Source organism: Nonomuraea sp. NPDC052116, assembly GCF_040680035.1.
GTDB classification, from domain to species: domain Bacteria; phylum Actinomycetota; class Actinomycetes; order Streptosporangiales; family Streptosporangiaceae; genus Nonomuraea; species Nonomuraea angiospora_A.
In genome coordinates this window covers 1-115,343 of the sequence record NZ_JBFAWA010000027.1, presented here as the reverse complement: position 1 = coordinate 115,343, position 115,343 = coordinate 1, and the positions used below count along the sequence as shown (strand labels likewise).

General features: G+C 70.7%; 98 protein-coding genes and 1 pseudogene (1 of these 99 running past the window's edge). 36 read left to right on the top strand and 63 right to left on the bottom strand.

All coding sequences use genetic code 11. The annotated features are described in order from the left end of the window. Positions 1-1,101: the 3' portion of an MFS transporter gene (locus AB0L65_RS41375; RefSeq protein WP_364257499.1), read on the top strand. Its footprint begins 189 nt before the window's first position; the window shows 1,101 of its 1,290 coding nt (coding positions 190-1,290); its start codon lies off the left edge, out of view; it ends in the stop codon at positions 1,099-1,101. Between the two features lies 1 nt (position 1,102). Here AB0L65_RS41375 and AB0L65_RS41370 read toward each other — a convergent pair whose 3' ends face one another. Next, the gene (locus AB0L65_RS41370; RefSeq protein WP_364257635.1) at positions 1,103-1,810 is read right to left on the bottom strand and encodes a metallophosphoesterase family protein; all 708 of its coding nucleotides are present in this window, start codon (positions 1,808-1,810) and stop codon (positions 1,103-1,105) included. Positions 1,811-1,813: 3 nt separating this feature from the next. Here AB0L65_RS41370 and AB0L65_RS41365 point away from each other — a divergent pair, with 3 nt between their 5' ends. Next, a complete protein-coding gene (locus AB0L65_RS41365) occupies positions 1,814-1,969 on the top strand; it encodes a hypothetical protein (RefSeq protein ID WP_364257641.1) in 156 nt (51 codons plus the stop codon). Between the two features lie 6 nt (positions 1,970-1,975). Here AB0L65_RS41365 and AB0L65_RS41360 read toward each other — a convergent pair whose 3' ends face one another. After that, complete coding sequence (locus AB0L65_RS41360) at positions 1,976-2,212, bottom strand: hypothetical protein (protein WP_364257497.1); 237 nt, start codon at positions 2,210-2,212, stop codon at positions 1,976-1,978. 75 nt (positions 2,213-2,287) lie between these two features. Here AB0L65_RS41360 and AB0L65_RS41355 point away from each other — a divergent pair, with 75 nt between their 5' ends. After that, on the top strand, positions 2,288-2,902 hold the full coding sequence (locus tag AB0L65_RS41355; RefSeq protein ID WP_364257494.1) for a Uma2 family endonuclease: 615 nt from the start codon (positions 2,288-2,290) through the stop codon (positions 2,900-2,902). Between the two features lie 42 nt (positions 2,903-2,944). Here the strand turns inward: AB0L65_RS41355 and AB0L65_RS41350 are convergent, their stop codons facing one another. From AB0L65_RS41350 to infC, 7 genes are all read right to left on the bottom strand, one after another. Continuing rightward, entirely contained in the window at positions 2,945-5,500 is a 2,556-nt protein-coding gene (locus AB0L65_RS41350) for a phenylalanine--tRNA ligase subunit beta (RefSeq protein ID WP_364257491.1), read from the bottom strand. Next, entirely contained in the window at positions 5,500-6,549 is a 1,050-nt protein-coding gene (gene pheS, locus AB0L65_RS41345) for a phenylalanine--tRNA ligase subunit alpha (RefSeq protein WP_364257632.1), read from the bottom strand. The genes AB0L65_RS41350 and pheS overlap by 1 nt, the downstream gene beginning before the upstream one ends. A gap of 130 nt (positions 6,550-6,679) precedes the next feature. Beyond that, on the bottom strand, positions 6,680-7,771 hold the full coding sequence (locus tag AB0L65_RS41340; protein ID WP_364257488.1) for an ATP-binding protein: 1,092 nt from the start codon (positions 7,769-7,771) through the stop codon (positions 6,680-6,682). 50 nt (positions 7,772-7,821) lie between these two features. Then, positions 7,822-8,625, bottom strand: a complete 804-nt coding sequence (locus tag AB0L65_RS41335; protein ID WP_364257485.1) for an RNA methyltransferase — start codon at positions 8,623-8,625, stop codon at positions 7,822-7,824. A 235-nt stretch (positions 8,626-8,860) separates the two neighbouring features. Further along, positions 8,861-9,244, bottom strand: coding sequence for a 50S ribosomal protein L20 (gene rplT, locus AB0L65_RS41330; protein ID WP_185077087.1), 384 nt, complete (start codon positions 9,242-9,244; stop codon positions 8,861-8,863). A gap of 24 nt (positions 9,245-9,268) precedes the next feature. Then, the gene (gene rpmI / locus AB0L65_RS41325; RefSeq protein WP_103958467.1) at positions 9,269-9,463 is read right to left on the bottom strand and encodes a 50S ribosomal protein L35; all 195 of its coding nucleotides are present in this window, start codon (positions 9,461-9,463) and stop codon (positions 9,269-9,271) included. A gap of 125 nt (positions 9,464-9,588) precedes the next feature. Beyond that, a complete protein-coding gene (gene infC / locus AB0L65_RS41320; protein ID WP_090945400.1) occupies positions 9,589-10,176 on the bottom strand; it encodes a translation initiation factor IF-3 in 588 nt (195 codons plus the stop codon). Positions 10,177-10,505: 329 nt separating this feature from the next. Here infC and AB0L65_RS41315 point away from each other — a divergent pair, with 329 nt between their 5' ends. Beyond that, positions 10,506-10,781 (top strand): type II toxin-antitoxin system Phd/YefM family antitoxin, encoded by a 276-nt coding sequence (locus tag AB0L65_RS41315; RefSeq protein WP_364257482.1) that lies wholly within the window; start codon positions 10,506-10,508, stop codon positions 10,779-10,781. Positions 10,782-10,967: 186 nt separating this feature from the next. On the opposite strand, the gene AB0L65_RS41310 is transcribed toward AB0L65_RS41315, so the two are convergent. From AB0L65_RS41310 to mltG (AB0L65_RS41300), 3 genes are all read right to left on the bottom strand, one after another. Further along, positions 10,968-11,822 carry a shikimate dehydrogenase gene (locus AB0L65_RS41310; RefSeq protein WP_364257479.1) on the bottom strand — a complete coding sequence of 285 codons (855 nt, stop codon included), beginning with the start codon at positions 11,820-11,822 and terminating at the stop codon, positions 10,968-10,970. A 299-nt stretch (positions 11,823-12,121) separates the two neighbouring features. Beyond that, a complete protein-coding gene (gene mltG / locus AB0L65_RS41305) occupies positions 12,122-13,267 on the bottom strand; it encodes an endolytic transglycosylase MltG (RefSeq protein ID WP_364257476.1) in 1,146 nt (381 codons plus the stop codon). Between the two features lie 211 nt (positions 13,268-13,478). Further along, on the bottom strand, positions 13,479-14,486 hold the full coding sequence (mltG, locus tag AB0L65_RS41300; protein ID WP_364257629.1) for an endolytic transglycosylase MltG: 1,008 nt from the start codon (positions 14,484-14,486) through the stop codon (positions 13,479-13,481). 21 nt (positions 14,487-14,507) lie between these two features. On the opposite strand from mltG (AB0L65_RS41300), the pseudogene AB0L65_RS41295 reads away from it, so the two are divergent. Next, a pseudogene (locus AB0L65_RS41295) lies at positions 14,508-14,618 on the top strand (hypothetical protein); the annotation flags it as partial. Between the two features lie 616 nt (positions 14,619-15,234). Here the strand turns inward: AB0L65_RS41295 and ruvX are convergent. The 6 genes from ruvX to AB0L65_RS41265 form a co-directional block, all read right to left on the bottom strand. Further along, positions 15,235-15,714, bottom strand: coding sequence for a Holliday junction resolvase RuvX (ruvX, locus tag AB0L65_RS41290; protein ID WP_350727191.1), 480 nt, complete (start codon positions 15,712-15,714; stop codon positions 15,235-15,237). 1 nt (position 15,715) lies between these two features. Next, positions 15,716-18,388 (bottom strand): alanine--tRNA ligase, encoded by a 2,673-nt coding sequence (gene alaS, locus AB0L65_RS41285; protein ID WP_364257472.1) that lies wholly within the window; start codon positions 18,386-18,388, stop codon positions 15,716-15,718. Between the two features lie 17 nt (positions 18,389-18,405). Then, on the bottom strand, positions 18,406-18,636 hold the full coding sequence (locus AB0L65_RS41280; protein ID WP_350727189.1) for a hypothetical protein: 231 nt from the start codon (positions 18,634-18,636) through the stop codon (positions 18,406-18,408). Further along, positions 18,633-19,025 (bottom strand): DUF948 domain-containing protein, encoded by a 393-nt coding sequence (locus AB0L65_RS41275; RefSeq protein ID WP_364257469.1) that lies wholly within the window; start codon positions 19,023-19,025, stop codon positions 18,633-18,635. Before AB0L65_RS41275 ends, AB0L65_RS41280 begins: the two co-directional genes overlap by 4 nt. 377 nt (positions 19,026-19,402) lie before the next feature. Next, the gene (locus tag AB0L65_RS41270; protein WP_350727259.1) at positions 19,403-20,644 is read right to left on the bottom strand and encodes a replication-associated recombination protein A; all 1,242 of its coding nucleotides are present in this window, start codon (positions 20,642-20,644) and stop codon (positions 19,403-19,405) included. An 82-nt stretch (positions 20,645-20,726) separates the two neighbouring features. Beyond that, positions 20,727-21,209, bottom strand: coding sequence for a DUF2231 domain-containing protein (locus AB0L65_RS41265; protein WP_364257466.1), 483 nt, complete (start codon positions 21,207-21,209; stop codon positions 20,727-20,729). A gap of 168 nt (positions 21,210-21,377) precedes the next feature. Here AB0L65_RS41265 and AB0L65_RS41260 point away from each other — a divergent pair, with 168 nt between their 5' ends. Then, positions 21,378-22,280 (top strand): peptidylprolyl isomerase, encoded by a 903-nt coding sequence (locus AB0L65_RS41260; RefSeq protein ID WP_364257463.1) that lies wholly within the window; start codon positions 21,378-21,380, stop codon positions 22,278-22,280. Positions 22,281-22,334: 54 nt separating this feature from the next. Here the strand turns inward: AB0L65_RS41260 and aspS are convergent, their stop codons facing one another. Genes aspS through AB0L65_RS41245 form a run of 3 tightly spaced genes read right to left on the bottom strand, consistent with a single transcriptional unit; the run spans position 22,335 to position 26,019 of the window. Further along, positions 22,335-24,086, bottom strand: coding sequence for an aspartate--tRNA ligase (gene aspS / locus AB0L65_RS41255; protein ID WP_364257460.1), 1,752 nt, complete (start codon positions 24,084-24,086; stop codon positions 22,335-22,337). Beyond that, on the bottom strand, positions 24,083-25,339 hold the full coding sequence (hisS, locus tag AB0L65_RS41250; RefSeq protein WP_364257457.1) for a histidine--tRNA ligase: 1,257 nt from the start codon (positions 25,337-25,339) through the stop codon (positions 24,083-24,085). Before hisS ends, aspS begins: the two co-directional genes overlap by 4 nt. Beyond that, complete coding sequence (locus AB0L65_RS41245) at positions 25,339-26,019, bottom strand: MBL fold metallo-hydrolase (RefSeq protein WP_357749722.1); 681 nt, start codon at positions 26,017-26,019, stop codon at positions 25,339-25,341. Before AB0L65_RS41245 ends, hisS begins: the two co-directional genes overlap by 1 nt. Positions 26,020-26,157: 138 nt before the next feature. On the opposite strand from AB0L65_RS41245, the gene AB0L65_RS41240 reads away from it, so the two are divergent. The 3 genes from AB0L65_RS41240 (at position 26,158) to AB0L65_RS41230 (ending at position 29,568) form a co-directional block, all read left to right on the top strand. Continuing rightward, positions 26,158-27,045: a peptidylprolyl isomerase gene (locus AB0L65_RS41240; RefSeq protein ID WP_364257453.1), complete on the top strand. Its 888-nt coding sequence runs from the start codon at positions 26,158-26,160 to the stop codon at positions 27,043-27,045. A 62-nt stretch (positions 27,046-27,107) separates the two neighbouring features. Next, positions 27,108-28,337, top strand: coding sequence for a DUF349 domain-containing protein (locus AB0L65_RS41235; RefSeq protein WP_350727181.1), 1,230 nt, complete (start codon positions 27,108-27,110; stop codon positions 28,335-28,337). Positions 28,338-28,476: 139 nt separating this feature from the next. Continuing rightward, positions 28,477-29,568, top strand: a complete 1,092-nt coding sequence (locus AB0L65_RS41230; RefSeq protein WP_364257450.1) for a cupin domain-containing protein — start codon at positions 28,477-28,479, stop codon at positions 29,566-29,568. Between the two features lie 25 nt (positions 29,569-29,593). On the opposite strand, the gene AB0L65_RS41225 is transcribed toward AB0L65_RS41230, so the two are convergent. From AB0L65_RS41225 to pgsA, 22 genes are all read right to left on the bottom strand, one after another. Then, positions 29,594-31,783, bottom strand: a complete 2,190-nt coding sequence (locus AB0L65_RS41225) for a bifunctional (p)ppGpp synthetase/guanosine-3',5'-bis(diphosphate) 3'-pyrophosphohydrolase (RefSeq protein ID WP_355198457.1) — start codon at positions 31,781-31,783, stop codon at positions 29,594-29,596. Between the two features lie 187 nt (positions 31,784-31,970). Then, positions 31,971-32,489 carry an adenine phosphoribosyltransferase gene (locus AB0L65_RS41220; RefSeq protein ID WP_350727178.1) on the bottom strand — a complete coding sequence of 173 codons (519 nt, stop codon included), beginning with the start codon at positions 32,487-32,489 and terminating at the stop codon, positions 31,971-31,973. 121 nt (positions 32,490-32,610) lie between these two features. Beyond that, on the bottom strand, positions 32,611-33,606 hold the full coding sequence (secF, locus tag AB0L65_RS41215; protein WP_350727177.1) for a protein translocase subunit SecF: 996 nt from the start codon (positions 33,604-33,606) through the stop codon (positions 32,611-32,613). Between the two features lies 1 nt (position 33,607). Next, a complete protein-coding gene (gene secD, locus AB0L65_RS41210) occupies positions 33,608-35,446 on the bottom strand; it encodes a protein translocase subunit SecD (protein WP_364257447.1) in 1,839 nt (612 codons plus the stop codon). A gap of 43 nt (positions 35,447-35,489) precedes the next feature. Further along, a complete protein-coding gene (gene yajC / locus AB0L65_RS41205; protein ID WP_364257444.1) occupies positions 35,490-35,873 on the bottom strand; it encodes a preprotein translocase subunit YajC in 384 nt (127 codons plus the stop codon). 218 nt (positions 35,874-36,091) lie between these two features. Then, the gene (gene ruvB / locus AB0L65_RS41200; RefSeq protein ID WP_350727174.1) at positions 36,092-37,132 is read right to left on the bottom strand and encodes a Holliday junction branch migration DNA helicase RuvB; all 1,041 of its coding nucleotides are present in this window, start codon (positions 37,130-37,132) and stop codon (positions 36,092-36,094) included. A 339-nt stretch (positions 37,133-37,471) separates the two neighbouring features. Beyond that, entirely contained in the window at positions 37,472-38,092 is a 621-nt protein-coding gene (ruvA, locus tag AB0L65_RS41195) for a Holliday junction branch migration protein RuvA (RefSeq protein ID WP_364257440.1), read from the bottom strand. Between the two features lie 184 nt (positions 38,093-38,276). After that, positions 38,277-38,807, bottom strand: a complete 531-nt coding sequence (gene ruvC / locus AB0L65_RS41190) for a crossover junction endodeoxyribonuclease RuvC (protein WP_192785834.1) — start codon at positions 38,805-38,807, stop codon at positions 38,277-38,279. A gap of 116 nt (positions 38,808-38,923) precedes the next feature. Continuing rightward, positions 38,924-40,066 (bottom strand): GNAT family N-acetyltransferase, encoded by a 1,143-nt coding sequence (locus AB0L65_RS41185; protein ID WP_364257437.1) that lies wholly within the window; start codon positions 40,064-40,066, stop codon positions 38,924-38,926. A gap of 60 nt (positions 40,067-40,126) precedes the next feature. Continuing rightward, positions 40,127-41,926, bottom strand: a complete 1,800-nt coding sequence (locus AB0L65_RS41180; protein ID WP_364257434.1) for a sugar ABC transporter permease — start codon at positions 41,924-41,926, stop codon at positions 40,127-40,129. A gap of 193 nt (positions 41,927-42,119) precedes the next feature. Next, entirely contained in the window at positions 42,120-42,872 is a 753-nt protein-coding gene (locus tag AB0L65_RS41175; RefSeq protein ID WP_350727170.1) for a YebC/PmpR family DNA-binding transcriptional regulator, read from the bottom strand. Between the two features lie 3 nt (positions 42,873-42,875). Further along, complete coding sequence (pdxT, locus tag AB0L65_RS41170; protein WP_364257431.1) at positions 42,876-43,454, bottom strand: pyridoxal 5'-phosphate synthase glutaminase subunit PdxT; 579 nt, start codon at positions 43,452-43,454, stop codon at positions 42,876-42,878. A gap of 63 nt (positions 43,455-43,517) precedes the next feature. Continuing rightward, positions 43,518-44,378, bottom strand: a complete 861-nt coding sequence (locus AB0L65_RS41165) for an endonuclease/exonuclease/phosphatase family protein (RefSeq protein WP_364257428.1) — start codon at positions 44,376-44,378, stop codon at positions 43,518-43,520. A 12-nt stretch (positions 44,379-44,390) separates the two neighbouring features. Further along, positions 44,391-45,596, bottom strand: coding sequence for an MFS transporter (locus AB0L65_RS41160; protein ID WP_364257425.1), 1,206 nt, complete (start codon positions 45,594-45,596; stop codon positions 44,391-44,393). A 19-nt stretch (positions 45,597-45,615) separates the two neighbouring features. Further along, on the bottom strand, positions 45,616-46,044 hold the full coding sequence (locus AB0L65_RS41155) for a MarR family transcriptional regulator (protein WP_185077116.1): 429 nt from the start codon (positions 46,042-46,044) through the stop codon (positions 45,616-45,618). Between the two features lie 87 nt (positions 46,045-46,131). After that, positions 46,132-47,808 carry an alkaline phosphatase D family protein gene (locus tag AB0L65_RS41150; protein ID WP_364257422.1) on the bottom strand — a complete coding sequence of 559 codons (1,677 nt, stop codon included), beginning with the start codon at positions 47,806-47,808 and terminating at the stop codon, positions 46,132-46,134. Positions 47,809-48,025: 217 nt separating this feature from the next. Further along, a complete protein-coding gene (gene pdxS, locus AB0L65_RS41145; protein ID WP_350727165.1) occupies positions 48,026-48,940 on the bottom strand; it encodes a pyridoxal 5'-phosphate synthase lyase subunit PdxS in 915 nt (304 codons plus the stop codon). Positions 48,941-49,054: 114 nt separating this feature from the next. Beyond that, positions 49,055-50,074 (bottom strand): DUF3048 domain-containing protein, encoded by a 1,020-nt coding sequence (locus AB0L65_RS41140; RefSeq protein WP_363972127.1) that lies wholly within the window; start codon positions 50,072-50,074, stop codon positions 49,055-49,057. A gap of 61 nt (positions 50,075-50,135) precedes the next feature. Further along, positions 50,136-50,678, bottom strand: coding sequence for a hypothetical protein (locus AB0L65_RS41135; RefSeq protein WP_364257419.1), 543 nt, complete (start codon positions 50,676-50,678; stop codon positions 50,136-50,138). Then, positions 50,675-51,805 (bottom strand): glycosyltransferase family 4 protein, encoded by a 1,131-nt coding sequence (locus tag AB0L65_RS41130; protein ID WP_364257416.1) that lies wholly within the window; start codon positions 51,803-51,805, stop codon positions 50,675-50,677. Before AB0L65_RS41130 ends, AB0L65_RS41135 begins: the two co-directional genes overlap by 4 nt. After that, positions 51,802-52,710, bottom strand: coding sequence for a phosphatidylinositol mannoside acyltransferase (locus tag AB0L65_RS41125; RefSeq protein WP_364257413.1), 909 nt, complete (start codon positions 52,708-52,710; stop codon positions 51,802-51,804). The genes AB0L65_RS41130 and AB0L65_RS41125 overlap by 4 nt, the downstream gene beginning before the upstream one ends. Next, positions 52,707-53,330: a phosphatidylinositol phosphate synthase gene (gene pgsA, locus AB0L65_RS41120; RefSeq protein ID WP_364257410.1), complete on the bottom strand. Its 624-nt coding sequence runs from the start codon at positions 53,328-53,330 to the stop codon at positions 52,707-52,709. Before pgsA ends, AB0L65_RS41125 begins: the two co-directional genes overlap by 4 nt. Before the next feature lie 145 nt (positions 53,331-53,475). Here pgsA and AB0L65_RS41115 point away from each other — a divergent pair, with 145 nt between their 5' ends. From AB0L65_RS41115 to AB0L65_RS41105, 3 genes are all read left to right on the top strand, one after another. Beyond that, a complete protein-coding gene (locus AB0L65_RS41115) occupies positions 53,476-55,617 on the top strand; it encodes an elongation factor G-like protein EF-G2 (protein ID WP_364257407.1) in 2,142 nt (713 codons plus the stop codon). 130 nt (positions 55,618-55,747) lie between these two features. Next, positions 55,748-57,319, top strand: coding sequence for a family 10 glycosylhydrolase (locus AB0L65_RS41110; protein ID WP_364257404.1), 1,572 nt, complete (start codon positions 55,748-55,750; stop codon positions 57,317-57,319). A 363-nt stretch (positions 57,320-57,682) separates the two neighbouring features. Beyond that, positions 57,683-59,776, top strand: a complete 2,094-nt coding sequence (locus AB0L65_RS41105; protein WP_364257401.1) for a hypothetical protein — start codon at positions 57,683-57,685, stop codon at positions 59,774-59,776. 78 nt (positions 59,777-59,854) lie between these two features. Here AB0L65_RS41105 and AB0L65_RS41100 read toward each other — a convergent pair whose 3' ends face one another. Continuing rightward, positions 59,855-60,385 (bottom strand): HIT domain-containing protein, encoded by a 531-nt coding sequence (locus AB0L65_RS41100; protein ID WP_350727156.1) that lies wholly within the window; start codon positions 60,383-60,385, stop codon positions 59,855-59,857. 76 nt (positions 60,386-60,461) lie between these two features. Here AB0L65_RS41100 and AB0L65_RS41095 point away from each other — a divergent pair, with 76 nt between their 5' ends. Both AB0L65_RS41095 and AB0L65_RS41090 read left to right on the top strand, forming a co-directional pair. After that, positions 60,462-61,046, top strand: a complete 585-nt coding sequence (locus tag AB0L65_RS41095) for an Asp23/Gls24 family envelope stress response protein (RefSeq protein WP_364257398.1) — start codon at positions 60,462-60,464, stop codon at positions 61,044-61,046. 501 nt (positions 61,047-61,547) lie between these two features. Then, entirely contained in the window at positions 61,548-62,270 is a 723-nt protein-coding gene (locus AB0L65_RS41090) for a PIG-L deacetylase family protein (RefSeq protein ID WP_364257395.1), read from the top strand. A gap of 68 nt (positions 62,271-62,338) precedes the next feature. Here the strand turns inward: AB0L65_RS41090 and thrS are convergent, their stop codons facing one another. Genes thrS through AB0L65_RS41075 form a run of 3 tightly spaced genes read right to left on the bottom strand, consistent with a single transcriptional unit; the run spans position 62,339 to position 65,907 of the window. Continuing rightward, the gene (gene thrS, locus AB0L65_RS41085; protein ID WP_364257626.1) at positions 62,339-64,339 is read right to left on the bottom strand and encodes a threonine--tRNA ligase; all 2,001 of its coding nucleotides are present in this window, start codon (positions 64,337-64,339) and stop codon (positions 62,339-62,341) included. Positions 64,340-64,368: 29 nt separating this feature from the next. Continuing rightward, entirely contained in the window at positions 64,369-64,947 is a 579-nt protein-coding gene (locus tag AB0L65_RS41080) for a glycoside hydrolase family 25 protein (protein ID WP_364257392.1), read from the bottom strand. Between the two features lie 60 nt (positions 64,948-65,007). Next, positions 65,008-65,907 (bottom strand): TIGR03564 family F420-dependent LLM class oxidoreductase, encoded by a 900-nt coding sequence (locus AB0L65_RS41075; protein ID WP_364257389.1) that lies wholly within the window; start codon positions 65,905-65,907, stop codon positions 65,008-65,010. Positions 65,908-66,005: 98 nt separating this feature from the next. Here AB0L65_RS41075 and pgm point away from each other — a divergent pair, with 98 nt between their 5' ends. Further along, positions 66,006-67,637 (top strand): phosphoglucomutase (alpha-D-glucose-1,6-bisphosphate-dependent), encoded by a 1,632-nt coding sequence (pgm, locus tag AB0L65_RS41070; RefSeq protein ID WP_364257386.1) that lies wholly within the window; start codon positions 66,006-66,008, stop codon positions 67,635-67,637. Between the two features lie 25 nt (positions 67,638-67,662). On the opposite strand, the gene AB0L65_RS41065 is transcribed toward pgm, so the two are convergent. Further along, complete coding sequence (locus tag AB0L65_RS41065) at positions 67,663-68,355, bottom strand: DUF2786 domain-containing protein (RefSeq protein ID WP_364257383.1); 693 nt, start codon at positions 68,353-68,355, stop codon at positions 67,663-67,665. Positions 68,356-68,366: 11 nt separating this feature from the next. Continuing rightward, positions 68,367-69,608 (bottom strand): hypothetical protein, encoded by a 1,242-nt coding sequence (locus AB0L65_RS41060; protein WP_364257380.1) that lies wholly within the window; start codon positions 69,606-69,608, stop codon positions 68,367-68,369. A 605-nt stretch (positions 69,609-70,213) separates the two neighbouring features. Between AB0L65_RS41060 and AB0L65_RS41055 the strand changes: the two genes are divergently transcribed. From AB0L65_RS41055 to AB0L65_RS41040, 4 genes are all read left to right on the top strand, one after another. Then, complete coding sequence (locus tag AB0L65_RS41055) at positions 70,214-70,498, top strand: hypothetical protein (protein ID WP_364257377.1); 285 nt, start codon at positions 70,214-70,216, stop codon at positions 70,496-70,498. A 147-nt stretch (positions 70,499-70,645) separates the two neighbouring features. Continuing rightward, a complete protein-coding gene (locus AB0L65_RS41050) occupies positions 70,646-71,815 on the top strand; it encodes a cytochrome P450 (RefSeq protein ID WP_364257374.1) in 1,170 nt (389 codons plus the stop codon). A gap of 18 nt (positions 71,816-71,833) precedes the next feature. Then, a complete protein-coding gene (locus AB0L65_RS41045; RefSeq protein WP_350727146.1) occupies positions 71,834-72,589 on the top strand; it encodes an HAD family hydrolase in 756 nt (251 codons plus the stop codon). A gap of 123 nt (positions 72,590-72,712) precedes the next feature. After that, the gene (locus tag AB0L65_RS41040) at positions 72,713-72,976 is read left to right on the top strand and encodes a DUF4031 domain-containing protein (RefSeq protein ID WP_350727145.1); all 264 of its coding nucleotides are present in this window, start codon (positions 72,713-72,715) and stop codon (positions 72,974-72,976) included. Positions 72,977-73,068: 92 nt separating this feature from the next. On the opposite strand, the gene AB0L65_RS41035 is transcribed toward AB0L65_RS41040, so the two are convergent. Continuing rightward, complete coding sequence (locus tag AB0L65_RS41035) at positions 73,069-73,671, bottom strand: metal-dependent phosphohydrolase (protein WP_364257623.1); 603 nt, start codon at positions 73,669-73,671, stop codon at positions 73,069-73,071. 90 nt (positions 73,672-73,761) lie between these two features. Between AB0L65_RS41035 and AB0L65_RS41030 the strand changes: the two genes are divergently transcribed. Next, positions 73,762-75,030 carry an alpha-hydroxy acid oxidase gene (locus tag AB0L65_RS41030; RefSeq protein ID WP_364257371.1) on the top strand — a complete coding sequence of 423 codons (1,269 nt, stop codon included), beginning with the start codon at positions 73,762-73,764 and terminating at the stop codon, positions 75,028-75,030. Positions 75,031-75,038: 8 nt separating this feature from the next. Here the strand turns inward: AB0L65_RS41030 and AB0L65_RS41025 are convergent, their stop codons facing one another. After that, a complete protein-coding gene (locus AB0L65_RS41025; RefSeq protein WP_364257368.1) occupies positions 75,039-76,274 on the bottom strand; it encodes an ROK family protein in 1,236 nt (411 codons plus the stop codon). A 109-nt stretch (positions 76,275-76,383) separates the two neighbouring features. Between AB0L65_RS41025 and AB0L65_RS41020 the strand changes: the two genes are divergently transcribed. The 7 genes from AB0L65_RS41020 (at position 76,384) to AB0L65_RS40990 (ending at position 83,526) form a co-directional block, all read left to right on the top strand. Then, positions 76,384-77,607 (top strand): ABC transporter substrate-binding protein, encoded by a 1,224-nt coding sequence (locus tag AB0L65_RS41020; protein ID WP_364257365.1) that lies wholly within the window; start codon positions 76,384-76,386, stop codon positions 77,605-77,607. Between the two features lie 31 nt (positions 77,608-77,638). Continuing rightward, complete coding sequence (locus tag AB0L65_RS41015) at positions 77,639-78,562, top strand: sugar ABC transporter permease (protein ID WP_363972164.1); 924 nt, start codon at positions 77,639-77,641, stop codon at positions 78,560-78,562. After that, positions 78,559-79,392, top strand: coding sequence for a carbohydrate ABC transporter permease (locus AB0L65_RS41010; protein WP_364257362.1), 834 nt, complete (start codon positions 78,559-78,561; stop codon positions 79,390-79,392). Before AB0L65_RS41015 ends, AB0L65_RS41010 begins: the two co-directional genes overlap by 4 nt. Before the next feature lie 11 nt (positions 79,393-79,403). Then, complete coding sequence (locus tag AB0L65_RS41005; RefSeq protein WP_364257359.1) at positions 79,404-81,329, top strand: beta-galactosidase; 1,926 nt, start codon at positions 79,404-79,406, stop codon at positions 81,327-81,329. Between the two features lie 105 nt (positions 81,330-81,434). Beyond that, positions 81,435-81,854: a hypothetical protein gene (locus AB0L65_RS41000; protein ID WP_192785862.1), complete on the top strand. Its 420-nt coding sequence runs from the start codon at positions 81,435-81,437 to the stop codon at positions 81,852-81,854. After that, positions 81,851-82,216 (top strand): hypothetical protein, encoded by a 366-nt coding sequence (locus AB0L65_RS40995; protein WP_364257356.1) that lies wholly within the window; start codon positions 81,851-81,853, stop codon positions 82,214-82,216. The genes AB0L65_RS41000 and AB0L65_RS40995 overlap by 4 nt, the downstream gene beginning before the upstream one ends. Before the next feature lie 59 nt (positions 82,217-82,275). Next, on the top strand, positions 82,276-83,526 hold the full coding sequence (locus tag AB0L65_RS40990; protein ID WP_364257353.1) for a hypothetical protein: 1,251 nt from the start codon (positions 82,276-82,278) through the stop codon (positions 83,524-83,526). A 1-nt stretch (position 83,527) separates the two neighbouring features. On the opposite strand, the gene AB0L65_RS40985 is transcribed toward AB0L65_RS40990, so the two are convergent. Next, the gene (locus AB0L65_RS40985) at positions 83,528-84,100 is read right to left on the bottom strand and encodes an RNA polymerase sigma factor (RefSeq protein ID WP_350727135.1); all 573 of its coding nucleotides are present in this window, start codon (positions 84,098-84,100) and stop codon (positions 83,528-83,530) included. Between the two features lie 182 nt (positions 84,101-84,282). On the opposite strand from AB0L65_RS40985, the gene AB0L65_RS40980 reads away from it, so the two are divergent. The 3 genes from AB0L65_RS40980 to AB0L65_RS40970 are packed head-to-tail and all read left to right on the top strand — an operon-like array spanning position 84,283 to position 89,505. After that, positions 84,283-84,984 carry a Crp/Fnr family transcriptional regulator gene (locus AB0L65_RS40980; RefSeq protein ID WP_357749650.1) on the top strand — a complete coding sequence of 234 codons (702 nt, stop codon included), beginning with the start codon at positions 84,283-84,285 and terminating at the stop codon, positions 84,982-84,984. Between the two features lie 22 nt (positions 84,985-85,006). Further along, positions 85,007-86,290, top strand: a complete 1,284-nt coding sequence (locus tag AB0L65_RS40975; RefSeq protein WP_364257350.1) for an oxygenase MpaB family protein — start codon at positions 85,007-85,009, stop codon at positions 86,288-86,290. Further along, on the top strand, positions 86,287-89,505 hold the full coding sequence (locus AB0L65_RS40970) for an AAA family ATPase (protein WP_364257347.1): 3,219 nt from the start codon (positions 86,287-86,289) through the stop codon (positions 89,503-89,505). The genes AB0L65_RS40975 and AB0L65_RS40970 overlap by 4 nt, the downstream gene beginning before the upstream one ends. Positions 89,506-89,520: 15 nt before the next feature. On the opposite strand, the gene AB0L65_RS40965 is transcribed toward AB0L65_RS40970, so the two are convergent. The 8 genes from AB0L65_RS40965 to AB0L65_RS40930 all read right to left on the bottom strand — a co-directional run bounded on the left by AB0L65_RS40965 (position 89,521) and on the right by AB0L65_RS40930 (position 99,115). Beyond that, a complete protein-coding gene (locus AB0L65_RS40965) occupies positions 89,521-90,264 on the bottom strand; it encodes an SDR family oxidoreductase (protein WP_364257344.1) in 744 nt (247 codons plus the stop codon). A 26-nt stretch (positions 90,265-90,290) separates the two neighbouring features. Further along, positions 90,291-91,553, bottom strand: coding sequence for a HAMP domain-containing sensor histidine kinase (locus AB0L65_RS40960; RefSeq protein WP_364257341.1), 1,263 nt, complete (start codon positions 91,551-91,553; stop codon positions 90,291-90,293). Beyond that, positions 91,550-92,227 (bottom strand): response regulator transcription factor, encoded by a 678-nt coding sequence (locus AB0L65_RS40955; protein WP_364257338.1) that lies wholly within the window; start codon positions 92,225-92,227, stop codon positions 91,550-91,552. The genes AB0L65_RS40960 and AB0L65_RS40955 overlap by 4 nt, the downstream gene beginning before the upstream one ends. A 93-nt stretch (positions 92,228-92,320) precedes the next feature. Next, positions 92,321-93,637, bottom strand: a complete 1,317-nt coding sequence (locus tag AB0L65_RS40950) for a cation:proton antiporter (RefSeq protein WP_364257335.1) — start codon at positions 93,635-93,637, stop codon at positions 92,321-92,323. Beyond that, entirely contained in the window at positions 93,634-94,950 is a 1,317-nt protein-coding gene (locus AB0L65_RS40945; protein ID WP_364257332.1) for a cytochrome P450, read from the bottom strand. The genes AB0L65_RS40950 and AB0L65_RS40945 overlap by 4 nt, the downstream gene beginning before the upstream one ends. Then, positions 94,944-95,987 carry an alpha-hydroxy acid oxidase gene (locus AB0L65_RS40940; RefSeq protein WP_364257330.1) on the bottom strand — a complete coding sequence of 348 codons (1,044 nt, stop codon included), beginning with the start codon at positions 95,985-95,987 and terminating at the stop codon, positions 94,944-94,946. Before AB0L65_RS40940 ends, AB0L65_RS40945 begins: the two co-directional genes overlap by 7 nt. Next, positions 95,987-97,546, bottom strand: a complete 1,560-nt coding sequence (locus tag AB0L65_RS40935; protein WP_364257327.1) for an NAD(P)-binding domain-containing protein — start codon at positions 97,544-97,546, stop codon at positions 95,987-95,989. Before AB0L65_RS40935 ends, AB0L65_RS40940 begins: the two co-directional genes overlap by 1 nt. 39 nt (positions 97,547-97,585) lie before the next feature. After that, a complete protein-coding gene (locus tag AB0L65_RS40930; RefSeq protein ID WP_364257324.1) occupies positions 97,586-99,115 on the bottom strand; it encodes an AMP-binding protein in 1,530 nt (509 codons plus the stop codon). Positions 99,116-99,212: 97 nt separating this feature from the next. On the opposite strand from AB0L65_RS40930, the gene AB0L65_RS40925 reads away from it, so the two are divergent. After that, positions 99,213-99,899 carry a sulfotransferase family protein gene (locus tag AB0L65_RS40925; RefSeq protein WP_364257321.1) on the top strand — a complete coding sequence of 229 codons (687 nt, stop codon included), beginning with the start codon at positions 99,213-99,215 and terminating at the stop codon, positions 99,897-99,899. A gap of 83 nt (positions 99,900-99,982) precedes the next feature. Continuing rightward, on the top strand, positions 99,983-101,323 hold the full coding sequence (locus AB0L65_RS40920; RefSeq protein ID WP_364257318.1) for a hypothetical protein: 1,341 nt from the start codon (positions 99,983-99,985) through the stop codon (positions 101,321-101,323). Here AB0L65_RS40920 and AB0L65_RS40915 read toward each other — a convergent pair. Further along, on the bottom strand, positions 101,313-102,212 hold the full coding sequence (locus tag AB0L65_RS40915) for an LLM class flavin-dependent oxidoreductase (RefSeq protein ID WP_364257315.1): 900 nt from the start codon (positions 102,210-102,212) through the stop codon (positions 101,313-101,315). The two genes, AB0L65_RS40920 and AB0L65_RS40915, sit on opposite strands and share 11 nt — an antisense overlap. Positions 102,213-102,392: 180 nt before the next feature. Between AB0L65_RS40915 and AB0L65_RS40910 the strand changes: the two genes are divergently transcribed. From AB0L65_RS40910 to AB0L65_RS40900, 3 genes are all read left to right on the top strand, one after another. Continuing rightward, the gene (locus AB0L65_RS40910; RefSeq protein WP_364257312.1) at positions 102,393-102,980 is read left to right on the top strand and encodes a helix-turn-helix domain-containing protein; all 588 of its coding nucleotides are present in this window, start codon (positions 102,393-102,395) and stop codon (positions 102,978-102,980) included. 92 nt (positions 102,981-103,072) lie between these two features. Further along, complete coding sequence (locus tag AB0L65_RS40905; protein WP_364257309.1) at positions 103,073-109,810, top strand: NACHT domain-containing protein; 6,738 nt, start codon at positions 103,073-103,075, stop codon at positions 109,808-109,810. 99 nt (positions 109,811-109,909) lie between these two features. Beyond that, positions 109,910-110,833, top strand: coding sequence for a hypothetical protein (locus tag AB0L65_RS40900; protein ID WP_364257306.1), 924 nt, complete (start codon positions 109,910-109,912; stop codon positions 110,831-110,833). A gap of 279 nt (positions 110,834-111,112) precedes the next feature. Here the strand turns inward: AB0L65_RS40900 and AB0L65_RS40895 are convergent, their stop codons facing one another. Next, positions 111,113-112,723 (bottom strand): phospholipase A2, encoded by a 1,611-nt coding sequence (locus AB0L65_RS40895; RefSeq protein WP_364257303.1) that lies wholly within the window; start codon positions 112,721-112,723, stop codon positions 111,113-111,115. Positions 112,724-113,355: 632 nt separating this feature from the next. Here AB0L65_RS40895 and AB0L65_RS40890 point away from each other — a divergent pair. Further along, a complete protein-coding gene (locus AB0L65_RS40890) occupies positions 113,356-113,916 on the top strand; it encodes a GNAT family N-acetyltransferase (protein ID WP_364257300.1) in 561 nt (186 codons plus the stop codon). A gap of 196 nt (positions 113,917-114,112) precedes the next feature. On the opposite strand, the gene AB0L65_RS40885 is transcribed toward AB0L65_RS40890, so the two are convergent. Further along, the gene (locus AB0L65_RS40885; protein WP_364257297.1) at positions 114,113-114,391 is read right to left on the bottom strand and encodes a hypothetical protein; all 279 of its coding nucleotides are present in this window, start codon (positions 114,389-114,391) and stop codon (positions 114,113-114,115) included. Positions 114,392-115,343: the final 952 nt, after the last annotated feature.

Below are 115,343 nucleotides of genomic sequence, written 5' to 3'. Positions count from 1 at the left end.
GTGAGCCTGGCGGAGTTCGTCCCGATGGTGGTGTGCGGCCTGTGGGGCGGCGCGATCGCCGACGCGCTCGACCGCCGCAAGATCATCGTCCTGAGCGAGCTGGGCCTCCTGGTCACCACGGGCGCGCTCATGGTCAACGCGATGCTCCCCAACCCTCAGGTCTGGGTCCTGTACGTGATGGGCGCCGTCTCCACGGGCATCTCCTGCCTGCAGCGTCCCAGCCTGGAGGCCGTGTTCCAGCAGGTGGTCAAGCACGAGCAGCAGGGCGCGGCGGCGGTGCTGTCGAGCATGCGCTGGAACTTCGGCGCCATCGTCGCCCCGGCGCTGGGCGGCCTGCTGGTGACCGCCTTCGGCCCGGCGGCGGCGTACGGCATCGACACGCTGAGCTTCGTGGTGTCGCTGGCGCTGCTGTGGCGGGTCGGGTCGCTGCCGCCGGCCGAGGACGCCGCCCCCGCGTCGCTGAAGTCGCTGGCCGAGGGCATGCGGTACGCGGTGCGCCGCTCCGACCTGATGGGCACGTACCTGGTGGACATCGCGGCCATGGTGTTCGCGATGGGGACGTCGCTCTTCCCGTTCCTGGCCGACGAGCTGCACTCCCCACAGGCGCTGGGGCTGCTGTACTCGGCGGGAGCGGTGGGCGCGCTGGCCGCCTCGATCACCGGCGGCTGGGCGGCCCGCGTACACCGCCAGGGCCTGGGCGTGATCATCGCGGCCGCCCTCTGGGGAGTGGCGATCGCCGCGTCGGCGCTGGCCCCCAACGTCTGGATGCTGTTCGTCTGCCTCGCCTTCGCGGGCGCCGCCGACATGATCAGCGGCATCTTCCGCATGACGATGTGGAACCAGACGATCCCGCCGGAGCTGCGCGGTCGGCTGGCCGGGATCGAGCTCCTGTCGTACGCGTCCGGCCCGATGCTGGGCAACGCCCGCGCCAGCCTGATGGCCAACTTCGGCGGCACCCGCTTCTCCCTCGGCGCGGGCGGCCTGCTGTGCGTGGGCGCCGTGCTCGGCCTGGCCGCCGCGCTGCCTGCGTTCCGCACGTACGACGCCAGGACCGACGACCACGCCCTGGCGGAGAAGCTCCGCAGGGAGGCCGCCGTCTAGGTCACCGGTTTTCCGCCTTGGCGAACACCCGCAGCACCTCGGCGTCGGAGTGGACGTTCGTCACGTAGTCGGCCACCCACTCCTCGATCCCGTCGAACCCGCTCTCCCGCACCAGCCGCTCCCCCACCAGGGCGGCGTCGAGCGGGGTCCGGCGCAGGGTCACGGCGCCGGTGTCACCGTCCAGCAGCGCCCAATGCGCCCCGCTCTGTCCGTACGGCATGCCGACCGACCCGGGGTTCACGACCAGCACCCGATCGGCCAGCCGTACGAAGGGCATGTGCGTGTTGCCCAGCACCACGGTGCCGGCGCTCTCCCCGGCCAGCACCTCGGCCCACCGCTCCAGCGAGCTGTCCACGAGGATCATCTCCTCGTCGCTGCGCGGCGTCGCGTGCACGAACAACGTGGTCCCCAGCCGCCCCAGCTCGACCACCTGCCGATCGGGCAACCCGGCCAGCAGCTCGACCTGATCCTCCCGCAGCTGCTCGGCCGCCCACTGGGACACGGGATAGGGGCTTGCCTTCCCGCGCACCGCCTCCACCAGCTCCCTGTCGGCGTTCCCGTTGACCCACAACGCCCGCTCCCCCAGCGAGACGAGCACGTCCAGCGTCTGCACCGGCATCGGCCCGGCGGCCATGTCCCCGGTCAACGCGACCACATCGGCCCCGGCCACCTCGGGCTCGGCCAGCACGGCCTCGAGCGCGGGCAACACTCCATGGATGTCGGACAACACAGCGATACGCATGCAGCCACTCTCCCGCACCGTACCGCCACCAACTCCTATACCCTCACCGGCATCCACCGCGAGTGCGTCAAAGTGACCGTCCCCTTCGATCTGGCCATCGACCTCACCGAGATCGACCGGCTCTGAGCCCCCTTAGCCCGCCTCGCGCCACCCCTCATAGCGCTCCACCAGCTCATCCACCCTGGCCAGCGCCCCCTCGTCCACCCCTTCGACGACGACCAGCCACTGCGCGTCCTCGGCGTCATCCTCCCCGGCCAGCGTCTCCCGCACCACCCGCGGCACCCCGAGCGCCGGAAACCACTCCCCGAGCGTCTCCGCGACCTCCTCGGCGTCATCCCGCTCGCCGAACACCAGCAGCTGCCTCATCATCCCCCCACCTTCATCTCCATCAGCGTATGCAGTCGTTTACCAGGCGTGAGCGGAATACATTGGTAGCGTTGGATCGTGACTGCCGAAGCGGTGATCGTTGAAATGACGCCTCCCTCGCTACCCGACTGGGCCTTCCCGCCACCGGAGGGCTTCGTCGCGGAAGACCTCGATCACATTCCGGATTTGCCTGCGCACACAGAGTTGATTGATGGAAGCTTGGTCTTCGTGAGCCCCCAGCGACACTTCCACCAATCGGTCATCCGCCGACTCTGCAACGCACTGGAAGAGTTCATGCCAGCAGGCCATGAAGTGATCCAGGAGATGAGCGTCAAGCTAGCTCGGCAGCAGCGCCCGGAGCCTGACCTGATCGTCGTGGGCCCGAACGCGATCATCGACGACGAGGTCGTATGCTTCCAGGCCGACGACGTCATCCTCGCTGTAGAAGTGGTCTCACCCGACTCCGAGGCGCGCGACAGAGAGCGCAAGCCCCTCCTCTACGCGAAGGCAGGGATTCCCCACTTCTGGCGAATTGAGAAAGTCGATGGCAAGCCGGTTGTCTTCGTCTTCGAGCTCATTCCCGGCACGGAGACCTACGCACCGGGTGGCGTCCACCACGACAGACTCAAGGTCACGGTCCCGTTCGATATCGACATCGATCTCACCAACCTGTACAAGGCTAGAAGCCGCTAAGGGCTGGCACGGCGTCCGCCGTACCAGCCCTCTGAAAGCGGCTCAGGAGCTACGGAGCTGAGCGCCCACGCGGTCGGTCGCCATGGCCACCGCCGCGTCGCGCGCCGCCGTCGTCTCCTCCACCGTCAGCGTCCGGTCCGCGGCGCGGAAGCGCATCGTGTAGGCGAGCGACTTGTTCCCCTCGCCCACCTGCTCCCCCGCATAGACGTCGAACAGCCGGATCGACTCCAGCAGCTCCCCGGCACCGTCGCGCAGGGCGGCCTCCACGTCGGCCACCGGCGTGAAGTCGGGCACGATCAGCGCGACGTCCTGCGTGGCCACCGGGTAGGCCGACACCGACGGCGTCTGAACGGGACCCGGCATGGCGGACTCCAGGCGTGACAGCTCCAGCTCCATGGCCGAGGTGCGCGGCGGCAGCCCGTACGCCTCGATGACGCGCGGGTGCAGCTCGCCGGCGTGCCCCACCAGCGTGTCGCCCACGTAGAGGGCGGCGCACCGGCCGGGGTGCCAGGGCTCGTGCTGGTCGGCGCTGATGGACAGCTCCAGCCGCGCCTCACCCGCGACCAGCCGCGCGGCCTGCACCGCGTCGGCCCAGGAGGCGGTGCGACCGCCGCCCCACCAGCCGGACCCCTCGAACTCGCCGGCCAGCACCACCGCGACCCGTACCGGCTGGTCGGGCAGCGCCGCCTCGATCGAGGCCAGCTCCTCGGCGGTCGGCCGACGCTCGACCCCGAGCGCCGGCGCCACCTCGGGAGCGCCCTCGCGCGGCCGGTAGACCGGCCCCATCTCGAACAGCGCCACGTCCGAGAACCCGCGCCCGGCGTTGCGCACCAGGGTCTTGAGCAGACCCGGCAGCAGCGTCGTGCGCATCAGCGGCTCGTCCTCCGACATCGGGTTGGCCAGCCGCATGGCGCGGCGGCGCGCGTCGTCGGCGGGCAGCAGCAGCCGGTCGAAGTCGTCGGGGCTGATGAACGGGTAGCTGAGCACCTCGACGTAGCCGCCCTCGGCCAGCGCCCGGCCGGCCCGGCGGCGCAGCCGCTGGCCCTCGGTGAGCCCGGCCCCGGCGGGGGCGGAGGGCAGCACCGATGGCAGGCTCTCGTAGCCCTCCAGCCGGATGACCTCTTCGGCCAGGTCGTTGGGGTCGGTGAGGTCGGGCCGCCACGACGGCGGCGTCACCGTGATCATGTCGTCGCCGGTGACGGCCAGCTTGGCCGCCAGGGCGCCGCCGGTCACGACCCCGGTCGGGTCGACGCCGCCCTGGCGCACGGCCGGGTCGTCGCCGTCGACCACGACGCAGCCGACCTGCTGCAGCCGGGAGACGACGGTCTCCTTGGAGTAGGCGACGCCGGCCACGGTGCCCGGATAGCTCGACGGGATCGCGATGCGCGCGGGCGACACCTCGACCTCGGAGTGCGTGACCCCGGGCTGGATGCTCGCGCCGCCCAGCTCGGCCAGGAGTTGCACGGCCCGCCACGAGGCGACGAGGGGCAGCTCCCGGTCGACGCCGCGTTCGAACCGCTTGGACGACTCCGACACCAGCCCGTTCCTGCGCGACTCGCGCGAGATGCCGGTCGCGGAGAAGTGGGCGGCCTCGATGACGATGTCGGTCGAGGCGTCGGAGATCTCGGTCTCCAGCCCGCCCATGGTGCCGGCCATCGAGATCGGCCCCGACTGGTCGGTGATCAGGATGTCGTCGGGGTCGAGCTCGCGTACGACGTGGTCGAGCGTCTCGAGCCGCTCGCCCGCGACGGCGCGGCGCACGACGACCTCGCCGCGCAACTTGCCGCGGTCGAACGCGTGCAGCGGCTGCCCGAGCTCCAGCATCAGGTAGTTGGTGATGTCGACGGCCAGCGACACGGACCGCATGCCGGCGCGCGTGAGGCGGATCCGCATCCAGAGCGGGCTCTGGGCGGCGGGGTCGAAGCCGGTGACCTCGCGCAGCACGAACCTGTCGCACGCGGTCGGGTCGGCGATCGACGCCGGCCACGCCGTGCCGGTCTCGGTGGGCAGCTCGACGTCGGCGGGGTCGCGGAACTCCACCCCGAACCCGGTCGCCACCTCGCGGGCCACACCTCTGATCGACAGCGCGTAGCCGATGTCGGGCGTGATCTCCAGCTCGATCACGTCGTCGCGCAGGCCGAGCAGCTCGACCACGTCGGTGCCGATCGGGGTGTCGGCCGGCAACACCATGATGCCGCCGTGGTCGTCGCTCAGCCCGAGCTCGCGCTCGGAGCAGATCATGCCCTCCGACATGCGCCCGTACGTCTTGCGCGCCCCGACCTCGAACCCGCCGGGCAGTACGCCGCCGGGCAGCACGACGGGCACGCGGTCACCGGCGACGAAGTTGGTGGCGCCGCAGACGATCTCGCGCGGCGTCGCCTCGCCGGTCTCGACCTTGCAGTGCCGGATCGGCTTCTTGAAGCCGGACAGCTCCTCGATCACGAGCACCTCGCCGACGACGACGTTCTTGACGTCGTGGCCGTGCGAGCTGATCGACTCGAGCTTGAGCCCGGCGGCCGTGAGCTTGTCGGCCACCTCGTGGGCGGTGACCGCCGGGAGATCGACATACTCCCGCAGCCAGGAAAGCGGGACCTTCATCAGATCTCCATTCCGAATGGGAGCGTGAAGCGCACGTCTCCCTCGACCATGTCACGCATGTCCTCGGCGTTGTGGCGGAACATCAGCGTCCGCTCGATGCCCATGCCGAACGCGAACCCGGAGTACCGCGACGGATCGACCCCGCAGGCGATGAGCACGCGCGGGTTGACCATGCCGCAGCCGCCCCACTCGATCCAGCCCTCCGACTTGCAGGTGCGGCAGGGCGGGTTGCCGGGGATCGCCGAGCTGCCGCGGCAGACGAAGCACTTGAGGTCCATCTCGGCGGACGGCTCGGTGAACGGGAAGTAGTTGGGCCGGAAGCGGGTCGTGATGCCCTTGCCGAACATCACCTCCGCGAACCGGTCGAGCGTGCCCTTGAGGTGGGCCATCGTCAGGCCCTCGTCCACGGCCAGCCCCTCGGTCTGGTGGAAGACCGGGGTGTGGGTGGCGTCGAGCTCGTCGGTGCGGAACGTCTTGCCCGGCGAGATCACGTAGACCGGCAGGTCGCGCTGGAGCAGTGCGCGGATCTGCACCGGCGAGGTCTGCGTGCGCAGCACCATGCCGGAGTCGGCGTGACCCGGCGCTGCCACGTAGAACGTGTCGTGCTCCGAGCGGGCCGGGTGGTCCTTGGCGATGTTGAGCGCGTCGAAGTTGAACCACTCGCCTTCGAGCTCGGGGCCCTCGGCCACTTCGTAGCCCATGGCCACGAACGCGTCGGCGATGCGCTCCTGCAGCGTGGTCAGCGGGTGGCGGGCGCCGCGCGGCCGCCGGTCCCACGGCAGGGTGACGTCGACGGTCTCCTCGACGAGCACCCGCGAGTCGCGCTCGGCCTCGAGCTCGGCCTGGCGGGCGGCGAGCGCTTCGTTGATCGCCCTACGGGCGGTGCCGACACGCTTGCCGGCCTCGGCGCGGGCGGCGGGCGGCAGGGCGCCGATCTCGCGGTTGGCCAGGGCGATGGGCGAGCGGTCGCCCGCGTGCGCCAGCCGGGCCTGCTTGAGTGCGTCGAGGCTGTCGGCCGCCTTGATCGCCGCGATGGCGTCGGCCTCCATGCGGGACACCTCGTCGGCATGCAACGGTGTCACCTCGACGGGGTCGTAGTCAGACAAGAGTGAGCTCCGTATCCAGGGCTTGAGCGGAAAAGAGTCTAGTGGGGCCCGCCCACCGGGGCCGACTCGATCGCTAAGGGGTGGCGAAGTCGGGCGTGCCGGTGGGCACGGTAAATCGGAACTCCGCCCCGCCCTCGGGCGCCCGCTGCACGGTGATCGTGCCGCCGTGCGCCTCGACCAGGCCCTTGACGATGAAGAGGCCGAGCCCGGTGCCACCGCGCCGACGGCTGTTGCCGCCTCGCCAGAACTGCCTGAAGACGCGCGGAGCCAGCTCGGGCTCGATGCCCTCGCCCTCATCGCGCACCGACACGGCAACTCCCCATCCGACGGACTCGATCTCAATTGTCACAGTGCCGCGCCCGTGGCGCAGCGCGTTTTCCACCAGGTTACCCAGGATCTGGTCGATCTTGTCCTGGTCGAGCCACATCTCCGGCAGGTCGTCGCCGACGATCAGGCGAAAACGCCCCTCGGTCTCACCCGCCGCGACCCGGCCCGCGATGAGCCTGCGCACCCTGGCGGGGACGTCGACGACCTGGCGGCGCACCTCCAGCCGCCCCGACTCGATGCGCGAGACGTCGAGCAGCTCGGTGATGAGCCTGGTGACGCGGTCGGCGTCGTTGTTGACGGTCTCGAGCATGACGCGCTTCTGCTCGTCGGTGAAGCGCTCCCACTTGGCCAGCATGGTCGCGGTGAAGCCCTTGACGCTGGTCAGCGGCGAGCGCAGCTCGTGGGCCACGGTCGAGACCAGGTCGGCGCGGCTGCGCTCCAGCCGGGCGCGGGCGCCGCCGTCGCGCAGGGTGATCGTGACGCGCTCGACCTCGCCGCCGCGCTCCGGCTCGCGTACGAGCCTGGCCGCGACATACAGCTCCTGGCCGCCGGGCAGGTGCAGCGGCCGCTCCGGCGCCCTGCTCCTGATGCGCAACCCGCCCTCGGGGTCGAGCGCCTTCCACCAGTCGCGCCCGTCGTGGTCGCGGAACGGGAACACGTCGTTCATGTGCCTGCCGACCGCGCGCTCCATGGGAACGCCGGTGAGCCGGGCGGCGGCCCGATTTACGGCCAGCACGCAGCCGTCACGGTCGGTCACGATGAGGCCGTCGGGAAGGTCGTCGATGGCTATCGTGCACGCGGCGGCCACAACTCGCCCGTCGGTGTCTGCGCCGTGCACGACCTCGCCCCCTCCGCCTACAACGCCGACAATAGCGGGTTTCCCGCCGCCTAGGGCACTCGCTGAGCCCTAGCCGAGGAGTAAAGGCATACCGCCGCGGCGGTGGCCAGGTTCAGGCTTTCCGCCTGTCCGTAGATGGGCACTCTGACCACGTCGTCGGCCTCAGCCAGTACGTCCTCCGGCAGTCCCCAGGCTTCGTTGCCGAAGATCCACGCGGTGGGTCCGCTAAGATCAACATCGTCGAGCGTGTGCTTGCCCGTGCCGTCGGCGGCCAGCACGCGCAAACCCCGCTCCTTGAGTTGACGCACGGCGGCGCTCACCGGTGCACCGATGACGACGGGCAAGTGGAACAGGCTGCCGACGCTGGCGCGTACGCACTTGCCGTTGTACGGGTCGACGGAGGCGTCGGTGAAGATCACCGCGTCGGCGCCGGCGGCGTCGGCCGCCCGCATGACGGTGCCGGCGTTGCCCGGGTCGCGCACGTGGGCGAGCACGGCGACCAGGCGCGGCTGCTCCGCCAGCGCCTCGTCCAGGGGCACGTGCACGAGCGTGCAGACGGCCACCAGCCCCTGCGGGGTCACGGTCTGTGACAGCTCCGACATGACCTCGCCGCTGGCCCGGTGCACGGGCACGCCCTTCAGGCGGGCCTCGGTGATCAGCTCGGGATGGCGCAGCTCGGCCTCGGCGGTGCTGAACAGCTCCAGCGTCACGCCGTCGAGCTTGAGCGCCTCGCGCACCGCCTGCGGCCCCTCGGCCAGGAACCTGCGGTCCTGCTCCCTGAAGGCCCGCTTGGTGAGCCGCCTGGCCGCCTTCACCCGCGGCGACTTCACGTTGGTCAGCTCGGACCCGGCCATGCTCTCTCCCTGTCCCACACAGCTACGCCACTCACGGCGACGTCCCACACAGCAGCGTCCCTAGCGGAACGTCCCACACAGCAGCGTCCCTCACGGAACGTCCCACACCGCGACGCCCCTCGTGCCAGCGCCCCACACCTGGACGCCCCTCGTGGCGGCGCCCCACACAGCAACAAAGGGCCCACCGTCATCGGTGGGCCCCTCGATTAAGACGAGCGCCTCAGCTCGCGGCTTTTCAGCTCGCGGCCGGAGCGTTCACGTTCGCCGGAAGCGCCTTCTTGGCGGCCTCGACGAGCGTGGCGAAGGTCTGGCTGTCGTTGACCGCGAGGTCGGCCAGGATCTTGCGGTCGACCTCGACGCCGGCCAGGCGCAGACCCTGGATCAGGCGGTTGTAGGTCATGCCGTTCTGGCGGGCGGCGGCGTTGATCCGCTGGATCCACAGACGGCGGAAGGTGCCCTTGCGGTCCTTGCGGTCCCGGTAGGCGTACGTCATCGAGTGGAGCATCTGCTCCTTGGCCTTGCGGTACAGACGCGACCGCTGGCCACGGTAACCGCTCGCCCTCTCGAGGACGACCCTGCGCTTCTTCTTGGCGTTGAGCGCCCGCTTCACGCGTGCCATGTTTCTTCTCCCCGGGGAATCGCGCTACTTAGCGAGCAGCTTCTTGATCTTCTTGGAATCGGCGTCGGAAAGGACGACCTCGTTCTTGAGACGGCGCGTCAGCGTGGACGACTTCCACTCGTTGTAGTGCGCGCGGTTGGCACGGCGACGCTTGATCTTGCCGGTGCCGGTAATCCGGAACCGCTTCTTCGCACCGCTGTGCGTCTTCATCTTCGGCATGTCGCCGTCTCTCCTCGTTTCGGTCGTGCCACGGGCCGGGCCGGTGCTGGGCCGACCCGGTCGCGGCGTCTTCGTCTGCTGGTGACTGAATCGGGGCGCTCTGTAAGGCTAACCCCAACCGCGGGTCATCCTTCCTGTGGGGAAGTGTCCTCGCTGCCACGCTGTGCCTTGGCTGCGGCCTTTTCGGCCTTGGCCTCAGCCTTCTTCTTATGCGGACCGATCACCATGATCATGTTACGGCCGTCCTGCTTGGCGTGGGACTCCACGAAACCGAGCTCCTGGACGTCGTCCGCGAGCCGCTGCAGAAGCCGGAAACCCAACTCCGGCCGGGACTGCTCGCGACCACGGAACATGATCGTGACTTTGACCTTGTCTCCTGCCTTGAGGAACCGCACCACGTGACCCTTCTTGGTCTCGTAGTCGTGCGGGTCGATCTTCGGCCGGAGCTTGATCTCCTTGATGATCGTGTGCGCCTGATTCTTGCGCGCCTCGCGCGCCTTCATCGCGGACTCGTACTTGAACTTGCCGTAGTCCATGAGCTTGCACACGGGCGGTCGAGCCGTGGCCGCGACCTCGACGAGGTCGAGGTCGGCCTCCTGGGCGAGCTTCAGGGCGTCGTGAATCGAGACGATGCCTACCTGCTCGCCGTTCGGGCCCACGAGGCGAACCTCGGGAACTCGGATACGCTCGTTGATGCGGGGCTCAGTGCTGATGGGGCCTCCTAGGTTTGCGATCCCTACGTGCTCGTCGTGCCGGGAGCTCCTCGCCAACGCGAAAAGCCCCGCACGTCGCGCATGCGGGGCCACTGAGCTCTTCGGCTTTCGTGGCCTTGAGCTCCCCGGAGTAGTCCGGCGTGATCCTGGACCCGGCCACCTTTCCGGTGACTCAGGTGGGAGGGAGACCTCCGCTTGCGCGTCCAGCAATGGCATGCCGGACCGATCAGAGAGCTACATTACCACAACGACCAGAGGCTCTCGAATCATCCCCGCTGGCCCGGCCCCCTGCGCCAAACTTCTGTCCAGCCTAGACAGAGAGAGGTCGTATGGCCGCGATCCAGACAGAAGCGACCAGATGGCAGCTGCACGAGGCCAAACAGCACTTCAGTGAAGTCGTCAGGAAGGCTCACGACGAGGGGCCGCAGGTCGTCACGAAGCACGGCAAGGACGTGGTGGCGATCCTCGACATGGAGGAGTACCGCCGGCTCAGGGGCAGGCAGCCGGACTTCAAGGAGTTCCTGCTCAGCGAGCCGGACTGGCCGGACGATCTGGAGTTCGCACGCGACAAGAGTCTTCCGCGAGAAGTGGACCTCGGCTGGTGAGCGTCGGCTACATCCTCGACGCCGACATCATCTCCGAGGTACGAAAGCCACATGGCACCCCCCAGGTGAAGGAATGGGTTGACGCGTCCCTGGGGCCGACTCTCTACCTCAGCGTCCTGTCCATCGGCGAGCTCCGCTGGTCACCCCGCAACGTGAAGGACTTCGCGGACACGGGCGTGACCGTGATCAACCCGTTCGAGATGACCGCCTGGCGAGCTCCGCCTCGCCGGCCGCGCGCATGGCCTCCACCGGCACATCCGTCCGGCCCGTCATCAGCTCCACCTGCCGCACCGCCTGGTGCAGCAGCATCGCGAACCCCCCGACCACGGTGCCGCCCGCGGCCCGGACGGCCGCGGCCGCGCCGGTCGGCCAGGGTGAGTAGACCACGTCGAAGAGCGCGGGCACCCGCGCCAGCCGGTCGGCGAACGCGTCCGCCGCCCCGCCTGGCAGCGTCGAGACCACCAGATCCACCCGCGTGAAGGCGTCGAGCTTGTCGAACGTCTCCACCGCCAGCGCCACGCCCAGCCGCTCGGCCACCTCCACCGTCTCCCCCGCCCGCGCGGGGTCGCGCACCAGCAGCGTCGCCGAGAACAGCCCGAGGTTACGCAGCGCCGCGAGCGCCGAGGCCGCCGTGGCCCCTCCGCCCAGCACGGTCGCCGAGCCCGGCGCGGGCACCCCCGCCTCGGCCAGCGCCTGCTCGATGCCGTAGACGTCGGTGTTGTGGCCGTGCCGGCGCCCTTCGTGGAAGACCACGGTGTTGGCCCCGCCGACCTCGACGGCCAGGTCGGACACGGTGTCGAGCAGGGGCAGCACGGCCCGCTTGAGCGGCATGGTTAGCGACAGCCCGGCCCACGCGTCCTCGCCGCCGGGGATCTGGCCGCGCACGGGCACGAGCTCGCCGAGCAGCGCGGGCAGCCGTGCCTCGTCGCACTCGAACGCCTCGTAGCGCCACCTGTCGAGGCCCATCGCCTGGTACGCGGCCCGGTGCAGGTAAGGCGAGAGCGAATGACCGATGGGCGACCCCATCACCGCAGCCCGCATCCACACTCCTTCCGAAACATGACGACCCTATCGCCCCGTCGCCCACGCTTCGCCGCTCGGACGGCCCACGGGGCGCGCGTCACGGCGGGTCGTCCCATCACCTGAGAAGCGTCCCTTGGACGGGGGGCGGCGCAGGTCGGCGGGAGGTGCCCACCGTGCGCAGCCGTAAAGGATGGGTGCCTCCCGCGCAAACCCGCCACCCGCCGTACAGCGCACCCGCGGATCGGGCAGAACCGGCCCCAAAAGGACGCCCGCCCACCGTGGGAGGTGGGCGGGCGTGTGACGCGTCGGATCGCCGATCAGCCGCCGTTCCTGCGGTATTCGGCCAGCAGCGCCTGGCGTTCGGCCTCCGTGGTGGCGAACTTGGTGATGTTGCTCTTGGGGTCGGTGGCGACGAAGTAGAGCCAGGGCCCCTTGGCGGGGTTCAGGGCGGCCTCGATCGCGTGGTCCCCGGGGTTCGTGATGGGCCCGGGAGGCAGGCCGAGGTTCAGGTACGTGTTGTACGGGCTCTTGGTCTTCGTCTCGGGGATCGAGGCGGCCGTGCCGTACTTGTTCAGCGCGTACATGACCGTGCTGTCCATCTCCAGCTTCATCTGCGGCTTGCGCTCCAGCCGGTTGTAGATGACGCGGGCGATCTTCGGCATGTCCTCCTGGCGACCGGCCTCGGCCTGCACGATGCTGGCGATGACCATGATCTCATGCGGTGTGTGGCCGAGTGCCTTGGCGCCGCCCTCGAGGTCCATCTGCTCAGCCGTCTGGTTGAACCGCTTGACCATCGCTCCCAGGATCTGCGACGCCGTGGTCTTGGGCTGGACCTCGTACGTGGCCGGGAAGGCGTATCCCTCGAGCTTGCCCTTGGCGTATTTCGGCAGGTCGAGCTGATCCACGTCCTTGGCCGCCGCGGCGAAGTCCTTGACGGGCTTGCCGGTCTCCTGGGCCAGCGTCTTCAAGGTGTCGGACAGGCGCAGGCCCTCCTTGAGGGTCACCGTGGCGCGCATCCGGTTGTCCGGGATGAGCAGCGCCACCGCGCTCGCTGCCGACATGTTCTTGCGCAGCTTGTACGAGCCCGGCTGCAGCGAGCCGCTCCTGTTGGCGTTGGCGATCGCGTTGGTGAACGCCCTGGCGCTGGCCACGACCCCCTGCTTCTCCAACTCCTGCGCCACGTCCGAGGCGCTCTGGCCGTCCTTGATCTCCACGACGACCTCGCCGGTGCCCTGACCGGTGTAGTCGTCGGGCACGAGCGCGTCGTTGAGCCACATGTAGCCGTAGTAACCGCCACCGCCGATGATGCCCGCCAGCACGACGAAGGCGAGCAGCGGCGCGACGAAGCCGCCACGGTTGCGGCGTCGGCGCCGCCGGCGGCCGCCACGGCCGCCGCGAGTGCGCCGGGTACGACCACCGTCGTCCTCGGCGCCGAGGAGAGTGTTCAGATCGAGATCGTTCATAGGTGCGCTGGCCAATCTCCCGGTATGACCGGCCGGGCGTCAAGCGAAACCGCCAAACCGGCTTGGGTCACCGAGCGGAACTGGGGGGTCCGCCGGACATGCTCCCACGACCAGCGGAGATCACTCTGGGTAGCCATGCTAAGGGATGGAAAGAGGACGCATGACCCGTTTGGGGGCATTTGCGCCGGGACGGAGGGGGTCCCGCCGAACATCAACTCGTCCCGAGGTTCTTATTCAGCTCTTCCCGGTATCTCACGAACTCGCTCTCTTTGTCGGTGAATTTGGTGATTCTATGCGCCGGATCCGTCGTCACAAACCAGTGCCAATCGCCTTGCGCTGGGTTCAAGGCCGCCATCAGCGCCTTCTCCCCGGGATTCGCGATGGGTCCGGGCGGCAGCCCTTTGTGCTGGTAGGTGTTGTAGGGAGAGTCGACCTTGGTGTCACGCTCCGTAATCTTCAGACTCCGCCGGTTCTGCGCGTACAGGACGGTGCTGTCGATCTCCAGCGGGGTGCCCTTCTGGAGGCGGTTGTAGATCACCCTGGAGATCTTCGGGTAGTCCGCGTCGACCCCGCCCTCGGCCTGGATCATGCTGGCCACCGTGACGGCCTCCAGCGGCGTCACGTGCTTGCGGGCCGCCTCTTTCTCCAGGCCGATCTGGCGGGCCGCGAGCTGGAAGCGCTCGACCATCGCCGCGAGCACGTCCACCGCCGTGTCGCCGGGCTCGATCTCGTACGTGGCGGGGAAGAGGAATCCCTCGAGCCCCTCCGCGTACGAGGGCAGGCCGACGAGAGCCTTGTCGACGCCCTGCAGCTCCTTGAGCGGCAGTCCGGCCAGTTTGGCGACGCGGGCCAGCACCTCGGACGTCCGCAGGCCCTCGGGGACGGTGACGCGCCGCACGACCCTGGACGAGGGCGCGAGCAGCAGGTCGAGCGCCGCCTTGGCGGCCATGCCCTTGCGCATCCGGTAGTGCCCGGGCCGCAGCCGGTTGGTGACCGCGCGCTCCTCCGTCACCCGTACGAACGACTGAGCGCTCGCCACCACCCCGGCCTCGGCCAGCACGGAGCCGATGGCCTGCGCGCTCGAACCCGGCGCGATCCGCACCGTCACGGCGCCACTGCCGGGCCCGTCGAAGTCTTCGGGGCTCAGGTACGGCTTGAGCACCGCGATCCCACCCGCCCCCAAGGCCACCAGGGACACGATCAGGCCCGCGGAGACCATCCCGGCCTTGCGCAAGGCCCGCTGGCGAGGCGCGGCCGGCACTCCGACCTCCATCTCCCCCGCCGCATCAGGCCCCGCCGTCCCAGCCTCCGCCGTGCCGACCTCCGCAGCGCCGACCTCCGCCGTGCCGACCTCCGCCGTGCCGACTTCCGCCGTGCCGACTTCCGCCGCCGCATCAGGCTCCGCCACCGTCTCAGGCTCCGCCGCCGCTTCAGGGCCGGCCGTCGCATCGGGCTCGGGCTGCCGTCGCTCCGAGTTCGGCTCGCGCGCGGCCGGGTCCTCCGGCCTGTCCTGCTCGGAGTCGCCGGAGGAGAACGGGATCATGTCGCCGAGGTCGTCCTCGCCATCGGGTCTGCCGTTCACGCGGCCACCCCACCGTCAGCCATGCAGACGGCCAGAACCCTCACAGCCGCCGAGCCGCCAGCCATGCGATCGACCCGACCACCCGCGGCCACCCAACCACCAGCCGAGCAGACAACCCGACCCTTCACAGCCGCCGAGTCGCCAGCCATGCGATCGACCCAACCGCCCGCGGCCACCCAACCGCCAGCCGAGCGGACAACCCGACCCTTCACAGCCGACCAACCGTCAGCCGGGCAACCGATCCGCTCCCTCGCGGCCGTGCCCCGTATGCGTGTGCGCGCCGTCTCCGCGCGGGCGACCCGGCAGCGGACCTGCGGCCACGCCGTGGCCATGCGTCCTGCCGTGTACGCCGCCTGCGCGGGCGCGACCCCCGTGTCGCGCGCGCTCATGAGGCAGGTCCGTCGGCCGCTGGGGGCGGTGCGACGGGCCTGCCTGGGGGTCTTTCGGTGGCGCGTTCGGAATCGAGCGCGTCCTGCAGCAGCACGACGGCCGCGGCCTGATCCACGACACCGCGCTGCTTCTTGGCTTTCATGCCGCTGGCACGCAGCCCATGCGTAGCGGCGACCGTGGTCAGCCGCTCGTCGAACAGCCGCACGGGCGTCGGCGCGAGCCGGACCGCGAGATCGGCGGCGAACTGGCGGGCCAGCCCCGCCGCCTGCCCCTCACGTCCGGACAGCGAGGTGGGCAACCCCACGATCACCTCGATCGCCTCGTGCTCCGCGACGATCGCGGCGATGCGGTCGAGGTCGCCCTTGCCTCGCCTGACGGTCTCGACCGGCGTGGCCAGAAACCCGGAAGGGTCACTGCGGGCCACGCCGATACGTACGGATCCGACGTCCACGCCGATCCGCGTGCCGAACCTCATATCAGCCGAGCTGATCCGCGACAGCCTGCTCGACCTGCTGCAGCGCGTCGCCGATCGCGTCCGGCCGTGTGCCGCCGCCCTGCGCGACGTCGTCCTTGCCGCCACCGCCACCCCCAAGAGCCTTGGCGGCGACGCCGACCAGCTTCCCGGCCTTGAGCCCGCGCTCGCGCCCCGCCTCGTTGACCGCAGCAACCACCACAGGTCGGTCGGAGGGGACGCCGGCGATCACGATGACCGCCGGCCGGTCCGCCGGGAACCTGCCACGCACATCCAGCGCGAGCTTACGCAGATCATCCGCACCGGTGCCATCAGGCGCGCGGTGTGTCACAACGGAGACTCCACGCAGGTCGCCCGCCTTGGCGGCGAGATCACCGGCCACCTGGAGCACCTGGGCGGAGCGGATCTTCTCCAGCTCCTTCTCCGCCGTGCGCAGCCGGGTGACGATGCCGTCGATGCGCTCGGGCAGCTCCTCGCGGCGCGCCTTGAGCTGCTCGGTGAGCTGCGCGACCAGCACGCTCTCGCGGGCCAGGAAGCGGAAGGCGTCGATGCCGACGAGCGCCTCGACGCGGCGAACGCCCGCGCCGACCGACTGCTCGCCCAGCACCTTGACCAGGCCGAGCTGGCCCGAGCTGTGGACGTGGGTGCCACCGCACAGCTCGCGCGAGTAGTCGCCGATCTCGACGACGCGGACCTCGTCACCGTACTTCTCGCCGAACATCGCCAGCGCGCCCATCGCCCTGGCCTCCGCCTGCGAGGTGTAGAAGGCGTTGACCTTGAGGTCGTTGATGAGCACGGCGTTGACCTCGTCCTCGACGTCGCGCAGCACGCTGGCCGGGACCGCGCCCGCCGCGGTGAAGTCGAAGCGGAAGCGGCCGGGCGAGTTCTCCGAGCCGGCCTGGGCCGCCGTCTCGCCGAGCGCGTTCTTGAAGCCGCGGTGGACGAGGTGGGTGGCGCTGTGGCTGCGCGAGATCGCGCGGCGGCGCTCGAGGTCGATCTCCGCCTGCGCGTCGTCGCCGACCTTGAGCTCACCACTGCGGATCTTGCCCCGGTGCACGACCAGGCCCGCGAGCGGCGTCTGCACGTCGACGATCTCGACCTCGGCGCCGCTGGTGCGGATCACGCCCTGGTCGGCGAGCTGGCCGCCGCCCTCGGCGTAGAACGGGGTGCGCCCGAGCACGACCTCCACGGTCGCGCCCGCACCGGCCGCCGGGACGGGCACGCCGTCGACGAGGATGCCGACCACGCTCGTGTCGGCCTCGGTCTGGTCGTAGCCGAGGAACTCGACCTTGCCCGCCTTCTCCAGCAGCTGCCCGAAGACGGAGATGTCGGCGTTGCCGGTCTTCTTCGCCGCGGCGTCGGCCTTGGCGAGCTGCCGCTGCTCCTTCATGAGCCGGCGGAAGCCCTCCTCGTCGACCTTGAGCCCGTGCTCGGACGCCATCTCCAGCGTCAGGTCGATCGGGAAGCCGTAGGTGTCGTGCAGCTTGAACGCCTGGTCGCCGGAGAGCGTGGTGCCGGACTTGCGCTTGGTCTCCTCGACGGCCACGTCGAAGATCGCGGTGCCGGTGCGCAGCGTGCCCAGGAACGACACCTCCTCGGCGTCGATGACCGCGTGGATCTGCGGCGCGTCGGCCTTGAGCTCGGCGTACTGCTCGCCCATGACGTTGATGGCGACGTCGGTCAGCTCGTGCATGTAGCGGTCGTCGCCGGAGCCGAGCAGGCGCAGGTTGCGGATGCTCCTGCGCAGGATGCGGCGCAGGACGTAGCCCCGGCCCTCGTTGCTGGGCAGCACGCCGTCGGCCACCAGCATGGTGCCGGTGCGGACGTGGTCGGCGATCACGCGCAGGCTCACGTCGGCCCGCGGGTCGCGCCCGTAGCGGGTCTTGGTGAGCTCGGCCGCCTTGTCGAGGATCTTGTACGTGGTGTCGATCTCGTAGATGTTGTCGACGCCCTGCAGGATCGCGGCCATGCGCTCGAGGCCCATGCCGGTGTCGATGTTCTTCGCCGGCAGCTCGCCCGCCACGTCGAAGTCGACCTTGGTGCGGACCTGGCTGAGCTGGTACTGCATGAAGACGAGGTTCCACACCTCGAGGTAGCGGTCCTCGTCGGCGACGGGGCCGCCCTCCTTGCCGTATTCGGCGCCGCGGTCGTAGTAGATCTCCGAGCAGGGGCCGCCGGGGCCGGGCACGCCCATGTGCCAGTAGTTGTCCTCCAGGCCACGCCGCTGGATGCGGTGCTCGGGCAGGCCGACGCGGTTGCGCCAGAGGTCGTAGGCCTCGTCGTCGTCCTGGTAGACGGTCGCCCACAGCTTGTCCTCCGGGAAGCCGAAGCCGCCGTCGGACTCGGAGCGGGTGAGCAGCTCCCACGCGAACGGGATCACTTCAGCCTTGAAGTAGTCACCGATGGAGAAGTTGCCCAGCATCTGGAAGAACGTGGCGTGCCGCGTGGTCTTGCCGACCTCGTCGATGTCGGGGGTGCGCACGCACTTCTGCGCGGTGGCCAGCCGGGACGCCGGAGGCTTGCGCTGCCCCAGGAAGTACGGCTTGAACGGCACCATACCGGCATTAACCAGGAGAAGCGTGGGGTCCTCAGCGATCAGGCTGGCCGAGGGCACTACCTTGTGCCCACGCTCCTCGAAGAAGCGCAGGAAGCGGCGGGCGATCTCTGCCGACTCCATGTTGGCCATCCTTTGCGTTAGTTGTTGTCTTCAGCGTTGCCGAGCCCGAAGCGTGCTCGCAACTCGGTTTCGCGCTCCGCGGCCTCGCCGAGCGCGTCGGAAGTAAAGTCTCTCACCTGCCGGAGCATCCCCGCGGCGCCGTTGGCCGTCCTGCGGGCGACGTGGTCGGGGTGGAGCGCCTGCAGCCTGCGCATCACCCAGAAGGTGAGGAACGCGCCCAGCGACAGGTAGAACAGCCGCCTGATCATCGCGCCTGCCCCTGACGCGTCCTCGGGACGGCCTTGCGGGGCCTGCGGGCCTCGATGGCTCGGCGGACGCCGTACGCGAGCGAGGACACCTTGATCAACGGTCCGGTGAAGATGGTCTGCGTCACCGCGCTGAGCTTGGCCGCGTGACCGCTGACCTGCTTGACGTCCTTGGTGATGGCCTCGACGGCGATCAGCTGCCGGTTGGTCTCGTTGACCGTGACGCTCATGTCGTCGAGCAGCGGCGCCAGGCGGTCGTTCAGGTCGGAGACCGCCTTGGTGGTTTCGGTGAGCAGCCTGGCCAGCTTGATGAGCACCATGGCGAGCACGCAGACCAGGACTATCCAGCCGGTGGCCGCGATCAGGCCGGCGACCTCTCCAGCGGTAAGCATGCGCTCATCTCCCTCGTACGCTGGGCCGGAACGGCAAGACCTTATCGCGTTCGAGTGACAACCTTGGTGAGGACGCCGGCCTTGATCGTGCTGCCGCGTCGGCGTCCGGCGCTTCCACGACCGCCCGCGTGCCGCCCCGATCCCGTGCGCCACCAGCCGTCCCCGGCCCGGGCCGTGTCCCAACGCCCGCGCACCCCAAACCTACGCCATCCCCCGCCCTGCCACACACGCCTCCCCCATCGGCCCCCACATTCCAGGACGTCCGGAACCACCCGGCCACCAGCCCCGACCCACGCACCGCACGAGCTTTCACCGCCCGCCACCGCACCGCACGTTGCGCCGATCGCCACCGCGCCCCCACCCCGCCGAGACGGGCGTCAGGAGCCGCGGAGGAAGTCGCGGATCTTGGCCCAGCGGTCCGCGACCGGGCCCTCGGCACCATGGCGGGTCGGCTCGTAGTAGCGGCGATCCCGCACCTGCTCGGGCGCGTACTCCTGCCGCACCAGCCCATGGTCGAAGTCGTGCGGATACTTGTAGCCGTCCCCGTGCCCCAGCTTGGCAGCCCCCGGGTAGTGGGCGTCGCGGAGGTGGCCGGGGACCTGGCCGATGAGGCCGCGGCGGACGTCGCCGATGGCGGCCCCGATGGCCTTGACCACGGCGTTGGACTTGGGGGCCATCGCGCAGTGGATGACCGCGTGCGCCAGGTTGATCTGCCCCTCCGGCAGCCCGATGAGCTGCACCGCCTGGGCCGCGGCCACGGCGGTCTGCAGGCAGGTGGGGTCGGCCATGCCGACGTCCTCGGAGGCGAAGATGACGATGCGGCGGGCGATGAAGCGGGGGTCCTCCCCGGCCTCGATCATGCGGGCCAGGTAGTGGAGGGCAGCGTCGGCGTCGGAGCCGCGCATCGACTTGATGAACGCGCTGATCACGTCGTAGTGCTGGTCGCCCTGCCGGTCATAGCGTACGGCCGCCTTGTCGACGGCCTTCTCCACCACCTCGACGGTGATGTCGTCGGCCAGCAGCGCGGCCGCCTCCAGGTACGTCAGCGACCTGCGCGCGTCGCCGCCCGCCAGGCGTACGAGATGCTCCAGGGCCTGGGGCGCGAGCGTGGCGCGCCCGCCGAGGCCGCGCGGGTCGGAGACGGCCCGCTCCAGCACGGCGCGGATGTCGTCCTCGGTCAGGGACTCCAGGGTGAGCAGCAGCGAGCGTGACAGCAGCGGTGAGATGACCGAGAAGAACGGGTTTTCGGTGGTCGCGCCGATGAAGGTGACCCAGCGGTTCTCGACGGCGGGCAGCAGCGCGTCCTGCTGGGCCTTGTTGAAGCGGTGCACCTCGTCCACGAACAGCACCGTCTGCCGTCCGCTCATGCCGAGCTCGCGCCGCGCGTTGTCGATGGCGGCGCGTACGTCCTTGACGCCCGCCGACACGGCGGAGACCTCGACGAAGCGGCGTTCGGTGACGTTGGAGACGACGTAGGCGAGCGTGGTCTTGCCGGTGCCGGGCGGCCCCCACAGGAACAGCGACATGGGAGCCTCGCTCTCGACCAGGCGCCGCAGCGGGGTGCCCGGGCCGAGCAGGTGCCGCTGACCGATCACCTCGTCGAGCGTGCGCGGTCGCATCCGCACCGCGAGGGGCTGCGGGGTGGCCTCTTCGGCCGCGGAATCGAACAGGCTATCCACATCATGAGATTACACGCGCGGACTAGGCTCCCCAGACCGCTCGCGCGCCCGAGTCCCCTGCCCGGAAGACGTAGTAGCCCGCCACCGCGGCCAGCACCAGCGTCAGCGCCGACAGGGTCAGCGTCGTGGCCCGGCCGAACCGGTCGCGGCCGACCGAGTCGCGCGCCGGGCTGGTGGCGTACACGAGCAGCAGTGCGGCCACGGCCAGCCCCAGCACCGACAGCAGCAGCGGGTTGGCGAAGCTCTGGTGCGTGGTGATGCGGGACCCCAGCGCGCCGTCCGCCGTGGCGAAGCGGGCCGCCTTGAGGCTCTCGCCGCTCTCCTTGGCCGCGAAGACCGCCACCGGGGAGGCCAGGGAGAGCAGCACCACCGCCCACGCCACGTACGTACGCCAGCGCGGGACGATCGCGTAGACGGCCGCCGCGACCACCAGCAGCGGGGTCAGCACGACGGCGAAGTGAATGATCAGTGGATGCGCCGGCAGGCCGAGGATCTGGTCGAACATGGGGTGCTCCTTAGTTCTCATTTCAACTACGAATCTCAGCACCATATGGTTCGCGACCTCACATGTCGTCCTCTGCCGCTTTCACCACTTACGTCCGGCACATATCGAAGGCCGGTAGCATGCGCGGAGTTGTTTGGTCATGCACGGGCAAAGTGAGAGGACATAGCGGTGAGCGGCGACGACCGCCAGAACGAGGAAGACCGCCAGAGCGAGCTGGCGCGGGAGCACAAGGAACGGCAGGCGAAGCGCGCCGCCGCCCAGACCACCAAGTCACGGCGGAACACCTTCATCGGCGCGGGCGTGGCCGTCGTCGTGGTCGCGGGCGGCATCTTCGCCGCGACCACACTGGTCAACAAGGAACCCGGCAAGGCCTCGGCGGAGAGCAGCCCTTCCGCCTCCGCTTCCGCTTCCGCCTCCACGGAGCCGTCGGCCACCCCATCGGCCAAGACCGGCCCGGTCACCTGCACCTACAAGCGGGAGACGGGGGTGCCGAACAAGTTCGTCGGGCTGCCGGGCAAGAAGCCCAACATGAAGCTGAAGAAGATGACGATCGTCACCAACCGCGGCACCGTCGTCATCGATCTCATGACCGACGTCGCGCCGTGCTCGATCAACTCGCTCAGCTTCCTGGCGAAGAAGAAGTTCTACGACAACATGAAGTGCCACCGCCTGGTCACGCCCGACGTGTCCGGCGTGCACCTGTTGCAGTGCGGCGACCCGCTGGCCAAGGCCGACGGCAAGAACCCGACCGACGGCCAGGGCACCGCGGGGTACGTCTTCGGTGACGAGAACACCGACATCTCCCTGTCGAAGGGCGTGGTGTTCATGACCCAGGCGGGTGACGCGATGGGCCAGAACAACAGCCAGTTCGCCATCTCGCTGTCGGACGAGAACAACCAGATCGGCTCGGGCTACAACGTGATCGGCGTGGTCAGCGAGGGCATGGACATGCTGCAGGGGCTGGCCACCAGCGGCAAGGACCTGCTCCTCAACGATGCCGACATCACCGGCGACGGCGGCACCACGGCGCCCAAGAACCCGGTGATCATCAAGAACATCACCTTCAAGTAGGGCGACAACCGAAAACGGCGGGCACCGGCTCCGGTGCCCGCCGTTCTCACATGCCTAGACCTCGGCCTTGGGCTTGGCGTCGACGCCCGCCTCCTTGCGCTGCTCGCCCGTGATCGGCGTGGGCGCGCCCGTGAGCGGGTCGAAGCCGGAGGCCGTCTTCGGGAACGCGATCACGTCACGGATCGAGTCGCCGCCGGACAGCAGCATGCAGATGCGGTCCCAGCCGTAGGCGATGCCGCCGTGCGGCGGGGGCCCGTACTTGAACGCCTCCAGCAGGAAGCCGAACTTGCTCTCCGCCTCCTCCTTGGAGATGCCCAGCACGTCGAAGACGCGCTGCTGCATCTCGGCCCGGTGGATACGGATCGAGCCGCCGCCGATCTCCATGCCGTTGCAGACCATGTCGTACGCGTACGCCAGCGCCTCGCCCGGGTGGTCCTGGAAGTTGTCGGCCCACTCCGGCTTCGGCCCGGTGAACGGGTGGTGCACCGCGGTCCAGCCGATCTCGCGGCCCACCTCGTCGTACACGGGCTCGAACATGGGGGCGTCGACGACCCACAGGAACGCCCACGCCGACTCGTCGATCAGGCCGCAGCGGCGGCCGATCTCCAGGCGGGCCGCCCCGAGCAGGTCGCGCGAGGAGTGCTTCGGGCCGGCCGCGAAGAAGATCGCGTCACCCGGCTCGGCGCCGACCTTGGCCGCGAGCCCGGAGAGCTCCTCCTCGGTGAGGTTCTTGGCGACCGGGCCGCCCAGCGTGCCGTCCTCCTGGACGAGCACGTAGGCCAGGCCCTTGGCGCCGCGGCTGCGCGCCCAGTCCTGCCAGCCGTCGAGCTCCTTGCGCGTCTGCGAGGCGCCGCCCGGCATGACCACGGCGCCGACGTACTCGGCCTGGAAGACGCGGAAGGGCGTGCCCGCGAAGTAGCCGGTCATCTCGACCAGCTCCTGGCCGAAGCGCAGGTCCGGCTTGTCGGAGCCGTAGCGGGCCATCGCGTCGGCGTACGTCATGCGCGGCAGCGGCGTCGGCAGCTCGTAGCCGGCGATCTCCTTCCACAGCCGGCCGATCAGCGTCTCGCCGACCTCGATGACGTCCTCCTGGTCCACGAAGGACATCTCGACGTCGATCTGCGTGAACTCCGGCTGCCGGTCGGCCCGCAGGTCCTCGTCGCGGTAGCACTTGGCGAGCTGGTAGTAGCGCTCGAGGCCGGCGACCTGGAGGAGCTGCTTGAACAGCTGGGGCGACTGGGGCAGGGCGTACCAGTTGCCGGGCTGCAGGCGCACCGGGACCAGGAAGTCGCGCGCGCCCTCGGGCGTGGAGCGGGTCAGGGTCGGCGTCTCGACGTAGACGAAGCCCAGCTCGTGCATCACCTCGTTGGCGAGGTAGGTGGCCTTGGAGCGAGTGCGCATGGCGTTGGCCACCTGCTGGCGGCGGATGTCGAGGTAGCGGTACTTGAGCCGGGCCTCCTCCGAGACCCCCACGTTGCCCTCGATCGGGAAGGGCAGCGGCGCGGACTCGCTCAGCACCTCGACCTGCTCGGCCACGACCTCGATCGCGCCGGTGGGCAGGTCGGGGTTCTCGTTGCCCTCGGGGCGGACCCTGACCTGGCCGACGACCTTCACGCAGTATTCGGCGCGCAGGTCGTGGGCGTGGTCCTCCTCGCGGAAGACCACCTGCGCCGAGCCGGAGGCGTCGCGCAGGTCGATGAAGACCACGCCGCCGTGGTCACGGCGGCGGGCCACCCATCCTGCGAGCGTCACCTGCTGCCCGGTGTGCTCCTCGCGGAGCGACCCGGCCTTGTGCGTGCGGATCACTGCAGTTTCCCTTTCAAAACGTCGACGACCTCGGCCAAGGGCACCTCGGTCTGCTCAGCGGTGGTCAGGTCCTTCACTTGCACGGCCTTGGCCGCCAGGTCACGCTCGCCCAGGATCAGGGCGAAACGGGCGCCGGAACGATCGGCCCCCTTCATCGCACCCTTGAGCCCCTTGCCGCCGAAGGACATGTCGGCGGCGACACCGGCCGCGCGCAGCTCGCTCACGAGCTTGAACATGGCCCGCGCCGCCTCGTCGCCCAGCGCCACACCGTACACCTCGCAGCGGGCCGGGGTGTCGAGCGCGACGCCCTCCCGCTCCAGGGCGATGACGGTGCGGTCGAGCCCCAGCCCGAAGCCGATGCCGGGCAGCGCCGGCCCGCCGATGGCCTCGGAGAGCCCGTCGTAGCGGCCGCCGCCGCCGATGCCGGACTGCGCGCCCAGCAGCGGGTGGTCGAACTCGAAGGTGGTGCGGGTGTAGTAGTCGAGCCCGCGCACCAGCCTGGGCGTGTCCTCCCACGGGATGTCCAGGTCGGCCAGGAGCTGCTTGACCCGGTCGTGGTAGGCCTCGCAGTCGGCGCAGAGGTGGTCGCCGATGAGCGGCGCGTCCTCGAGCTGGGCGCGCACCTCCGGACGCCGGTCGTCGAGCACGCGCAACGGATTGATCTCGATGCGGGCCCTGGTGGCCTCGTCGAGGTCGAGCGCGCGCAGGAACTCCTGCAGCCGGGCCCGGTAGATCGGGCGGCACTCCTTGCAGCCCAGCGAGTTGAGCAGCAGCCGCACCCGGGTGAGGCCGAGCGCGGTATACCACTGCCAGGCCAGCGCGATCGTCTCGGCGTCCACGGCCGGGTCCTCGCTGCCGATGGCCTCAAGGTCGAGCTGGTAGAACTGCCGGTAGCGGCCCTCCTGGGGCGCCTCCGCGCGGAACACCGGGCCGTCGGTCCAGACCTTGACCGGGAGCTGGCCGCGGTGCAGGCCGTACTCCAGGACCGCGCGCAGCACGCCGGCGGTGAACTCCGGGCGCAGCGTCAGCGACCGGCCGCCGCGGTCGGTGAAGGTGTACATCTCCTTGCTCACGACGTCGGTGGACTCGCCGACGCCACGGGCGAACAGCTGGGTGTCCTCGAAGACCGCGGTCTCCAGGTACGAGTATCCGGCCCGCCTGGCCGTCTCGGCGAAAGCTCCGCGAATCGCGTAAAACGTCGAGGCTTGCGGTGGGACGTACTCTTTGACACCTTTTGGTGCTTGGAAGCTCATTAGATCCCTCGTGTGGGACCGGACTGCGGCGCCGCTTCCTTCAAGTATGGGTTGGTAGCGCGCTCGCGGCCGATCGTCGTCTGTGGTCCGTGGCCCGGCAGGACGACCGTATCGTCAGGCAGCGTCAGGCACTTGGCAGCCAGGCTGCGCAAAATGGTCGCGTAGTCACCGCCGGGCAGGTCGGTGCGGCCGATGGAGCCGGCGAACAGCAGGTCGCCCGAGAACATGATCTCGTCGCCGGGCAGCCGGAAGCTCACCGACCCCCTGGTATGGCCGGGTGTGTGGTCGACCACGAGCTCGAGGCCCGCCAGCTCCAGCACGGCCCCGTCGGACAGCTCGCGCACGTCGTCGGGCTCGCTCAGCGTCAGCCCGCCGAACATCGAGGCGCTCGTGCCCGACCAGCCGGCGGCCGGGTCGCTCAGCAGGTGGCGGTCGTCGGGGTGGATCCACGCGGGGACGTCACGCGCGCCGCAGACCGGGGCCACCGACCAGACGTGGTCGAGGTGGCCGTGGGTGAGCAGGACCGCGACCGGCTTGAGCCGGTGCTCGCGCAGCAGCTCGTCGACGCCCTCGGTCGCGTCCTGACCTGGATCGACGATCACGCATTCCTCGCCGGCCGCGGGCGCGACAACGTAACAATTGGTCTGGAAGGCCCCTGCGGGGAAGCCGGCGATGAGCATCTGCCTCAGGTGATCTCGTCGAAAAGCCAATGGGAATGTAACCGAAGGGTACCGGTGCGGGTCGCCGGGCTGCGAATCATTACCCGTTGGCCGATACGATTCGCCCACCTCAGTTGATTGACTATGGGAGGCAAAGCGGTGGCCACGGGGAAGGACCGGCAGAGGCAGCTCGCTCGTGAGCACTACGAGCGGCAGATGCATCGCCGGGTCGAACGCGAGCAGAAGGCCAAGCGCACGGCGATCATCGGCTCCTCGGTGGGCGTCGTGATCGTGATCGGCGGCATCGTCGCCGCGGTCGCGCTGCTGGGCGGCAACGACGCGGGGACCGACGCGGCCTCCTCGCCCACGGCGTCGGCCGCCGACACCGCCGCGCCGTCGGCCTCGGCCTCGGCTTCGGCCGCGGCGGGGCCCAAGCCGTACGACGCGGCGACGGGCACGTGCGACTACGTCAAGGACGCCGGAGGCGGCCAGGTCAAGGACGTCGGCATGCCGCCGGCCAAGGTCAAGACCACGCCGGCGACCAAGACGATGACGCTCAAGACCAACCAGGGCGACATCGTCGTCGAGCTGAACAACGCCAAGGCGCCCTGCACGACCAACTCGCTGGAGTTCCTGGCGAAGAAGAAGTACTACGACGGCAGCAAGTGCCACCGGCTCGGCAGCGCCCAGTTCCCGATGCTGCAGTGCGGCGACCCGTCGGCCAAGGCCGACGGCAAGAGCCAGGACGGCACCGGCGGCCCCGGCTACGTCATGGCCGAGGAGAACCTCCAGGGCGCCCAGTACAAGCGCGGCGTGATGGCCATGGCCAAAACCCAGGCGCCGGGCAGCACGGGCAGCCAGTTCTTCCTCGTTTTCGGAGACATCGGACTCACGCCGGATTACACGCCGGTGGGTACGATCACGAAGGGGCTCGACATCCTGGACAAGGTGAACAAAGCAGGCGTCATCGGGGACGCCGGCGACGGGACGGGGGCGCCGAAGCAAACCGTCGAAATCAAAGACGTGACAATCGCCAGCAAGAGCTGACGTAATACAAACTAGGGACGAAGTAGTCCCGAAGGGTCTGATGGAAAGTGCGGGAGGACACGGTGAGCACCGACCCGTGGGGCCGGGTAGACGACGACGGCACCGTCTACGTGCGTACGGCTGAGGGAGAGCGGGCCGTCGGCTCCTGGCAGGCCGGTGAACCCGAAGAGGCACTGGCCTACTTCCATCGCAAGTACGACGAGCTGGCCGGTCAGGTGCAGCTGCTGGAACAGCGCGTCAAGGGCACCGACCTGGCTCCTGCCCAGGCCGAGGCGAACATCGCCAAGCTGCGTGAGGCCGTCGCCGACGCCCACGCCATCGGCGACCTCGACGCGCTGACGGCCCGGCTCGACGGCCTGACGGAGCTGGTCGCCCAGCGCCGCGAGGAGGTCAAGGCGGCCCGCGAGCACGCGCGCGCCGAGGCCAGGTCGGTCAAGGAGCGCATCGTCGCCGAGGCCGAGCGCATCGCGGACGAGACCACCCACTGGAAGTCGGGTGGCGAGCGGCTGCGCCAGCTCGTCGAGGAGTGGAAGGCCGCCGACCGCATCGACCGGGTCACCGAGGCCGCGCTGTGGAAGCGGCTCTCGGCGGCCCGTACGGCGTTCGCCAAGCGGCGCAAGACGTACTTCGCGGGGCTCGACGAGCAGCGCGAGGGCGTGCGGGCGGCCAAGGAGCGCATCGTCGCCGAGGCCGAGGCGCTGGCCGACTCGACCGACTGGGGCCAGACCGCGGCGATCTACCGCGAGCTGATGCAGCAGTGGAAGAGCGCCGGTCGGGCCTCGCGCGAGGCCGAGGACGAGCTGTGGGCCCGCTTCAAGGGCGCGCAGGACCAGTTCTTCCAGGCCCGTTCCGCCGTCTTCGCCGAGCGCGACGCCTCGCTGGCCGCCAACGCGGAGGTCAAGGAGGTGCTGCTGGCCGAGGCCGAGAAGATCCTCCCGGTCACGGACGTGCGCACGGCCCGCTCGGCGCTGCGGAACATCCTGGAGCGCTGGGAGGCCGCCGGCCCGGTGCCGCGCGAGCAGCGCGACCGGCTCGAGGGCGGGCTGCGCAAGGTGGACGAGGCCGTGCGCAAGGCCGAGGACGCCGAGTGGAAGCGCTCCAACCCGGAGGCCCGGGCCCGCGCGCAGAGCACCGTCGACCAGCTGCGCACCTCGATCGACCAGCTGGAGAAGCGGCTGTCCAAGGCGCAGACGGCCGGTCGCGCCAAGGACATCAAGGAGACCGAGGAGGCGCTGATCGCCCGGCGCTCGTGGCTGGAGGAGGCCGAGCGCACGCTCGCCGAGTTCAGCTGATCCCCGCGGAAATGCCCGTGGAGGCCTCTTCCGGCCTCCACCGGGCCCCGCCAACCGTGCGCCGACCGTGCGCGAGCGAGTGGCGGCGGTGCGTGAAATGGGGCGGCGGCGGAAGGGGCTGAGACCTAGGCTGGCGGGCATGGATCCCGTCAGCGCCGCACGTGCCCTCGTCGAGGAGATGTTCCCGGGGGCCCTGTACGCCTTCGTCGGCGGCAGCGCCCTCACCGAGCGCCGCACCAGCACCTCCGACCTCGACGTCGTCGTGGTGCTCGACGGCCTGCCCACCCCCTACCGCGAGTCGCTGCGGTGGCGCGAGTGGCCCGTGGAGCTGTTCGTGCACAGCGAGACCAGTCTGCGCGCCTACCTCGACAAGGACTTCGACCGGCGCCAGCCGAGCCTGGCCCGCATGTGCGCCGAGGGCGCGGTGCTGACCGACCGGACGAGCGGCCGGGCCAGCGACCTCCAGGCGGCGCTGAGCGAGCGCCTGACGGCCGGACCGGGCGGTCTGACCAGCTCACAGGCCGAACGGGCCAGATATGCCCTCTCCGACCTCCTGGACGACCTCTCGGGGGCCACGGACGCCGGCGAGCGGACGTTCATCCGGTGGCAGGTGGCGCAGGAGACCGCCAGGATGGCGCTCGGGCTGGGGCGCAGGTGGCAGGGGAGCGGCAAGTGGCTGCTGCGCGAGCTGCGCGCCCACGACCCGGTGCTGGCGGAGGCGCTGCTCGGCGCCGTCGACGACTCGGCACGGCTGGCCGCCGTCGCCTCGGACGTCCTGGAACGCGCTGGAGGGCGTCTCTGGGAGGGTTACAGGGCCGAGGGTGACCCGTTCCACCAGCCGCTGCGTCACGTGCCCTCAGGAGGGCTCTCGGACGAGACTGCGCAGAGTTCCGGCATGCGCAGGTTCGCGGCGATCAGCGGGGCCACGGCCGGGTCCGCCCGCCTCTGGATGGGCCAGACCCACGTCGCGCCCGCCACGCGCTCGTCCGACCACCACCACGGGGCCTCGGAGACGGCCATCTACGTGGTCAGCGGCACGCCGTCGTTCGTGTTCCTGGAGGACGGGCGGGAGGTGCGGCTGGACACCAAGCCCGGCGACTACATCTTCGTGCCGCCGTACGTGCCCCATCGCGAGGAGAATCCGGACCCGTCGCAGGAGGCCGTGGTCGTCATCGCCCGCAGCACCCAGGAGGCGATCGTCGTCAACCTCCCCGACCTCCGCCCCCGCTGACCCGCTCCCGGGGTCCCGGAAACGGTCAGTTGCCGGCGCCGCTGACGCGGTAGACGTCGAACACGCCCTGGATGCTGCGCACGGCCTTGAGCACGTGCCCCAGGTGCTTGGGATCGCCCATCTCGAACGTGAACTTGCTGATCGCCACCCGGTCCCGGGACGTCGTGACCGACGCGCTCAGGATGTTGACGTGCTGGTCGGAGAGCGTACGCGTGACGTCGGACAGCAGGCGCGGCCGGTCCAGCGCCTCCACCTGGATCGCGACCAGGAACACGCTGTCGTCGCTGGGCGACCAGCTGACCTCGACGAGCCGGTCGGGCTGCTCCTTGAGCTGCTGCACGTTGGTGCAGTCGCCGCGGTGCACCGACACCCCGTGCCCCCTCGTGACGAACCCGACGATCTCGTCACCGGGCACCGGGGTGCAGCACTTCGACAGGCGTACCCACACGTCGGCGTCGCCCGCCACGACCACGCCCGCGCCGCCACCGCGGGGGCGGCCGCGCAGCCGGGTGGGCAGCGAGGTCTCGGCGATGTCCTCCTCGGCGCTGTCGACGCCGCCGATCGAGGCCACCAGCTTCTGCACGACGGCCTGCGCCGCGATGTGCCCCTCCCCCACGGCCGCGTAGAGCGCGGAGACGTCGGGGTAGCGCAGGTCGCGGGCGAGCGCCAGCAGCGCCTCACCGGACATCAGCCGCTGCAGCGGCAGGCCCTGCTTGCGCATGGCCCGCCCGATGGCCTCCTTGCCCGCCTCGATCGCGGTCTCGCGGCGCTCCTTGGAGAACCACTGCCGGATCTTGTTGCGGGCCCGGCCCGACTTGACGAACTTGAGCCAGTCGCGCGACGGCCCGGCGTCCGGCGACTTGGAGGTGAAGATCTCGACCGTGTCGCCGTTGCCGAGCCGCGACTCCAGCGGCACCAGCCGCCCGTTGACCCGGGCGCCGATGCAGCGGTGGCCCACCTCGGTGTGCACGGCGTACGCGAAGTCGACCGGCGTGGCCCCCTCGGGCAGCGCGATGACCTGCCCCTTCGGGGTGAACACGTAGACCTCGGACACCGACAGGTCGAACCGCAGCGACTCCAGGAACTCGCCCGGGTCGGAGGTCTCCTTCTGCCAGTCGAGCAGCTGGCGCAGCCAGGCCATGTCGCTGCCCGGCTTGACCTTGCCGGTGGGGCCGGGGCTGCCGACCTCCTCCTTGTACTTCCAGTGCGCGGCCACGCCGTACTCGGCCCGGTGGTGCATCGCGTGGGTGCGGATCTGCAGCTCCACCGGCTTGCCCTCGGGACCGATCACCGTGGTGTGCAGCGACTGGTACATGTTGAACTTGGGCATCGCTATGTAGTCCTTGAACCGCCCCGGCACCGGGTTCCACCGGGCGTGGATGGTGCCGAGCGCCGCGTAGCAGTCGCGCACGCTGTCGACGAGGACGCGGATGCCCACCAGGTCGTAGATGTCGTCGAAGGCCACGTCGCGGGCGATCATCTTCTGGTAGACCGAGTAGTAGTGCTTCGGCCGGCCCTTGACGACGGCGCGGATCTTGGCCTCGCGCAGGTCGCCGGAGACCTTCTCGATGACCTCCTGCAGGAACAGGTCGCGGCGCGGCGCCCGCTCCGACACCATGCGCGCGATCTCGTCGTAGCGCTTGGGGTAGAGCATGGCGAAGGCCAGGTCCTCGAGCTCCCACTTGATCGTGTTCATGCCCAGGCGGTGGGCCAGCGGCGCGAAGATCTCCAGCGTCTCGCGCGACTTCTGGTGGCGCTTGTGCTCGGGGAGGTAGCGCATGGTGCGCATGTTGTGGAGCCGGTCGGCGAGCTTGATGATCAGCACGCGGATGTCGCGCGACATGGCGACGACCATCTTGCGCACGGTCTCGGCCTGCGCGGCGTCGCCGAACTTCACCTTGTCCAGCTTGGTCACGCCGTCGACCAGGGACCCGATGGTGTCGCCGAAGTCGCCGCGCAGCTCGTCGAGGCTGTAGGCGGTGTCCTCCACCGTGTCGTGGAGCAGCGCGGCGCACAGGGTCTCGTCGTCGGTGCCGAGCTCGGCCAGGATCGTGGCCACGGCCAGCGGATGGGTGATGTACGGGTCGCCGGACTTCCGCTTCTGGTCGCGGTGGTGGTAGGCGGCGACGTCGTAGGCACGCTCGATCACGCGCAGGTCGGCCTTGGGGTGGGTGGCGCGGACCGTGCGGAACAACGGCTCCAGCACCGGATTCATGGCCCCACCCCCAAATCGCCTTCGACGCACCGCAGGAACGCCGGACGCCTCGGCGTTGCCGGAGTCGGTTACGTCGGGCGCGACCACATCACGGGGCACACAGACTCCTCACGCAATGGCTCCTCACGTTCGAGTCCAGATCCCCCAGTGTATCCAGGCGGCGAACCTGGGCCGTCGCGGGTCGGGCTCAGACGATCACGAGGGAGTGCAGGTCCACTCCCGTCACCCGCTCACGTCCCTTGAGAAAGGCCAGTTCCATGAGCACGGCGATGCCGACGACCTCGGCGCCGGCCCTCTTCACCAACTCCACGGCCGCCCTCGCCGTGCCGCCCGTGGCCAGCACGTCGTCGACCACGAGAACCCGGTCGCCGGGCGTGAAGGCGTCACGGTGGACCTCGATGGTCGCGGAGCCGTACTCCAGATCGTAGGACTCTTCGAGGGTTTCGGCGGGCAGTTTCCCCTTCTTCCGTACCGGTACGAAACCCGCCCCCGCCCGGTACGCCACCGGAGCCGCGAGGATGAACCCGCGCGCCTCGATGCCCACGATCTTGTCCACCTGGTGGAGCCCGGCCAGTTCGTCCACCACGGCCGCCATGGCGACCGGGTCGCCCAGCAGCGGGGTGATGTCCTTGAACATCACGCCCGGCTTGGGGTAGTCGGGCACGTCCCTGATCCTGTCCAGGATCATCGTGCTCAGCTCGGTCATGGCGTCTCCTCGCAATCGTGCACCGGCGGTGTGCCGGGCTCCATGATGGCGCATCCCGCGCGCACGCAACGACGCCCCCGACCCCGTGAAGGGCGAGGGCGTCGTGGCGTACGCGTGCTTGCTATCCCTTGGCTACGGCCGCGCTTTTGGAACCCTTCGGCCCCTTGCCGCTTCCCGTCGAGGCCAGCCTCCTGGCGATGGCCTGGTACTTCGGCTCCCGCTCCTTCAACGTCACCAGCAGCGGCGTGGCGACGCACAGCGAGGAGTACGTACCGACGATCATGCCGACGAACAGCGCCAGCGACAGGTCCTTCAGCGTGCCCGCGCCGAGCAGCGTGGTGCCGATGAACAGGATCGCCGCCACCGGCAGGATCGCGACCAGCGAGGTGTTCAGCGACCGGATCAGCGTGTGGTTGAGCGCGTTGTTGGCCGCCATCGAGTACGTCATCTTCGACGTGTGCCCCAGCTTGGCCGTGACCTCCTTGATCATGTCGAACACCACGACCGCGTCGTAGAGCGAATAACCGAGGATGGTCAGGAAGCCCAGCAGCGTGGCCGGCGTGACCTCGAAGCCCGACCAGGCGTAGATGCCGGCCGTGATGACGAGGTCGTGGATGAGCGCGACGATCGCCGACATGGCCATCTTCGGCTCGAACGCCATCGACAGGTACAGGATGATCGCCAGCATGAACACGCCCAGGCCGATCCAGGCCTTCTGCGAGACCTCACCGCCCCAGGACGGGCCGATGGCCTGCACGCTGACCTGCCCGACCGGAGTGTTGAAGTCCTTGGCGATCTGGGACTGCACCTGCTCCCTGGTGTTCTCCGGGAGGCTCTCGGTGGTCACCCGCCAGCCGCCGGTGCCGGCCGACTGGACGATCGCCTGGTGCGCGCCCTGATCGAGGACGGCCTCGCGGACCTCCTGGACGGTGGCCTGCTCGGACTTGAACGAGAAGACCGTGCCGCCCCTGAACTCCACGCCCAGGTTGAGCCCGTTGATCAGCAGACCCGCGATCGAGATGAGCAGCAGAATGCCCGACAGGCTGTACCAGAGCCTCCATTGGCCGACGAAGTCGACATTGATCTCGCCGCGGTAGAGGCGACGCGCCAGTCCCATCTCAGGCCTCCTGCGGAGTGGTCGGGCGGCCGGACGAGCCGACCTCGCTCATGCGCTCGGCGTCGAGGCCGGACAGCGGGTGCCCCTTGGCGAAGAACTTCAGCCTCGCCAGCAGGGCGATGAACGGCTTCGTGAACAGGAACACCACCACGATGTCGATCAGCGTGGTCAGGCCCATCGCGAAGGCGAACCCGGCCACGCCGCCCACCGCCAGGAAGTAAAGCACGATCGCGGCGATGAACATGACGGCGTCGGCGATCAGGATCGTGCGCCGGGCACGGACCCAGGCCACCTCGACGGCCGCGCGGAGCGTCCGGTGGCCCTCCTTCATCTCGTCACGTATGCGTTCGAAGTAGACGATGAAGGAGTCTGCGGTGATGCCGATCGAGACCACGAGGCCGATGATGTGCGGCAACGAGAGCCGGAAGTTGGCGTTGTGGCCGAGCACGACCACCGCCGTGTACGTCAGGATCGTGGCGACCACGAGGCTCAGCACCGCCACGATGCCGAGGCCGCGGTAGTAGAGCATCGAGTAGACCACGACGAGCACGAGGCCGATGAGGCCCGCGATCAGGCCGCCCTGCAGCTGGTCCTGGCCCAGCGTCGAGGAGACCGTGTCGACCGAGCTGCGGTTGAACTTCAGCGGCAGCGCGCCGTACTTGAGCTGGTCGGCCAGCGCGGTGGCGCTGAGCTGGTCGAAACCGCCGGTGATCTCGGCCCGGCCGCCGGGGATCGGGCTGATGATGTTGGGGGCGGTGATGACGACGCCGTCGAGCACGACCGCGACCTTGTTGCGCGGCTCCTGGGAGTTGTAGGCGGTCGTGGTGAGCTTGCTCCACTCGGCCGCGCCCTTGCTCTTGAAGTCGAGCTGGACGACCCACTCGACGGTGCCCTGCCGGACGCCCGCCGAGGCCGTGTCGATGTCGGTGCCGACGACCTTGGCGACGTCGAGGACGTACTTGTAGCTGCCGTCGGTCTCGCAGCCGGCGAACTGCTTCTTCGGGTCGTCCTGGACGCCCTGGCCGCGGTTGGCCGGGTTGGCGCAGTCGAGCTTGTTGAACTGGGCCAGCACCGCCGGGTCGATGCCCTGGGTGTTGACGCCGGCGTTGGGGTTCTGCGCGGGCGGCGTGCTGGGCTGGCCGGACGGGGCCGCCGTCGGGCTGGCCTTGGCGTCCTGACCCTTCTTCGGCTGCTTCTGAGGGTTGTCCGTGGCGGCCGGCTGCTGGGGGTTGTCCGTGGCGGCCGGCTGCCCCGACGCGGCGGGCGTCGGGGCGGTCAGTGCGGACGACAACGCCTTGCCCGTCGGGGACGCGCTGGGCTCGGGCGTGGAGACCGCGGGCGAGCCGGACTTGTCCGACCTGGGGGTGGTGGACTTGTCAGACTTGGGGGTGGCGGACTGGCTCGCCGAAGCCGACGGGTTCGGCGTCGGCGCGTTGGTGGCCAGGTTCTGCGGAACCTGCGTGGCCTCCATGGCCAGCACCTGGCGGAAGCGCAGCTCCGCGGTGGTGGCGACCAGCTTGATGGCCTCGCTCTGTCCGACGCCCGGGATCGAGATGATGATGTTGCTGCCGGACCTGGCGACCTCCGCGTCGGAGATGCCGTTGCCGTTGACTCGATCGCGGATGATGTTGACTGCGCGATCGAGAATCTCATCCGGCGGTGCCGTGTTGTTCTGGGTCACCGGGGACAGAGTCACCGTCGTGCCGCCGGCGAGGTCGAGACCCAGCTTGGGCGTGAACGCCTTCTGCAGGAACATCGTCCCGCCCAGGGCGAGGATGAGCGCCAGCAGCACCAGGAGCGTTCGCCCCGGTCGGCTGTGGCGGCTGGTCGGTCGGGCCACTGGTCGTCAGTTCTTTCAGATAGAGGTTTGTCGCAGAGCTTAGTCAGGACTGCTTGGTGCTGGAGTCCTGGTCATCGTTGCGATCCACGGTGGCCTCGGACTCCTTCTTGCCCTCCTCACCCGGTGCGGCGTCGTCGTCGGAGGACTCGTCCGCCGCGGGAGCGTCCCCTGGCGTGACCACACGGCCGATCGCGGCCTTCACCCAGCGGGTCTCGATCCCCGGCGCGATCTCGAGGACCACGTCCTCATTGTCCACCGCCACCACGGTGCCGAACAGCCCGGTCGTGGTCATGACCCGGGCGCCCGGAGCCAGGGAGTTCTGCATTTGGATCGCCTCTTGCTGACGCTTGCGCTGAGGGCGGATCAGCAGGAAGTAGAACACCACCACCAGCAGAATCAGCGGCAGGATGCTACCGAGTTGTCCCATGTCCATAAGGGGCGACCTTCCATTGTCGTACAAGAAGTTGACACCGGCCTCGCGCCGGAAATTCCGTGCGTTGCGTCGGGGCCGCGCCGCTCAGCCCGTCAGCCTACACAGCCAGCCAAGCCACGGAGTGTAGGCCGTTGTTGCGAAACGCGGCAACGAGGCAGCGTTTCGGCGCGCGGGGAAGTTCCCATTTTGAAACGGTTGCAACCGTTCTGTGATCAGCCGTCTGAGTCGAATACCGCTGCTCCGAACGCGTCGGGGGGCGGGGTCATGCCGAGATGACTCCAGGCGGCCGCCGTCGCGACCCGGCCGCGCGGGGTCCTGGCCAGCAGGCCCTGGCGTACGAGGAACGGCTCGGCCACCACTTCGACGGTCTCCGGCTCCTCCCCCACGGCCACGGCCAGCGTCGACAGGCCGACCGGGCCGCCGCCGAACTTCTTCAGCAGCACGTCCAGAACCGCCCTGTCGAGCCGGTCGAGTCCTTCGGCATCAACTTCGTACAGGTTGAGGGCCGCCGCTGCTATTTCCCGGTTTATCACCCCGTCGGCCCTTACGTCCGCGAAATCCCGCACTCGCCTGAGCAGCCGGTTCGCGATACGGGGCGTCCCCCGGGACCGCCTGGCGATCTCGTGCGCTCCGTCCTCGGGCAGGACCACGCCGAGCAGCCTGGCCGATCGGTAGAGCACCTGCTCGAGCTCGCCGACCTCGTAGAAGTCCATGTGCGCGGTGAACCCGAACCGGTCGCGCAGCGGCGCGGGCAGCAGCCCGGCGCGGGTGGTGGCGCCGACGAGCGTGAACGGCGCGATGTCGAGCGGGATGGCCGTGGCCCCCGGGCCCTTGCCGACGACGATGTCGACCCTGAAGTCCTCCATGGCGAGATAGAGCATCTCTTCGGCGGGCCTGGCCATCCGGTGGATCTCGTCGATGAACAGCACCTCGCCCTCGGCGAGCGTGGACAGGATGGCGGCCAGGTCGCCGGCCCGCTCCAGCGCGGGGCCGGAGGTGATCCTCAGCGGCGCGTTGAGCTCAGCGGCGATGATCATGGACAGCGTCGTCTTGCCGAGCCCGGGCGACCCGCTCATCAGCACGTGGTCGGGCGGCCGCTGCCTGCGCAGGGCGCTCTCGAGCACGAGGGAGAGCTGCTCGCGCACCCGGCCCTGGCCGATGAACTCGCCGAGCCGCTTGGGCCGCAGCGCCGCCTCGATCTGCAGCTCGTCGCCACCGGCCTCGGACGACACCAACTCCCGCTCAAACCCCATACTCACACCCCCTCACACCGGCCGCACTGTCAACGTTGCACCACACCTTCACACCGGCACCCACCCACCGCGACGGCACCGCGACGGGCGCTCCCGGCGCGCGGCCGGAGCCCATCGCGCCGCGGCGGCGGGAGGTGGTGCGGTGGAGACCGGCGCAATGCGGTCGGCGCCCGGCCGGGCCACGGTGCCGGGCCTGCGACTCGCTCGTCACGGCGAGCAGCCCGTGAGCCTTCACGACCGGCCATGACAGACGGAAACCGGCGTCGGCGCGTGCGGTTACCTTGGCCCCGCCGTAAAAACCGGGCTTGAGCGCGGGGCGCGGACGGGCGGGGTGGCGGGTCATCGGACGCTCAGGGATTGCAGGGCGGCCTTCAAAAGCGCGGCGACCTGGGGACGGCGTCCGGCGGCGAGGTCGGCGTCGGCGACCGGCTCCACGACGGCGACGGCCTCGTCGGCGTCCTTGCTGGAGTAGCCCAGCCCCACCAGCCCCGAGTGGACCTGATCGCGCCACGCCGCCACGCGCCGCTCCCCGTTGAGCGCGGCGTTGACCGCCTCCTCCGGCGTGCCGAGCCGGTCCTTCAGCTCCAGCACGATCCGCTGCGCCCCCTTCTGCCCGATCCCCGGGACCTGCGTGAGCGCCTTGAGGTCCGCGCTGGCCACGGCGACGCGCAGCGCGTTGGGCGTGTGGACGGCGAGCATCGCCAGCGCCAGCTTGGGCCCGACCCCGCTGGCCGTCTGCAGCAGCTCGAACACGGCTCGCTCGTCGTCCGTGGCGAACCCGTAGAGCGTGAGCGACTCCTCCCGCACCACCAGCGACGTGGCCAGGCGCGCTTCCTCCCCGATCCGCAGCGTGGCGAGCGTGCCCGGGGTGCAGTGGGTGAGGATGCCGACGCCACCGACCTCGATCACGGCTCCGTCGGGAGCGATCGCGGCCACCTTGCCCGACACCGACGCGATCACAGCCCACCATCCTTCCACGCCGCCGGGGCCCGCACGCCACCGGCGAGGGTCACAGCCCGACATCTTCCCGCATGATCACGGACGACACGCCGCGGGCGCGCGGACCGGCCACGCGGCGCGCCGTCCCCAAAGCCGCCAGAGCCCCCAAAGTCCTCAGAGCCGCCAGAGCCCCCGAAGCGGATGATCACGGCCTGGTGTCCTTCCGGGTGGCCTTGGCGAGGGCGGCGGCGAGGCGGTGCTGGGCGCCGCCGCGCCACACGTGGCAGATCGCCAGGGCCAGCGCGTCGGCCGCGTCGGCGGGCTTGGGCATCTCGCTCAGGCGCAGCAGCCGGGTGACCATGGCGCCGATCTGCTTCTTGTCGGCGGTGCCGCTGCCGGTGATGGCCGCCTTGACCTCGGACGGCGTGTGCAGCGCCACGGGAAGCCCGCGCCTGGCCGCGCACAGCACGGCGATCCCGGCCGCCTGCGCGGTGCCCATGACGGTGCGTACGTTGTGCTGGCTGAAGACGCGCTCGACCGCCACCGCGTCGGGCCGTACGTCGTCGAGCCACTGCTCGATGCCGGCCTCGATGCCGACGAGCCGCGCGCCGAGCTCCTCGTCGGCCCCGGTGCGCACCACCCCGACGGCCACGAGCGTCAGCGGCGCGCCCGGCCGCCCCTCGACAGCGCCCAGGCCGCACCGGGTCAGCCCCGGATCGACGCCCATCACCCGCACCGGCCCGCCCTCCCGTCGCCGAACACCTGTTCGGCACGAGACTTTACCCCGGCCGGGGCGCCCACGCACCGGTAAACGCCCGCACGCCGGGGAAGGAGCCGCCGGCGCGCCTCCGATCAGAAGTAGTCCAGCATGTACGGCCTGGCGGCGAACGCCGCGTCGAGCGCCTCGTCGTAGCGGTCGTCACCGGACATCAGCCCGCTCAACCGCAGCGTCGCCGTCGGCACCCCCGCGTACAACGCCGAGAACCCGTTCACCGAGAGCGTGACTCCGGACTCCTCGACAGGCGTCACCGCACCGGACCCGCCCGCGACCTCCAGCCGCCACGACCCCCCGCCACACAGCGGATCGTCCACGGTCACCACGGCCTCACAGCTCACGTACGCCGGATAGCCCCGCCGCTCGACCGCCGCGGCCACGTCCAGCACCCTGAACATCCACCGCGCCTGCCGCACCTCCTCGTTGGACCGCTCCCGCAGCATCCACAGCACCGGGTCGTCCGGAGCCACGGCGGCGACGACATGGCGGGCGATCGACGACGCGCTGCCGACCAGCGACCACAGTGCCCGGGCGGTCTCCGCCGACCCGGCGACCAGGTTCTCCACCTGCATGTCGTCGCCCCGCCACCGGTAGACGACGAAGCCGTCCTCGGCCAGGTAGAGGAAGTCGTCCTTGTTCTCCAGCCACAGGGCCCAGGTGCCCTCGTCCCAGGAGATGGGGCCGCTGGCGCGGGTGGCCGAGTGGACGCGGTGCAGCAGGGAGACGACCTCGCCCGCGTCGTCCGGGCCCATCCTGCGCAGCTTGACCTGCCCGGACGGCCGGATCTGGCGCAACGCCTCGGCCGGGAGCCGCATCTTGTACTGGCCTCCGGCGTGCTCGTAGCCGATCGAGCGGTAGATCGGCGTGGTGGCCGGAAAAAGCGCGGAGACCGCGTCGCCGAGGGAGGCGGCCCGTTCCACGACGGCCCGCATGAGCAGGCTGCCGACACCACGGCCACGGTCCTCGGGATTGACGGTGACGCCCGCGACGCCCGCCATCGGCTGCGGCCTGCCGTGCCACCACTGCGTGAACCGGCGCAGCCGCGCGGCCCCGGCGAGCCTGGAGCCGTCGAACGCGCCCAGATAGCGGCCCTCACCGAGCGCCGGGAGCACCGCCCGGCGCCACTTCTCGTTGTCGCCGGGGGGCAGCGGCCCGAAAGAACGCCTGCGCAGGTCAAGAACGTCGTCGAGGTCTTCAGCGATCAGGTTGCGAATCTCCACGAGGACCCAACCTATGGCGGGCCGCGCCGCCGGTCCACTTTGAGCGGCGGGGTGCCGCGCCTACGCGGCGGCGGTGCGCGCCCGCGAGCCGTTCGTGGTGATGGCGAGCCTGTCGAGGTAGAGCAGCTGGGCGGCCACGACGGCGACCAGCGCGACGGCGACGACGAGCAGCGGCGTGGCGGCGCCGACGTCGGGCTTCGCCGCGGCGAAGGAGCCGAGCTGGGCCATCTGCGCCACCGGCGCGGTGTACAACGTCGGCTTCTGGGCGACCAGCAGCGGCCAGAGCAGGTCCTGGGCGTTCACCAGGGCGACGGCCCCGGCGAGGACGCCCGCCATGGGGAGCGACGGGAGGAACACGCCGCCGAAGAAGTCCTTGTCGGTGCGCTCGGCCAGTCCCTTGCACAGGAGCGTGAGCACGAGCAGGGCCGGGACGCTGACGAGGAGGGGCGGGACGAGGGCCAGGAAGGAGTCGATGAGGCCCATGTTGCGCATGTTCTGCCAGTTGGCGACGCCGAGGGGCCCGGTGCCGACGAACAGCCACGGCGCGAACACCAGCAGCAGCCACTCGCTCCCGCGCCCCAGCGGTCGCAGGCCGCCGATCCCGAGCGCGGCCAGATAGGCGACGCCCACCGAGACGACCGCTCCGCCGATCGCCGGGACCCACGTGTTCACCTGGGAACGCAGGGAGCCCGCCTCCGAGGTGGGCGAGGCGAGGACGCCGTCGATCCACGGCCAGGCGCACACGAGCGCGACGGCGAGGAAGACCACCAGCGCCACGATCCCGACGGCCGTGCCGACGGATCCGGCACCACGTCCAGCGACCGCGCCCGGCGCCACCGCAGGAGCCGCCGCATGAGCCGCCCCCGGCGCGACCGGCCCCGCCCCGGGCGCGATCGGCCCCGCCGCAGGGGCGGTCGGCACTCCCGCAGGGGCCGCGGGTGAGGTCGGCACGGCCGCCGCCGGCTCAGGCGCGGTACGCGGGGTCAGCGTGACGCTCAGCCGGGAGGCCGCCACGACGACCGTCGCGACGATGCCCAGCACGCCGAGGATCACCCCCGCGAGGGTCGCAACGGACGCGCCAGGGCCGAACTCGGCCATCCGGAAGGCGGAGTCGTACTCCAGCCCTGCGAGCGTCTCTGTGGAGCGCTCAGGGCCGCCCCGGGTGAGCACGAGGCCGAAGGAGAACGTCTGGAGCCCGACCGCGACCGTGGCGATCGCGACGAGCACCCCCACCACGAGCATCGCGGGCCCCACACCACCGCGAGACCCGCCGGAAAAGCCCTGCACCCCAGAGAAGCCCTGCGGGACGGAGCCGGCGCGCAGCGCGGGCAGGAACGCCATGACCGCCAGCGCGCACACCACCCCGAACGTGCCGGCCGCGACGATCAGCCGGAGCGTTCCAGGCGCGGTCGCGGGATCGCGCAACCCTTCGGCCAGCCCCGCCAGACCCGGCGCGTCCGGCGCCAGCCCGCGCATCCAGGCCGCCGCCACCCCCACCGGCGAGAACGTGACGATCGCCAGCGACAGCGCGATCCGCCCGGCCCTCCGCGGCCACGTGCCCGCCCGGTCGAGCGCCACCGCCAGCAGCGGCGCCACCACCACGGCCACCAGCAACGGCATCGCGACCAGCGACAGCGTGAACCACGCCGCCCGCCAGAACTCGCCGTCGCCCAGCAGCCTGCCGTAGTTGGCGAACCCCACGTACGTGCTCTCGCGCAGGACGCCGCCCCTCTGCAGGCTGAGCCAGATCGTCTGGGCCGTGGGCAGCACGAGCGAGATCAGCGTGCCGAGCAGCGCGGGCACGGCCAGCAGCCAGCCGAGCGCCGGAGAGGGAGCCTGTGGAGGGGTGGGGGAAGTCACGTCGCCCGACCCTACGCTGCCCCGCCTTTTCTCGCACCCGAAGAAAGCCCCGGAACCCACCCGCGCCGAAGAAAGCCCCGGAGCTCTTCCCAACGCCAGAAGAACGCCCGAAGGAGGCCCCGGAAACGCCGGACGAGGGCGGGCACGCATGAGTGAGGGCCCGGCGTGGCCGAGCCCTCACGTCGTGCGACTGCTAGTCCAGCGCCGCCAGAACGTCGTCCGGCACGTCGAAGTTGGCGAAGACGTTCTGGACGTCGTCGCTGTCCTCCAGCGCGTCGATGAGGCGGAACACCTTCTTGGCGCCCTCCTCGTCGAGCGGCACGCTCATCGTCGGCAGGAAGCTCGACTCGGCCGAGTCGTAGTCGAGCCCGGCCTCCTGCAGCGCCTTGCGGACCGGCACCAGGTCACCGGCCTCGGAGACGACCTCGAACGACTCGCCCAGGTCGTTGACCTCCTCGGCGCCCGCGTCGAGGACGGCCATGAGCACGGTGTCCTCGTCGAGCCCGTCCTGCTTGGGCACGATCACGACGCCCTTGCGGTTGAACATGTAGGAGACGGACCCGGGGTCGGCCAGCGAGCCGCCGTTGCGGGTCAGCGCGACGCGGACCTCGGAGGCGGCGCGGTTGCGGTTGTCGGTGAGGCACTCGATGAGCACCGCGACGCCGCCGGGCGCGTAACCCTCGTACATGATGGTCTGCCAGTCGGCGCCACCGGCTTCGAGGCCGCCGCCGCGCTTGCGGGCGCGCTCGATGTTGTCGTTGGGCACGGAGTTCTTCTTCGCCTTGAAGATGGCGTCGAAGAGAGTGGGGTTGGCGTCCGGGTCGGGGCCACCGGTCCGTGCCGCCACCTCGATGTTCTTGATGAGCTTCGCGAACAGCTTGCCGCGCTTGGCGTCGAGCGCGGCCTTCTTGTGCTTCGTCGTCGCCCATTTGGAGTGGCCGGACATTACCTAGAGCTCCCTCACCATGTCTACGAAGTAACGGTGCACGCGCGCGTCCCCGGTCAGCTCGGGGTGGAACGACGTCGCGAGCAACGGCCCTTGACGGACCGCGACGATCCTATCCCCAGGCTCGCACCTGCCCAGCACTTCGACGTCGCCGCCGATGGATTCGACCCAGGGAGCGCGGATGAACACCGCGTGCACCCGCTCCCCCGCGAAGTCCAGGTCGGACTCGAAGGAGTCGACCTGGCGGCCGAACGCGTTGCGCCTGACCACCATGTCGATGCCGCCGATCGTCTGCTGTCCGGCGGCGCCGTCCTCGATCCTGTCGGCCAGCATGATCATGCCGGCGCAGGACCCGTAGGCGGGCATGCCTTCCTTGATCCGCATCCGCAGCGGCTCCAGCATGTCGAAGGTCTCGGCGAGCTTCCACATGGTGGTCGACTCCCCACCGGGGATGACCAGGCCGTCGACCGCGTCCAGCTCGGCCGGTCGGCGCACGGCGGTGGCCGACGCTCCTGCCTCCTGAAGCATGCGCGCATGCTCGCGCACGTCTCCCTGGAGAGCGAGTACACCGATCGTGGGCACAGTCGATCCTTCCGTCTGGGTGCGGGTTCCGACAATTCAACACCAGGATGGCCTGGGATCTTCCTAAGGGGCCACTTTGACGTGGACGGGCTTGTGGTCGGACAGCGTCACATCCCGCCCGACGCGGCAGCTCCGCACCGTGCCTTCGGGCGCGAACAGGTAATCGAGCTTTTTACCCTCCCTGGTCCACCTGCCGGTGCGCCGCGTGCCGCGCTGGTCGCATTCCTCGTACGCGCGGTAGAGCGGAGCGACGGCCCGGCGGCCGGCGGCGCTGCCGTATCCGCTGTCCGGGGGCGCCACGTTGAGGTCTCCGCCGAGGATCGTGCGGGGTCCCGGCTCGGCCGCGATCTCGAGCAGCCGCCTGATCTGCCTGGTCCGGTAGGGGGCGCCCGGTTGGCTGTCGTCGTCGGCCCGGCCCGAGGACAGGTGGGTGCCGCAGGCGCGCACCTTCCTGGCGGGGACGGTGGCGCAGAGGACGGCGCGCGTGACGTACCAGGGCGGGGCGGGCAGCGGGTGGGCCTCGAAGGTGGCCCCATCCTTGGCTGGGTCGCCCGCCACGGCGACCGCGATGCTCTGCGCGCCGCGCGGGCGGCCGAGGCGGTCGGGGTGGCAGGCGTACGGGGTGCCGTCGTGGGAGGTCAGCCCCCATGAGCCGATGGTCCAGTGTCGTCCGGTGCGCTGCTCCAGCCAGAGTTCGAGCGTGCCGGCCGCGCCCGTGCAGAACTCCTGCAGGAAGATCACGTCAGGAGGGCCGTTCTTGATCGCGTACCCGCCGATGCTCTGCGCCAGTTCGAGCGCGCCCGCGCGGTAGAGGGGGCACGCCGAGTTGGTGCCCGCGCAGACGTTCCAGGTCATCACGGACAGCTCGGCTCTCGGGGGTGCCGTGAGCAATCCGGCCACGAGTAACAGGACAGGTCCCATCATGTGGGGAAATTATCAACCAGCGGGAGCCACGGCGTCCTGGAGCGTGTGGTCGGCGTCCACCCGGCTCAGGACGCGCAGGTGGTGGCGCCGGAGGTAGAGGATGGCCATGCCGACGAGGCAGCAGGCGGCGCCCAGCGCGTACGGGACGGCGACGCCGATCTCCTCCCCCAGCTTGGTCGCGATGAACGGGGCCAGCGCGCCGCCCATCCAGCGCACGAAGTTGTAGCCCGCGGAGGCGACGGGCCTGGGCGCGTCGGAGACCTCCATGGCCGACTCGGTGAAGACGGTGTTGTTGAGGCCGATGGGGATGCCGGACAGCACGGTGAACAGGATGATCCCGACGTGCCCGGACAGCGCGATGCCGATCTGGAACACGGCCAGCAGCGCCAGCGCCAGGTGCAGCACGTTCACCGAGCCGAGCTTGCGCTGCAGCGGCGGCGCGCCGAACACCGAGGCCAGCGCCACGCAGACGCCCCACCCGAAGAAGACGGCGCCGATGCCGTAGGGCGACATGTGCAGGATGAACGGGGTGAAGGCCAGCACGGTGAAGAACGCGAAGTTGTAGAAGAGCGCGGTGAAGGCCGTGGTGGACAGGCCGCCGTGGGCGAGCGCCTTGATCGGGGCGGCGAGGCTGGTCCTGGCCGCGGGCTTGGGGGTGGCCTTGAGCAGGGTGACGATCAGGACGAAGCCGACGGCCATGAGGGTGGCGGTGCCGAAGAACGGGGCCCGCCAGTTCCAGTCGCCGAGCAGGGCGCCCACCAGCGGGCCGGCGGAGATGCCCAGGCCGAGCGCGGCCTCGTACAGGATGATCGCGGCCTCCGCGCCGCCGCTGGCCGCACCCACGATGACGGCCAGCGCGGTGGCCACGAACAGCGCGTTGCCCAAGCCCCAGCCCGCGCGGAAGCCGACGAGCTCGCCGACGCTGGTGGAGGTGCCGGCGAGCGCGGCGAAGACGATGACGAGCGCGAGCCCGGCCAGCAGCGTCCGCTTGCCGCCGATGCGGCTGGAGACCCAGCCGGTGATCAGCATCGCCACCGCCGTCACCAGGAAGTAGCTGGTGAACAGCAGCGACACCTGGCTGGGGGTGGCCTTCAGACCTTGGGCGATGGAGGGGAGGATGGGGTCGACGAGGCCGATGCCCATGAAGGCCACGACCGCGGCGAACGCGGTGGCCCAGACGGACGTGGGCTGGCGCAGAATTCCGCCGCCGGATTGCATGGGGCTCCTTTACCGGGCTTTATCGGGGGTTGCGGCCGAGCTTGGCCAGGACGGGCAGCGCGGCCGCCAGCGTGGCGCGCTCGTCGTCGGTGAGCGCGGCCAGCTCCTGGCTGAGGTGGGCGATCCTGGCCCGCCGCACGGCGAGCAGCCGGTCGCGGCCCTCACCGGTCAGCTCGACCGTCCTGACGCGGGCGTCGGCCGGGTCGGAGCCGCGCGCCACCAGGCCGGCGTCCTCCAGGCGGTTGATCTGCACGGTCATGGTGGGCAGCTGGACGGCGTGCTCCTCGGCCAGCTCGGTCATGCGGCGGGGGCCGGGTTCGAGCGAGCCGAGCACGGCGTACTGCTGGCTGGTGACGGGTTGGCCGGCGACGGTGCGCCTGAGCAGGAGGACCAGGTGGCGCAGCACCGTGGAGACCTGCTCGGCCAGGCGGGTGGGGTCGTCCCTCATGCTTAGCCCAACTAACTTAGTCTGGCTAATATTCCGGCAAGAGAAAAGCGGCACCCCGGGCCGGGGTGCCGCTCTCCGGAGCGATCGTCAGGGACGCTCGGTCTCCAGGCGGACCGTCTCCTCCACGGTCAGCTGCTGCTGGGCGCGCAGCGTCGGGTCGAGCGGCCGCAGGTACGTCTGCTGCACCCCCGGCACCCGGTCCTCCACGACGAACGTGGCCCGCGTGTAGACCTCGGCCCCCGGGGTCTGCACCTTCGGCACCACCCTGAAGTCCGCGGTCATCTGGTCCCGCTCGATCTTCGTCAGCACGTAACCGCGCTGGTTGTTGTAGAACTTCAGGTGCGGGTTGATCGCCAGGAACGGGTGCGTGGACGGGTCGGAGTCCGCCCCGTTGCCGCCCGTCGAGATCGAGGTGGCCACCAGCTCGGAGCCCACCGACGGCCCGGTCGGGTCGTCGTAGTTCAGCTTGAGGTCGCTGGCCCAGTGCGCGTGCACGTCACCGGTCAGCACGACGGCGTTGCGCACCTTGGCGTCCACCCAGCCCTGGGTGATGCGCTGCCGGGAGGCGACGTAGCCGTCCCAGGCGTCCTGGCTGGTGATCTTGGCAGGGCCGGCGTTGTTGTCGCGCTGGGCGAAGAAGACCTGCTGGCCGATGATGTCCCACTGCGCGCGGGAGTGGTGGAAGCCGTCCAGCAGCCAGGACTCCTGCTCGTTGCCCGTGATCGAGCGCGCCGGGTCCACGGCGGCCGGGCAGTCGCGGTAGCCGTCGCCGCAGCCCTGGTCGTCGCGGTACTGGCGGGTGTCGAGCATGTGGAACATGGCCATCCGCCCCCACCGGATCCGCCGGTAGAGCTGCATGTCGATGCCGCGCGGGATGGAGGTGCGGCGCAGCGGCATGTTCTCGTAGTAGGCGCGGAAGGCGGCCTCGCGCCTGGCCAGGAAGTTCGGCTGGGGGACCTCGGGCTTCTCGGGGATCTCGTCGGCCCAGTTGTTGTCGACCTCGTGGTCGTCCCACACCACCAGCCACGGCGCGGCGGCGTGCGCGGCCTGCAGGTCGGGGTCGGCCTTGTACTGGGCGTGGCGCTGGCGGTAGTTGGCCAGGGTCTCGGTCTCGGGGCCCTCGTGGTCGCGGACGTTGCCGCCGGGGATGGTGTAGGTGTCCTTGGTGTACTCGTACTGGTAGTCGCCCAGGTGCAGGACGAGGTCCGGGTTGTCCTCGGCCAGCCTGCGGTACGAGGTGAAGTAGCCGTGCTCGTACTGGGCGCACGAGACGAACGCCATGGCCAGCGAGCTCCCGTACGAGAGCGGGTGCGGCGCGGTGCGGGCACGCCCGACCGGCGAGACGTACTTGCCGACGCGGAAGCGGTACCAGTACTCGCGGTCGGAGCCCAGCCGGTCGACCTCGACGTGCACGCTGTGGCCCCACTCGGGCGTGGCCACGCTCACGCCGGAGCGGACGACGCGGCGGCAGTTCTCGTCGGCGTACACCTGCCACTGCACCGGGAACGGCCGCTGCGGCATGCCGCCGAACCCGTCCTCGGCCAGCGGCTCCTGGGCGAGCCTGGTCCACAGGACGAAGCCCTCGTGGTCCGGGTCGCCGGAGGCGACGCCGAGCGTGAAGGGGTCGGTACGCAGCTCGCGCGAAGCCGCCGCGACGTCGGGATCGGTGCCGGGATCGGCGAAGGCGGTGGTCGCGGGAATGGTCACGGCGGCGCCCGCCGCTAACCCTGTGACCAGAAAGTGCCGGCGGTTCAGCTTGGACACGAGACGCTCCTGTGACGATCAAGGGTGAGGGGGACGCCAGGTAGCTTTACTGAAGATCATGACTACTTGGTGAACGCCACACAACACCAAAAAGGCGACATCCTTCGCGGATGCCGCCTCATCTGGCGATTTTCATCGTCACGCTGTGGTGCGCCCCCGCCTGCCGTACGTGATCATGTCACACGGTCAGGCCGGGCGACCTGCAACGACGCGCCGCCTACCAGCCGCGCTCGGCCAGGCGGTGCGGCTGCGGGATCTCGTCGACGTTGATGCCGACCATGGCCTCGCCCAGGCCGCGCGAGACCTTGGCGATGACGTCGGGGTCGTCGTAGAAGGTGGTGGCCTTGACGATGGCCGCGGCGCGCTTGGCCGGGTCGCCCGACTTGAAGATGCCCGAGCCCACGAACACGCCCTCGGCGCCGAGCTGCATCATCATCGCGGCGTCGGCCGGGGTGGCGATGCCGCCCGCGGTGAACAGCACGACCGGCAGCTTGCCGGTCTTGGCGACCTCGACGACCAGCTCGTACGGGGCCTGCAGCTCCTTGGCCGCGACGTAGAGCTCGTCCTCGGGCAGCGAGGTGAGACGCTTGATCTCGGCGCGGATCGTGCGCATGTGGGTGACGGCGTTGGAGACGTCGCCGGTGCCGGCCTCGCCCTTGGAGCGGATCATGGCCGCGCCCTCGGTGATGCGGCGCATGGCCTCGCCCAGGTTGGTGGCCCCGCACACGAACGGCACGGTGAACTGCCACTTGTCGATGTGGTTGGCGTAGTCGGCCGGGGTCAGCACCTCCGACTCGTCCACGTAGTCGACGCCGAGCGCCTGCAGGACCCTGGCCTCGACGAAGTGGCCGATGCGGGCCTTGGCCATCACGGGGATCGACACGGCCGCGATGATGCCGTCGATCATGTCGGGGTCGCTCATCCTGGACACCCCGCCCTGGGCGCGGATGTCGGCGGGCACGCGCTCAAGGGCCATGACGGCCACCGCGCCGGCGTCTTCGGCGATCTTGGCCTGCTCGGGGGTGACGACGTCCATGATGACGCCGCCCTTGAGCATCTCGGCCATGCCACGCTTGACACGGGCGGTTCCGGTGACGGGGGTGCTTTCAGGCGTGCTGGTCGACACGGTCATCCTCACGGCTCTCACGGCTTCGGTAAGTTATCAACCCCATGGTAGGTCCTGAAGGACCCCTCCCCCGACATGCCAAGATGTCAGGATTTATCGCCATACTTGGACAGATAGGCGCTAGGGGATGACGGGTTTGCGGCTGGCGAGCGCCACCCAGACCTGGCCGGGCGCGAAGTTCATCGGGTCGCCGCTCTCCGTGGTGAACGTCGTACCGGTGTCCTCGGATTCCCGCTCCCAGTTCGCCTTGTACGCCTTGCCGTCGCGCAGCACGATCGCCTTGCCCTTGCCCGTGGTGTGCACGAGCGGCGTGTAGCTCTGGTTCTTGTCGTGGAACTCCGAGCGCTCGGTCTTGGTGTACTGGATGACGACCGTGGGCGCGCCGAGCTGGCCGCCCTCCGCCGCCATGTCCTTCTTGCCGTCCTGCCAGATCAGCCACTGCTTCTTCTCCTCCGACCAGGCGAAGGTGAAGCGCGCCGCGGGCCACTTGACGCTGTACGACTTCTTGTCCACGCCGCCCTCGGCCGGGGCGTCGCCGAAGGTGAAGCCGATGTCCTTGGCCTTGCTCGCCTTGGGGGCCTTGCCGAGGAGGTCCTTGGTGTTGGCGAAGAGGTTGTAGGGGGCGAAGCGGCCCGGCTGGCGGAAGTAGGCGCCGGGGTTGCGCGTGTCGCCGACGTCGAACAGCGACGCCTTGGCCACGAACGGCAGCATCTTGGTCTGCACGCCCGAGTAGGCGAAGGCCGGCTTGCCGAACTGCGGCGTGATGTGCAGGTCGGAGATGCGGGCGCTGCGGACGGGGCCCACCTTCGCCGGCACCTTGGAGGAGAAGATCGCCATGAGCCGGGTCAGGCCCGCCTCGACCTGCTCGATGTAGACGATGTCCGCGCTCTTGAGGCCGAGCTGCGGCTTGCCCGCCGCGGTGTTCTCGATCTTCACCGCGAGCACCGGCTTCAGGCCGTCGTACGGCTTGCCGGTGAACGGGTGGCCCTCGGGCGCCTCGGTGGGCTCCTCGCTGGGCGCGGCCGTGGCGGCCTGGGGCGCCTTACCCGGGGCGGGCGCCTCCGAGGAGGAGCAGGCCGCGACAGGCAGCAGCACCGCCGCTCCGGCCAGTGTGACCGTGATCATCCGGGGTAGCCGCACGTGAACACTCCTCGCTTCAGCCCGAAAACGGGATGAAGCTTACTGGCTTCCCCAAATGAGGTCATTCAGTTGCCATAGCCGCCGGCGGATTGTCATCGATTTCGAAGAATTGCGGATATTCGGTATGGCCCGCCAGGCGGAGGGTTCTGGCCAGCCAGCGCCGCTGCGCCGCCCGCGTGACCGCAACCGCATTGTTGTAGAAGCGGCGCGAGTAGACGACCTTGGCCACCGCCGAGTCGAGCTCGTCCAGTAGGTCGCCACCGCCGGGCGGCTCCGCCAGCTTCTCCCTGAACCGCTCCTGGTCCACGACCGCGCGCAGGGTGCGCGACAGGTCGCTCTCGGCGTGCTCGCGCTCCTCCGGGCCCGCGCTCCTGGCCTCGTGCGCCGCGGCGGCCAGCACCAGGGAGGTCGCGGGGTCGAGCAGGCGCGAGCCGGCCAGCTCCAGCACCACCGCCCTGCGCCGCATCAGCGCGGCGTCCAGCGACTCCTGGGCCAGCTCCAGCCGGATGTGCAGGCGGTCGAGCCGGCCCGCGCGCCAGGAGATGTAGACGGCCGTGAGCACCACGACGAGGCCCACGACCAGCACGATGATGGTGGATGTCACAGATCTTCCTCCACGCGCCCCGCGCCGCTCGTGGCGACCGTCTCGTAGACGCGTACGACGTCCCGCGCCACCGTCGACCAGTCGTACTTCCGCACCGCCACCAGCGCCTCGGCGGCCAGCTTGGCCCGCCGCTCGGGCGCGTCGAGCAGCGCGCCGGCCTGGCGCGCCAGCGAGCCGGCGTCGCCGTTGGCGAACAGCGCGCCCGCCTGCCCCTCGCCCAGCACCCTGCGGAAGGCCGGGATGTCGCTGCCCAGCACCGTCGCCCCGGACGCCATGGCCTCGGCCAGCACGATGCCGAAGCTCTCCCCGCGCGTGTTGGGCGCGCAGAACACGTCGACCGAGTGGTAGGCGCGGATCTTGTCGGCCTCGCTCACCATGCCCAGCACGGTCACCCGGTCGTGGAACTCCTTCGGCACCCGCTCGTAGACGTCCTTGGCGTCGCCGGGCCCGGCCAGGAGCAGCTTCAGGCCCGGCCGCTCGGCCGCGAGGGTCCTGAACGCGTCGAGCAGGATCGGCAGGCCCTTGCGCTCCTCGTCCATCCGGCCGAGGAAGCCGATCGTGGCGCCGTCGGGCCCCCAGCCGTCGAGCGGCTCGGCGTCGGTGTAGCGGGAGACGGTGACGCCGTTGGGGATCAGCACGGCGTCGCCGCCGAACTGCTCGACCAGGCTCTTGCGGGCCGCGTCGGAGACCGCGATGCGGCCCATCAGCTTCTCCAGCGCGCTGCGCAGCAACGGCTCGGCCACCGCGATGGCCCGCGAGCGCGTGAACGACGCGTGGAACGTGGCCACGATCGGCCCCCTGGCCGCCCAGCAGGCCAGCACGCCCAGGCTCGGGATCAGCGGCTCGTGGATGTGCAGCACGTCGAACCCGCCCGTACGCACCCACCGCCGCACCCGCGCGGCCGACAGGAAGCCGAACGACATCCTGGCCACCGACCCGTTGTACGGCACCGGCACCGCCCGGCCCGCGCCCGTCACGTACGGGGGCAGCTCGTCGTCGTCGGCCGCCGGCGCGATCACCGACACCTCGTGCCCCTGCGCGATCAGCGCCTGGGCCAGGTCGTCGATGTGCTGCTTGACCCCGCCCGGCATGTCCCACGAGTAGGGGCAGACGATGCCGATCCTCATCGCGCGAGGTCTTCCAGCCAGAGCCGCTGCAACATGTGCCAGTCCTCCGGGTGCTCGGAGATGCCCTTCTCGAACACGTCGGTCAGCCCCTGCGCCACCGCCGCGACCTTCTCCTGCCGGGTGCCCTCGGCCGGGACCGGGACCTCCTCGTGGATGTGGATGCCCCAGTCGTCGCCGACGTTGTAGAGGATGGCCGGGAGCAGCGCGGCCCCCGTCTGCACGGCCAGCAGCGGCGGCCCGGCGGGGACCTTGGTGGTCGCGCCGAAGAAGCGCACCTCGACGCCGCCCTTGGTCAGGTCGCGCTCGGCGGGCAGGCACACGACGCCGCCCTTGCGCACGCGGGTGGCCAGCGTGCCGAAGTTGTGCCCGTCGCCGCCGGTCAGCGGCAGCACCTCCATGCCGAGGCCCTCGCGGAAGGCCACGTACCGGCGGAACAGCGACTCCGGCTTGAGCCGCTCGGCCACGGTCGTGAAGGGGTGGCCCACACCCACCAGCCACGCACCCGCCTGGTCCCAGTTGCCCATGTGGGGCAGCGCCAGCACCACGCCCCGCCCGGCCGCCACGTTGGCGTGGACGTGCTCGGCCCCGATGGTGTGGCTGCGCCGCACGATCTCCTCGACGCCCATCGACGGCAGCCGGAAGATCTCGTGGAAGTAGCGGAAGTACGAGCGCATGCCGGCCCTGCTGAGCTCACGCATCTCGCGGCTGCCCGCGTCGAGCCCGGTCACCCTGGCCAGGTTGGACTCCAGGCGGAGCACGGACTTGCCCCGCCTGCTCCAGATCCGGTCGGCCAGGAAGCGGAAGACCGCGGCCGTCGGGCGCTCGGGCAGCAGCGGCACGAGCTTCCAGCCCGCCGCGAACCCCGCGGCAACGACACGATCACCGAAGGACGTCTTGTCGCTCATCTCTCCCTCGTCTGCCGGTGGACGGCCACCACGCGCTGCCCCACGGTGAACACGCTGGCCGCGGCGAGCAGCCACATGCCCACGGGAAGAATGTACGGAACGCCGAGCCCCGCGAAACAGGCCGCGACGAGCGCGACGACCAGCCGCTCGGGCCGCTCGGCCAGCCCCACGTCGGCCGTGAGCCCGAGCCCCTCCGCCCTGGCCTTGGCGTACGACACCAGGGAGCCCGCGATCAGGCACACCAGCGTCACGGCCGCCATGAGCGTGTCGTGCTTGGAGATGAAGTAGAGGATCAGCCCGGCGAAGATGGCCGCGTCGGCCACCCGGTCGAACGTCGAGTCGAGGAACGCGCCCCACGTGGAGCCGCCCTTCCCGCCGAGCCTCGCCACCACGCCGTCGAGCAGGTCGAACAGCACGAAGACGGTGATCACGAGAGCGCCCCAGGTCAGCTGGCCCAGGGGGAAGAAGAGCAGGGCGGACACGACCGTGCCGAGGGTGCCGATCGCCGTGACGGCGTTCGGGCCGATCCCGCGGCCGACGAGGGCCCTGCCCAGCGGGGTGAGTATCCGGGTCATGGCCGGGCGCAGGAGTTTGAGCATCGCGGTCCGATCGTAGGCCATGGAACGCCTGACAACTTTCTTTGCCCCACCCCCCTTGTGATATCCGCCACAGGGGTATTTGGTGAACACACCGCGTCCATGCGGTTTCCAGACACCCTCCGCTTGGGCGCGGTCGTTGGAACATCCGGCGACGTGGGAGGCTGTTGTGGCAGAGAAGAACACCGGTGGCACTGCAGGAGCCGCGGGCAGGGCACCCACGGCCGACAGTGCGGATGCGATACGCAATGTCGTGCTGGTCGGCCACTCAGGAGCGGGTAAGACGACCCTCGCCGAGCAGCTGCTGGCCGCGACCGGCACCGTCCAGCGCGCCGGCCGGGTGGAGGACGGCAACACGGTCAGCGACTTCGACGAGGTGGAGGTCCGTCAGCAGCGGTCGGTCAACCTCGCCGTGGCGCCGCTGGTGCACAACGGCATCAAGATCAACCTTCTCGACACCCCCGGTTACGCCGATTTCGTGGGCGACCTGCGCGCGGGACTGCGCGCGGCGGACGCCGCGCTGTTCGTGGTGTCGGCCTCCGAGGGGATCGACGGCCTCACGCAGATGCTGTGGGAGGAGTGCGCCCAGGTCGGCATGCCGCGGGCGGTGGTGATCACCAAGATCGACCACCAGCGGGCCGACTTCGACGAGGTCCTCGTGACGTGCCAGGACGTCTTCGGCGACGGCGTCGCGCCCCTTTACCTGCCCGTCATCACCAACGGCCACGTGAACGGCCTGATCGGGCTGCTGTCGCAGAAGTTCTACAACTACGCCACGGGCACCCGTACGGAGAAGGAGCCCGGGCCGGACTACGCGGCGCAGATCGAGGAGCGCCGTGGCGAGCTGATCGAGGGGATCATCCAGGAGAGCGAAGACGAATCGCTCATGGAGCGCTATCTCGAAGGCGAGCCCATCGACACCAAGGTCCTGGTGGAGGACCTGGAGAAGGCCGTCGCGCGCGGCAGCTTCTACCCGGTGCTGTGCAGCGGGCTCGGCGTCGGCGCGCCGGAGATCCTCGAGATCATGACCCAGGGCTTCCCCTCGCCCCTCGAACACCCGCTGCCCGAGATCACCGACCTGTCGGGCAAGCCGGTCAAGAACATCGCCTGCGACCCCGACGGCCCGCTCGTAGCCGAGGTCGTCAAGACCACCAGCGACCCGTACGTGGGCCGCATCAGCCTCGTACGCGTCTTCTCGGGCACGTTGCGCCCCGACATGACCGTGCACGTGTCCGGGCACGGCCTGGCCGACCGCGGGCACGAGGACCACGACGTGGACGAGCGCATCGGCACCCTGACCTGCCCGCTGGGCAAGCAGCAGCGTCCCGCCGCCAAGGGCGTCGCGGGCGACATCATCGCGGTCGCCAAGCTGTCGCGGGCCGAGACCGGCGACACCCTGTCCGAGGTCGAGCAGCCGCTCCTGATGACCGCCTGGGCCATGCCCGACCCGCTCCTGCCGGTGGCGATCAGGGCCAAGTCGAAGGCCGACGAGGACAAGCTGTCACAGGCCCTGGCCCGGCTGGTGGCCGAGGACCCGACCCTGCGGCTGGAGAACAACGCCGAGACCAGGCAGCTCGTCCTGTGGTGCATGGGCGAGGCGCACACCGACGTGCTGCTCGACCGCCTGGCCAAGCGCCACGGCGTCGAGGTCGAGCGGGTCGACCTGCGGGTGCCGTTGCGCGAGACGTTCGGCGGCAAGTGCCAGGCGATGGGCCGCAACGTCAAGCAGACCGGCGGCCACGGCCAGTACGCGATCTGCCACCTCGAGGTCGAGCCGCTGCCGTCGGGCGGCGGGTTCGAGTTCGTGGACAAGATCGTGGGCGGCGTCGTGCCGCGGCAGTTCATCCCGTCGGTGGAGAAGGGCGTGCGGGCCCAGATGGAGCGGGGCGTCGTGGCCGGCTACCCGATGGTGGACGTCCGCGTCACCCTGTACGACGGCAAGGCGCACTCGGTCGACTCCTCCGACATGGCCTTCCAGATCGCCGGCCAGCTCGCGCTGAAGGAGGCGGCCGCGAAGGTGCCGACGCTGCTGCTGGAGCCGGTGGACGAGCTGTCGGTGCTCGTCGCCGACGACTACGTGGGGTCGGTGATGTCCGACCTGTCGTCGCGGCGCGGGCGGGTGCTCGGCACGGAGCCCGTCGGCACGGGACGTACGCTGGTCAAGGCCGAGGTGCCCGAGCTGGAGATCACCCGGTACGCCATCGACCTGAGATCCATGTCGCACGGCACCGGGACGTTCCAGCGGGCCTTCCTGCGCTACGAGCCCCTTCCGCCGAACCTCGCGAGCAAGGTGGCCGTCACCGCGGAATGAGGCCTGGACGAGCCGGGAGGGCTTTGCTCCCTCCCGGCCCAGCCGTTTACTTTTGTCACAGAAGCATCACGAGTCGATTTCTTTTTTTCGTACCGAGCATGCCGGAGCAACTGCCACACTGGGTGGCATTATGCGAACTGGACGCCCACTCCTAGCCGCTGCTGCTCTCGCGGTCGTCACCACCTCCGCCGCCTACGTCTTCGGCCCCGGGGCCGGGGAGAGCCCAGCAGCGACCAAGAAGAAGACGGCCGTCGCCGCCGCACCCGACGCATCCGCCGCGGCCTGCAAGGCCGACGCGAGCTATCCCAAGCGCGAGCTGCGCGGGGTGTGGATCGCCACCACCCAGAACATCGACTGGCCCTCCAAGACCGGGCTCTCGCCCGACCGGCAGCGCGCCGAGTACGTCAAGATCCTCGACGGCGCCGCCAAGCGCAACCTCAACGCGGTCTTCGTCCAGGTCCGGCCCGCCTCCGACGCGCTGTACAAGTCGTCGCTGGAGCCCTGGACCCAATATCTGACGGGCACGGCCGGCAAGGACCCCGGCTGGGATCCGCTGCCGTTCCTCATCGACGAGGCGCACAAGCGCGGCATGGAGTTCCACGCCTGGTTCAACCCGTACCGCGCCTCCTACGGCGACAGCGCCGCCAAGCTGCCCGCCGGCCATCCGGCGCGCAAACACCCCGACTGGACGATCAAGTACGGCGGCCGCCTCTACTACAACCCGGGCCTGCCCGCCGTCCGCGACCACGTGACCAAGGTCATCACGGACGTGGTGTCCCGGTACGACATCGACGGGGTGCACTTCGACGACTACTTCTACCCGTATCCGGCGGCGGGGCAGAAGTTCGACGACGCGGCGGCGTTCGCGAAGTACGGCGACGGCAAGAAGCTCGCCGCCTGGCGGCGCGACAACGTCAACACGCTCGTCGCCCAGGTGGACAAGGCCGTCCACGACGCCAAGGGGTACGTCAAGTTCGGGATCAGCCCCTTCGGCATCTGGCGCAACAAGTCGAACGACCCGACCGGCTCGAACACTTCGGGCATGTCCGCGTATGACTCGATTTATGCGGACGCGCGCGCCTGGATCAAGTCGGGCACCGTCGACTACGTGCTCCCGCAGCTCTACTGGCCGCGCGGCCACAAGCTGGCCGACTACGACACGCTGGCGGCCTGGTGGTCCGACGAGGTCAAGGGCACGGACGTGCAGCTGTACATCGGCCAGGGGCTCTACCGGGTGGGCGCCAAGGACGACCGGGCCTGGACGAAGCCCGGCGAGCTGGCCGCCGAGGTGGGCGTCAACCGTGATCACAAGCAGGTCAAGGGCGAGGTCTACTTCAGCGCCAAGAACTTCCTGGACAACCCTCTCGGGTCCGTGGACCGCGTCGCCAAGAACCACTACTCCCGCCCCGCCCTGCTGCCCTTGATCAAGGAACGCGGCGGCTCCGCCCCTCCCGCCCCCGCCGGCCTCAAGGCCAACGGCACCCAGCTGTCCTGGAAGCCGTCCCAGGGGGCGCGGGCGTACGCGGTGTACCAGGTGCCCAAGTCCGGCAAGGACTGCCACGGCACGGACGCCCGCAACCTGGTCGCCGTCGTGACGAGCCCGTCGTTCACGGCCGCGCCGGACGGGACCTACGCGGTCACGGCCGTGGACCGGCTCGGCCACGAAAGCAAGACCACCAAGGTCAAGACCCCGGCCCCCTGACGCCTCCATCCACGCGGAGAGCGCGCCCACACCGGCCCTGCACCCCGCTGGACCCGCACACCGTCGAGTGCGCGCCGCACCAGGGACGTGCCACACCGAATGCGCGTCACGCCGGGGACGCCCTCAACACCGCGTCCCCGGCACCCGCCCAAACCGCGCCGCGACGGCGAGACGTCGTACGGCGGAGCCCGGCGCAACACGCACGGCGCCCACCACAACCACCCAGAGCGGGAAAAGCTCACCCGAATGAAACGGCGCACGTGATACATGCACCGCATGAGAGGGTAGTCGGGTCCGGTGGCGCCGGAACATGACCTTGCTCTACCGTGCCACGGAATCATTCGATCACGGAAGGTCATCGGGATGAGGCGCACGCTGGCCGTGCTGGCCGTGTTGGTCGGGCTGGTCGGGCAGGTCCTGCTCGGCCAGGGACTGTTCACCGGCCCGGCCCAGGCCACGAAGGACGCGAGCGCGGGCCGGGTCGCGCTCATCGGCGTGTCCGGCCTGCACTGGAACGACATCACCCAGGCGGACTCCCCCAACCTGTGGGAGCTGGCCAGATCCAGCGCGATCGGCTCGCTGTCCATTCGTACCGTCGGCGGCGTGACCTGCCCCTACGACGGCTGGCTGACCGTGTCGGCCGGCACCAGGTCGGCGGCCGGATACAGCTGCGGCGCGCCCCCCATGCCCGAGCAGCAGGGCGCGGGCGCGGTCATCCCCGACTACCGCTACCTCCTCGACGTGGCCGGACAGCGCAACGCGGGCACGCTGGGCGAGTCGCTCAAGGCCGCCGGGCAGTGCTCGATCGCCATCGGCCCCGGCGCCGCGCTGGGCCTGGCCGACCGGCAGGGCGCGGTCCAGGAGTACCACTCCTCCCCGCTCCAGGTCCGCACGCCCGATCTCGAACGGTGCCGGATGATCGCCATGGACGTGGACGACCTCGTCCGCCCCTACCTGGCCGGCGGCAAGCTGGCCAAGGTGCCCGACCAGCTCAGCGCCACCGAGCGGCGTGACGCGCTGCGGATGGCCGACGCCAAGGCGGGCGCGCTGCTGTCAGTCCTGCCCGCCGACACGACGGTGCTGCTCGCGGGCCTGTCCGACCATGGCTCTGTACCCCACCTGCGGGTGGCCGCGCTGCGCGAGCCCGGCGCGCAGGGCCACCTGCTCGGCGCGGCCTCCACCCGCCGCGAGGACATCTCGATCCTGCCCGACCTGACCTCCACCATCCTGACCAAGCTCGGGGTGCCGGTCCCGAGCACCGTGATAGGCGTCCCGCTGCAGGTCGGCGGGCCGGGCGCGACGTTCGAACGGCTCCAGCGGGCCGACGCGACCGCGCAGGCCATCCGCTCGATCAAGGGCATCTACTTCACGGTCGTGGCCGTGCTGCAGGTGCTGTTCTACGTGGTAGCTTTCCTGCTGCTGCGCCGCCGCAAGGGCCTGGCACCGGTACGTTTCGCGGCCGTCGCCCTCGCCTCCCTGCCCGTCTCCAGCTACCTGGTCAACCTGCTGCCCTGGTCGAGCCTGCCGCAGCTGGTGGCCGGGGTGCTCGGGTGGGCGGCGGTCGTCACGGCGGTGGCGTTCGCGGGGCCGTGGCGGCGACAGCCGCTGGGGCCGCTGGCGGTGGTGGCCGGGATCACCGCGCTCACGCTGGCGGGCGACCTGCTGACCGGTACGACGTTGCAGCTCAACAGCATCATGGGCTACAGCGCGGACGTCGGGGCCCGCTACTACGGCCTGGGGAACATCCCGTTCGCGCTCCTGGCCACCGGCACCCTGCTGGCCACCACGGTGATCGCGCACCGGTGGCCGGGCAAGGTGGGGCTGGCCGCGATCGTGCTGCTGGGGACGTTCGCGATGGTGCTCGGCGGCTCCGGGATGGGCAGCGACTTCGGCGGTGTGATCGCGTTCGTGCCGGGCATCGCGGTGACCGCGCTGCTGCTGGCGGGCAAGCGGGTCTCGCTGGTGAAGCTGGGCGCGTTCCTGGTGGCCGGCGGGTTGATCGTGATGACGTTCGCCTGGCTCAACTACCTGAAGCCGGCGGACGAGCAGACCCACCTGGGCAGGTTCGTGGGGCAGGTGCTGAGCGGTGAGGCGTTCGACGTCATCCTGCGCAAGCTGCAGGCCATGCTGGCCACCCTGCTCAGCCCCAACCTCATGCCGATCGTGATCGCGGCCGCCGCGTTCCTCATCTACGCGATCCTGCGGCCCGAACAGGCATCGGCCGGGGTGGTGCCCGCCGCGTTCGAGCACTCCCCCGCGCTGCGCGCCGGGCTGATCGGCACGCTCGTGAGCGGCGTGGTCGGGATGCTCGTCAACGACTCGGGCGCGGCCGTGCTGTCCATGGCCCTGGCGCTGGCCGTACCTCTGCTGCTGGCCACCGGCATCGGCGCGCTCCGACGCGACCGCGAGTCGGTCACCGGCCCCGTGTCGTCGGACTTAGCGACCGCGACGAAGTAACACGACACCGCACGGAGTAGCGCCGCCTCCCGGAAGCGGCCCCGAACGGCCGGACAGCGGGCGCTACCCCAGAGCGGGTCAGTCCCAGGCGTCGGCGAGCAGTTGGCGGGTGTCGCGGAGCAGCTGCGGCAGGACCTTGGTCTGGCCCACGACCGGCATGAAGTTCGTGTCGCCGCCCCACCTGGGCACCACGTGCTGGTGCAGGTGGGCGGCGATGCCGGCGCCGGCGACGTGGCCCAGGTTCATGCCGACGTTGAAGCCCTGCGCGCCGCTGGCCTTGCGCAGCGCGCGCAGCGACTTCTGCGTGAACTCCCCCAGCTCGACCAGCTCGGCCGGCACCAGCTCGTCGTAGTCGGACACGTGCCGGTAGGGGACCACCATCAGGTGGCCGGAGTTGTACGGGTACAGGTTGAGCACGGCGTAGACCGTCTCGCCCCGGGCGACGATCAGGCCGTCCTCGTCGCTCATCTTGGGGATCGCGTCGAACGGGCACCCGTCATCGGGGCCGCTGCCCGTCGGTTTGTTCTCGCCCTTGATGTAGGCCATGCGATGCGGGGTCCACAGACGCTCGAAGTTGTCGGGGGACCCTGCCCCTGCCTGATCGTGCATACCTAGCAGCATAGGACCACGGACAAACGGCCCGCTCTTCCGGCACAATCCCAAGCATCGCCTACAGGAGGCCGCTATGAGTGACGCTTTAGCCGAGCACGACTTAGCCGAGCACGACTCCCTGCCGACCGTCCACTCCACCCCGTCCGCCGACGCCCCCGACCCGGCCACGGCCCCCGCTCCTGACCCGGTCGAAGACGTGAGCTCCGCACCCACCGGCGTACCACCCTCGGAGGAGCCCTCCTTCGGCGCCGTCGTCAAGGGCCGGATCAAGGTCGCCGACGAGGTGGTCGAGAAGGTCGCCGCTCTGGCGGCTCTCGAGGTGACCGGGGTTGCCGACCTGGGCGGCGACCTGGCGCGGGCCTTCGAGTCCGTACGCGACCGCATCGGCATCGGCTCCCGGCGGGCCAACCAGGGGGTCAGCGCGCAGATCCAGGACCGTACGGTGGCCGTGAGCGTGACCATCGTGGTGGAGTACGGGCACGTCGTGATGGAGGTGGCCTCCGAGGTCAAGACGAACGTGGCCAGGAGCGTCAGCCACATGCTCGGGATGCGGGTCGCGGAGGTCAACGTGACGGTCGACGACGTCCGCCTCCCGGGCGAGCCCCGCCACCCCCTCCGCGACACCTCCGACGACGACACCCACCCCTCCCCCCTCTGACGCCCCTCCGCCCCCGTCTCCCTCCACCACCCCTTGAGCCCATCAGCCGCGCCCTCGGGGTGGTCGGGCGTTCCTGAGCAGCGGCCCTCGCACCGATCGGACGCACCCCGCCGACACCCTTCCGGACGGCCAGGCAACCCCTCTTGAGACGATCGGACGCTCCCGGTGACAGGCGCTGAGGCGGGCGTGCGCGCCCAGGCTACGGCCCTCAGAGCCCGATCCCTGCGGCGACTCGGAGCGCCCGGCCCCTGGAGCGGCCCAGCCCCTGGAGCGACCCGGCGCCTACGGCAGCCCGGTCCCAAGGACGCCCCGATGCCGGAGGCGGCCCAAGGCCGGAGGCGCGTTCAACTGCGCCTCAGGCGGCGGTGTCCTCGTTCTGGGGCGGATGCCAGCCGGGCGGCCATCCATGAGGTGCTCAGGCGTCCCAAGGCGACGATCCCTGGGCTTCGAGGGACGGCCGGAAGCCTCCGCCCGCGCAGGCGCGCCTTTAGGGTGTGGGCCATGACCGAGCAACTGGAGCCCATGCCCGACGACTGGCAGCGCGCCCTCGCCATCGTGGCCCACCCCGACGACCTCGAGTACGGCTGTGCCGCCGCCATCGCCACCTGGACCGACCAGGGCCGCGAGGTCGCGTACTTGATCGTCTCCAGGGGTGAGGCGGGCATCGACACGCTCGTCCCGGCCGAGGCAGGGCCGGTGCGGGAGCGGGAGGAGCGGGCCAGCGCGGCCGTCGTCGGGGTGACGAGCGTGGAGTTCCTCGACCACGCCGACGGGGTGATCGAGTACGGCACCGCGCTCAGGAAGGACATCGCCGCCGCCATCCGCAGGCACCGCCCCGAGCTGGTGATCACCCTGAACCCGGACGACACCTGGGGCGGAACGTACTGGAACACTCCCGACCACCGGGCCGTGGGCCGCGCCGTCCTCGACGCCGCCGGGGATGCGGGAAATAGGTGGATATTTCCGGATACGGTGGCAGAGCCCTGGAACGGCGTCCGCTGGGTCGCCGTCGCGGGCACCGACTCCCCCACCCACGCCGTGGACGTCACCGACGGCCTGGAGCGCGGCGTGCGCTCGCTCGTCGAGCACCGCGCCTACATCGAGGCGCTCACCGACCAGGACCCCGAATCGTACGCCCGCGACCTCATCGAAGGCTTCGCCCACCAGGCGGCCGAGCGCTTCGGCAGCCGCCCCGCCATCACCTTCCGCCTGTTCACCCGATGATCCCCGAACTGGAGGCCGGACGACGAAAAACGGCGGAGCCGTGAGACTCCGCCGTTCTCGTCATCGGGTCAGACCTGGACGCGCCGCTCCACGGCGTTGACGATCTCCGCCACGGCCTCCTCGATCGGTACGCCGTTCTTCTGCTCGCCGTTCCGGTAGCGGAACGACACCGCGCCGTTGGCGATGTCGTCGTCACCGGCCAGCAGCATGAAGGGCACCTTGGCCTTCTGCGCGTTGCGGATCTTCTTCTGCATCCGGTCGTCGGAGGCGTCGACCTCGATCCGGATGCCGCGCTCGCGCAGCTTCTTGGCGACGTCCTGCAGGTAGGACACGTGCGCGTCGGCGATCGGGATGCCCGTCACCTGCACCGGCGAGAGCCAGGGGGGGAAGGCGCCCGCGTAGTGCTCGGTGAGCACGCCGAGGAAGCGCTCGACGGAGCCGAACAGCGCCCGGTGGATCATGACCGGAGTCTGCCGGCTGCCGTCGGCCGCCTGGTATTCGAGGCCGAAGCGCTTGGGCTGGTTGAGGTCGAGCTGGATGGTGGACAGCTGCCAGGTGCGCCCGATCGCGTCCTTGGCCTGCACGGAGATCTTCGGGCCGTAGAAGGCCGCGCCGCCCGGGTCGTCGACCAGGTCCAGCCCCGACTCGGTGGCCACCTGGCGCAGCGCCTCGGTCGCCTCGTCCCACTCGGCGGGCTCGCCGATGAACTTGTCGGACTCGTCGCGGGTCGACAGCTCCAGGTAGAACTCCGGCAGGCCGAAGTCGCGCAGCACGCTGAGCACGAACCTCAGCAGCGACTTGATCTCATCGGCCATCTGCTCCCGGGTGGTGTAGATGTGCGCGTCGTCCTGCGTCATGCCGCGCACCCGGGTCAGGCCGTGGACCACGCCCGACTTCTCGTAGCGGTAGACCGAGCCGAACTCGCACAGCCGCAGCGGCAGCTCGCGGTAGGACCGCCCGCGCGCCCGGAAGATCAGGTTGTGCATCGGGCAGTTCATCGGCTTGACCCGGTATTCGATGCCCTCCAGCTCGAACGCCGGGAACATGTCGTCGGCATACCACGGCAGATGCCCCGAGGTCTCGAACAGCGACGACTTGGTGATGTGCGGCGTGTTGACGAACTCGTAGCCCGCCTCCGCCTGCCGCCGGCGCATGTAGTCTTCCATCTCCTTGCGGATGATCCCGCCCTTGGGATGGAAGATCGGCAGGCCGCTGCCCAGCTCCGGCGGGAAGCTGAACAGGTCGAGCTCGACACCCAGCTTGCGGTGGTCGCGCTTCTCGGCCTCCTCCAGCAGCTTGAGGTAGTCGTCCTGCTTCTCGCGGGACTCCCAGGCGGTGCCGTAGATGCGCTGGAGCTGCGGGTTCTTCTCGCTGCCGCGCCAGTAGGCGCCGCCCGAGCGCATGAGCTTGAACGCCGGGATCGACCGGGTGGACGGCACGTGCGGGCCGCGGCACAGGTCCTTCCACTGCAGCTCGCCGGTCTTGGGGTCGAGGTTGTCGTAGATGGTGAGCTGCCCGGCCCCCACCTCGACCGACTCCTCGTCGGCGGCGCCGCCCTTGAGCCCGATCAACTCCAGCTTGTACGGCTCCGCCGCCAGCTCCTCGCGCGCCTCGTCGTCGGAGACGGGCCGGCGGGAGAACAGCTGCCCCTGCTTGACGATCTCCCGCATGCGCTTCTCGATGCGCTTGAGATCGTCGGGGTGAAAGGCCTGGGCGACGTCGAAGTCGTAGTAGAACCCGTTGTCCACGGGCGGCCCGATGCCCAGCTTGGCCTCGGGGAACAGCTCCTGCACCGCCTGCGCCATGACGTGGGCGGTGGAGTGGCGGACGATGGCCCGGCCGTCCTCGCTGGAGACCTCGACCGGCTCGACCGCGTCACCCTCGGACAGCGGGTGCGCCAGGTCACGGAGCTCGCCGTTGACCCGGGCCGCGATGACCGAGCGGCCGTCGGCCTCGAGGGCCTCTCCGGCCGTCGTGCCGGCCGCGACCACACGCTCGGCTCCGGCGAGGGTGATGCGTAGCTCGGCTGACACGGTGACTCCCTTGGATCGCGCCCCGGCGCTCGACACCGGAGCTGCTTCGATGGTGAACACCGATGCTATCGCGGGTGAAACCCCATGTTTGTCAGCTCCTGCCGGGTCCCGTGGAACACGTTGCGGTCGAGCGGGCTGTGGACGTACTGATGAACGGCCCAGTCGCGCCAGGGTGACGGCACCGCGGGCTCCCCGCGCGGCTTGTCGGGGGCGGCGATCCATAACGGGTACTCGCCCAGGCCCGCGCAGTGTCCGCCACGCGCGAACGCCCGGAAGGTGTGGACGAACGGCCGCGCGCCGCCGTGCCGCTCGACGTGGTGGCACCAGCGGCGCGCGTGGCGGGCGACCTGCTCGGGGCGCAGGCCGCCATCGGTCTCCAGGCCGAGGGCCACCAGGTCGCCGGCGCGTAACCCGCCCGCCGCGTCGATCGCGGCCAGGAAGTGGCGCGCCTGCTCGATCGGGTCGCCCCCGGGCCTGGCGCAGTGGTACGCGCCGCGGACGATCCGGCTCTCGCGCATGCCGGTCCAGTTGCGTTCGAACAGCTTGTCGGTGAAATCGCCGCCCTCGGTGGCCTTGGCGAACGCGAAGGCCACCCCGTCCGCCGCGTGGCCGGCCCAGTCGACGGGCCCCTGCCAGTCGGACACATCAACGCCATGCAGCAAGCGATCTTCACCCCGCCGGAGAATTATGGAGATGTCTTGGGGTCAGCCCTTCGCCGCGCCGATCAGCAGCGCCCGCGTGCGTTCCTTGCTCGCGAACACCGAGCCCACGAAGTCGGTCACACCGGCTTCCCGCAGCACGTCGAGCTTGGCCAGCACCGCGTCCTCGTCGCCCACGATGGCGACGTCTCCCGGGGTGGCCGCGCCTTCCCTGTCGAGCATCGCACGATATGAGGGCAGGTGTCCGTAGACGGCGAAGATCTCGTTCGCGCGAGCGACGGCGCCGGCGGGGTCGTCGGTGACGCAGATCGGCAGCGCGCAGACGATCCTGGGCGCCTCGCGGCCCGCCTCGGCGGCGGCCGCGGTGATGGTGGGCGCCACGTGCTGGGCGACCGTCTTGGGGCCCGTCATCCACAGGACGGTGCCGTCGGCCACGGTGCCGGCCAGCTTGAGCATGCGCGGGCCGAGCGCGGCGACGAGCACCGGGAAGCCGCCGCCGGGCGTGGTGAGCTGGAGGTCGGCCTTGAGCGTCTCGCCTTCGTACTTGACGTGCTCGCCCCGGCTGAGCGGGAGCAGGATGTCCAGGTATTCCGACATGTGCCGGTACGGGCGCTCGAAGCTGTGGCCGTACATGCCCTCGATGACCATCTGGTGCGACAGGCCGATGCCGAGCGCGAGGCGCCCGCCGAGCGCGGCGTTGGTGGTCATGGCCTGCTGGGCCAGCACGGCCGGGTGGCGCGGGTAGGTCGGGACGACGGCGGTGCCGAGCTCGATGCCGGGCACCTGGCCCCCGGCGGCGGCCAGGGCGGTGAGGGCGTCGAGGCCGAAGATGTTGGAGAGCCAGGCCGAGGTGAAGCCGTCCTGCGCCGCCTGGGCGATCTGGGCGCGCAACCCGCCGATCGGGTCGTCTCCTTTGGGCTCTGTCAGGTAATAACCGAATCGCATAGGAACCGAACTCCATTCTAGTAATCGACGGAACTGTACCTTCCCACACCCGGCCGCGCCCATCCTCCGGCCGGAGGTGGATTTGTAAAGTGGCCTACATGACGCACGAACGCGCAGGACAGCCAGCCCAGCCCGCCGACCTCGTGGCCGTCGACAGGCTCGTGACCTCCTATTACGCGCTGCATCCCGATCCCCGCGACCCGGGGCAGCGGGTGGCGTTCGGCACGTCGGGACACCGGGGGTCGTCGCTGAGGACGGCGTTCAACGAGGACCACATCCTGGCCACCACGCAGGCCATCTGTGAATACCGGCGGATGCAGGGCACCGACGGGCCGCTGTTCCTGGGCGTCGACACGCACGCGCTGTCGGAGCCCGCGCGGGTGTCCGCGCTGGAGGTGCTGGTCGCCAACGGGGTCCAGGTGCTGATCGACTCCCGCGACGGCTACACGCCGACCCCGTCCGTCTCGCACGCCATCCTGCGCCACAATCACGGCCGCACCACCGGGCTCGCCGACGGCATCGTGATCACGCCGTCGCACAACCCGCCGGGCGACGGCGGGTTCAAGTACAACCCGCCGCACGGGGGTCCCGCCGACACCGACGCGACCACGTGGATCCAGGACCGCGCCAACCGGCTGCTGGCCGCCGGGCTGGAGAGCGTGCTGCGGGTCTCGTACACGAAGGCTCTGGAGGCGGCGGGGCGTTACGACTTCCTCGGGATGTACGTGGACGACCTGCCGTCCGTGGTGGACCTGGACGCGATCCGGGAGGCCGGGGTGCGCATCGGGGCCGATCCGCTGGGCGGGGCGAGCGTGGCGTACTGGGGGGAGATCGCGGAGCGGCACCGGCTCGACCTGACCGTGGTCAATCCGCTGGTGGATCCGACGTGGCGGTTCATGACGCTGGACTGGGACGGGAAGATCCGGATGGACTGCTCGTCGCCGTACGCGATGGCCTCTCTCATCGCTAATCGCGATAAGTACGACATTTCCACCGGAAACGATGCCGACGCCGACCGGCACGGCGTCGTCACTCCCGACGGCGGCCTGCTCAACCCCAACCACTACCTCGCCGTCGCCGTCTCCTACCTGTACACGCACCGCGACGGCTGGCCCACGGCCGCCGGGGTGGGCAAGACGATGGTCAGCAGCGGGATCATCGACCGGGTCGTGGAGTCCATGGGGCGGCGGCTGTACGAGGTGCCGGTCGGGTTCAAGTGGTTCGTCCCGGGCCTGCTGGACGGGTCGCTGGGATTCGGGGGCGAGGAGAGTGCGGGAGCGTCGTTCCTGCGGCGCGACGGGTCCGTCTGGTCCACGGACAAGGACGGGATCATCCTGGCGCTGCTGGCCTCCGAGATCCAGGCCGTCACCGGCAGGTCGCCGAGCGCGCACTACCGGGGGCTGGTCGAGCGGTTCGGGGAGCCCGCGTACGCCCGGGTCGACGCCCCCGCCACGCGCGAGGAGAAGGCGGTGCTCGCGAAGCTCTCGGCCGCGCAGGTGAAGGCGTCGTCGCTGGCGGGCGAGCCGATCACCGCCGTCCAGACCACGGCGCCCGGCAACGGGGCCGAGCTCGGCGGGGTGAAGGTCGCGACGGAGAACGCCTGGTTCGCGGCCCGGCCGTCGGGGACGGAGGACGTCTACAAGATCTACGCCGAGTCCTTCCGCGGCCCCGACCACCTGGCCAAGGTGCAGGAGGAGGCCCGCTCCCTGGTCTCCGACGCCCTCGGCTGACCGCACGGCCCGGTGTCCGGGCGGGTCAGCGGCCGGGGGCCAGCTCGGGGGCGGTGTCGGTGGTCATTCCGGTACGGCCGAGGTCGGCGCGGCGGCCGGCGGCCACCCCGTCCCGGTAGCCCGTGCCGCTCGTCCTGGGCACGCTCACCCGGATGTCCGGATAGTGGGCGGACACCGCCCGTTCGACCTCGGCCCGGCGGTCGGCCAGGACGAGCGCGGCGCCCGTACTGGCCTGCTCGGCCTGTGACTCCGCCACGCACAGCAGCCGGTACACCTCATCCGTGAACCCCAGCAGCCACGACCGCCGGTAGGCCCGCACGGCGGTCACGCCGTCGGGCACCCGCATCCGCGCCAGCCCGCTCGCCATCTGCAGCAGCAACGACGTGGCCAGCAGGTCGGCCCGCTCCAGATCGGCCGCGAACCCGAACACGTGCACCCGCTGCCCGCCCTCGCCCCGCCCGATGAGCAGGGGGCGGCAGCGCACGGCCTGCGCGACCAGGCTGACCAGCCGGGCCTTCTCCCTGGCCCAGGGGTTGGGCAGGGTGACGACCCGGTCGCCGGGCGTCTGCCGGGTGCCCGCCGGGGGGAGCGAGTCGATGCCGTGCTTGGCCATCAACGCCGACGCGGCCGCCATGAACGTCGCCCGCTCGTGCTCGTTGTCGGTGCGTTCGGCCTTGGCCAGGAGTTTCCTGACGCGCTCGAGCGTGCGCTCCCGCAACCGCGCTCCCCCTACAACTTGGTGGTCAGCACCCGCCCGTCGTCCGCGATGGCGGGGAAGGCGCCCGTGTCGACGATGCCGTGCTGCTGGAACAGCGCCTCGATGAGGGCGTGCGCCTGCGGCTCGAGCTTCCACAGGGCACGATACTCGCGCGCCGTGGCCAGCGAGATGCCGATCTCGTGGGCGATGTCCACCGTACGCGGCACGATGCCCTTGGCGATCTGCCGGTCCCAGAACGCGCGGGCCTGGCGCATCAGCGCGGCCCGCTGGGCGGTGTCGACGACCTGCGGGGTGGTGTCGAGCACCTCGATGTCCTCGTCCTCCTCCTCGACGAGCTCGGCCAGCGCGGGCGGCAGCGCCGGGCGGGCGGGCACCGGCTGCTGCTCGGGCTCGGGCTCCCACGGCACGCGGGGGGCGGCGTCGATGAGGGCGGTGGTGTTGTAGAGGGCGGCGATCTGGGCCAGCAGCGCCTCCTGGCGGGCCTGGTTCACCGCCAGGCCGGTGTGCTCGACGGCCTGGTCCATGGCCTTGTCGAGCTTGGCCAGCGCGGTGCGCATCTTGCGCTCGGAGGCCCCGTTGTCACGCAACGCCTTGGCCCGCTTGGCGGCCAGCGCGACCCTGGTCAGCCGGCGGTGGGCGTCGACCTCGCTCGCCGTACGGTCGCTGACCTCGGCCAGCCCGACCCGGACCAGCAGCCGCTCGGGCGTCAGACGCCAGTTGATGCGGCCGGTGCCACGGATGCGGTGCCGCTCGATGGCCATGCCGCGCTCCCAGAGCCAGGCGGCGACCAGCGGCGCGGCGAGCCTGAACACCGCCTCGGGCAGGCTTCGCGCGTCCATGCTGGACAGTACGGCGGTCAGGCAGGTCAGCGCCCACACGGCGATGCCGTCGATGCCGGCGGAGAAGTTCTCGCGCATGTTGCGGCGGGCCCGCACCGCGCTCGTGATGATCGCGACCTCGATGAACGCGAACAGCAGCAGCCGCAGCGGCCCGTCCAGGCCGAGCACGTCGCCGGAGAAACGCCACATACCCTGTGCGGACACGCCGGTGGCGATGGAGGCGGCGACGATGGTCAGCACGTCCTCGATGGGACGGGCGGCGACGTACCGGGAGACCAGCCAGGCGGTGGCCCGCCAGGCGATCCTCAGCACCAGGAACGCCAGCGCCAGCCCGGCCAGGCTCAGCAACGCGATGACGGCGGTGGCGAGCGGCTTCTCGGTGACGAAGGCTGCTATTTCCTCAAATGTCGGCATCTGTCACTATCCGTGGGGGCTCAAACTCCGGCTCTATGCGACGAGATCATCGCAGAATGTCGCCATCTTGTACGCCAAACGCCATCTGCCGCCCCATTTTGCCCCTGTTTCACTGCAGTTCCGACAACTTCCCCCAAGCCTGGCCGGGCGTGTCGCCCGGGCGGGTTTCCCTCCGGATGGCGCGGTCCAACGGCGCAACAACACGCGGAGCGTAACGGCACCCCGCCCAAGCGCCCCGGTCCCCCCGCACCGGCACTTGGCGCGGGGGACCGAAGGGGCACACGGGCGAGCGGCATACGGGCCGGAGCGGGACGGCGCTCGGCGCACGGGGCCGGAGGGCGCGCAACGGCGTGAGGGGCGAAGTGGCGCACCGGACCGGAGCGGCGTTCCGAGCGGGGCAGCGTTCCGAGCGGGGGCGGGGGTGCGGCGCGGGAGCGGCGTTCCGAGCGGGGGCGTACCCAGCGGGGGCTTCCCGAGCGAGGCGGGGTGCGGGGCGAGGCGGGGTGGGGTGCGAAGCGGGGTGGGGTGACGTTGGGGATAGAGGCGTGGAGTGGGGGTGGTCGTGGGGCGGGGGTGGGCGCACAATGGGCCGCGAGGAGGGGATTGTGAGCAAGCGATCACGCAGACGCCGCGCTCTTCCCAGCGGCGCACCCGCCTGGATGCCCGGGTACGGGCCCGGCGAGCCGCACTGGCCCGGCGAGAGGGATTTCCCGTTCGACGACCCATCGGAGGGTGGCGAGGGTGGGGTGCGCGAGCCGCGCAAGCCCAAGCCCGCTCCGCCGGCATTGTCGGCGGAGGCCCCGTTGCCCGAGCAGCTCCTGTACGCCCGCGACCGGACCGAGCCGCCGCCCGGTGAGGTGACCGGGGTTCTGGCTGGTCAGGATGCGTAGGACGGTCCTGTGAGGGAGGCGGTGGGGGCCGCGAGGGGGAGGGGAAATTCGTCCTTTCGGAGGGCAACATCCGCCACTCCGGGTGGGACCATCTATGGAGGGATTTATCCCAAGATGGCGTGATGTATCCCAGCAGGACGGATATCGATGTCAGACAATGAGTTCCCCCTCGTCCAGTTCATGCGCGAAGGCTTCGACCCCGTGGGCGAGCTCGGACGGATCCGGGCCGAGCATCCGGTCTTCCCCATGGAGATCCCCGGCAGCCAGACCGTCTACCTCGTCACCCGCTGGGAGGACGTACGCGGCGTCCTGAGCGACCACGAACGCCTCAGCAACGACTTCGCCGGGGTGATCGGCCTGGGCTCCAACCAGGAGGACCCGGGCGGCCTGGGGTTCCGCGACCCGCCCGAGCACACGCGGCTGCGCAAGTACCTGACGCCCGAGTTCACCATGCACCGCCTGCGCAGACTGGAGCCGCGCATCGAGGCGATGGTCGAGGAGCACCTGGACCGCATCGAGGCCAAGGGCTCCCCCGTGGACCTGGTGGAGGAGTTCGCGCTGCCGATCCCGTCGCTGGTGGTGTGCGAGCTGCTGGGCGTCCCGTACGAGGAGCGCGCCGACTTCGTGAAGATCAGCAAGGACCGGTTCGACTTCACGGCCGGGCCGGAGGCGTCGTTGCAGGCGATCAACGACGCCATGGCCTATCTGACCAACCTGGTCGCCCGGGAGCGGCAGAACCCCGGCGAGGGGCTGCTCGGCCAGCTGCTGCGCGAGCACGGTGACGAGCTCGACGACCGTACGCTCGCCAGCATGGCCGACGGGCTGCTGACCGGCGGCCACGACACCAGCACCAGCATGCTCGCCCTGGGCACCCTGTGGCTGTTGCGGAACCCCGAGGAGGCCGCCAAGGTCCGCGAGGTCGACGGCTACATCAACGACGTCGTCGAAGAGCTGCTGCGCTACATGACGGTCGTGCAGGTGGCCTTCCCCCGGTTCGCCCGCGACGATCTGGAGCTGCACGGCGTACAGATCAAGAAGGGCGAGATGGTGCTCTGCTCGCTCACCGGCGCCAACCGCGACCCCGCCCTGGGCGAGGACATGGACCAGGTGCGGCCCGGCAGGGAGACGGCGGGCTCGCACATGGCGTTCGGCCATGGCATCCACCGCTGCATCGGCGCGCCGCTGGCGCAGATGGAGATGCGCATCGCCTTCCCCGCGCTGCTGCGCCGCTTCCCGGGGCTGCACGTCGCGGGCGAGGTGCCGTTCAGGGAACTCGCCATCGTGTACGGGGTCAAAGAGCTACCCGTCGCCTGGTAGAGCGGTTACGTTCGCAATGTGAACGAGCCTGTCATCGATCTGACCACGATCAGCGCCGTCCTGTTCGACACCGACGGCGTGGTCACCGACACTGCTCGGGGGCACGCGGCCGCCTGGAAGCACGTCTTCGACGCGTTTCTGCGCGGCCACTCGACACCGTTCGACATCCGGGACGACTATCTGCGATACGTGGACGGCCGCCCGCGACTCGACGGCATCCGCACCTTCCTCGAAGCACGCGGCATCACGGTGCCCGAGGGTTCGCCCGACGACGAGCCCGGCGCGGCCACCGTGCACGGGCTCGGCCTGGCCAAGGACCAGATCTTCATGGCCCAGGTGGAGAAGTACGGGGTGGCCGCGTTCCCGTCCACGGTCTCGCTCCTGCACGAGCTGCGGCAGCGGGGCGCGCGTACGGCGGCCGTCTCCGCCAGCCTGCACGGTCGCAAGCTGGTCACGTCGGCCGGTGTGCTGCACCTGTTCGATCTGGTGGTGGACGGCAACGACGCGGCCCTGATGAACCTGCCCGGCAAGCCCGACCCCGCCCTCTTCCTGGAGGCGGCGCGCCGGCTGGCGCTGCCCGCCGTCAGAGCCGCGGTGGTGGACGCGGCGCTGCCCGGGGTGGAGGCGGGCGAGAAGGGCGGATTCGGGCTGGTCGTCGCGGTCGCCAGGGACGGGGCCGAGGCGGCGGAGCTGCGCGCGGCGGGGGCCGAGGTTGTCGTGTCCGACCTGGGCGAGCTGGCGGTCCGCGGCAGGGTCCCGCCCACGATGGCGTGACCCGGGCCAAGTCATCCCACCTCCGACCGCGTGACCCAGGCCAGGTGATCCCACACCGGGCCAGGGGATCCCGTCCCGACGGTGTGAGCGCGGGTCGGTGGGAGCGGCTCTACCCTTGACGGCGTGACCGTTCTCATCGACCCGCCCAACTGGCCCGGGCCGCGCGGCCTGATGTGGTCGCATCTGGTCAGCGACCGCTCGCTGGAGGAGTTGCACGACTTCGCCTCGCGGCTGGGGGTGCCGGAGCGGGCCTTCGACCGGGATCACTACGACGTGCCGGAGACCGTGCACGCCCGGGCGGTGGAGCTGGGGGCCGAGGCGGTCACGTCGCGCGAGCTGCTCCTGCGGCTGATCGAGTCCGGCCTGCGCCGCCGCAAGCGCCGCTGACCCGGCTCTCGTCAACAGCCGCAAGCTCCGCTGATCCGGCCCCCACGACGACCCGTCGCAAGCGCCGCAAGCGCGCGCCGGCCGGGCCCCTGCTACGACGCGCCGTGGCCCGGCGTGAGCGAGGCCAGCTCGCGTGTCATGTTCGACCGTGCCCGCTCCTCCCACAGCTCGCGGGCGCGTTCGGTCCGGTAGAGGCGCGGTACGGCCAGCAGGCGGCGCAGCACCTCGGCCCGTCCCGCCCTGAACAGGTCGTCGGGCACGTGGGCGTACTCCTGCCGGATCCGCCCCGCGTAGTCGTCGTATCCGGGCAGCCCGAGCACGGCCAGGTCGGCGTCGCACAGGACGGCGCCGTCGCGGTCCCCGTCGGCCAGCGTGTCGTGGGCGGCGGTGAGGCGTACCAGCCGGGCCACCTCGGCGACCCGTGCGGCGGGCACCCCGCACCTGGGCAGCCTGGACTGCGCGAGCTGGGCGCTGCGCTCCTCGTCCAGGCCCGGCCGCCCGTCGTAGACGGCGTCATGGAACCAGGCGGCCAGGCGCACGGCGGTCAGGTCGTCCGCCGTGGCCGCGAGCTGGGCGATCCCGGCGAGCACGACGGCCAGGTGGTCGAGGGTGTGGTAGCGGCGGTGCGGCTCGGACCAGCGGGCGATCAGCTCGGCCCCCGTGGCGACGGACGCGGGCGAGTCCCCGACGAGCACCGCCCAGCCCTCCGCGAGTACCGTCCGGTCCCCGGCGAGCGCCGCCCGGTCCCGCCCCAGCACCGCCGGGTCCCCCGCCGGAGCCGTCGAGTGGTCGATCACGGCCCCACCGTACCTTTTGGTAACGTCCAAGACATCGACGGGAACGCGAAGGAACCCCGGCGCCTGCCCCGGTGGCGGGAGCTGCGGGCCGTCGTGCCCGGCCGCCCGCGGCTGTCCAGGGCGCGGCGGGTGGCCGACGCCGCCGACATCGCCGATCTCCGGCTGCTCGCCAGGCGACGCGCCCCGCACATGGTGTTCGACTACGTGGACGGCGCGGCCGAGGGCGAGCTGTCGATGGCCAGGTCAGTGGAGGCGTTCCGGCGGGTGGAGTTCAGCCCGCGGGTCCTGCGCGACGTGTCGCAGGCCCCGACGGCGGTCGAGATCCTGGGCAGGCGGATCGCGATGCCGGTCGTGCTCGGGCCGACCGGGTTCACCCGGATGATGCACCGCGAGGGCGAGCGGGCCGTGGCCAGGGCGGCCGAGCGCGCGGGCGTCCCCTACACGCTGTCCACCATGGGCACCACGACGGCCGCCGCCGTGGCCGCCGCCGCGCCCGGCGGGTGGAACTGGTTCCAGCTGTACGTGGTCCGCGACCGCGCGCGCAACCTGGAGACGCTCGCCCTGGCCCGCGAGGCGGGCATGGACGTGCTGGTCGTGACCGTCGACGTGCCGGTGGCGGGGGCGCGGCTGCGCGACGTGCGGCACGGCCTGACGGTCCCGCCGTCCCTGCGCTGGCGCAGCGCGCTGCAGGCGCTGCGGCACCCGGCGTGGTGGTTCGACTTCCTGACCAGCGAGCCGCTGCGGTTCGCCACCGTCGAGGGCGCCCCCGACGACCTGGCCGGGCTCACGAACCTGATGTTCGACCCCTCCGTGACCATGGCCGACCTGGAGTGGATCCGCTCGGCGTGGCAGGGGCGGCTGCTGGTCAAGGGTGTGCAGCGGGTGGACGACGCCAAGGACCTGACCGCCCTCGGGGTGGACGGCCTGGTGGTGTCCAACCACGGCGGGCGGCAGCTCGACCGGGCCGCCACGCCGCTGGAGCTGCTGCCCCAGGTCGTGGCCGCCGTGGGCGATCGCACGGAGGTGTTCCTGGACGGAGGCGTCCGCAACGGGGCCGACGTCGCCGCCGCGGTCGCGCTCGGCGCGCGGGCCTGCTTCATCGGCCGGGCCTACCTGTACGGCCTGATGGCGGGCGGCGAGGCCGGGGTGCGGCGGGCGCTGGACCTGCTGCGCGCGGAGCTCGTACGCACCCTTCAGCTGCTGGGCGCCGGCGGGATCGACGGGCTCACCCCCGACATGGTGCACATCAGGGCTTGATCGAAGTCCTAAGCGATGGTGCTGACGGCCCCTTGGAACGCCGCCCCCTGGAAGAACGGCTCCAGCACCAGCGTCGCCGCGCCCAGCGCCACGGCGTCGGGGCCGAGCCGCCCCAGCACGATCGTCTCCGGCTGGAACGGCTGGGCCTGCGTGTTGGCCGCGGTCGCCGCCCTGATCTCCGTCAGCATCCGCCCGCCCAGCATGAGCCCCGCCCAGCCGCCGATGACGATGCGTTCGGGGTTGAACAGGTGGACCAGGCTCGACAGGCCCACGCCCAGCAGTTCGACGCTCTCGGCGATGACCGGGGAGCCCTCGTCGAGCAGCCGGGCCAGCGCGGCCTCCTCGTCGGCGGAGTCGGCCACGACGCCCCCGCGGTCGAGGATCGCCTCGGCCCCGAGATAAGCCTCCAGGCAGCCGCGCGCCCCGCACCGGCAGGTCCGCCCGCCCGCGACCAGCTTCAGGTGCCCGACCTCGCCGGCGGCCTTGCCCGCGCCCCGGTAGATCTGCCCGTCGGTCACGACCGTGCCCCCGACGCCCGAGCCCATCAGCACGATGATCGCGTCGCGGGTGCCCTTCCCCGACCCGAACCAGAGCTCGGCCTGCCCCATGGTCTTGGCGCCGTTGTCGACGAAGAGCGGCAGCGACGTGCCCGCCCGTAGGAGCGCTCCCAACGGCACCGCCTCCCAGCCGAACGTCTTGGCCCGCACCAGCGCGTCCGGCCCCGGCTCGACGATGCCGGGCACGCCGACGCCGACGCCGAGCACCCGTTCGGCCGGCACCTCGCTCTCGGCGATCACCGTGTCGACGCCGGCCAGGATGTGCCGGGCGACCAGCTCGGGGTCGTGCCTGGCCGAGCGGACCGCGTAGTGGGCCCTGGCGAGCTTGGTCATCTCCAGGTCGAACAGCTCGACGCTGACCTGCGTCTCCCCCACGTCCACGCCGACGGCGTACCCGTAGGCGGGGTTGACCCTGAGCACCACGCGGGGCCGGCCGCCGTCGGAGTCGACCTGGCCGGCCTCGACGACGACGTTCTCGGAGAGCAGGTCGCCGGTCATGGTGCTGACCGTGGCCGGGCTCAGCCCGGTCGCGGCCGACAGGTCGTTGCGGGTGGCCGGGCCGCCGAAGTAGAGCGCGCGCAGGAGCATCGCCCGGTTCCCCCTGCGAAGATCCCGTACGGTCCTGCGCCCTGACGTGCCCATCCTCGTCCCCGCCTCTCCCACGATCGCCTCGCCATGGTAGTTCACCAGCCGAAATCGCCATGAACCCGCTGTTACCGAAGCGTTTCCGGTCTGCTCCTGACTTTTTTCAAGGCTTAGATTATGGTCTGGCCATCCCCCCGATGAGGAGATGACTATGAGCCGAGGACTCGTGCGAGGCCCCATCGCGACGGCACTCGCGGTGGCGCTCGCGACCGGGCTGGCCGCCTGCGGCAGCGGCGGCGGCAACGGCAGCGCGGACAAGACGCTGACGTTCTGGATGTACCAGGACCGCACCCCGCAGGCCGGACAGGTCATCGAGAAGGTCCGCAAGGACTTCGAGAAGGCCAACCCCGGCGTCACGGTGAAGCTCGTCAAGATCCCCAAGGACGACTACAACACCAAGCTCGGCAGCGCCGTGGCCAGCAAGAGCGCGCCGGACGCGGGCATACTCGACCAGCCCCTGGTCTCCAAGTACGCCCTGGACGGCACGATCAAGGAGGCCCCCGCCGGCCTGATCGACGAGGCCGGCTTCTACAAGGGCGCGCTCGACACCAACCGCGCGAACGGCAAGCTCTACGGCCTCCCGCAGGACCAGACCACGGTCGCGCTCTTCTACAACAAGAAGCTGGTCCCGACCCCGCCCAAGACCTGGGACGAGCTGAAGCAGACCGCCGCCCGGGTGCACGCCGCCGACGCCAAGGTGGCCGGCATGAACGTCCCCAAGGGCGACGGGTACGGAGCCTGGATCCTCCCCGGCGTCGTGCACGGCGCGGGCGGCCAGATGGTGGACGACGCGGGCAAGAAGGTGCTGTTCGACCAGCCGCCCGCGGTGGAGGCGCTGCAGCTCTGGGTGGACCTGGTGAAGTCGTCGCCGCGCCAGATCACCGACTCGGACAAACCCTTCGAGAACGGCCTGGCCGCCATGACGATCTCCGGCCCCTGGGACGTGCCGACGATCCACGAGCAGTTCCCCGACCTCGACTTCGGCGTGGCGCCGCTGCCGTACAAGACCGAGCCGGCCGGCAACATCGGCGGCGAGGACTCCGTCGTCTTCTCCTCCAGCAAGAACGCCGACCTGGCGTGGAAGTGGCTGGCCTTCCTGGCGAACGAGACCAACAACGGCGCGGTCGCGGACGCGTTCGGCGGCTTCCCCGTCAACCTCAAGGCGCAGGTGGTCGCGGGCGGCCCCGAGCAGGCGGCCTTCCTCGAGCAGCTCAAGGTGGCGCACGCCCGGCCCGCGGTGCCGCAGTGGATCCAGGTCAACGACGAGATCATCGCCCCGGCGATCGAGTCGGCGCTGACCGGCAAGGTCACCGCGCAGCAGGCGCTGACCGAGGCGGCGGGCAAGACGCGCTCCCTGCTCGGCTGGAACGGCTGACGTGGCGGCACCCGCACTGGCGGAAGCGCAGGTGGCGACCAGATCGCGGCGGCGGCCGTCGGCCCGCCGCCGCGACCGGCTCATCGGCTGGCTCCTGGTCACCCCGGCGCTCGCCTATTTCCTGATATTCCTGCTTTATCCGGCACTGTCGGCGCTCTACTACAGCTTCACGGACTGGAACCTGCGCTCCGACGCCGCCTGGGTGGGCCTGGCGAACTACGCCGACCTGCTCTTCGACGACGTGAAATTCCCGCACTTCTGGAAGTCGGTCGGCGTCACACTGCAGTACACGCTCATCGCGGTCCCGCTGACCCTGGTCTCCGCGCTGGCGCAGGCGCTGCTGCTGAACGCGATCCGGCGCGGGGCGAACCTGTTCAGGCTGCTGCTGTTCCTGCCGGTCGTCACGGCCGAGGCGGCGGTCGGCGCTATCTGGCGCTGGCTCTACGACCCCCAGTACGGCCTGATCAACGCGGTGCTCGGCCTGTTCGGCATCCCGGGGCAGAACTGGCTCAACACCCCCGAGCTGGTCATCCCGGCGCTGGCGTTCATCGCGGCCTGGCAGTGCGGCATCTCGATGATCATCTATCTGGCCGGCCTGAAGGGCATCCCCGGCGCGATCACGGAGGCCGCGGTCATCGACGGGGCCGGCCCCTGGCAGCGCTTCTGGCGGGTGACCTTCCCGATGCTCCGGCCCACCACGTTCTACCTGCTGGTGACGGGGGTGATCGCGGCGCTGCAGGTGTTCGGCCTGGTGTACGTGATCTTCTCCGGCAACGGGCGCAGCGTCACCGGCGGCCCCGAGCAGTCGGGCCTGACGTACGTGCTCCACCTCTACCTGTTCGCCTTCCGCTACGACGCCATGGGGGCGGCCTGCGCGATGTCGTTCATCCTGCTCGTCTTCATCATGATCGTGACCGCGCTGCAGTTCAGGTTCGTCAAGCAGGAGGCGGCATGAGGAAGGCCCCCTTTTACGTGGCGCTGGTGCTGCTGGCGGCGGTGTCGGTGGTGCCGTTCCTGTGGATGCTGGCCACCTCGGTCAAGCACGGGCAGGACATCTACAGCAAGGTGCCCAACCTGCTGCCGCTCGACAAGAAGACCGGCGAGTGGGCGGCGACGCTGGACAACTACGACTACGTGCTGGACGTCGGCGGGCTCGGGAACGCGTTCGTCAACAGCGTCTGGGTGTGCGCGATCCTGGTGCCGGCCAAGCTGCTGGTGGACGCGCTGGCCGCGTACGCGTTCGCGCGGATCCCGTTCCCGGGCCGCGACAAGCTGTTCGTGATCATGCTGGGCGGCATGATGGTGCCCGCGATCACGCTGCTGGTGCCGCGCATCCACGTCACGCAGGCGCTCGGCATGTTCGACTCCGGATGGGGGCTCATCGTCCCGAACATCGCCTCCGTCCTGGACATCTTCCTGCTGCGGCAGTTCTTCCTGTCGATCCCGGCCGAGCTGGAGGAGGCCGCGCTCATCGACGGCGCGGGCCGCATGCAGATCTTCTGGCGGATCGTGCTGCCGCTGTCGAAGCCGGTACTGGCGGTCGTGACCATCACCAGCTTCCTGTTCCACTGGAACGACCTGGTCTGGCCGCTGGTCGTCACCAACGACCCCGAGCTGTACACGCTGCCGCTGGCATTGCAGCAGCTCGTCGCCAGCCCCGACGGCGGGCGGGCGTACTACATCATGGCCGGCGCCACGCTCGCCGTCCTGCCGGTGATCGCGGTGCTGATCGTCTTCCAGCGCCGCATCCTGCAGGGCATCGCGTTCACCGGTCTCAAAGCCTGAGGAGGACAAGGGTGCTCATCGACGGCCGGGTGCTGGTCACCGCCGACTACCCCTACTACCGCGACGACCCGGCCGTCTGGGCCGACCGGCTGCGGGCCGTGCGGGACGAGCTCGGGATCGAGGTGGTCACCTGCTACCTGCCCTGGCGGCACCACCAGCCGGAGCCGGGCCTGGCCCCCGACTTCACCGGGGCCACCCACCCGGCCAGGAACGTCGTCGGCTTCCTCGCGCTCTGCGCGGAGCTGGGGCTGCGGGTGATCGCCAAGCCGGGCCCGTTCATCCACGCCGAGGTGGGCTACGGCGGGCTGCCCGACTGGGTCGACCCGGACGCGGACCCGTCGATCGAGCCACTGCTCGACGCCGAGGGAAAACCGTCCCTCTGGGGGGACGGCTCCGTCTCCCGGCCGCTGCCCGCGCCGCTCGGCGCCGCGTTCCTGACCAGGGCCACGCAGTGGCTGTCGGCCGTGGGCAAGGAGGTGCTGGCCGGCGCGGCTTCGGTGATCGCGCTGCAGATCGCGAACGAGGGCGTCTACACCAGCGGGGCGCTGCCGCTGACCGCCTACGACTACAGCCCGTCCGGGCTGGCGTTCTACCGGGACCGGCTGCGGTCCTGGTACGGGACGCCGGAGGCGTACAACGCGGCGCACGCGACGGCGCACGCGGACTGGGCCGAGGTCGAGCCGCCGCCCAGGGCCGGCGGGCTGCTCGCGCGGGCCGACTGGGGCCGCTTCCACGCCGAGTACCTGGCCGAGGTCTACCGCGTCTGGGCCCAGGCCGTCGGCTCCGGCCTGCCCGTCTTCGTGAACCTGAACCCGCCGACCGTCCCCGAGCTGGACGACTGGCTGGCCAGGGTCAGGCCGCGGCTGTGGGGCGGCATCTCGTACGGCTTCACCAACTGGATGGGCGTGGTGTCGGCCGACCGCGACGCCCAGGCCCGCTACGTGATCGCCGCCAAGCTCGCCCCCGGCCCGAACCTGGAGGAGAACTGGGGCTTCTCCCGCCTCTACGACCCCGCCTACATCGACGGCGCGACCAGCTTCCACCAGTCGCTGCTGGCCATGGCGGCGGGCGCGACCGGGTTCAACGTCTACACCGGGGTCTCCACCTCGGGCTGGGCGCCGGAGCTCGACGCTGCCCATGAGGGGCCGTACCCGGACTGCGCCCCGATCGACGCGGACGGCTCACCCACCGGCAAGGCGCCGGTGGTGCGGGCGCTGGCGGACTTCTTCGCCGCGCACGGGGCGGAGTTCCTGGAGTGCGCGGGAACGGCGCGCGACGCGTTCGGCCTCTACCTGCCGTACGCCGGGATCGCGGCACTTTCGGGTGCCGACGGACCGGGTTGCGGACGGGCGCTGCGGGCCTTCCACGAGCGGATGCGCGAGCGCGGCCTGGACTACGCGCTGGTCGACCTGGAGGACACGACGGCCGGGGAGCTGGGCGCGTACCGGTCCGTGACCGTGCCCGGCGGCCCGTTCATGCACCGGAGCGTGCAGCGGCTGCTCGCCGATTACGCCGCCGCCGGCGGCCGGGTGCTGGTGGACGGGCCCGTCCCCGCGCTGGACGAGGATCTCGCGCCGTGCGCCCTGCTCACGCCGTCCGCGCCTCCCGCCGACGAAGACGGCTCCCTCGTCCTGTACGGCGCCGCCGACGCCTTCCTGCGCAGCCATCCGGACCGGGACGTCCACTACCTGATCGTGCTCGTCCAGGCCGGAAACCGGGGCCCGATCGGGGTGCGGACGCCGTACGGGACCGTCGAGATCGCCGCCGCGGACGGCGGCGCGGCCGTGCTGCGGCTGACCGGCGGCGGGCTGGGCGATCTGGTGGTGAAGGGCGTCAACGGCTACCTGTCGTCGGCGGTCGCGGCGCGCGTGTCCCTCAACGGCGAGAGCGTCGTCACGGCGGGCCCCGGCGACCTGATCATGATCGCCGGAGTCTGACCAATGCCCGGCATTTATTGACAGAACGGACAGGTATTTCGCCGCCTCGGCTGCCGCTCTGCTCCTTCACACGGGGACGACGTTCCCACCGGAAAGGAGATCGGAATGGCAACCGGAGAATTCCAGGTGATGAAAGTACCGGCCGAGCAACTCGCCGGCGTTCTCCACGGCCAGGTTGTCGATCCCGGCGCGCAACCCACGAACGTCGTGCACCGTAACGAGGGCTGGACCGTGGACGTGAGCTGGGAGGTCGCCGGCGAGCTCATCGACTGGCTGGCGGGCCGCTGGAACTTGGAGATCATCGCCGACCTGCTGGGCGGCGGTGAGACCAGGCACCCCTCACCTCCTGTCGAACTGACCTTCACGCCTGGCTCGGGCAGATACACCGCCTCCGTCCCGATGCGGGGTCAGCTCTCCCCCGGCACCTATGACCTGGTGGTCAACCTCACCACCACGACCGCCGCCGGCACCGCGGGGGCGCTCGGCGGGTTCGTGGTGATCAGCAAGATTGTGGTCAAGGAATGAGGGCCGCCCCGGGCGGCCCGCCCGGGGCGGCCGTGGACGGAGCCGCCATGTCTCTGGTGCTCAACCCCGTGTGGTGGGATCAAGGCCGGCCGGGTCCCGTGGCGATGGGCGCGCTGATCGCCACCGACCGCCTGCTGTCCTACGTGACGAACGAGGAGACGGTCTTCACCCTGGCCCGCGCCGACATCCGGGCGAGCTGGCGGCCTCTGCGCGTCGATCTCACCTGCGCCGGACGCCGCTTCCGGCTGCGCTTCCTGCCGCCGGGGGCCTTGATGCGGCCGACCGGCGTCCTGCAAGCCCGCCGTAAGTCACGCGCCCTACGCTCCTGGCTGGCGGCCACGGGGGAAAGACCGGCCGCCTGACGTATCTGACGCCGCTGGAGACGCTCTTATCTCCTCGAGGCGAACTAACGGGAGACCCCATGTCCGACACTCCGATGACCGCGGACGACGTGCTGCGCATCGCCGCTTACAAGGACCGGAGCCCGGCACTCGAAGCGATGGTCATCGCCTACAGCTACCACCGCGTCGCCGGGGACCTCGCCCAGCACCTGGGCAAGGACGCGAACAACTGGTACTGCTACGCCACCTGGACCTCCAAGGCCGTCGGAGAGAGCCTCGACCTCAGCCCCGACTCCCCGTTCATCCTGGACTTCGGTCGCAAGATGCGGGTGCCCCAGCGGTTCAGGAGGGTGTTCAGGGCGGTCCTGCTCACCCTGCTCGGGCCCAGCTACCAGCTCGGGCTCGCGCTCGCCAACCGGGCCATCTTCCTGGAGACCGCCAGCCTCGCGGTCAACCTGTGGAACGATTCGCCCGACCGTTTCCTCAGGGTCAGCCCGGAGTCGGATCTGACGCCGAGCCCGCCGGCGTTCCTGACGGACCTGCTGGCCGAGGCCGACCCCCGCTACCTGAAGGACGCCGCGCAGCTCCTGGTCGAGGCCAAGCAGACCGCCGACCCCGAGGCCCGCGCCGAGCTGATGTTCGGCGCCTGCGTGGCGCTGTCCGCCTACGAGCAGGCCCGCGCGCAGAAGGCCCTCGAGCTGGTGCTCTACCGGCCGGTCCGGTGGCTGACGCGGGTGTCGTGGCGGTCACTGCGCTCGCTGGTGACCCGGCGCCGCTTCCCGAGGTTCCGCCTGTACGCCGCCCGGCACGAGGACCAGCCGTGGCTGACGCGCTGGCTGGAGGGGAAGTGGTCCTCGCTCTACACCCGCCACCTGTTCGCCGTGCAGACGCCGCTCAGCGACATCAAGGTGGGCCGGCCGCTCACCGCGCCGGAAGGCGTGGACATGGAGCGGGTCTGGGCGCCCATCCAGAACGAGAAGGTCCGCAAGCTGGCCGAGGAGTTCATCACGGCCGACCAGGAGGCGTCCACGGCCGGGGTGGCCGACTGGGTGTCCTACCGCGACCGCATGCGCTTCATCGTCAGCTACTTCCGCGTCTACCAGCACGTGGGCGCCCTCTACGACCTGCCCTTCGCCAAGGACGTGGCCGACGGCCTCGCCCGGGAGATGGCGCACGGGCTGGTGCCGCAGGCCGTCAACATGATGCTCGCCCGGGGCGGGCGCAAGGTCTACGAGTATCCGGCGGAGAGCGACCCGGACGCGTTCGAGATGGCGCACTTCGACTTCGAGCCGTTCCTGGAGGCGATCCAGCTCGACCCGTCGGCGAAGTGAGTCAGTCGAGGAAGTCCCTGGTGATCTCGCGGGCTTGCAGGAGCCCGCGAAGCTTCGCGAACGTGCGGGCTCGGGTGGGCCCGATGCTCCCGACCGGCCTGCCCAGCCTGCGCGCCACGTCCACGTAGTGCGGCTCGGAGGTTTCCGTGAGCGCTCTGAACAGGACCCGCTGCGCGGCCGGCAGCTCCTCGACGAGCTCGTCGAGCGTGCCGGCCAGCCAGATCCTGGCCAGCTCCCTGTCCACGTCGTCCGTGCTGCCCAGCGTGTCGAGGTCAGGGGTGCAGATCTCCTTCGTCCGCTTGGTGAGCTTCAGGCACTCGCGGAAGGCGATGGTGGCCAGCCAGCCCGCCATGCGCTGGCCGTCCTCCACGCTCCTGAGGTTCTGCCAGGCCAGCAGCCAGGTCGTCTGGAGCACGTCCTGGGCGTCCTCGTGGCTGAGCCTGAACCGGCGGACGCGGGCCTTGAGCATGGGGCTGAACTCTTCGATCAGCCGCTCCCACGCCATGGCGTCGCCGTCCTGGGCGGCCGAGACGAGGGTGGCGGTATCGGGTCTTTCGATGGTGTCCAGGTACATGTCGATCTCCCTGCCGGGCCGGGCACTCGGGGGGTCGCCATTACCGCCCGGCATCCCAACGGTGCGCCGAGTGATCGTCAGGGGCTGTCTCGCGCGTGACAGTCACGATGTGTTCCTCATCACAATCGGGACATCCAGGACCGTCGGCTGTTCGTGCGCGGGATGCGGCTTAAAGTTCTTGCATGAGCGGGTTCCCGAGCGATGTCCAGCCGGTGGCCTCCGTGCTGGCGGAGATCCCGCTGTTCCGCGTACTCGGAGAGAGCGGCATCGAGAACACGGCGCGGGCCGGGATGGCGAGGCGCTACCGGGCCGGCCAGATCATCATCCACCAGGGGGATCCGGGAGAGTCCCTCTACGTGGTGCTGGACGGCCTGGTGAAGGTGGTGTTCACGACCGAGCACGGCGACGAGATCGTGCTCAACATGCTGAGCCGCGGCGACACCTTCGGCGAGCTGGCGCTGCTGGACAACTCACCGCGCTCGGCGTCGATCGTGACGGTGCGCCCCGCCTGGGTGTTCGCGCTGCCCAGGGCACGGCTCCTGGAGCTGATGCGGGAGCATCCGGGGCTGGCCGACGAGTTCCTGCGCATGCTCGGCCACATGGTGCGCAGGCTCACCGACCAGGCGGCCGACCTGGCCTTCCTCGACCTGGGCGGGCGGCTGGCAAAGCTGCTGCTGCAACTGGCCGACAAGCACGGCCACGACGACGGGGTGGTGGACCTGCCCGGGTTGACCCAGTCCGACCTCGCCGCGCTCATCGGCGCGTCGCGGCCGGCGGTCAACCGGGCGCTGCAGTCCCTCGTGGCGAGAAACCTCATCGCCGTCAAAGGCCGGGCGATCACGCTGCTGGACGTCGCCGCCCTGCGGAAACGGGGCGGCCTCTGACCGAATCTGGAGTACGGGGTAGATGAACGATCACGAACGCTGGCCTGAAGAGAGATTCCGCCAGCTGCGACAGCAGGCGGACCCGGACATCGACAAGGTCGTGGCCGAATACCTGGACGCCCAGCCCGCCGGAAGCGGGCCCCTGGAGCTGGTGAAGGCGGTGATCCAGGAGCTGGCGGCGGCCAAGCGGGAGGCCAGGGCGCCGTCGGGCGAGCCGCCCGCCTCCGCGATCTTCGCGGCCATCGACTTCGCCGCGGACCTGCCCGACTGGGGCGACGACCGCGAGCTGCTGGCCAGGGGTCAGGCCGTCTTCGCCGACTACGGGCTCTACCAGTCGGCCGCGCTCTTCTGCAAGTGCCTGCCCATGGCGTACGTGGAGGTGTCCAGCGCGAAGGTGCTGGCCAACGTGTCCCGGCTGGCCACGCACAGCCTCACCCGCCGGGTGGCCGAGACCGGGCAGATGCTGGTCGACGTGATGGGCCTGAAGGCCACCAACAGCCTGGAGCCCGGCCGCCCCGGGCACACCACGGCGCTCGGCCTGCGGATCCTGCACTCCTTCGTCCGCGCCCTGGTCAACGAGCGTTTCGCTGACCACTGGGACACCGCGCGGTTCGGCCCCCCGGTCAACCAGGAGCTCCTGCTGGCCACCATCTTCGACTTCTCTGTGGTGACATGGGAGGCTCTGGAGAGTATGGGCGTGACGCTCTCCGCGGAGCAGCGTGCGGCCCACCTCTACACGTGGAGCGTGTTCGGCCATCTCATGGGCGTGGAGGCCTGCCGCGACCGGCCTCTCACGCTCGAGGACGTCGAACCGGTCAGCGAACGCCTGGGCCGCCTGTACGAGTCCAGCGACGAGGGCCGCCGGCTGATGGCCAGGCTGCTGGAGGAGATGGAGGAGTTCATGCACCTGGGGTGGCGCAAGCTGCCGCGCAGCCTGGTGCACTGGGTCTTCCGCGACGCCAAGTACGGCGCCGACCGGGTGCCCGAGCTGCTGGGCGTGCCCAAGCCCGCCTGGTGGTTCACCGCGCTGTTCGCGGCCGGCCGGGCGGCGAACCGGCACGCGGCGCTGGCCGGGCCGGTGGACGGCGTCGTCCGCTGGCTGGTGCGCAGGCTCGGGCGGCAGATCGTGGTCGCCCTGATCGACCGCAACTCCGACGGGCAGGCGGCCTTCCGAATCCCCGGGGACCTGGCCGGCGCCTGGCGGATCAAGCAGTCCCGCTCCGCCGTGAAGACGCGCGAGATCCGCCGCACGGTCCGCCGGAAGGTGCGCGCGCCCGCGCGGAGACTGAAGGAGCGGCCCACATGACCGCTCCCCACCCGCCCGGCACGCTGACCACGGCGACCATCCTGTTCACCGACGTGGTCAGCTCCACCGCCATGCGGATCAGGCTGGGCGAGGAACGCGCCAACGTGGTCTTCCGCCGCCTCTACCAGCTGCTGCGCTCCGTGGTGACGGCCAGCGGCTCGACGTTCACCAAGAGCCTGGGCGACGGGCTGATGGCCGTCTTCGACTCGGCCACGGCCGGGCTCGACGCGGTCATCGCGGTGCAGCAGGCGGTGGCCGACGAGAACGAGCGCGCCCCGGACAAGATCTCCATCAGGGCCGCGCTCGCCGCCGGCGACGTGTGCTGGGGTCACGACGACGTCAGCGGGCTGCCGACCGTCGAGGCGGCCCGGCTGGTCGCCATCGCGGAGGGCGGCCAGGTGCTCTGCACCGACCTGGTGCGGCGGCTGGCGCAGGGGCGCAGCCGGCACGAGTTCAAGGACCTGGGGCGGCTGCCGGGCAAGGGGCTGCGGGAGCCGCTGCACACGTACGAGCTGCACTGGCAGAGCGCCGACCACCACCAGGTCGCCGGGCTGGCCCCCTGGCTGGAGGACGGTCACGTGCTGCCGTTCGTCGGGCGGGACGAGCAGTTGCGGACGCTCGACGGGGAGCTGGCGGCGGCCGAGTTCGGCAGCGGGCTGGTGATCCTCCAGGGCGACTCGGGGGTCGGCAAGACCCGGCTGGCCTCGGAGGTGGCCCGGCGGGCGCTCAAGCGGCAGTTCACGGTGCTGGCCGGGCGGTGCACGGATCCGGCGCGGCGGGCGTACGAGCCGATCGCCGGGGCGGTGGAGCGGCTGGCCCGCACCTCGCCCGCGCTGCTGCTGCGCGCCGGGGTCGACCAGCAGTGCGGCCAGCTCGTCCGCCTGGCGCCCTCGCTGGCCGCTCCCCCGCTGTCGCTGGAGGTGCCGCCGGCCACCGAGCCCGTGTCCGAGCGCTATCAGCTGATGGCGGCGGCCCGCACGCTGATCGAGCGCCTGACCACCGTGCGGCCGGTGCTGCTGGTGATCGACGACCTGCAATGGGCGACGCTGGAGTCGCTGCAGATGCTCAACGCCCTCATGTGGGACGCCGAGGCCCTGCCGCTGCTGGTCCTGGCCACCTCGCGGCCCCTGCCTGTCGGCTCGCCCGCCGAGTCGGCCCTGCCGGAGCTGCACAAGCTGACGGCCGACAGCCGCACGATCGAGGTGCCCTCCTTCGGGCTGGACGAGGTCTCCCACGCGCTGGCGGAGGTGCGCGGCGGCGGCGACTCCGAGCTGCTGCACCGGATCACCGGCGGCAACGCGTTCCTGGTCAGCGAGGTGGTCAGGGAGCTGGCCGCGGGCAAGGAGCTCGACGGGCTGACCGTGCCCGACTCGGTGACGCGGATGGTCATGGCCCGGCTCTCGCAGCTCCACCCGGACGCCAGAGACCTGGTCAACCTGCTGGCCGTCGGCGAGCGCATGGAGTCGGCCGAGCTGCGGGCGGGGCTGGGGCTCGACGAGGCCCGGTTCGTGGCCGCGGTGGAGGAGGCCATGGGCGCCGGCCTGGTGACCATGTCGGACGGCGGGTCCTGCCGGTTCTCCCACGAGCTGACCAGGACCGCCCTCTACGCCAAGCTGTCCGCGCCGCGGGCGGGGCTGCTGCACGGCAAGGTCGCCGACGCGCTGTGCCGGACCGACCCGCACGCCATGGAGACCCGGCCGTACGTCGTGGCGACCCACCTGCTGGCCGCCGCCGGGCACGGCCGCGACCCGGTCCGGGTCAGCGCGGCGGCGGACGCGGCCGTGCACGCCGCGCAGCACGCGCTGGCCGGGCTGGCGCACCGCGAGGCGGTCACCTGGTACCAGCGGGTGCTCGACCTGCTGGCGGACTTCCCCGGCGCCACGCTGGAGCGGCGCGCGGAGCTGCTGGTGGAGTGCGGCCGGGCCATGTGGCTGGCCGGCGACCCCGACGCCAGGCAGACCCTCGTGCGGGCGGCCGACCTGGCCAGGCAGTGCGAGCGCTCCGACCTGATCGTGATCGCGGCGCTGGGCGGCGACCGGGGCTTCTCCACCATCTCGGCGGCGCCCGACCAGCAGCGCATCGCGCTGCTGACCGAGGCGCGCAAGCTGGTCGACTCCACCGACCTGAGCACCCGGGCGCTGCTGGCGGCCCAGCTCGCCTCCGAGCTCATCTGGGCGCCCGACGGCGAGCGGCGCTTCGCGCTGAGCGACGAGGCCGTGGCCCTGGCCCGCAAGTCGGGCGATCCGCGCACGCTCGCCAGCGTGCTGGGGCAGCGCAGCCTGACGATCATCCCCGCCGACCCGCTGCACCAGCGCCACCGCGACGGCGACGAGATGCTGGAGGCGGCCCGCCGCACGGGCGACGACCTGGCGCTGTTCCACGCGTACGTGCAGCGCACTCCCCCGGTGCTCGACGGCGGCGACGTGACCAGGGCCGCGATGCTGCTCGGCGAGGCCGACGAGCTGGCGCGCCGGCTGGCCCAGCCGCACCTCAACTGGCTGATCGGCTACTCCAGGGCCGGCCTGACGCTGATGCAGGGCGACCTGGCGCAGGCCGAGTCGGAGGCGCAGGCGGCTCTGCGGCTGGGCTCGGAGATCGGCCGCCGCCTGGAGGCCGTGGCCATCTACTCGTCGCAGATCGCCGAGATCCGGCGGCTGCAGGGGCGGCTGTGGGAGCTGCGCGACCGCTATCGCCGTGCCGCCCAGGCGCCGCGCGTCGACCCGGTGCACGCGATCCTGCGGTACCTGTGCGAGATGGCCGACGAGGCGGCCGCGCCCCTGCTCGACCGCATCCTGGCCGACGGCGGCGCCACGCCGCCCCGCAACATGGCCCACCGGCCCGCCCTGGACAACCTCGCCGTGGCCGCCTCCCGCCTGGGGCGGGCGGAGCTGGCCGAGCAGCTGTACGGCTCGCTGGCCGCCGACGGGCAGACGTTCGGCCACGGCGCGGTGGCCCACCACTGCGGGCACCACTACCTGGCGCACCTGTGCATCGCGACGGGCTCACCGCAGCGGGCGGCCGAGCACTTCGAGGCCGCGGCCGAGATGCACGAGCGGCGGGGGGTGCCGCTCATGCTGGCGGAGTCGCTGCTCGACTGGGCCGACCTGCTGGACGGTGGCGAGGTGAGCGGGCCGAAGCCGGCCGACCTGCGCAAGTGGTGCGCCTCGCTGCTGCCGGGCCGCGGCGCGATCCTGCTGGAGCGGCGGCTGCACTGACCCCTTCCGACGGGATCAGCGCAGGTAGGAGGCGCCGTTGAGGTCGAGCACGGCGCCGCTGGCCCACTCGGCGGCCGGGGAGGCCAGGTAGACGACGGCCGCCGCGATCTCCTCCGGCCGCGCCACCCGCCCGAACGGGCTCTGCGCCCGGATCGCGTCTCCCCCGGGCCCCGTGAGGAACTCGGTCGTCATGTCCGTCTCGACGAAGCCGGGCGCCACGGCCGCCACCGCGATCCCGCGCGGGGCGAGCGCGACGGCCAGCGACTGGCCCAGCGCGTTCAGCCCCGCCTTGCTCGCCCCGTAGGCGGGGCTGTCGGGCTCGCCGCGGAAGGCGCCGCGCGAGGAGACGTTGATCACGCGGCCGCCGGCAGGCATGTGCTGGACGGCGCACCAGATGACGTTGGCCGTCCCCACCAGATTGATGTCGAGCGTGCGCCGCCAGGCGCTCTGCCACTCCTCGTACGACAGCTCCGTGAGGGGATGGTGGAAGTAGGTGGCGGCGTTGTTGACCAGCACGTCGATACCGCCCAGGGCGTCGGCCGCCGCGTCCACCATGCCGCGCACCGCCTCGGGATCGGCCAGGTCGCCCCGCACGATCGTGTGCCCCTGGCCGGGCAGCTCCGCCAGCAGGTCCTGCGCCTCCTTCGCGGAGTCCCGGTGATGGATCGCGACCCGGTCGCCCTGCGCGGCGAAGGCCGCCGCGACCGCCCGCCCGATACCCCTCGACGCACCTGTGACAAGAACTCCACGCCCGCTCATGTCGCCGCACGCTAGCAGGTGTCCGCTCAGAGGCGGCGTTCGGGCTCGCGGGCCGGTGGCGCCCACAGGGGCGGGGCGGCGGCGGGGCCGGCGGGCAGGCTGACGGTGAAGGTGGCGCCGGCGCCCGGGCGGCCGTCCGCGGTGATGGTGCCGTGGTGGCCCTCCACCACCTCCCGTACGAGCGCCAGCCCCAGCCCGAAGCCGCCCCCCACGAACCGGGCGAAAAGGCGTTCGGTGTGCGCCGGGTCGAAGCCCACCCCGTCGTCGCGCACGGTCAGCCGGACCAGGTCGCGATCCCGGGTCAGGGTCACCCAGATGTGGCCGCCCGCGCGCGTGTGACCCAGCGCGTTGTCCAGCAGGGCCGAGACCACGCGGCGCAGCGCGGACTCGACTCCGCGCACCACGTGATCGCCCGGCCCCTCGCACCGGACCTCGATCGTCACCCCCTCGGCCGCCGCGCGGGCGCCCTCGGCCACGGCCAGCTCGGAGGCCAGCATCGCGAGGTCGACGGGCGCGAACGGGCGGCGCGACTGCTGGAACCGGGCCGACTGGAGCAGGTCCTCGACCACCTCGCCCAGCTGCCTGGTGCCGGTCACGAGCTGGTCCACCTCGTCGATGAGCAGGATCGGGTCCGTGCCGCCCCGCAGCCGGCGGGACAGGAGCTGGGCGCGGGTGTGCAGGCGGGTCAGCGGGCTGCGCAGCTCGTGGCTGACGTCGGCGGCGAAGCGGCGCTGGCGCGCCAGGGCCTCGCCGAGCGGCGCGATGGCGCGGCGGGAGATGACCTGGCCCACCAGCAGCGCGGCCAGCAGGCCGCCGATCTCCGCGCCGCCGAGCGTGCGCAGCAGGCGTTGCCGTTCGGCGTCCTGGTAGCGCAGGTCCAGCGCCGCCTGGAAGGTGTCGTCGCCGCGCCGCTGGGTGCGGATGAGGTACGCGTGCCCGTCCACCCGGACCTCCTCGACCCTGGGCGGCAGCCCGGCGGCGACCTGGTCCATGGGCGCGCGTACCGGCAGGGCCTGCGGCGCGCCCGGGGAGCTCGCCACGGTGCCGTCGGACCGCAGCAGGTAGAGCCAGACGCAGGGAGGAGGGTGGGCGATGGGGGCGCGCTGCACGGCGGCGGTCAGGTCGCGCCGGGCGGAGTCGGCCTGCTGGTGCAGCATGACGCAGTAGACCAGCACTCCGGCCAGGGCCAGGACCAGGGAGATCGCGCCGGCCACCTGCGCGGTGAGGCGCCGGCGGGCCCGCTTCAGCAGCCGCCGCTCGAGCGCCGATCCCGGCCCCGCCGGGCTCATAACTCACCCAGGCGGTAGCCCACGCCCCGCACGGTGTACACGACCCCGGATCCCAGCTTGTTGCGCAGGTAGTAGACGTACGTGTCCACGATCGATTCCTTCTTGGCGCCGTCGAAGACCCGCTGCCGGAGCGACGTGCGGGTGTGCACCTGCCGCGGGCGCGCCGCCAGGGCGCTGAGCAGCCGGCACTCCTGCCCCGACAGCTCGACCTGCTCCCCGCTGGGCAGCCGGACGATGTGCGACTCGGAGTCCAGCCAGCCCGCGCCGAGCGGCAGCAGCGTGGCCTGGTCGAGGTTCCTGCGGTGCAGGGCCCGCACCCTGGCCAGCAGCTCGTCGATCTCGAACGGCTTGACCAGGTAGTCCTCCGCGCCCGCGTCCAGCCCGGCGACCCGGTCGGCGACCGAGCCGAAGGCGGTCAGCACCAGCACGGGGGTGGTGACCGCCTGCCGTCGCAGCCGCCGCATGAGGTCGATGCCGTCCAGCGACGGCAGGCCGCGATCGATGATCAGCACGTCGTACGAGCGGCTCAGCCCCAGATGCAGCCCGCGCTGCCCCTCCAGAGCCAGATCGACCGTGTACCCCTCCTCGGTGAACAGGTCGACGAGCATGCGCCCCAGTTCGCGGTCATCCTCGATGACCAGCAGCCGACGGGCTGTACCCGGTGTTCCAGCCACCAGACCACGGTTACACCACGCCCAGGCGGATTACCAGGTCCACTCGGGCATTGGTTGATCGAGAACCAGGCGCACCACGGTTCACCTGCGCGATCACGATGGATTGGACCTGACCAGCTCCGAAACTTCCGCAACCTTGGTCCGGGTCTCGAGGCGCTCGGGCAGCGCCAGCTTGTAGAGGGGCAGCGCGCCGGCCGTGGTGAGGATGGCCACGAGCACCAGCATCGCGAAGAGCTCCTGGTTGATCATGCCCTGGGCCAGGCCGATGTTGATGAAGATGAGGATCATCAGGCCGCGGGCGTTCATGAGCGCCCCCACCGCGTACGACTCCCGCCAGCCGAACCCCATCCCCCGCATCGCCAGCGCGCACCCGAAGTACTTGCCGGCGAACCCGGCGAGCAGGATCAGCCCGAACGCCAGCAGCATGGCGCCGCCCGCGATGCCCCCGAGGTGGGTGTTCAGCCCCGAGAAGGTGAAGAACGTGGGCAGCAGCAGCGTCGAGACGATCTCCATCATCCGGCCGTGCAGCGCCTCGCGGAACTTGGGGTCGCGGGGCATGGCCAGGCCGGCGAGGAAGCCGCCGAAGACCGAGTAGACGCCGATCCAGTCCGTCAGCCAGCCGGCCGTCAGCGGCACGAGGATGACGACGTACATGCCGGTGGCGCCGAGGTGGCCGGTGCGGGCCACGGTCGCGCCCAGGGGGCGCAGCAGGGGGGCGACCACCTTGAGCATCACGACGGCGAACAGCGCGGTCAGGCCGATGGTGGGCAGCGCGTCGCCGGCGCCGGCGCCGAGGTGCATGGCCGACAGGACGGCCAGGATGCACCAGGCCAGGGCGTCGTCGATGGAGGCGGCGATGAGGGTGAGCCGGCCGACCGGGGCGTTCTCCAGGCCGCGCTCGTACAGGATCCTGGCCAGCATGGGGAACGCGGTCAGCGACAGCGCCCCGCCGACGAACAGGGCGAACTGGAAGGGGCTGACGTCCGGCAGCGAGAGCAGGTCGTACAGGAGGAGGCCCGCGCCGAAGCCGAGCAGCAGCGAGGGGACGATCCCCGAGACAGCCAGCGCGGACGCCTTGCGGACCTCGCCCGGCGTGCGCCCGCTGTGGTCGAGCCCCGCCCCGACCAGGAACATGTAGAGCGTCAGGCCGATGGTGCTCAGCACGTACAGGACCGGCCTGACGTCCTTCGGGAACAGGGCCGCCTGCGCGTCGGGGAAGAGCCAGCCGAAGAACGTCGGACCCAGGAGCACGCCGGCGACCATCTCGCCGAGCACGCGCGGCTGCATCACCAGTTGCGCCAGCCGGCCGCAGATCGCCGCGACGATCAGGATCACGACGAGGGCGGGCAGGACCTTGAGTATGAGGGCGAGGTTCGGATCGGGAGACGTGACGTGGGCCAGTGCGGTCATGTTCGGTTCTCCGCTGGGTGATCGAAGTGGATCTCGCAGAGCCGTTGCCGGCGGGCGTCCCAGACCATGTACGTGCCGAGGACGAGTTGCACGAGGCTGCGCCAGACGTCCTCCCAGCGGTCGCGGACCCGCATGAGGACGAGCGCGGCGCGGGGCGGGGACGCGTGCGGCGGGGTGAGCAGGCACGGCCCCCGGTTCGGCAGGGACCGGGTGTGGGCGGCCGAGGAGTGCAGGGCGTGGCGGTGCAGGATCTCCCGCGCCGCGACCCGCATCGCGATCGGCGCCAGCCGCCAGGCCGGGCAGGGACGGTTGGCGGCGACGCCGAACGGGATGTGGTTGAGCTCTTTGACGGGCCGGTCGAAGCGGCCCGGGTCGAAGCGGTCCGGATCGGCGAACCCGGCGCGGTGGAACTCGGGATAGTCGAAGCAGAGCACCGACCCGGCCGGGATCGCGGTGCGCTCGCCGAGCGGGATCTCGCCGGTGGTGATGCGGTGGGCGATGCCGAAGAGCGGGTAGAGCCGCAGCGTCTCGGAGATCACCTGGTCGAGGTAGCGGTCGTCCCCCGTACGGGCCCGCTCCTGCGCTTCCGGATGCTGCGCGAGGACCATGAGCAGGTGGGCCATGGCCTCCGACATCTGGACGACGGCGGTGTTGAAGAAGGCTCCCTGGAGGTAGAACGCCTGCTCCTGGGGTGACAGGCCGGCGGGGAGCGGGATCCGCACGCGTGACAGGCGGCCGAGCAGGTAGCGGGTCAGGCGGTGGCGGCGTTCCATGTGCCGCAGGCCCGTGCACTTGAGCGAGGTGACCACGTCGTTCGCGTTGCCCACGATCAGGTCGCGGGCCTCGCGCGGGCACGGCTCGGCGAACACCAGCTCGTAGGCGAACTCGGCCCACAGCGGCATCGTCAGGTCACGCAGCCGCACCGGTCCCCGCGCGTCCGCCAGCGTACGGGCGGCGCAGCGGCGCGTGAGCTCCTCGGCCTCGTCGCGCGGCACGGAGAGCAGCCCGCGCGTCGCCTTGGCCACCGCGTCGTACCGCTCGCCCGCCTCCAGGTGCTCCTGGTGCATCTCGGGGCCGGGCGACAGCCAGTACCAGAACAGGTCCGACAGCGCGGCGCCCCTGCTGCGCCCGCCGGCGGCCGGGTGCGAGTAGACCTCCCTGAAGCGGTCGACGCCCACGAGGTCGCCGGGGACGGGGATGCCCTCGTCCCCGTTGATCCGGTTGAAGACGCGTACGCGCAGCGCCACGACCCTCGCCGGCAGCCACCACGGCAGGCTCGCCACGACCGCCAGGATGATCAGCGTGATCAGCATGGCCGCCGCACCATGCCCGGGTCGAGGTCGCCGATCGACGCGCAGCCGCACAGCGTGAGCGCGTGCTCGACCTCCGCGCGCAACCGGCCGAGCACGCGGGCCACTCCCCGCTCGCCGTCCGCGGCCAGCCCCCAGATCACCGGGCGGCCGACGGCGACCGCCGCGGCGCCGAGCGCCAGCGCCTTCAGCACGTCCGTGCCGCGCCGGATCCCGCCGTCCAGCAGCACGGGCACGGCCCCGCCGACGGCCGCGGCGATGTCCGGCAGCAGGTCGATCGAGGCGGGAACGGTGTCGAGCTGCCGCCCGCCGTGGTTCGAGACCATGATCGCCGAGACGCCGTGGTCGAGCGCGATCCGCGCGTCGCCGGGATGCGTGACGCCCTTGACCACGATCGGCAGCGCGGTCATCTCCCGGAGCCGGCCGAGGTGCTCCCACGACAGCTCGGGCGACATGAGGATCGGGCGCACCCGGTCGCCGTCGCGCAGGTTCTCGCAGCACAGGTGTTCGGGCAGGTCGTGGAAGTCGTTGCGCAGGTCCCGCTCGCGTCGGCCGAGCACGGGCGAGTCCACGGTGACGACCAGCGCCTTGCAACCGGCCGCCTCGGCGCGGCGCACGACGGTCTCGGTGAAGGCCAGGTCCGGCTGCACGTACAGCTGGAACCAGAGCTCGGCGCCGGGCGCGGCGGCCGCGACCTCCTCGATCGCGACGGTGGCGGCCATGCTCACGATCATGATCGTCTCGGCGGCGGCGGCCGCTCGGGCGGTGGCCCGCTCGCCCTCCGGGTCGGCGAGGCGGTGGAACGCGGTCGGCGCCACCAGCACGGGCATGGCGGCGCGGCTGCCGAGCAGGGTGAGGCCGGTCTCCAGCTTGGCCGCGCCGCGCAGCACCCTGGGCAGCAGGCCGATCCGGGCGAACGCGGCCTCGTTCGCGCGCACGGTGACCTCGTCACCTGCCCCGCCGGCGAAGTAGTCGTAGTGCGCGGGGTCGAGGCGGGCGCGGGCCTCGGCCTCGAACTCGCGCAGGCTCCACCGCTCCATCAGACCGCTACGGACGTCAACCGCGCGGCGAAGAAGGCCCGGAGGGGCTCGACGTGGATCTCCTTGGAGGTCCACTCGTTCTCGAGGTTCTCGGTGATGTGGTGGGCGACCGGGGGCCGGCCGGGCACGTGGTGGCGGACGACGGGGTGGAGGTAGTGGCCCTCGTGCGCCCGGACCGAGTCGCTCTGGCGGATCCGGCCCACCTCGACGTCGAAGGGGTCGATCTTGTCATGGTCGGGCCCGTAGTCCAGGGTGATCGCGAAGTGGCCGCGGTCGCCGATCGGCGGGCCCTCCAGGTCGTACGGCAGCTCCTCCAGGTAGCGGGCGGTGTCCCCGTCGGGCACGATGACGTCGGCCAGCAGCCCGAACTGCTGCCACAGCGCCGAGGTGCGGTTGACCCGCTCGATGACCGCCGCCGCGAGCGCCGCCGGGTCGGCGGGCAGCACCGTGGCGGGCCAGGGGACATCGTGGTGGCGGGACTCCAGGACGCGGTGCAGCGCGCGCACGCCGTACCGGAAGCCGTGGATGAAGCCGCTGGTGCCGTGCTTGAAGTCGCGCGACTGGGTGATCGTGCCGGCGAAGTAGAGGTCGGGCACGTTGACGGACTCGTAGGCCGGGGTGAGCGACGGGAACCTGTCGTTGATCACCAGCTCGGGGCGGCAGTCGTCGCCGAAGATCGAGCCGTCGAAGCGGAAGCCGGTGCAGAGGATCACGCTGTCGTACGGGATGTCCTTGGTGACCTCGTCGACCCGGACGAAGGAGACCGTCACCAGGTACGTGCCGTCCGGCCTGCGCTCGACGCGTTTGACGTCGCCGTCGAGGATCGCGTTCTGGGACTTGAGCTGGTAGGTGTCCAGCAGGCCGTTGTTGACCGCCCGCAGGTGGCCGACGTAATGGGTGCGCCAGGCCATGCGGACCGAGCGCGGCCCCGCCACGTGGATGACCGCGGCGGTCTCCATCAGGTTGTCGGCCGTCTCGAAGGCCGAGTTGCCCTTGCCGATGACGAGCACGCGCTGGTTGACGTAGTCGGCCGGGTCGGTGGAGTGGGCGCCGTACAGGTCGGCCGTCTCGATGCCCGCGATGGGCGGGATGTTGGGCTTGGTGACGCCGGTCGCGACGATGACCCGCTTCGCCTCGTACGTGCGCCCGGTCTCGTCCGTCACCCGGAACGACGCGCCGGGCCGGTCCACGCGGACCACCCGGGAGTCGTAGGCGACGCGCAGGCCGCGCTTCTGGGCGAAGTCGGCCAGGTAGCGGACCATGTCGTCGGCGTGCGGGAAATACCGGTCGCTGTAACGGGTGAACAGCAGGTCGGGGTCGTCGGACAGCAGCGAGTTCCAGTCCATCCGGAGGTTGAGCTCGGGGTCGTCCCATCCGGTGTACTTCTTGTTGATCGAGATCAGCGTGCGATGGCGCGGGTGGGTGCGGAAGAACTGGCCCGGCGCGGGACCCGCCTCGAGGATCAGGTAGTCCCGCCCCTGCTCGTGCAGGAAATACCCCAGCTGCAGACCCGCGGGGCCCGCGCCGATCACCAGGTAGTCCAGGGTCTTGTCCGGCACTGAAGCCTCCGCCACAACGAGGTGATTGAACGGACAACCTCAGTGTTGGCGGGCAATTCTCAGAATTTGCTCAGAGAGGGCGCGTTTGTCGGGCTTGCCGCTGGTGGCGAGGGGGACCGCGGGGACGATCGTGATCGTCTGGGGAACGCTGTCCTCGCCGAGCCGCGCGCGTACCAGTGCCCTCAGCGCGCCCCGGTCCGGGGTCCGGCCCGCGGCCGGGACGACGAACGCGTGCACGGCCTCGCCCGTGCCCTCGTCCGCGGCGCCCACCACGTACGCCTCGTCCACGCCGGGGTGATCGGTCAGCGCGCGCTCGATCGGGCCCGCGTACACCACCATCGCGTTGACCATGATCACGTCGCGGGAGCGGCCGGCCAGGTGGAGGAAGCCGTCCCCGTCCATATGGCCGAGGTCGCGGGTGCGCAGCCAGCCGTCCTTCAGGGTCTGGCGGGTCTCCTCCTCGTCGCCCCAGTAACCCCGCATCAGGTACGGGCTGCGTACGTGGACCTCGCCCGTCACGCCCGGGGGCAGCTCGGCGTCGTGCTCGTCGCGCACGCTGATCTCGACCCCGGGATGCGGGCGGCCGACGGGCTCCAGCACGCCGGCGGCGATGTGGTCGGGGGTGAGCATGGCGATGTTGCCCGCCTCGGTCTGGCCGTAGCCCTGGTAGACGACCGGGCCCAGCCTCTCGGTGGCCTCGGCCAGCCGCCGCGCGCTGATGGGCGACCCCGAGACCATCAGCGCCCGCAAGCTACTCACATCCACCTTGTCCAGAAATTTCAGCATCTGGAAGAGCCGGGGCACGGTGATGATCGAGCCGGTGATCCGGTGGCGCTCGATCGCGTACGGGAACATCGGCCGCCCGTCGTCCTCCGGGATCACCGCCGTGCCGCCGCCGAGCAGGCACGGCGCCACGAACTCCATCACGACCATGCTGGCCAGCGTGCCGAACAGCAGGTACCGCTCGAAGGCCCCGGCGAGCCCGGCCGCGACGGGCGACCACACGCGCGGCTGCCACGCCCAGTGCTCGCCGAGCGCCCGGTACGTGATCGCGCACCCCTTCGGGCGGCCGGTGCTGCCGCTGGTGAAGGTCAGGGCCGCCACGTCGTCGAGGCGGGCGGTCACGGTCAGCGGCCGTCCGTCGTCGGGGTGGGCCAGCAGGTCGCCGGCGCCCGTACAGGGGCCCAGGGACAGCGTCGGCCGGCCGGGGAGGTGACGGGCCGCGGCGCGGCGCAGGTCGGGGGTCGCGGTCGCGGGGTCCACCAGCAGGGCGTCGATCCCCATCCCCAGCACGTGGGCGAGCTGCCCCTCCGGATAGCCGGGCCGGATGCCGACGACCCGGCAGCCCAGCGTGTGCGCGGCCATGTGGGCGGCGAACGCCTCGGGCGTGACGGCAGTGCGCACCGCGACGGCCCGCCCAGGGCCCAGGCCCGCGGCGCGCATCGCGCCCGCCAGCCGCCGGATCAGCTCCAGCAGCTCGCCCCGGGAGAGCGTCCTGTCGCCGTGCTCGAAGGCCGGGCGGTCCGGCGTGTCGCGCAGCGCGTCGAGCAGAGGCTGTGGGAAGAGCATGTGCGCCTCCTCCGTGCTTTCATATTTCCGGATTTATCGCGACATTAGACGGCACAGATCAGAGACCCATCAGAGACGTGCAGGTGGTGAGCGCGACATGAAAGTGATCGGCGCGGGCTTCGGGCGCACGGGCACGCGGTCGCTCAAGGCGGCCCTCGAGATCCTGGGCTTCGGCCCCTGCTACCACATGTCGACGGTCATCGCGGAGCCGTACCGCGTCCGGCAGTGGCTCGACGTCGGGGAGGGCCGCTCCCGCGACTGGGACACGCTGTTCACCGGCTTCCGGTCGGCGCTCGACTGGCCCGCCTCGGCCTACTGGCGCGAGCTGGCCGGGCACTACCCGGAGGCCAAGGTCGTCCTGACCGTCCGCGACCCCGCCCGCTGGTACGACAGCGTCAGCGAGACCATCTTCCGCAGCGCCCTGGAGGAGCGCCGGCTCCCCCTGCGCCGCCGGGTGACCCGCTGGCTGGTGGCCCGCCGCGCGCCGGACTTCGCCCTCTACCCGCGCATGGCCAGGGCGACCGTCATGGACCGCGTCTTCGGCGGCCGCATCGACGACCGCGACCACGTCCTCGACGTCTACGAACGGCACGCGGCCGAGGTGCGGGCGGCGATCCCGGCGGAACGGCTGCTGGTGTTCGAGGTGCGGGACGGGTGGGAGCCGCTGTGCGCGTTCCTCGGCGTGCCCGTGCCGGAGGCGCCGTTCCCGCAGGTCAACGAGCGAGCCGCGTTCCGCGCGAAACGGCCGCGCCGGCTCCTTCGGCTGATCGTGCGCGGCCGCTGACGGCGCCCCGGCTCGCCCGCACGATCGGCCGAGTGTTCCCGAACTCCATCCAGGAAGATCGCGAATGCGTAGGGTGGCATGGCATGAACCTGGACCTTTCCGACTACCGCGCCAAACTGGCGTCTGCGTCCCCGGAACGTGCCTGGAAATCCCTGCGTGAGCTCGCGCTCCGCGGGCAGGGCGACGCGCTCGCGCTGGCCGCGGAGTTCGCGGAGATCGCCGCGCCGTCGTCCGAGAAACTGCTCAGGCTGTGGCCCCAGGCGCTCGACCCCGACGCCTTCGCCGAGCACCTGCTCGCCCCCGCCTTCGACGACGAGGGCCGTACCGAGCTGGAGCTGCGCCGGCGTGACTCGCTCACCGGGCTGCGCCACCTGACGATCCTGCGGACGCTGGTCCTCGACCACTGCAAGAGCCTCACCGACCTCTCCGAGCTCGCCGCGCTGACCGAGCTGCGCGAGCTCAAGCTGGACGGCTGCGCGGCCGTCAGCGACCTGCGGCCGCTCGCCGGGCTCATCGGCCTTGAGGTGCTCGAGGTCACCAGCTCCCCCGCGGTGTCCGACGTCTCCCCGCTGCTCGGCCTGCGCAACCTGCGCCGGCTCAGCCTGCGCAGCAGCGGGGTGACCGGTGTCGAGGGGTTCGGCGAGGCGTTCCCTTACCTGGACTGGCTCGGCCTCGACAACTGCCGGTTCATCGAGGACATCCGGCCGCTGTCCGGGCTGCGCCGGCTGACCGAACTGGACGTGAGCCGTACCAAGATCACAAGCATCGACGGCCTGTACGGCCTCGACTCCGTGACCGAGCTGCACATGCACTGCGCCCGCCTGACCAGCCTCGACGGCATCGCCGCCATGCCCGCGCTCGAACGGGCGTATCTCAGCGGCTGCACGAAGCTGAAGAGCCTCGACGGCCTCGGCCACCACCCACGCCTGACGAACCTCGGCCTGCCCAGCGCCCCGCTCCCCGACCTGCGCCCGCTGTCGCGGCTGCCCGCCCTGACCGGGATCACCGTCGAGAGCTTCACCAAGCTCACCTCGCTCGACGGGCTCGAAGGGCACCCGTCGATCAGCGAGGTGTACCTGGCCTACACCGACCTCATGACGGACTTCTCCGCGCTCGCGCGCATGCCCGCCCTGCGCACCCTGACCCTGCAGGGGCTGGACCACCTCTCCGACCTCAGCCCGTTCGCGGGGCTGCTGAACCTGGAGGAGCTCTACGTCGCCTGCACCGGCCGCCTGACCACCCTGGACGGGCTCGAGCGCCTGCTCTCCCTGCGCGCTCTGCACCTCTACGACTGCGGCTCGCTGAGCGACCTGGGAGAGGTCGGCGGCTTCCCGTCGCTCAAGGAGGTCACCGTGAGCGGCTGCCCGGCCCTGCCGCCCGACCTCCTGTCCGACCTGCGCGCCCGTGGCCTGCTCAGCGACTGACCTCAGCGGCAGCCTGGGCCGATGTGGTGATGAGCTCGTCGGCGACCCACCGCGCGACGCCGGCGGGGTAGGGCGCCGACAGTCCGAGGACGATGTGCCGGAAGCCGGCGTCGAGCGCCTCGCCGATCGCGTCCCGGGTGATGTCGGGCTGGTCGTAGGAGACCGGCAGGTGGATCGAGCGGATGATCGAGGCGGGGTCGCGGCCGAGCTCGGTGCAGTAGCGGTCCAGCAGCCGGCTGCGGCGGACGACGTCGTCGATGTCGCCGCCGGGGATGTTCCACAGGTCGGCGTGCTCGGCGGCCACGCGCAGCGTCGGGCCCGAGCGCCCGCCGATGAGGATGGGCGGGTGAGGGCGCTGGACGGGCTTGGGGTTGCAGAACGCCCCGGCGAGCCGGACGTAGGTGCCGTGGAAGTCGAACGGTTCGTCCTCGGTCCACAGCCGACGGATCACCGTGCACGCCTCGGCGAGGCTGCCCACCGCGTGCGCGGCGTCGTGGAAGGGCAGGCCGTGCGCGTCGTACTCGCGCCGGGCCGAGGGCCAGCTGGGCCGCGAGCCGGCGCCGATGCCGAAGTCGAGCCGTCCGCCGGAGACGATGTCGACGGTCGCGGCGATCTTGGCCAGCAGCGCGGGCGGCCGGAAGCGGTTGCTGGTCACGAGCAGGCCGAGGCGCAGCCGCCGGGTCTGCGCGGCGAGGGCCGAGAGCAGGGTCCAGCCCTCGTACGTCGTCCCGTTGGGGTCGCCGAAGATGGGCAGCAGGTGATCGAACAGCCATGCGTGCTCGATCTCCGGGATGGCGTCCGCCTCGCGCCAGACCCGCAGGACGTCCTGGTAGTCGACCTGCGACGGGGCGGTCATGATCCCGAAGCGGGGCCGGGAGGTGTGCAACATCGGGCCGCTGATCCTTTCGGTCGGTCAATCGGAACACGGTTCAGCGCGGCACGTCATGACCGCGCCTGACTTGGTGACCAGAGCTCTGCTCTGGCATCATGAGCAATCGGAACCTAGTTCCGATTACGATAAGGAACGGGGTTCCGTTTTGGCAAGCTCGGCAGCGGAGGAAGCGGCACGGTGAACGAGGGCGGCTCGGGGCGGGCGGCCCCGCGCAAGCGGGCCGACGCCCGGCGCAACGAGAGGACGCTGCTCGACGCCGCCGCGGCGGTCTTCGTGACCTCGGGCGTCGAAGCGCCGGTGCGCGACGTCGCGGCCAGGGCGGGAGTCGGGGTGGCCACGATCTACCGCCACTTCCCGACGCGGGCGGACCTCATCATCGCCGTCTACCGGCACCAGGTCGAGGCCTGCGCCGAGGCCGCTCCGACCCTGCTGGCGAGCGGCGCGACCCCGCACGCCGCGCTGGGGCGATGGATCAACCTGTTCGTCGACTTCCTGGTCACCAAGCACGGGCTGGCCGCCGTGCTGCGGTCGGACGACGCCGGCTTCGACACGCTGCACGCCTATTTCCTCGACCGGCTCGTGCCCGCGTGCGCCCAGCTCCTCGAAGCCGCGGCCGCCGCCGGCGAGATCCGCCCCGACGTGGACGCCTACGAGCTCATGCGTGGCGTCGGCAACCTCTGCATCGGCGCCGACAACGATCCCCGCTACGACGCACGCCGGCTGGTCGAGCTCCTCATCGCAGGACTGCGCCTCCCGCACCGCTAGAGTCGATCGGATCAGCGTTCCGGATGCCGAATGAGCCGGCCTTCCGAACAAACTGATTCACACGCCCCCCGCGGCGATAGAGGATCGTGGACATGGCGAAGGACTACCGGTACGCCGACGCCGTTCGGCTCCTCGGCGGCGCCGATCCGGCGGTCGAGAAGATCGACCTGCTGCTCAGCATCGGCACGCTCGGACTCTGGGACGTGATCGACGCCAAACAGCAGTTCGTGCAGGTGGGCAACACCCTCCTCGGCAGGTGGCGCGAGTGGCGCACCGGCCGCGAATGGCACAGCCGTACCGAACGCATGGAGGCCGCGCACACGATCCTGGTCATCACGGCGTTCTTCGAGGCGGTCGACTCCATCGAGCTGCCGTTCAGCTCGCAGGACCTGCGGATGAGCAAGGAGGAGCAGGCGAAGCTGGCCGGGTATTCGGGCATCGACCTGTCGCGCGGCCTCCCCCGTCCTTCGCCGTACCTCCCTTTCGAGCAGGCCAAGCGAGCCGTCTTCGAGTTCTACGAAACGTACGGTCATCGCCTGCGGTCGTTCGTCATGAGACTGAAGGTCTGGGACGGGCTCGGTCCGTCCGAGCGGGAGAAGGTCGTCGCCCAACTCGAGCGGAAGCTGCCGGAGACGGCCGTCCGGCATTACGAGGACCGGTACCGGAGGCTGGCGCTCGACGTCCCCGAGTTCGCGCTGTGGGCGGGGATGATCGAGCATCAGGCGACGAGAGCAGGCCTGGCGGAGCTCGAGCGGTTGCTGTCCCTGGTCACCTCGGGCGCCGCCCTCCCGGCCCAGCTGACCACCCTGAGCAGGCTGCACCGCGCCGCGTTGAAGGAACCGCTGGCGGCGGCGAGGGGGCAGGACGAGACGGCCGCCGCCGTACGGCTGCCGACCGTCGAGGAGGCCTATGTGACGCCTCGCTTCCGTACGAGCGAGGTGCGCCGCCCCACCGACCCCAGCCTCGAAGCGTGGTGGGACGACCTGGAGGTCCGCGATGACCTGCCGCGGTTCCTCGCCGGCTTTCTCACCCGGTCGGCGGCGAGCGAGGTGCCGTTCGTCATCCTCGGCCAACCCGGCGCGGGCAAGTCCCTGCTGACCAAGGTTCTGGCCGCCCGGCTGCCGGAGGGACGGTACGTGCCGGTTCGGGTGCCGTTACGGGACGTGGCGGCGAACGCCGACATCCAGGAGCAGATCGAGCAGGCCGTCTACCGGCTCAGCGGTGAGCGGCTGGAGTGGCCCGCTCTGGCCAGGAGCGCCGAGGGCGTCCTGCCCGTGGTCCTGCTCGACGGCTTCGACGAACTGCTGCAGGCGACAGGGGTGCGCCAGTCCGACTACCTCGAGAAGGTGGCCCGGTTCCAGCGGCGTGAGGCCGATGCCGGTCGGGCGGTCGCGGTCGTCATCACCTCGCGTACGGCCGTCGCGGATCGGGCCGCGTTCGTCCCCGGCACCGTGGTCGCCAGGCTCGAACCGTTCAACGAGGCGCAGATCGACCGCTGGCTGACCGCCTGGAACACCAGGAACGACGCCTACTTCGTCCGGCAGAGGATCAGGCCGCTGGCTCTGGACGTCGCGCTCGCCCAGCGAGCCCTGGCGGAGCAACCGCTGCTCCTGCTGATGCTCGCGCTGTATGACGCCGACGGGAACGCGCTGAGCAAGGACGCGGCGGAGTTCCGGCAGACGGAGCTCTACGAACGGCTGATGCGCAGATTCGTGGAGCGGGAGCTGGAGAAGGCCTATCCCGAGGACCAGGTTCCGTTCCTGCTCGAACGCGAGATGCTGCACCTGTCGTACGTCGCGTTCGCGATGCTGAACCGGGGCCGCCAGTGGGTGACCACGGCCGAACTGGACCACGATCTGTCGGGACTGGAGTTTCCCGCACAGGTACGCACCGGCACCTTCGCCACTCCGCTCACGGCCGGCGAACTCGCCATCGCGAAGTTCTTCTTCGTCCATCGCGCGCAGGCCACCCGCGACCACGACGTGGTGCAGACCTACGAGTTCCTGCACGCGACCTTCGGCGAGTATCTCACCGCCCGGCTCATCACCACGCTGCTGGGCGACCTGGCCGTCAAGCAGTCGGGCCTGGTGGTGACCGAGGTCGACGACGGGCTGCTGCAGGCCCTGCTGTCATGGTCGGCACTGTCGTCCCGTACCACCGTCGTCTCCTTCCTGCGGGAACTGGCCGAGGCGAAGGGCGCGGAGAGCCTCTGGGGCGAGCTCGTCATGCGGCTGTGCCGCCGGTTGGACACGCGGTTGACCGTGCCGTACCCGAACTACCGCCCGCGCACGGCCGGCCTTCCGCAGCGCCACGCCTACTACTCCGCCAACCTGCTGGTGATCGCGCTGGCCTGCCTGACCGTCCACAGGGCCGGCGCGTTGCTCCCGGGGCACGAGGACCCGCTCACCGAGTGGCGACGCCACACCCTGCTGTGGCGCTCGCAGTGCGCGGCCGGCGAATGGGCGAGCCTGATCAACCTGGTGCAGGCGGACATCGTCGCGCTCCAGAACGGCGAATGGGACATCGAGCTGCGGCTCGACCTGAGCGGCTCGACGCCGCAGCCGATCTCCGGCGACTGGATGGAGAACGAGCCACCCGGCGATCACTCCATCTGGCACGGCGCCTTCCCCCCACCTCGAACACCGTCCGCCGGGACGATGCTCGACGTACCGCTGCCGGTGGCGGAGCCGGCCGACAGGGCCAGCCTGCTGGACCGGGTCGCCGAGGTGTGCGAGGCCCGGTACGAACACGCCCAGATCCGCACGGTGCCGGCTCACCCCCCGTACCTGCTGATGACCGTCCCCGAGGACGGGTTCGTCCGCCAGTACCTCATCGGCGCTCACCTGGGCCGGGTCACCGAAACCGACGTGGAGGCGTTCCTGCGGCATGTGCACGCCGCCGTGCCAGGCCCGGGATCCGAACTGGTCTACCAGGGGCCCGCGCCGACCACGGCGGTGCGCGACTACGCCACGCGCAGAGGGCTCAGGCTGCGCAGCTTCATCGAATTCCAGGGCCTGCTCGACCTGTCGGACTACGTGGCCGAGCAGACCAGGCGGCTGCGCTCCGACCAGCGCTACCCGCCCGACCTGTACGTACCCCAGCGGTTCAGGGAGCTGGACCGTCCCCAGCCGGGCGTCCAGGAGGACCTGGCCAAGGAGCTGATGCGGCTGCTGGCCGCCGACCACGGACGGTTCATGCTGGTGCTGGGCGACTTCGGCCGGGGCAAGACGTTCGCGCTTCGCGAGCTGGCCCGGCGCATCCCGGCCGAGCTGCCGCACCTGACGCCGGTCTTCATCGAGCTGCGCTTTCTGGAAAAGGCCCAGTCGATGGACTCCCTGGTGGCGGCGCACCTCGCCGCGCACCACGAGCGGCTCATCGATCTCAAGGCGTTCCACTACATGCTGCGGCAGGGGCGGATCGTGCTGCTCTTCGACGGCTTCGACGAGCTGGTGACGCGGGTCACCTACGACCGGGCGGCCGACCACCTGACCACGCTGCTCGCCGCGGCCCAGGACAAGGCCAAGATCGTGGTCACCAGCCGTACGCAGCACTTCACGTCACACCATCAGGTCCTCACCGCGCTGGGCGAGATGGTGGGCATGCTGCCGCAGCGCCGGGTGCTGGCCGTGGAGGATTTCACCCCCGCGCAGGTGCGGGCGTACCTGCGCAACAGGTACGGCGACGAGCAGGCCGCCGACGACCGGTTCGCGCTGATCGGCGGCATCTCGGATCTGCTGGGCCTGGCCCAGAACCCGCGCATGCTCAGCTTCGTCGCCGACCTGCCCGGCGAGCGGCTGCGCACGGTGGCGACGACGGGCGGCGCGATCAGCGCGGCAGGGCTGTACGAGGAGATCCTGACCTCGTGGCTGGCCTTCGAGGAGCGGCGGGCCGGGGTGCCGGGCTCGGCGGCGGTGCTGAGCACCGAGGAGCTGTGGCAGGCGGTGACGGCGCTGGCGCTGCGGCTGTGGGAGTCCGGGAAGTCGCTGCTGGATCTGGACGAGCTGACCGAGATCGGCGAGACGCTGACCGGGCTGGCCGACGGGCGGATGTCGGCCGCGCAGGCGGCGCACGCGGTGGGGTCGGGCAGCCTGCTGGTGCGGACCGAGGAGGGGATGTTCGGGTTCATCCATTCCTCGGTGATGGAGTGGCTGATCGCCCGGCATGTCGCCCTGGGCGATCCCGCGCCGCTGCCGCGCCGGCACTTGTCGACGCTGACCGTGGACTTCCTGTGCGATCTGGCGGACGTGCGGTGGCTGCGGTCGTGGGTGACGGAGACGCTGGCCGACGCGGGTGCCGACGACGTCTCGCGGGCCAACGCGATGAAGATCGCCGACCGGCTGCGGCTGCCCGCCGGCCCCGATCTACGGGGGGCCCGGCTGACCGGCGAGGACCTGTCGTACCGGGACCTCTCCGGCGTCGACCTGAGCGGGGCGGACCTCACCGACGCCCGGCTCGTGGGGACCAACCTGGCGCGGGCGGTGCTGCGGGACGCCCGGCTCGTGGGTGCGCGGCTGGACGAGGCCGTACTGACCGGGGCCGACCTGCGTGGAGCGGACCTGACCCGGGCCAGGCTGGCCCGGGCCGACCTGCGCGACATCGCGACCGAGGGCAGCCGCTGGGACCGCGCGGCACTGATCGCCGTGACCCTCTCACCGGCGCTGGCCGACGACCCCGCCCTGCACGGCGCCGCGATCGCGCCGGGCCGGCCGGTGGCCGTCGAAGTGGCGCCCGCGCTGCTCGGCGTGCCGTACGACCATCGCCACGAGAGCGGCCGCCTGCCCGAGCCGATCGCCTACCACCCCGACGGCAACACCCTGGCCGTGGGCAGCGACGACGGCGGCGTGCTCATCTGCGACACCGCCACCGGCTTGCCGCTGCGCACCCTGTACGGGCACCGGGGACGCGTACACAAGACCGCGTACGCCTCCGGCACGCTGGTCACCGGCGCCGACGACGGCACGATCCGCCTGTGGGACCCCGCCACCGGCGAGTGCCTGCACGTGCTCACCGGGCACCCGGAAGGCGTCTGGCCGGTGGTGCTCAGCGCATCCGGTGAACGGGTGATGGCCGGCGGCGCCGACGGGGTGGTGCGCGTGTGGTCGGTGCGCGCAGGGGAAACGGTGGCGACCCTGCCCGGCCACTCCTCTCCGCTCCACACCGCCGCGTTCGCCGGCGACCTGCCGGCGACCGGCGACGCCACCGGCGCGATCAGGGTCTGGGAGTTGGGCACCGGCCGGGTGCGGCACGAGCTCGCCGGCCACGGCGGCGCGGTGCATCGCCTGGCGCCCAGCCCGGACGGCCGCCTGCTGGCAGCCGGGTACGCCACGGGCCTGATCCGCCTGTGGGACCCGCACGAAGGCTCGCTCGTACGGGAGCTCCCCGGCCACGCGGGCCCGGTCCGCACGCTGTCCTTCGACCCCACCGGACGACTGCTGGCCTCAGGAGACACCACGGGCGCGGTACGGCTGTGGGACGTGGCCGACGGCACTGCTCGCGGAGCCCTGCCGGGTCACGACACCGCCGTCCACCAGGTGCTGTTCAGCCCCGACGGGCACGTGCTGGCCAGCGGGGACGCACGCGGAGTGGTGCGGCTCCAGCGGCTCGGCGGTGAGCGGGTGGAACTGACGGGGCACCATACCTCGGTGTGGCCGTTCGCCTTCCGGCCCGACGGCCGGCAGCTCGCCACCAGCGGCAACGACGGCACGGTGCGCCTGTGGGACGCGGTCACCGGCCGGAGCCGGAGCATCCTGCGCGGGCACGGGCGGCGGATCTCCACCGTAAGGTTCAGCGCCGACGGCTCGATGCTGGCGACCGGCGGTAACGACGGCGTCGTACGCGTGTGGGAGCCGTGGACCGGGCGGCAGCTGCGGCAGTTCACCGGCACCTCCGACCGGCTCGTCTCCGCGGCGTTCTCCCCTGCCGGTCCGCTGCTGGCCACCTCCGGCAACGACGGCGGCGTGCACGTCTGGAACGCGGCCACGGGTGAGCACGAGCGCGAGCTCAACGCCAACACCGACCAGGTATGGACCGAGGCGTTCAGCCCCGACGGGAGCATGCTGGCCATCGCCGACGACGAGGACAGCGTCCGGATCTGGCACCACCCGACCGGGCGGCTGGCGGCCGAGCTGACGGACCACCGCGGGCGGGTGCGCTCCATCGCGTTCAGCCCCGACGGACGGCTCGTCACCACCGGCTGCGACGACCGCCTCGTACGGCTGTGGGACGCCGAGACCGGCACGCTGCGGGTCCGGCTGACCGGCCACGACGACCGCGTCTACGCGGTGGCCTTCCACCCGTCGGGCGACCGGCTGGCCAGCGCCGGCCACGACGGCACTGCCCGCGTCTGGGACGTGGCCACCGGCGAGTGCATCGACGTGCTCCGGGAGGGGACCGGCCGGCTGTGGGCGGCCGCGTTCAGCCCCGACGGGTCGTTGCTCGCCACAGCCGGCGACGACCTCGCCGTACATCTTTGGGATCCGGAGACGGGCCGCCGGCTGCACACCCTGGCCGGGCACACCCGGCGCGTGCTCTCGGTGGCCTTCGCGCCGTCGGGCGATCTCCTGGCCAGCGCCGGGGACGACGGCGGCGTCATCCTGTGGGACGTCGGTCCCGGCACGGCCCCGGCGCGGCGTGCCACCCTGCTCGGCCTGCCGGACGGCTGGGTCGCGCTGACGCCCGACGGGCGTTACAAGCAGATGGGCGAGGTGGCCGGGCAGTTCTGGTTCGTCGTCGGCATGCGGCGGTTCGAGCCTGGCGAGCTCGACCTGTACCTGCCGTCGGTCCGTCAGGTCCCGCTGGACCACCCTCTCTGGGGAACTCCCGGCACATGAGGCGTCGGCGCTTACCGGCGGCAGAAGCGACCTGTCACACCCGCACGCTAGATTCACTCCAACCACACTTGATCTTCAGTCACCACCTGGATGTACGACATGCACCCCCTCATCGTCGCCTTAGCCCTTGTCACCGCCGCTCCCACCACCAGCCACGCCCAGACAGCCGAACCCGACCCGGTCGCGGGCCTGCGTTCGCTGCTCGTCCGCGGCGCCGGCGCGACGGCCGAGTTCTACGGCCAGGCCTCCACGGACCTGTCCAAGGAGGTGCAACTGAACGGCCGGCGAACCTTCATCGGGAGCGGCATGGGACTGCGCGGAACCAGCAAGGTCAAGCTGGGCCGGGCCGGCGTGATCGCCTCGGAGCACACTCGGCAGCTCAGCGTGAGCAGCAAGGAGCTGATGGTGGAGGAGGCGCCCAAGGACCCCTACTTCGCCGGCGTGCTCGCCACGGTGGGGACGCTGCGCACCATCAGCGTGGGCGGCTGGCAGTACCAGCTCGCGCCGCGGGCGAAGGCCTGGGTGCGTACCGGCCGCGCCGGCGGCGCCGCGGCCGCGTACGGCGACCAGTTCATCAACGTCCTGGAGCCGGCCACACTTCGCAAGCTGCTGGCCACCAAGACCCGCAAGACTGTCGGGCCCTGGACCACGGATCACACCACCGGCCGCAAGCAGCGGATCTACAACCTGACCGGGACGATCAAGCTCAGGGAGCTCTATCGCGTCTCCCCCAGCTTCCGCGAGGCGGCGGGGACCGCGGCCCTCGGGACGTCTCAGGTGACATGGACGTACATGTACGACGACCGCGGATGGCCGTACCGGGTCGGCTGGCGCTTCTACGCGCACCCGCGGCCCGAGGTCCCGGGGCTCGGACACGACCGGATCCTGCGGGGGCACCTGGCCACGCAGTACCGGAACTGGGACAAACCCATGACGATCACCGCGCCCCAGGCGAAGCCGGGCCGGGGACTCGCGGTGGACGACCTCGCCGACGTCCTCAGCGCCCCCGAGCGCCGCAAGTGAGGAACGCGCCGTAATCGCCTGGGCGTGGAGACAAGCTCCGCTGTTCTCCCTCATCACTCTGGTCGGCTACGCGCTGATCGCCGTTCTCGCCGAAGGGAGCAAGGCGCTCTCCTGACTGGCCGGACAAGGGCGAGGGCGACCATCACCCGATCGCCGCCCTCCCCTGCCTCCCTCTGATGGCGCACGCCGTCGACATCGCGACCGTCCGGCCCTGCCGGTGCGCCTCCAAGGGCACCCGACCTCATGCACCGCCGAAGGAACTCCGCGCTCAGGCCGTTCTCAGGGGTTGCCGTACTTCTTGACGAACTGGTAGTACGTCCACGCCCATGCCCTGCAGTCGGGCCGGAACAGGATGAAGTAACCCCCGCATACCTTGTCGCGCATAGTGATGTAGAACCGGTTGTCCACGTCCAGCTTTCGCGTACGGGTGTTGTCGAGGTAGTACTTGTACTTCTTCTTCTGATTGGCGATCAGGCCGTACCCGTAGTCGTGGGAGTCGCAGGCCGGCCGCATATCGAAGTTGTGGGGCTTGTCCGGAGACTTCGTGCAGTGGTCGTAGTAGATGCCCCTGACCTTGAAGCCGCTGGCGGTCCGCTTCCAGTCGGGCTTCCGCCATTTGCCGCCGTGCCACGCCCAGGCCGAGCAGCCCGACTTCGTGTACCACATCCAGGTGACGGCAGTGTTGCACTTCTTCGGGTAGGACTGCGGGGGATCCACGCCGTCCGGCAGGAAGTCACTGGCCGGCGGCTCGGTGGCGTTCGGGTCGTCGAGCCCGGCCGCGCCCTCGGTCGGCCCGCCGTTGGCCGGCATGTCGGTGCCGGTGGCGACCACCTGGGGAGCGGCGACGCCCGCCGGGAACGACAGCTGCCAGCCGCCACTGGTGACAGAGTCGATCGACGACAGGCGCCCCACCGAGTCGTAGGCGTAGGTCCCCTGGACGGCGCCGACGCTGGGATCGCTCGCGGTGCGCAGCAAACCGTTCAGGTCGTAGGCGTAGCTCGCCTCGGTCTGCGGCGCCTCGGTTCCGTACGCGACCGTGATCTCCTTGAGCCGGCCCGTGTAGTCGCCGTTGGAGGTGCCGGTGGCCGTGGTGGCCGTGGCGTAGGTGAACCTGGTGACGGTCGCGGGGGTCGCGGCGCCGGCCGGCTCCTTCACCGTGCTGACACGGCCCTGGGCGTCGTAGGTGATCGTGGACTTGCCGAACGCGGTGCTGCCCACATCGCTCACCCGCCAGGGATCGACGCTCGGCGCCCCGGCCGGCCGGGCCCAGGTGTAGGTGAGCTGGAGGTCGCCGGTGCTGATGGGCGTGCCGTCGGCAGTGGCGAAGGTGTCGTCGCCCGCCTCCACGGGGCCCGGATCCGTCACGAGCGTCTCGACCGTCGTGGTACGCATCGCCCCGATGACCGCGTCCCACTTGGTGGTCTCGGTGATCTTGGCCCCGCTGGCGGCCTCGTACGTCTGGACACCGCCACCGTCGGGGAAGGACACGCTGCTCTTCAGGGGATAGCTGGTCGACGTCCCCTCATCGAGTTCCGTGACGACGATGGTGCCGTTCTGGTTCTCGAGCTTCCGGTTGATCTCTCCGCCGGCGAACTCGGCCTGCCAGCCCGGCCCGAAGACACCCAGCTCGGGCCGGGTCGCCGGGGCGGACTGCGGCCGGGCCAGATCGTCGGCGGCCAGAACCACGCCATGCTTACGGCTGATCGCGCCCGCGGACACGTCCAGCTCGGTGAGCTTGAACGTTTTGGTGTCCGAGGAGTACTGACCGGGGCCGATCTCCTGGACGTTCGCCGGTGGCGGCTCGTCGAGCGCGGCGGCGGAGACCATCTCCGGGAAGAGGAAGGGGAGGAGCATCGCCGAGACGGCGACGGGGAGCGCTAATCGGCGCAAGGGGTGCCTCCAGGTAAAGAGAGAAAGTGATTTGATCACCTGGAGAGTAAGGGTCGGTAAATCGCTTGGCAAGAGCTGGACAATTCCATGGAACAATGTTCAAATCGCCTGTGAAGCTATGCTTTGGATGCGATTCATTCGCGCGTTCATGCAGGTCGATGGGCTCCATGGCGAATTTATGGCGAGCTTATGGCGACATAGTGGAGCCGTCGAGAATAATGACCCGAAGGCGTATTCAGCAATTCGCGAATACAAGATCGCGCCAAAATCCGGCCGCCGCGACGCCATAGCCACCGAAGCCCCTCGCGGACAACTCGTAGATCATCTGCCCCCGGGCTCCTGAGGCGCCTCGACATGTCGGAAGCAACATCGTTGGATTCACAGCCATTACCACCGGGACCCCGCGTCGAGAGACGACGCGTCTGGGATCCTCAGGCGAACCAGCCGGTCAGCCGCCGCTTGAGGGTCGTCAAGCCACGCAAGGCAAGCAGGCGGGCCGCGCTAGCTGACTGATGCGCACAATGCGAACCGGTGGCAACATCCTGGAGGCCGGCAGGTGCGCGCCAACGCCACGGTCACGTGCGAGTACGGCAGTCCCTGCCAAGGATCCTGTGTTCTAGGATCCTTGGCCTATGAGCCAATTGCGGACGCTATCTGCCACGGAAATCCCTTCGGAACGACTCCTGCTTCGCAAAGCACACGCCGCCGACCGTGAAGAATTCATCGAGCTCATGACCGACCCCGAGGTTCAGGCCTACCTCGGTGGTCCCCGGCCTCGGAGCGACGTCGAGCAGCACTTCGATGCAGCCATAACCGCCAACACGACATCCAGCCCTGGCAACTATGTCATCGCGGACAACACGACGAACCGACTTATCGGAACATTGATGCTCGCCCACCGGCCGACCGACCGCCCCAGGCATGTCACCGAGGATGGCGAGGAACTGGAACTGGGCTATGTACTACGGCGCGGTGCATGGGGCGCGGGATTCGCATTCGAGGCCGCAACGGCCGCACTGCGCGCAGCGGCCGGCGAACTCCCCGACCAGCCGGTCGTGCTCGCCACCCAGACCGCGAACAAGCGATCTCTGAAACTCGCCGCCCGCCTCGGCTTCCGCCCCATCAGCACGTACGAGGCGTTCGGCGCCGAACAGACCCTCTGCACCGCTCCCCTGTCCCTGTTCCACAGCTGATCTCAGCATCCAACCCAGCAGCTCTCAGACCAGGAAGCCCAGGGTCTCAGGTGTTCCCCAGACCGTCACCGGCCACTCGGGGCCGGTTTCCTCCGGCGCACCGGTGAGGTCGGACCGGTCAATCGAGTTCAGACTCGCTCGCGTTGGTTCACTTCACGCGGCTCCCAACCTGGCTCCCTTTCAGGCTCTCAGCCAATCACGGCCAAAGGATGTCCAGCGCCAGCAGCAGCGCGCCGAGGCCGATCGCCATCGTCCCCAGCACCAGTCCCGCCACTGACATGCTGCGGTTGGACACCGTGGAGATCGTGGCCTTCCTTCGCACCCCAGGCCACGCCAGCGCTGCCGCAATGATCCCGAGAGCCAGCACCGTCCAGTTCGGCGCCCCCCACTTCTCTCTCAGCGGGCCACCGGCGAATATGGCGAGGCAGGCGACGATCAGAGAAAAGAGACCCAAACGATCGAATAATCGCGTCACAGCGAGCGAGCGTAGATCACCCACCTGCCATTCCACCGATCAAGCGAGAGACGCGGAGCCGAGCCCGGCTCTTTGCGCTACGGCAGAGCGTCAAGGTGTCGTTGACACTAACCGGGCCAAATTCAGTGGCACCTGACCCCTTTCTTGGCCTGCCCGTCTGCCGTCGTCCCACCCACAAGGGCAGCGGGCCGGCCGCAGGGCTGCCCGGACGCGTGCCCGGCGTCGGGGTCATGATGGAGAGAAGGCTGCCCCTCAACTCGTCAGCGCCAGCCGTCCAGCGATGCTTTTAGCCGTCCGCCGGGAGCGCCAACCGGAGGCGGCGGCGTGCCGAGACGGCGGCGCGTGCGGCCCCCCTCGGGTCCGCCTTGACTCCCTCACCGCAGCGTTCAAGCCTTGGTCGCTCTCTGGGAGCATCAGGGCGTCCGCGGAAACGTGCCGAGCAGGGACGGTCAGGCTCGCCTGGTGTTCATCCCCCGAAATGGCACCAAGATGAGCGCAGGTAACCTCCGTCGGGAGTTCCGGCGAGTGATCGTCCGAGCCGGTCTGGCCGGCGCCGATGGGACGCCCCGGAAGATGCGGCGCAGCTTCATCTCACTGCTGTCAGCGGACGGCGTCCCGATCGAGAACATTGCCCGGTTGATCGGGTATGCCGGAGGGTCGGCAGTCACTGAGAGGGGCTACCGTCTCCAGATCACACCCGTGATTCAGGACGGCGCGACTGTCATAGATCGGATCTTCTCAGGTGACGACCATGGGGCAGTCACTCAGCTAGGGCGCGTATTGAGTCGTGATCAATCTGTGGGATTCGCCTTCGCGTCGGGGCTTGGACCGGTAGATCTTGCTGCGTGACGCGAGTACAACTGACGGATGCGGAGTGGGAGTTCATCGGGCCGTACCTGCCAATCGGCGAGTACGGCCCCTACCCCGAGCGGCTGCGGCAGCAGTTCGAGGG

Bases quoted from the DNA above. Each gene is read 5' to 3' on its own strand.
- AB0L65_RS41365 (WP_364257641.1), top strand. From the start codon at position 1,814: ATGGATGTCGGACAACACAGCGATACGCATGCAGCCACTCTCCCGCAC.
- AB0L65_RS41360 (WP_364257497.1), bottom strand. From the start codon at position 2,212: ATGATGAGGCAGCTGCTGGTGTTCGGCGAGCGGGATGACGCCGAGGAG.
- AB0L65_RS41350 (WP_364257491.1), bottom strand. From the start codon at position 5,500: ATGAAGGTCCCGCTTTCCTGGCTGCGGGAGTATGTCGATCTCCCGGCG.
- pheS (WP_364257632.1), bottom strand. From the start codon at position 6,549: ATGGAGGCCGACGCCATCGCGGCGATCAAGGCGGCCGACAGCCTCGAC.
- AB0L65_RS41335 (WP_364257485.1), bottom strand. From the start codon at position 8,625: ATGGCCGGGTCCGAGCTGACCAACGTGAAGTCGCCGCGGGTGAAGGCG.
- rplT (WP_185077087.1), bottom strand. From the start codon at position 9,244: ATGGCACGCGTGAAGCGGGCGCTCAACGCCAAGAAGAAGCGCAGGGTC.
- rpmI (WP_103958467.1), bottom strand. From the start codon at position 9,463: ATGCCGAAGATGAAGACGCACAGCGGTGCGAAGAAGCGGTTCCGGATT.
- AB0L65_RS41315 (WP_364257482.1), top strand. From the start codon at position 10,506: ATGGCCGCGATCCAGACAGAAGCGACCAGATGGCAGCTGCACGAGGCC.
- AB0L65_RS41310 (WP_364257479.1), bottom strand. From the start codon at position 11,822: ATGCGGGCTGCGGTGATGGGGTCGCCCATCGGTCATTCGCTCTCGCCT.
- mltG (WP_364257476.1), bottom strand. From the start codon at position 13,267: ATGAACGATCTCGATCTGAACACTCTCCTCGGCGCCGAGGACGACGGT.
- mltG (WP_364257629.1), bottom strand. From the start codon at position 14,486: ATGGTCTCCGCGGGCCTGATCGTGTCCCTGGTGGCCTTGGGGGCGGGT.
- ruvX (WP_350727191.1), bottom strand. From the start codon at position 15,714: ATGAGGTTCGGCACGCGGATCGGCGTGGACGTCGGATCCGTACGTATC.
- alaS (WP_364257472.1), bottom strand. From the start codon at position 18,388: ATGGAGTCGGCAGAGATCGCCCGCCGCTTCCTGCGCTTCTTCGAGGAG.
- AB0L65_RS41280 (WP_350727189.1), bottom strand. From the start codon at position 18,636: ATGATCAGGCGGCTGTTCTACCTGTCGCTGGGCGCGTTCCTCACCTTC.
- AB0L65_RS41275 (WP_364257469.1), bottom strand. From the start codon at position 19,025: ATGCTTACCGCTGGAGAGGTCGCCGGCCTGATCGCGGCCACCGGCTGG.
- AB0L65_RS41270 (WP_350727259.1), bottom strand. From the start codon at position 20,644: ATGCGACCGCGCACGCTCGACGAGGTGATCGGTCAGCGGCACCTGCTC.
- AB0L65_RS41265 (WP_364257466.1), bottom strand. From the start codon at position 21,209: ATGTTCGACCAGATCCTCGGCCTGCCGGCGCATCCACTGATCATTCAC.
- hisS (WP_364257457.1), bottom strand. From the start codon at position 25,339: ATGAGCTTCCAAGCACCAAAAGGTGTCAAAGAGTACGTCCCACCGCAA.
- AB0L65_RS41245 (WP_357749722.1), bottom strand. From the start codon at position 26,019: ATGCTCATCGCCGGCTTCCCCGCAGGGGCCTTCCAGACCAATTGTTAC.
- AB0L65_RS41230 (WP_364257450.1), top strand. From the start codon at position 28,477: ATGGATCCCGTCAGCGCCGCACGTGCCCTCGTCGAGGAGATGTTCCCG.
- AB0L65_RS41225 (WP_355198457.1), bottom strand. From the start codon at position 31,783: ATGAATCCGGTGCTGGAGCCGTTGTTCCGCACGGTCCGCGCCACCCAC.
- AB0L65_RS41220 (WP_350727178.1), bottom strand. From the start codon at position 32,489: ATGACCGAGCTGAGCACGATGATCCTGGACAGGATCAGGGACGTGCCC.
- secF (WP_350727177.1), bottom strand. From the start codon at position 33,606: ATGGGACTGGCGCGTCGCCTCTACCGCGGCGAGATCAATGTCGACTTC.
- yajC (WP_364257444.1), bottom strand. From the start codon at position 35,873: ATGGGACAACTCGGTAGCATCCTGCCGCTGATTCTGCTGGTGGTGGTG.
- ruvB (WP_350727174.1), bottom strand. From the start codon at position 37,132: ATGGGGTTTGAGCGGGAGTTGGTGTCGTCCGAGGCCGGTGGCGACGAG.
- AB0L65_RS41175 (WP_350727170.1), bottom strand. From the start codon at position 42,872: ATGTCCGGCCACTCCAAATGGGCGACGACGAAGCACAAGAAGGCCGCG.
- AB0L65_RS41165 (WP_364257428.1), bottom strand. From the start codon at position 44,378: ATGATGGGACCTGTCCTGTTACTCGTGGCCGGATTGCTCACGGCACCC.
- AB0L65_RS41160 (WP_364257425.1), bottom strand. From the start codon at position 45,596: ATGCAATCCGGCGGCGGAATTCTGCGCCAGCCCACGTCCGTCTGGGCC.
- AB0L65_RS41155 (WP_185077116.1), bottom strand. From the start codon at position 46,044: ATGAGGGACGACCCCACCCGCCTGGCCGAGCAGGTCTCCACGGTGCTG.
- pdxS (WP_350727165.1), bottom strand. From the start codon at position 48,940: ATGACCGTGTCGACCAGCACGCCTGAAAGCACCCCCGTCACCGGAACC.
- AB0L65_RS41130 (WP_364257416.1), bottom strand. From the start codon at position 51,805: ATGAGGATCGGCATCGTCTGCCCCTACTCGTGGGACATGCCGGGCGGG.
- AB0L65_RS41125 (WP_364257413.1), bottom strand. From the start codon at position 52,710: ATGAGCGACAAGACGTCCTTCGGTGATCGTGTCGTTGCCGCGGGGTTC.
- pgsA (WP_364257410.1), bottom strand. From the start codon at position 53,330: ATGGCCTACGATCGGACCGCGATGCTCAAACTCCTGCGCCCGGCCATG.
- AB0L65_RS41110 (WP_364257404.1), top strand. From the start codon at position 55,748: ATGCGAACTGGACGCCCACTCCTAGCCGCTGCTGCTCTCGCGGTCGTC.
- AB0L65_RS41105 (WP_364257401.1), top strand. From the start codon at position 57,683: ATGAGGCGCACGCTGGCCGTGCTGGCCGTGTTGGTCGGGCTGGTCGGG.
- AB0L65_RS41100 (WP_350727156.1), bottom strand. From the start codon at position 60,385: ATGCACGATCAGGCAGGGGCAGGGTCCCCCGACAACTTCGAGCGTCTG.
- AB0L65_RS41095 (WP_364257398.1), top strand. From the start codon at position 60,462: ATGAGTGACGCTTTAGCCGAGCACGACTTAGCCGAGCACGACTCCCTG.
- AB0L65_RS41090 (WP_364257395.1), top strand. From the start codon at position 61,548: ATGACCGAGCAACTGGAGCCCATGCCCGACGACTGGCAGCGCGCCCTC.
- AB0L65_RS41075 (WP_364257389.1), bottom strand. From the start codon at position 65,907: ATGCGATTCGGTTATTACCTGACAGAGCCCAAAGGAGACGACCCGATC.
- pgm (WP_364257386.1), top strand. From the start codon at position 66,006: ATGACGCACGAACGCGCAGGACAGCCAGCCCAGCCCGCCGACCTCGTG.
- AB0L65_RS41060 (WP_364257380.1), bottom strand. From the start codon at position 69,608: ATGCCGACATTTGAGGAAATAGCAGCCTTCGTCACCGAGAAGCCGCTC.
- AB0L65_RS41050 (WP_364257374.1), top strand. From the start codon at position 70,646: ATGTCAGACAATGAGTTCCCCCTCGTCCAGTTCATGCGCGAAGGCTTC.
- AB0L65_RS41020 (WP_364257365.1), top strand. From the start codon at position 76,384: ATGAGCCGAGGACTCGTGCGAGGCCCCATCGCGACGGCACTCGCGGTG.
- AB0L65_RS41010 (WP_364257362.1), top strand. From the start codon at position 78,559: ATGAGGAAGGCCCCCTTTTACGTGGCGCTGGTGCTGCTGGCGGCGGTG.
- AB0L65_RS41000 (WP_192785862.1), top strand. From the start codon at position 81,435: ATGGCAACCGGAGAATTCCAGGTGATGAAAGTACCGGCCGAGCAACTC.
- AB0L65_RS40995 (WP_364257356.1), top strand. From the start codon at position 81,851: ATGAGGGCCGCCCCGGGCGGCCCGCCCGGGGCGGCCGTGGACGGAGCC.
- AB0L65_RS40990 (WP_364257353.1), top strand. From the start codon at position 82,276: ATGTCCGACACTCCGATGACCGCGGACGACGTGCTGCGCATCGCCGCT.
- AB0L65_RS40985 (WP_350727135.1), bottom strand. From the start codon at position 84,100: ATGTACCTGGACACCATCGAAAGACCCGATACCGCCACCCTCGTCTCG.
- AB0L65_RS40980 (WP_357749650.1), top strand. From the start codon at position 84,283: ATGAGCGGGTTCCCGAGCGATGTCCAGCCGGTGGCCTCCGTGCTGGCG.
- AB0L65_RS40975 (WP_364257350.1), top strand. From the start codon at position 85,007: ATGAACGATCACGAACGCTGGCCTGAAGAGAGATTCCGCCAGCTGCGA.
- AB0L65_RS40970 (WP_364257347.1), top strand. From the start codon at position 86,287: ATGACCGCTCCCCACCCGCCCGGCACGCTGACCACGGCGACCATCCTG.
- AB0L65_RS40965 (WP_364257344.1), bottom strand. From the start codon at position 90,264: ATGAGCGGGCGTGGAGTTCTTGTCACAGGTGCGTCGAGGGGTATCGGG.
- AB0L65_RS40960 (WP_364257341.1), bottom strand. From the start codon at position 91,553: ATGAGCCCGGCGGGGCCGGGATCGGCGCTCGAGCGGCGGCTGCTGAAG.
- AB0L65_RS40950 (WP_364257335.1), bottom strand. From the start codon at position 93,637: ATGACCGCACTGGCCCACGTCACGTCTCCCGATCCGAACCTCGCCCTC.
- AB0L65_RS40945 (WP_364257332.1), bottom strand. From the start codon at position 94,950: ATGCTGATCACGCTGATCATCCTGGCGGTCGTGGCGAGCCTGCCGTGG.
- AB0L65_RS40940 (WP_364257330.1), bottom strand. From the start codon at position 95,987: ATGGAGCGGTGGAGCCTGCGCGAGTTCGAGGCCGAGGCCCGCGCCCGC.
- AB0L65_RS40930 (WP_364257324.1), bottom strand. From the start codon at position 99,115: ATGCTCTTCCCACAGCCTCTGCTCGACGCGCTGCGCGACACGCCGGAC.
- AB0L65_RS40925 (WP_364257321.1), top strand. From the start codon at position 99,213: ATGAAAGTGATCGGCGCGGGCTTCGGGCGCACGGGCACGCGGTCGCTC.
- AB0L65_RS40920 (WP_364257318.1), top strand. From the start codon at position 99,983: ATGAACCTGGACCTTTCCGACTACCGCGCCAAACTGGCGTCTGCGTCC.
- AB0L65_RS40915 (WP_364257315.1), bottom strand. From the start codon at position 102,212: ATGTTGCACACCTCCCGGCCCCGCTTCGGGATCATGACCGCCCCGTCG.
- AB0L65_RS40905 (WP_364257309.1), top strand. From the start codon at position 103,073: ATGGCGAAGGACTACCGGTACGCCGACGCCGTTCGGCTCCTCGGCGGC.
- AB0L65_RS40900 (WP_364257306.1), top strand. From the start codon at position 109,910: ATGCACCCCCTCATCGTCGCCTTAGCCCTTGTCACCGCCGCTCCCACC.
- AB0L65_RS40890 (WP_364257300.1), top strand. From the start codon at position 113,356: ATGAGCCAATTGCGGACGCTATCTGCCACGGAAATCCCTTCGGAACGA.